Genomic DNA, 115,343 nt, shown 5'->3' with positions numbered 1-115,343 from the left:
CCCTGGGCGTTTCCGGTCTGGGAGCCCACCAGCACGGTAAGCGATGGCAGGGTGGCCACCCCCGCGCCCGTCTCCGGGGCGGGGGTGGCCGTGGCGGAGGCACCGGCACCCACCAGTCCGGCCAGGTACCCGCTGATCCAGGTGGCCTGTTCCGGAGCCAGATCCTCCTTGAGCCGGTTGAGCTGTTCCGCTTGCTCCCGGGTCAGGGGGCTGGAATGTTCACTGAGCGGCGTCGACTGCATAAGCAAGCACTTCCCTGGGCCGTTTGAGGGGGAGCTCAGGCACGCTGGGCGCCGGATTCCTGGAAGGCGTCCACCAGGATCTCCGCCACCTCGGGCCGGGTGAACTCGGGCGGCGGGTGCTCGCCGTCGCGCAGCATGCGGCGCACCTCGGTGCCCGACAGCACCACCCGCTCCTCCGTGGAATGGGGGCAGGTCCGAATGGAGGCCATCTGGTCGCACGCCCGGCAGAAAAAGGCGTGGTCGAACTTAAGCGGTTGGATACCCAGGTCGTCGAGGCTGAAGCGGTCGAAGATCTCCTGCGCCTCGTAAGTGCCGTAGTAGTCCCCCACCCCCGCATGATCGCGTCCCACGATGAAATGCGTGCAGCCGTAATTCTTGCGGGCGATGGCGTGCATGACCGCCTCCCGGGGACCCGCGTAGCGCATGGCGGCGGGGAACACCGTCAGCAGGGTCCGCTCCCGGGGGTAGTAGTGGCTCAGGACCGCCTCGTAGGTATCCAGCCGAACCTCGGGAGGAATGTCCCCCTGCTTGGTGGTGCCCACCAGGGGATGCACCAGCAGCCCGTCCACCACCTCCAAAGCCACCTTCTGCAGGTGCTCGTGGGCGCGGTGGATGGGATTGCGGGTCTGGAAGGCGGCGGTGCTTCGCCACCCGCGGTCCGCGATCGCCTTGCGCACCGCCGCCGGCGTCCAGCGGTAGGGGGCGAAGGGGTCCTGGCGGGGCAGATCCCAGGCCCACACCGTACCGCCGAGGCGGAAATCCTCGCCCTCGTACAGGGCGGCAACACCGGGATGATCGGCATCACCGGTGCCGAAGACCTGTACCGCCTCCTCCTCCTTATCGGGCCGGAAGCAGTCGGAGACCTCCAGAACGCCCAGCGGCGCGCCCTGCCATTGGAGGGCCAAGCGGCTTCCGGGCTTCACCCAGCCGGCCACCGCGTCCCCCACCGGCAGGGTCACCGGGACGGTCCAGGGCTCCCCGCCGGCGAGCTGCATTCCGGAAACCACGGCCTGGAAATCCGAGCCATCCATGAACCCCTCGAGCGGGGAATAAACCCCGGTGGCCAGACACTCCAGGTCGGCCAGGGCCCGGGAGGAAAGGGATACGGCGGGAAGCGCCGCGGCCTGGGCGCGGGCTTCCTCCGCCTCCGCGCCGGACAACAGCCGGTTCACCAGACGGCCGCCGTGGGGCGGCACTTCGGGCAGCGGGTTCGCTGTACGCATGGGAAACGTCTCTTGCGGTTCTTTTCGGGTAGCCGGGCCGAGGGGCGGGGCCGTTCCGGACGCTGGCCGGGCCCCCTGCCGCCCGCTCAGGATTCGCGGTTGAGGTGGAGGCCGCATTCCTTGGCCTCGGGGTCCTCCCACCACCAGCGGCCGGCCCGCTCGTCCTCGCCCGCAGCGATGGGCCGGGTGCAGGGGGCGCAGCCGACGCTGGCGTAGCCCTGCTCGTGGAGCGCGTTGTAAGGGACGCCGTGGGCGCGGATGTAGCCCCAGACCTCCGCCTGGCTCCAGTCGTAGAGGGGATTGAATTTGTAGAGCCCGTTGGCCTCGTCCCAGGTCTCCGGTTCCAGGTCCTTGCGGGTCACCGACTGGAGCCGCCGCATGCCCGTGATCCAGGCGCTGTTCCCGGCGAGGGCCCGCTGCAGGGGCTTCACCTTGCGGACGTGGCAGCACTGCTTGCGCAGGTCCAGGCTCTCGTAGAAGGCGTTGGGTCCGTACCCCTGCACGAGCGCCTCCACATCGGCGGCCTCGGGGGCGTAGATCCGGTAATCCAGGTCCGGGTAGCGGGTCTTGACCTGCTGCATCAGCTCGTAGGTCTCGGCGTTCAGGCGGCCCGTGTCCAGACTGAACACGGCGATACCCGGGGCCTCGCGGCTGATCAGGTCAGTGAGGACCATGTCCTCCGCGCCCAGACTGCTGGCCAGCACCGCCGGCGAATGGGCGGCCCCGATGCGCCGCAGCTCCTCCGCCACGCGCCGGGCCTTCGCTTCCGGAAGCGTCTCGGTGACTGCACCCATAGCCAATTGTTTCCTTCCTTGTAGATTCCTGCGTCGCGCGTCCCGGGATCTCCCGGGCTCCTCGCCCGGAAAGCGGGGTGAGCCTGCCCTACTCCCCCAGAGGGGGAGCCGGAGCATTTCCGCTGATCGGGGGTCCTTTCCGGGGCCTAGCCGGCGCACCCGGCGGGCAGCATGGGGTAGTAGTCCCCCTTGCCCGCGCGGCGCTCCTCCGGGAATGGAACCGGTGCCGAGGCCCGCCGGGCGGGCGACTGCGGCCGGTGCTGGACGGCGTTTTCCGGTTTCACGAACGTTTCCGGAATGGGCAGTTCCATCGCGACAACCCCAATAAAGGTTTATGCATGGATGAATTTTTTTTATCATCCCGGATGCACGAGGGCCTCATGCGGGCAGGTGCCCCGGGTGCCGGCCGTTAGCGGGACGGGTCCGGCGTGATCCGCAGGTACGGGCGAACAGCCTCGTAGCCCTTGGGGAAGCGGCGCTTGAGCTCTTCCTCGTCGGTCAGGGTCGGCACGATCACCACGTCGTCCCCGGATTTCCAGTCCACCGGCGTGGCCACCTTGTAGTTATCGGTGAGCTGGAGGGAATCGATGACCCGCAGGATCTCGTCGAAATTGCGCCCCGTGCTCGCCGGATAGGTCAGGGTCATGCGGACCCGCTTGTCGGGATCGATCACGAACACCGAGCGCACCGTCAGGGTGGTGTCGGCATTCGGGTGGATCATGTCGTAGAGCTCGGAGACTTTCCGGTCGTGATCGGCGATGATGGGAAAGTTCACCTCGGTGCTCTGGGTCTCGTTGATGTCCTCGATCCACCCCTTATGCGATTCCGAGGAATCCACGCTGAGACCGACGGCCTTGACGTTGCGCTTCTCGAATTCCTTGGCCAGCTTGGCCGTGCGCCCGAGCTCCGTGGTGCAGACGGGGGTGTAATCGGCCGGATGGGAGAACAGGACCACCCAGCTGTCGCCCGCCCATTCGTAGAGATTCAGGGAGCCGATGCTGGAATCCTGTGTGAAGTCCGGTGCCTGGTCGCCTAGCCTCAGTGCCATTGCCTGTCTCCTTGGGATGTTTTGAGCCGTCCGCCGTTGGCGTCGAATCTGGTAATAGAGACTAGGGACCGACGCCGTTCATGAGAAATTCTTTGTTCTCATAACAACCAAACTTTTGGTTCTATGCCGATCTCATGACCCTTCGCCAGCTGCAATTCTTCCGGGAGGTGGTACGCACCGGGTTCAACGTGACCGCCGCGGCGGAGCGCCTGTTCACCTCCCAGCCGGGCATCAGCAAGCAGCTCCGATTGCTGGAGGAGGAGCTGGGCCTGCCCCTGTTCGCGCGCTCCGGCCGGCAGCTCTCCCACCTGACTCCCGCCGGGGAGGCGGTGCTGGCCTACGCCGAGCGCGCCCTGCGCGAGATCACCAACATCAAGCAGGTGGCCACCGAGTACCGCGAGCCCGGACAGGGCACCCTGACCCTGGCCACCACGCACACCCAGGCCCGTTACGCGCTCCCGGAAACCATCCGGCGCTTCCGCGAGCTGCACCCGGAGGTGCGCTTCCGCCTCCATCAGGGCACCCCGCAGCAGATCGCCGGCATGCTCGTCCGGCGCGAGACGGATCTGGCCATCGCCACCGAATCCCTGCACCTGTTCGAGGGACTGGTGCTGCTGCCCTGCTATCTGTGGAACCGCTGCCTGGTGGTGCCCCCCGGACACCCGCTCACCGAGGAGCGTCCGGTAACCCTGGAACGGCTGGCCGCCTTCCCGCTTGTAACCTATGTCTTCGGCCTTACCGGGCAGTCGCGGGTGAGCGCGGCCTTCGAGGAACAGGGCTTGGAGCCCGAGGTGGTGCTGGCGGCCACCGACGCGGAGGTGATCAAGACCTACGTGCGGGCGGGCATGGGGGTGGGAATCGTGGCGCGTATGGCGCTGGAGTCGCCGCAGGACGACGATCTGGTGGCGCTGGATGCCGGCCACCTCTTCGATCCCAGCATCACCAGCATCGCCTTCCGCAGCGAGGAGCCGCTGCGCGGCTTCACCCGGGAGTTCATCCGCATCTTCGCCCCGCACCTGACCGCGGAGGTCCTCGACCGGGCGGAGCGGGCGGAGGATCCGGAAACGCTTCAGGGCCTGTTCAACGAGCTGGTGGCCGTCACCGAGCTGCCCTGACCCCCGGATTCACGCAAAAAAGGCCTCCCGCGCGGGAGGCCCGGAAAGGTGGGACGGCGTCCGGATCACCGACCCCGGACGGACAGCCAGAAGGGCCCGCCCTCGTCCTCGATCCGGCGCATAATGGCGTGGTTCTCGACCTCAAGGCCCACCACCTCGTTGGTGCCCTGCACGGTCACATAGGCCCGCTCGCCGTCGGCGCTGAACCGGACCCCGTGCGGGCCCTGCCCCACCTCCACCTGGCCCACGCGGGCGAACCGGCCCAGGTCGATGACATTGACCACGGAGCCGCCGATGCCGGTGACGTATACCCAGCGGCCGTCGGGATTCATGTCGATGCCGTGGTGCCCCTGCGAAAGCCGGATGTGGACGATGTCCTGGCCGCTCTCCAGGTCCACCACCGCCATGTCCCGGCTCCGGTTGCGAGTGACCAGCAGGTACGTGCCGTCGGGGCTGACCACCAGATTGTGCGGCACACCCTCGCCCGCGAGGCCGATCTGCCCCAGCCGGGTATGGTTGGTATAGCGGATTCGGCTCACCGTGTTGGAGCCGCCGTTGCTGATGTAGGCGATCTTGCGCTTGTCGTCGAAGGCCACGTTGTGCGGGGCGCTGCCCACCGAGACCTCCTTGACGTGCGCCCAGCTACCCACCTCGAAGATGTCCACGGTCCCCGCGCCCTCGTTGACGGCGTAGACGAACTGTCCGTCGGGGGTCACCCCCACGCCCTTGGGCGTGTCTCCGAGCTCCAGCTTGTCCACCACCTCGCGGCTCCCGGTGTCCACCACGTACAGGGTCTCCTCGGCGGTGGCGGTCACCAGCACGTACCTGCCGTCGGGGGTCACCGCGTTATAGGTGGGCGTCCGGCCCACGTCCACCTCATCGACCACTTCGCCCCCCTGGGGGTCCACCACCGCCAGCTTTCCGGCGGACTGATCCACCACGTACACCGGCTCGCCGCCGTCAACGGACCATCCCTGGCCCATGGTGGCACAGCCGGCCAGAAGCGCGGCGGCCGACAGCGCCGCCCCGATTCCGCCCGGGATACGGCGGAAAACCCTTATGGACATGGAAAGCACTCCTCGGATTGACACCGGGGCGGGAACGGTTCCGCCCCTTTTGAATTCGCGTTCCCCTCCAGGGAAAATTCGTCGCTGGGGCGTACCGCGGTCAACCCCGGGAGACAATTTTCTTGCACATCCTGCTTCTGGAACCCTTCTTCGGAGGCTCCCACGCCGCCTGGGCACTGGGCCTGCAAAGGCACAGCCGGCACAGCGTGGAGATCCTTTCCCTGCCCGGCCGCAACTGGAAATGGCGCATGCACGGCGGCGCCATCACCCTGGCCGAGCGATTCCGGGCGGCGCAACGGCGCCCGGATCTGATCCTGGCCACGGACCTCCTGGATCTCACCACCTTTCTCGCCCTTACCCGCGAGCAGACCGCGAGCATTCCGGTGGCCGCCTATTTCCACGAGAACCAGTTCGCCTATCCCCGCTCCCCGGAGGACACGGACACGGCCCAGGGCCGGGACAGCCACTACGGCTTCATCAATTACGCCACCGCCCTGGCCGCCGACCGGGTGCTTTTCAACTCCGCCTTCAACCGGGACAGCCTCCTGGAAGGGGCCCGGACCATGCTCACGGGGATCCGCGATCACGCGGACCCGGACGGGATCGAGGCAGTGGCGGCCAAGAGCGCGGTGCTCCCCCTGGGCCTGGACCTGGAGGCCCTGGACCCCCACCGTCCCACGGCGGCGGCCGGGCAGGAGCCGCCGCTTCTCCTCTGGAACCACCGCTGGGCGCACGACAAGAACCCGGACGCCTTCTTCCGGATCCTCTTCGACCTGGCCGGGGAGGGATTGCATTTTCGGGTGGCGGTACTCGGCAGCGCGCCCAAACGGGGCTACCCGATATTCGAGGAAGCCCGACGGCGGCTGCACGGGCGCATCGCCCATTTCGGCTACGTCGAGGACCGCGCCACCTATGCCGCCTGGCTCTGGGCGGCGGATATCCTGCCGGTAACCTCCCACCACGACTTCTTCGGCATCAGCGTCATGGAAGCGATGTACTGCGGCGCCTTCCCACTGCTGCCACGGCGCCAGGCCTATCCCGAGCTCCTCCCGGCGGCCTGGCGGGAGCACTGCCTGTACGAAAGCGAGGACGAGCTCCGCCGCCGCCTGCGCCGGCTGATCCGGGAGGGACCGCCCGGCGGTTCCGAGCGGCTCGCCACGGCGGCCTCGGAATTCGACTGGCGACGCATGGGCCCCGAATACGACCGGATACTGGCGGATATTCCGGACCGGTGCTGAGTGGCGGGGACCCGCAGAGCGGAGCTCGCCGCAAAAAAGACCGGGCGGGGAATACCCGCCCGGTCCGCGTCCCACCCTTTTCGGAAATTCGGAACCTACCGCCGGCGCGCCGGGTCCGCGGCGCTTCCCTAACGGGGCCACTCCTCTCCGAGACGGTCGAACTCCGCGTCCAGGACGGTGACGATCTTGCGGCGCTTGCCGTTATCGGGCGCCTCGGGGTCCTTGGACAGCTTTTCGAGAATGGAAAGGGCCAACCGGCACTGCCGGCGGTGGGAGCGCCAATGCGCGCGATGGATAACGTCCTCCTGGCCCCAGGACTCACCGCATTCGGCGTCCACCTCCAGGGATTCCAGGATCCGTTCCTGGGCGCTCAGATTGTCGATTGCCGAGCTCAGCACCGTGTGCCATTCAAGTTGGCTGGCGTGCATCTGCATTCCTCCTCCTGGAGAAACCACTCCTTAGTTGATGGAAAATTACGGTTTGGAAGCTTTATGCAGACAATTGCAAATGTTGTACCAAAATATAAATAAAGGATTTGCTAGTCATTTTTATGAAGAAGCGCCGCGGCGTTGATCTGCCGGTACAGCACGGTGTTGCTATCTCCCAACGTTGCGCGGGCCCGCTGGGCACGCCGTATCCTACAAACGGCGCAATTTCAGCCAGATTGCGTGTCGCCGAAAACCGACAGTTCTATACGAATAATTTCCACAAATTGCTTATTCCACCCATTAAGCGGCGCAGGCGCGCTTTTCCGCAGGAGAAACCCTCCGGAACCGTCCTGATTACTGCCCTTTTTCCCCTAAGGCGCGAAGCCCAACCTAAGGAAAAACCTGCACCTCGTTTGGGATAACGATCACCCACCCCTTTGCTGCCCGGCTCATGGCGCAGGTGTTCCAAAAACCACACAATAGAGCACAGGCGCCCCGGCTCGCGCCTGCCCTCGGTCGTACGCACGCGGGCCTCGGCCTCCGGATGCGGAACGGGGCGAGCCTCTCGTCGGCCCGGAGAGGCGGGCCACGGCCGAGCTCCCGCAAGCACCGGTTCCAGGTTGAAGACGCGCCCTCGGTTCGGAAAATACGGGTGATGCACGATGCCCGGAGGCGGGTATACGATGGCCATCGACCCATGAGGGCGCGATGGCTCCCGGGCGGCTACGGGGTGCGGATACCGGGGCAATCGGACCTCCCGGCGGGCCTTGCCCAAGGGAGGGGCGACCGCGCCCATTGCTGGTGCACGGCTCCCGGGGCGACCCAAAGCGAAAGGGCGTGTTATCCTTCGGGGATTCCGTGGGGCGGTCCCCGCGCCGGGCCCGGCGCGGGGACCGCAAGCCCCTTGGGCGCATCCCGGCCACCGGGAAATGCGCTGGCTCAGCCCGTAAATCCGCGGTCCACCCCGCCGACCAACCGCACCGAGAAGGTTGTCATGGCGCAATACGTATTCACCATGAGCGGCCTGACCAAGGTCGTGCCGCCCAAAAAGACCATCCTCGAGGACATCAACCTCAGCTTCTTCCACGGCGCCAAGATCGGCGTGCTGGGCTACAACGGCGCCGGCAAGTCCAGCCTGCTGCGCATCATGGCGGGCGTGGACACCGAGTTCGACGGCGAGGCCCGACCCGAGCCCGGCCTGAATATCGGCTACCTGCCGCAGGAGCCCCAGCTCGACGAGCACAAGGACGTGAAGGGCAACGTGGAGGAGGGGGTGGCGGAAACCAAGGCCCTGCTCAACCGCTACAACGAGGTCACCGCGGCCTTCGCCGACCCCGACGCCGACTTCAACGCCCTCATCGAGGAGCAGGGCGAGCTGCAGCAAAAGATCGACGCGGCCGGCGCCTGGGAGCTGGACCGCAAGCTGGAGATCGCCGCCGACGCCCTCAATCTTCCCCCCTGGGACGCCGACGTCTCCAGCCTCTCCGGCGGCGAGCGGCGCCGGGTGGCGCTGTGCCGGACCCTGCTGTCCAATCCGGACATGCTGATCCTCGACGAGCCCACCAACCACCTCGACGCCGAATCGGTGGAGTGGCTGGAGCGCTACCTGGGCGAGTTCCCGGGCACCGTGGTGGCCGTTACCCACGACCGCTACTTCCTCGACAACGTGGCCGGCTGGATCCTGGAGCTGGACCGGGGCCACGGCTATCCGTTCCAGGGCAACTACTCCGCGTGGCTGGAGTACAAGGAGAAGCGCCTGGAGCAGGAGGAGAAGGAGGAGAGCGCCCGCCAGAAGGCCATGAAGGAGGAGCTGGAGTGGGCGCAGTCCAATCCCAAGGGCCGGCAGTCCAAGAACAAGGCCCGGCTCAAGCGCCTCGATGAGCTCTCCAGCCCGGAGTACCAGCAGCGCGCCCAGACCAACGAGATCTACATCCCGCCGGGGCCGCGCCTGGGCGACAAGGTCATCGAGGCGGAAAACCTCACCAAGACCTTCCGCGACCGCGAGCTCTACCAGGGCCTGTCCTTCGTGGTGCCGAGCGGCGCCATCGTCGGCGTCATCGGCCCCAACGGCGCCGGCAAGACCACCCTGCTGCGCATGATCACCGGCGAGGAGCAGCCCGACGGCGGCTCCATCGAGCTGGGCGAGACGGTGGAGCTGGCCTACGTGGACCAGTCCCGGGACGCCCTGGACGGCGAGAAAACGGTCTGGGAGGAGATCTCCGGCGGCGCCGACCACATCCAGGTGGGCAACTGGGAGGTGAACTCGCGCGCCTACGTGAGCCGCTTCAACTTCAGCGGCTCCGAGCAGCAGAAGAAGGTGCGCGACCTCTCCGGCGGCGAGCGCAACCGCGTCCACCTCGCCAAGCTCCTCAAGCGCGGCGGCAACATGCTGCTGCTCGACGAGCCCACCAACGACCTGGACGTGGAGACCCTGCGCGCCCTGGAGCAGGCCCTGCTCGACTTCCCCGGGAGCGCCGTGGTGGTCTCCCACGACCGCTGGTTCCTCGACCGCGTGGCCACGCACACCATGGCCTTCGAGGAGGACGGCCAGGTGATCTTCACCGAGGGCAGCTACAGCGAGTACGAGACCATGCGGGCCCAGCAGCGCGGCGCAGACGGCGACCAGCCCAAGGGCAAGCACAAGCGTCTTGAGATCTGATTCCGATCCGGGTCTCCGCCCGCCCAAGCGCCTCCCACCCGGATCGGGTGGGAGGCTTTTTTACAGGGAAGTGAGCCGGTCCGCCAGCGCCTCCAGCTCGCCGTACAGCCCGGGCCGGGCCGCCTTGAGGCTCCGGGCAGCCTCCGATTCCAGGATACGGCGTGGCGGGGGCGCCGCCGGTGCCCTTCCGTAGGCTTTCCAGAGCATACGCAGCTTGAGCTGCCGGGTCCGCGTGATCGCGGTGGCCCCCGGCAGGTCCGCGTAGGCCGCCAGGGTCGCGTCCATGCGCTCCCCGAGCCACTCCGGATCGGCCCCGTCGAAAACCTCCGGATGCCGCACCCCGAGGCTCAGGTAGTTGACCAGGCCGTGGTACACCGGCACGCCGCCGGGACTGCCCGTTGTCGCGGCCCATTCCCGGGCCGCCGCCAGCCCCCGGAGGATGGCCTCCCGTGCGGCGCCGATCCGCCCGAGGCGCTCCTCCGCGGCGGCCACTTGCTGGTAGTCCTTGCTCAGGAAGCGCAGCCGGTCCGTCTCCGAATAGCCAATCCGCCTGGCTTCGCCGGTGAAGCGCTCCCACAGGGCGATCCGCTCGCGCCGGTATCCGGCCGCCTCAGCCGGTCCCGGAGCGGCCTCGGCCAGCAGGCCGAGCGCCAGCAACCGGCGCCGGGGAGGGGGTGCCCCACCCGCCCCCGCCGCACGGAGATGCTTCCGGGCCGCCTCCGGGCGCTCCGCCTTGAGCAGCGCATAGCCATAGGCCAGCCGGATGCGTGCCCCATGGGCGCCCTCCGGCGCCCCGCCCCCCTCCAGCAGCGCGGCGTAGTGCGCCGTGGCCGCCTCGTATGCCCCGGCCTGGAGGGCATAGAAGGCGGCCTTCTCCCGGAAGGGCGCCGCGGCCAGGCCCTCCCGCCGTTCGGCGACGTCGAGGCCCAGCTCGGCCTGCCGCCGGGCGCGGTCCGGTCGGTCCACGTAGAACAGGGCGCGGGCGAGCTTCCAGCGCAGGGCCGCCTCTCCCGCTCCGGAAGCGAACGGCAGGCCGGCGCGGCGGCCGTAGAAGTCCGCGGCCATGGCGTAGTTGCCCACGCCGACATGCAGCAGGCCGAGGTTCTGTAGCACCGCCGCCCGGATGCGGGCATTCTCGTGGGCCAGGTCCAGGGCGAGCATGTAGTGGCGGTGGGCCTGCTGGAAGCGGCCCTTGTCGTAGCTCCGCCCTTTCCGGCCGCGCGCCAGCTTGCGGTGGTGGGCGTAGCCCAGCAGCAGTTCCCCCATGGCCGGCGATATGCCCGTGGGCGGTAGCTCCTCCAGCAGCGCGATGGCGCGATCCAGCTCCTCGTCGGTGGGGCGGCCGGAATCGGGCAGCAGCAGGCGCAGGGCCCGGACATAGGGGCCGCTCTCGCCCAGCAGCTCCCGCTCGCGCAGCATGCCGTAGCTGCGCTCCACCTCGTCGCTCCGGTCCAGCCGGCCGAGCCCCAGGGTGATGTAGCGGTAATGGGCCTCCAGGTCGTTGGTCTGGCGCAGGACGCTGTAGAAGGACAGGAAGGCCCGGTCCCCCTCCCCCTGCGCCAGCAGGCCGTAGGCCTTGTCGGTGACGGCGACGGCGTACTGCTCGGCCACGTAGGGGAAGCCCATCTCCGAAACATGGGTGCTCAGCAGCCAGTGGCGGGACAGCAGCTCCATGTACTCGTAATCGTCGGCGGCGCCCAGCACCCGGATGGCGCGCACGTGCTGGACGCGCCGCAGGACCGGATCCTCCCGGGCCTCCGAGAGCAGCTCGCGGATCTCGCGATAGGCCGCTTGCCGCGCCTCCTCGCCCTCGGCCGCCGCCAGCTCCAGGGCGGCCCGCTCGGCGCGGAAGAGAGCGGCCACGCCCGCACCGGGCGGCTCGGTGAGCCGGGATCCCAGGATTTCCAGGCGCTCGCCGCCGCTGCCGTGCAGCCGCGCCAGGAGCCGCAGGTACCGGAAGGCGTAGTAGAGCCGGGCCTCCCGGGAGAGGTCGGCGGCGCCGTACATGGCCGGGTAATGGTCCAGCAGCCGCCCCGGATCGCGCTCCTCCAACAGGCGCCGGTAGAGGGCGAAGGCCAGATAGCGCCCCAGCGGCAGCAGATCGCCCTCGGCTAGGCGCAGGCCGTCCAGGCGCTCCAGGGCCCGCCGCCGCTCCCCCTCGGCAACATCCAGATACGCCGCCAGCAGGGCGCCCTGATCGGCGGTGACCGGAGTGCGCTGCAGCTCCCGGCGCACCGCCCGCACCCGGCGCAGGAAGGCGGTGGTGCGCACCCCGCGGGGCTGGCGTTTCTCCAGGCTCCGGACCTCCAGCAGGGGGCCGAGCATCCGGTAGAAGGCGGCCAGGCGGTCCCGTCCCCGCTCCGCGTAGGCGCGCCGCAGCTCCGCCACGTAGTATCCCGCCGCGCGCAGCTCGCCGATCTCCAGGTGATGGCTGAGCAGGCGCTCCACCATGCGCGGATCGGCCCCGCCGTGCCGGTAGCGCAGGGTGTTCAGGAGCAGCAGCCGGTCCGGATGGGTGCGCGCAGCCCGGTAGGCGGACCGGAGCTTTTCCTCGTCCCAGTCCGCGGGCACCGCGCCGCCGGCGGGCAGCCGGTAGATGTCGAGCGACCCCTCGAAGGCGCAGGTGAGATAGAGGTGTCCGGGACCCAGCGCCGGGAAGCGGCAGTTGCGGGCCACGGAGGTAAGCTGCTCGGGCAGGAAGGGCGCCTCGGCGGTCAGCAGGCGCTGGAAGCGGACGCGGAGCACCACCCCGTGGTCGGCGCCGTCGATCACCTGATCGAGGCTGGTGTCGTTGAGGTAGTGCGTGAAATAGAGATACCGGCCCTCCCGGGAAAAGGCCAGCGAGCCCGTGATGCCGGGCAGGTCGAAGCGCGGCGGCCGGTGGGTCCTGCCGGTCCGGCGGTCGTGGATCTCCAGCCGGGGCCGGTCGCCGGGCCGCTCCGCCGCCCGGTTGTAGACCACGTACCGCCCGGAGGGGTCGGCGGCGGGGGCGGACAGCGCGCCCTCGGCCAGGGTCCGGCGCTCGCCGCCGCCGAGGTCCTGCACCACCAGCGCCCAGCCGTCGCCCGAGGCGGGCCGCTGGAGCCACCCCACGCGCCCGGCGCCCGCCCAGAACGGCGCACGCTCCGTGCGTCCCGGCTCGGTGAGGCATTCCAGCCCCGCCTTTTCCCCCCTGTACAGGCAGATATCCCCCCGGGCATCGAACCGGTAGCTGACGAGGGCCAGCGGCGTGCCCTCGGGACCCACGGCGGGCGCCCGGGCGTCCCCCCGCCCCGGCAGCACGGCGCGGGCGCGCTGGGTACGGAGGTCCTGACGGAAGACCCCGGGGACCTGACTGCGCACCCGGGAGAAATAGAGCCCCCCGCCCCCGGCCTCCACCGCCGCCCCCGCGTTGTCGGCAGGCCCCACGGTGATCTTGCGCGGCTCCCTGAGCCGATTGGACTCCCAGTCCACGGCGGGAGCCGCGGCGGGCACCAGCAGGAGCAGGGCCAGGCCGGCGCGCAACAGGGCACGCGGCCTGCGAGGCCCTGTGGGAGCGACGTCCGCGTCGCGGCCCCCGGAGCCACGCTCCACGGGTCGCGGCCGGGAGGCCGCTCCTACACGGTTTCCGTTCGGCCAATCAGCCCGGGCCACTACGACCCGCCCCCCTCTTCCCCTTCGCCGTTCACGAAGGCGCCGTTGAGGACGCTGAAGGCCCGCTCCCGGCGGCTGCCGTGCAGGGGGTCCTCGGCCAGGGGCACCGGCCCCATGCGCAGCACCCGCTCGTCGAACCGCTTCTCCAGCTCCGGCCAGCTCCCGGAGGCGTCCTGCTCCAGCACCGTGTGGCGGTCGGCGATGTGCACCTCCGGGGCCAGATTGACGCAGCCGCCCAGGACGGGAAGGAGGATCAGCGGCGCTAGCGGCAACGGGTTCCGGCGGGACGTGGGCATGCTCATTCCTCCAGGGGGAAACGGTCGGCCATCCGCAGGGTGTCGGCGGCATAGCGCTGCAGGAGCGGGGTCAGGGGCACGCCGCGCACCCGGATGGGCTCCTTGAGGGCGGAAAGGGCCACCTCCAGGTCCAGGAGGCTATTGCGCATGCGCAGGCTCACCCGCTGCGGGTGGGCCACGCGCAGAGCGCTGCGGATACGGTCGAGCTGGGGATCCTCCTGCGCCGGGTCCAGCAGGGCCAGCACCTGCAGGAGCTGGGCCCGGGTGATGCGGGTTATGTCCACCCGGCCCTCCAGCAGGAGCCGAGCCACATCCAGGCTCACCGCCGCCCGGGCGCTGACGGGGGCGTACGCCCGCTGCGCGGCGCCCGCTTCGTCGGCGAGCAGTGGCCGCAGGTCCACCTGGCTGACCCGGCCCAGGAAGCCCACCCGCATGGCCCCGGGCGTGGCGTCCAGGTAGAGCTCGCCGCCCAGGTGACCGCCCAGCAGCCCCAGCTCGAACCGCCGCAGGCGCAGCAGGTTCTGCTCCATGTCCAGGCTGGCGCGCAGGGGACCCGCGGCGACGCCCCCGGCCTCCAGCTTGCGCGCGTCGAGCCTGAAGCTCTGGTCCAGATAGGGCCGGACCCGGCTGAAGGCCACCCGTTGGAAGGGATCGGCCTCCGCCAGATAGGCGAAGCGCAGGCCGCCGGAATCGGTGCGCTCCAGCTCCTCGTGGAAGGGGATCTCGCCGGAGAGCCCGGCCAGCCGGAACCGGTCCGAGCGCAGCCCCAGATCGCGAAAGACCAGGCGTCCCTCCAGGGCGAAGCGGCGCCGGTCCATCCAGGTGACCTGCCAGGGGGCCTGGAGGGTGCCGCTGCCGGAGAGCGCCGGGGCCTGCCACATTTCCTCCCGGGGACGCAGGGTGAGCCGGCCGCTCAGGGCTCCCTCGCCGCCGTCCGTGGCGAAGCGCCCCGCCGCCTCCAGCGCCGCCAGGCCGCCACCCAGGGCCAGCGCCAGTTTCTCCAGCTCGGCATCCCCGCCATCCCGGGCCCCTTCCACGGTCAGGCGCAACGGCACCGCAAGGGGCGCCAGGTCCCGCTGCGTCCCGGATTCTCCACCCGGGAGCGCCAGGCGCGCCGCCTCCAGCCCCGCCTCCAGCCGTCCCGAATCGGGCGCCCGTCCGGGGCGCATGCGCGCATGGTGGTCCAGGGCCAGGCCCTCGGCCGCCAGGCGGCCCGGAACGACCGCGGAAGGCAGCCGCAGCCCGCCGCGCAGGTGGGCATGCTCCGGCGACCACTCCAGGTGCTCCCGCAGCACCAGGGGCTGGTGCAGGCGCAGCAGCGAACCGGCCTGCCCCTGGGCAAGCGCCAGGGACAGATCCGCCTCGACCGCCACGCCGTCCAGGGCGCCCGGGCGCAGCGCCAGGATGCTGTCATGGGGGTGCGCCACCCGGGTCCGCAGGCTCACGCCGGTATCCAGGCGGCCCGCCCGTTCTAGGGGCTTCAGGGCGGACCAGTGCGCCGCCCAATCCGGGTCGGCGGCCAGACCCAGCCCGGTCCGCAGCCGGAAGTCGCCGGGCGCGTTGTCCAGGGAAAGCCCGTAGGAGAACAGGCGCTCGCCCTCTAGCCAGGCCAGGCCGTAGGCCCGGGCCTCGGTGAGGGGCCAGTCCGCACCCTGGTGGGTGTACAGCTTGAGGTGCACGGGCTCCTCCAGGGGCGGCACGCGCAGGGCGGGCGCGGTGAGGGCCAGCTCGGCGGTGTAGTCTCCCGCCCGGGCCAGGCGGTAATCCAGCCGCAACGGCTCCCCCCAGGCCGGAAGGGCCTCGGCGGGCTCGCCGAGCTGGGCCACGCTCAGCAGCCCCGTGCCCTCGGCGGGCCAGGCATCCACGGCCCCGAAATCGGCGTCCAGCACGGACTCGGCGCCGTGCTCCAGGCGCTGCTCGCCCTCCCACTCCAGGCGCAGGCCCCCGAGCCGCCGCAGCGGCACGGCGGCGGCATGGTATCCGGCGAGCCCGGCGCCGAGCCGGGCCGCCAGGCGGTGGTCCAGGCGAAGCGTCCCGGCCTCGTCGCGGGCGGAGGCCGAGAGGGAGGCCAGCCGCTCGCCGTCCAGGTGGAGCGCCAGTCCGGCGCTCGGCCGCTCGAGGGCCGCATCGCTCTCCGCCCGGGCGCGGAGCCCGGCCCGGAAAGACCGCTTCACCAGGGGCGTGCGGATCCCGGGGAGGTCCAGGTCCGCTTGCAGGCTGCCCGCCCCTTCGGCGAAGGAGCCGTTGACGGTGAGCCCCGGCCCCGCCATGCGCAGGACCCGCTTTCCCTCGGCGCCCTGCTTCCGGACCTCCAGGGAATCGAGCCCCAGGTCGCCCCGCAGCTCCGCCCGCAGGGCGGCGAGCAGATCCCCGGGCCGGTCCACGGAGCCGGTGAGGCGGAAGGCGTGGCTCGGCGCGTCCAGACGCAGCGCGGCGGGCGCCGCCTCGCCGCCGGGGAGCGAGGCGGTGAGGCGGTCCGCGCCGCCCTGCAGGCCCACCTCGAAGGTGAACGGCGGCGGCATGCGGCCCTCGGGGTTATCGCCGTCCCGGAGCTTCCAGCCCGAGCGCAGCCGGAAGCCCTCCAGGGCGGCGCGGGGGCCGCCGCCGGCGTCCAGGGACGCCCCGGGCAGGGACAGCTCCTGGCGGCCGGTGAGCCGGAAATCGGCCAACAGGTGGTCCGGGTCCGGGGCGTGGTTCTCGCCGTCCACCTGCAGGCGGTACCGCTCCAGACGCAGCCTGCGCCCGCCGGCGGCGGCGTCCAGACCGTCGAGCCCGGCGCGGAGCGTCAGGTTGGTGCGCAGCGGGAAGATCGCGGCCGGCCCCGCGCCGTCCGTGGGGGCCGTCCCGCTGGTGGCGGCGGACAGTCGGGCCCGGAGGTCCAGCACCGCCAGCTCCGCCCGGACCGGGCCGTCCGGCGAGCGGCCCGTCACCCGCGCGCCGGCGAGCTGGAAGCGCTGGCGCAGGGGATCCACGCGCAGCGCCCAGCCGGAGTCCGCGCGCTCAAGGGTCCAGTCCAGGGCCAGGCTCAGCGCGGGCCGGGCCTCCGCCGCCAGGGACGCCCCCTCGCCGGCACCATCCAGGAAGAGGGTACCCGGAGCGGCGTCCTCCCCGGCGCCCAGATCCAGCCGGGTGCTCGCCCGGAGGCCATCCGCCGCCCAGCGAGCGCTGCCGCGCAGCGCCACGGGCGTCCGGTAGCGGAGGATGCGGCCGGATCGGACCACGCGCAGGTCCACGCGGCTGTCGGTGACGGCCAGCTCCTCGGCGCGCAGCGCCAGCGGCGGGGCGGCCAGGGCCTTGGCCAGGCCCCGCCAGGCGGGCTCGGCCGGGGTATCGGCATCCCCGCCGGGCACGGGAGCCGCCCCCTCCGGCTCCGAGGGCTCGGCCCCGGACGAAGCGGGAAGGCGCAGGTCGGCGTCCAGGTCCAGCCCCGCCACCCGCAGGCGCTCCACGAACAGGCGGCCGCCCAGGAGGTCGCCGGGGCGGAACGCCAGGGAGACGGCGTCCACCGCGGCCACCGCCTCGCCCCGCTGCGGATCGGTCCAGCGGACTTCCAGGCCCCGGAGCTCGGCGCCGGACAGCAGGTCGATGCGGACCCGCTCGGCGCGCAGCGCCACGCCGGCGGTGGATTCTAGGACGTCGCTGGCCACGGGCAGGAGCCGGTCCATGACGGCGGGCGAGCGCAGCGCGAAGTAGACCGCCACCAGAACGGCGGCCCCGAACGCCCCGAGCCCCGCCAGGGCGTACAGCCCGTAGCGGAGCCAAGGGCGCCCGGCGCGCCGGAGATTCCCGCCGTCCCCGCTCACCGCCGGGCCGTCCTAGTTGTCCTTGGCGCCGTTGGCGATCCAGGTTTTCAGGGCACTGATTAGGTCGGCGTCCTTTTCGGCGTCGAAAGACTCACTAACATCATTATGGTAACTGTAGGAAGTGTCACACTTCCCATGGTCTGCACTTATCTGATCAGAATACGACAGTACCAAAGCCGCCATAATCAAGGAATTTCCCGGCTTCTCAGGGTCAATAAAAGGGACCCCACTACAATCTGATCCTATATTCCAATCACCGTAATCCGAGTGGTCTTGTTCCTTCAGACCGGCCAGGAAGGACGCCTGCGTGGACATATCGGGGCCGTCGTAATCTGGATCCCGGTCCGGGTCATGACACTCGCTGCAATACTTCAGCCGCTCCGCCCAGAGGCTGTCCAGCTTCGGCTTCACGGTGTCGTCGTCGCCGCCCTTGCCGCAGCCGCTCAGCAGCGCCGCCAGCAGGCCCGCCGCCGTCAAAATCCGCCATCCGCCCTTCCCCGCCATGCCGTTCCCCTTTGTGGCCTTTCCGTTCCTGGTGATCCTTCCCGCCCCCGGCCGGGAAAGGATCGCGGCTCGCCGCGCTCCGGTCAACTTCCCTTGCCCGCCGTTTCCGGAGCACCCCCGCCTCAGGGCAGCTCCGCCACCACCCGCTCCGGCGGGCCGAACAGGCGCGGCTCCTGGACCCGGCCGTAGCGCCGGCGGGCCTGGTAGGTGACCCGCTCGCCGAGGAAGTCGTGCAGCTCGCCGGCGGTGACGCGGCGGTCGCCGTCGGCGTCGGCCGCGCCACTCACCCCCTTCAGCCAGTACCGGGTGAACAGCCCCAGCCGCGCTTCCGTGTCCCAGGAGGCGATCTGCTCCGGCGCGGCGGCGGCCAGGACGGTGCCGCCCGCCAGCCCGGGCCGCACCCCCTTCACCGTCAGGGTGGCGGGCGAGGCGTTGCGCACCACCGCGCCCCCGGGCGAGCGGCCCGAGAAGCAGGCGTCCAGGGCCACGGTCACGCGCTTGGCGGGCAATTGGGAGAGGTTGCGGTAGAGGGTCGTCAGGGCATAGCCGGTGATGGCCACCTGGTCCGGGGAGGCGTCCACGGGCAGCAGGTGGCTGCGCCCCTCGCGCGCCCCGGGCACGCCGTGGCCGGAATAGTAGACGAACACCTCCGACCGGCCCGGCTTCACCAGATCCGCCAGCCGCCCCCCCGGATGGCTGGCGGAGCCCAGCCAGGCCTCCAGACGCGCCTTGGAGGCGTCCTCGAGCACCACCACGTTGCCCGCCCGGAAGCCGAGGGTGCGGCGGGCGAAGCGGGCCATGGCGCGGGCGTCGTTGTGGGCGTAGCGAACATCCGGGATGTCGCTGTCCGCGCCGCCGTAGTGGCGATTGCCGATGATCACGGCCACGCCGTGGGGACGGGGGCGCGCCGCCTCGGGCAGCCCTTCCAGGAGCTCGCGGGTCCGGGCGTTGGGCGCGGCGTCCGCGCCGCGGCGCCCCTGCAGCTCCGCCAGGCGCTCCTTGAGCCGGGCCAGGCGCCGCTCCTTGAGCCGCTCGGCGGCGATGCGCTCGCGGGCCTGGACGATGCGCTCCTGCAGGGCGCGGATCTCCGGGTCCCGGGTCACCGTCAGGTCCAGGTCCTCGCCGGCCCCCCGGACCCTGAGGCCGGTGAGGTCCACGCGCTCCGGCGCCGGCCCGGCCACCCGGACGCGCACGTCCACGGGCGCGGGCGCCCCGGTGGGCAGCAGGGCGTAGCGGGTGCCGTCCACGGCCACCGCCGCGTCGGCCCACTCCAGGCCGCCGTCGTCGCCGACCTCGAAGGTGACCTCGGGATCGACCCGTTGCAGGCGGGGCTTGAGGCGCCGGGCCGCCTCCGGGGACACCGCCCGCTTCAGGGCCACGGTGCGCTGGAGCCCGCCGCCCCGGTTGGCGACGATCTCGCCGTAGAAGGTCCGGCTGTCGGCGTCGTAGCGGATATCGCGCAGCTCGGGATCGCCGAGCACCTCCAGGAAGGTGCGGCGCAGGATCTGCTCCCGCTTCCAGGCGGGCAGGCGCCGGCGGTCGCGGCGGAAGCCCCGGATGGCCGTCTCCAGCTCCGACACCCGCCGGTTGTGGTCCTCCACGCTCTGGCGATACGCCTTCCGGGCCCGGTCGAGCCGCTCCCGGAAGCGCCGGCTGGATTCGAACTCGTCCTTGGCGAGCCGCGGCGGCAGCGGACGCGCCAGCGCCAGGCGCCACTGGCGCTCCCGCAGGTCCGGCGGCAGCCGGCGATAGGTGGCGAGGGCATGCCGGAACCGGCGTTCGGCGAGCTGGCGCACCGTGGCCAGGCTCGTGCCGTCGGTATGGGGCGCCGGATGGCCGTGCCCGGCCCGCCACCGGAACCGCCCCCGGGCCTCCGGCGGGTCCGCCGGGAAACGGGCCACCCATTCCGGCCAGCCCCGCCAGGCGTACAGGCGGCGGCTGTCCGAGCCCACATACACGCGGTCGCCGGGGCCGATCACCGGCGAGGAGCGGACCGGCTCTCCGGTGCCCCGGGCCCAGCGCCGCGTGCCGTCGGGCGTGAGGGCGTAGAGGAAGCCGTCGTCCGAGCCAGCGTACACCGTACCGTCCGGGCCCACGGCGGGCGTGGTGGCCACCGGACCGTCGGTGGCGTAGGTCCATTTCTCCTCGCCGGCCGGGGTCAGGGCGTGGATGCGGCCGTCCCCGGAGCCCGCGTACACCGTGCCGTCCGGGGCCACCGCCGGGGCGGCCGTCACGGCGCCGCCCATCTCTTGCGTCCATCTTCGCTCGCCCGCCGCCGTCAGGGCGTGGAGACGCCCCTCCTTCGAGCCCACGTAGACAGCGCCCTCCGGCCCTACGGCGGGGGACGCCGACAGGGGCCCGGGGACCGCCCGCGACCACTTGCGGTCACCGTCCGGGTTCAGCGCGTGGACCCCGCCGTCGCGGGTGGCCAGGTATACGGTGCCGCCGGGAGCCACCGCCGGCGGTGCGGCCACGCCGCCCGCCGCCTCCCGGACCCACTTGCGCTCTCCCCGGGGCGTGACGGCGTGGAGGTGGTCGACGGGATAGGTGTAGCCGTCGTCCTTCTTCGTGGCGTCGTCCGCCGAGGCCACGTAGAGGGTGCCGTCGGGACCGGGCACCGGCGCGCCGCGCACCGTCCCCCGGGTGGCGTAGACCCAGCGGCGCTCGCCGTCGGGGCTCAGGGCGTGGACACGCCCGCCGGCGGCGGCGTAGATCCGGCCGTCGGGCGCCACCGCCACGGCGGCCTCCCCGTCCGCCGCGCCCAGCTCGTAGGCCCATTCCTTGGCTCCGGACGGGGAGACGGCGTAGACATGGCCGTCCCGGGAAGCCAGGTACACCTTGCCGCCCGGCCCGAGCGCCGGCGCGCCGCGCACCGCCCCGCCGGTGCGGAAGATGAACAGGGGCGCCCCGGACTGGTCGGGCGCCCCGGCGGCGCCGTCCGGAGCGGGCCAGACACGCTTTCCCGGCGAGGCGCATCCGCCCAGGACGAGCAGTCCCAGGAGGACGGCCGAAAGCAGGATGGAACGGTTCATGGCGGTTCGGGTCTCCCAGGGGATGCGGCATCCGGGGCGGACATTGCGCCCCGGGAGAGATTCTGCCAGATTGTCCGCCTCCCACCCATTCCCGGGACGCCGTCCCCGTTGCCGGTCCGTTCGAGGGAGCCATGGCGTACCCCAGCATGGGCTTTTCCCGCTACGTCCGCCGCTTTGCCGGCCTGTGCGGCGGCCTCCTGCTCGCCGCCTGCGCGACGGACAGCGCCGCACCCGGCCCGGACACCCCCGACTGGTTCGGACAGCCAGCGCCCCACCCCGACCTGCTCTACGGCTACGGCCGGGGCACCAGCCTCCCGGATGCCCGGGCCGAGGCCTTGCAGGACCTCGGCCAGCAGCGCTCCGTGTGGGTGCGCAGCGCCGTGGAGAGCCGCACGCGCCGGGGCGCCGGCGAGCCGTCGGAACGGAGCTACCGGCAGCAAATCCGGCTGCACGCCCGGCAGCGGCTGGACCATGCCCGCAGGGACCGAGTCGCGGAGCGCGGGGCGCGGTTCTACGTGCGCTGGCGCCTGGATCTACGCCCGGCCTGGGCGGTGCTGGCGGAAAATCTGCGGGCGGAGTGGGCCGGCGAGCCGGCCCGGATCCGCTGGCGGGGACCCGCCGGGCTCACGGGGGCGCCGCTGGTACGGCGGCTCGACCGCGCACTCACCGGCGGCGGGGACGATGTCCGGGAGGTGGCCCTCTCCCTGGACCGGCGCGACGGCGACTGGATCTACCGGGCCGACGGCGTGCAGCTCCCGCTCGCCGACACCCTGGCGGCGGTGGACCTCTCCGGCTATGCGCGCGGCGGCCTCCGGCTCCGGGCGGTGAGTGCCGCGGGCCGGCCCCTCGGGAAGCGGCTGCGGGCAGGGCGCACCTTCCATCTGCGCGTCACCGGCGGCAGCCCGGGAGACCGCTGCACCCTTTTCGACCTCTATCCCGACGGCCGGGTGAGCGTGCTGGCGGGGAACGTGGCCATTCAAGGGAGCACTTGGACGTTTCCACCCCCGGAAGGCGAACGGGCACTGCGGGCCACCACCGGTACGGAGAACGAGGCCGCCCTGGACCGTTACCTGGCGGTGTGCGGACCCGGCGAGCAGGACCTGACGCGCTTCCGCCGGGTGGCCGCCGGGCGGGGCCTGGTGCGGGGAGAGTGGGCCTACGCGGCCCGGGCGCTCCTGGCCTGGCTGGAGGAGCGGAAGGGGCACGCCGTCGCCGTGCGCCGGGTGCTCACCGTACCCGGCTGATGCCCGGGACGGCGCTCCAGGCCGCTCAGCCGGCTTCCTCCTCCGGGTCGGCCTCCACCGGCTTGAGGGTGAAGTGGAAGGTGGTGCCCGGCTCGGGGTCGTTGGGGGTGGCCCAGAGGACGCCGCCGTGCGCCTCCACCACCGAGCGGCAGATCCCCACGCCGAGCCCGATGCCGCCCGGCTTGGTGGTGAACAGGGGCTGATTCAGGTTCTCCCGCAGGGTCTCCGGCAGTCCCACCCCGCTATCGCGGACCTGCACCTCCACCATGCCGTCCTCCCGGAAGCGGGTCCGGATATCCACCGCGGGCTCGTCCACCTCCGCCTCCTGCATGGCCTCGGCGGCGTTGTTGACCAGGTTCTGGAGGCACTCCTGGAGCAGGGTGGAATCGGCGGACACCTCGGGCAGGTCGGGGTCCAGATCCTCGCGCAGGTGGTGCTGGTGGGTCTCCCGGCCCAGGATGAGGCGGGGGCCGATCCGCTCGATGAGGGCGTTGAGGTCCAGGGGCTGGAGCTGCGGCTTGCCGCCGTTCAGGAACTTGCGCAGGTCCTGGACGATTTCCACCGCCTTCTGCACCTGCTCCTTGACCCGCACCACCCCCTCCTCCGAGCCATCGGGAACGCCCTGCTGCCCCTGCCAGCGGTTCAGGGTGCCGTCGGCGTACATCAGGGCGGCGGTCAGGGGCTGGTTGAGCTGATGGGCGATCACCGAGCCGAGCTCGTCCAGGGCCACGGAGCGCCGGGTGCGCTCCAGCTCGGCGCGCTGACGCTTGAAGGCGGTGAGGTCGTGGGCGATGGTGGAGAAGCGCTCCACCGAGCCGTCGTCGCCGTAGTGGGCGACGATCACCTGATGGACGGGGATCTCCCGGCCGGCGGTGTCCAGGAAGGCCATCTCGCCCTGCCAGACCCCTTCCTGCCGGGCGGTGGGGAAGGCCTCGTTCAGGAGCCGGTGCCAGGACCACTGGGGATGCGCCTCGGACATGCGGATGGATTCCAGGGGCCTGTGGGCCGGATCCTGGCCCAGCAGCCGATAGGCCCCGGGATTCCGATAGAGGACGTTGCCCGCCACATCCGCCATGGCCACGAAGTCGGGTGTGGCGTTCAGGAACTCCAGCAGGTACTGGCGCTCCTGCTCCGACTGCCGGTGCTGCTCCTGGTACGCCAGCGTGGCCCAGGCGGTGGCCAGCTCGTTGGCAAGCTGGAGCAGCCAGCGCATCTCCCCCTCGTCGAAGGCGTCCCGGTCCCAGGCATACAGGCCCATGAGACCGACCACGCGATCGTCGTAGACCAGGGGCAGACCGGCAGCGGCGTTCATGCCCATGCTATGGGCAATATCCCGACCCGCCCAAAGGCTCTCCTCCCTGAGGGAGTTGCTCACCAGATACTCCCCCGTGCGCGCCATATAGCCCAGGGCGTTCTCGCCGCCGTCGGCGCCCGGGCCCCAGGTCAGGCTAACGCGCCCCTGCATGGCCTCCACGTAGCGGGTCTCCCCCGCCAGCCCCATGATCCGGATGGACCGCTCGGCGTCGTCCACGGGCTGGGCGATCCAGGCCAGGGCGTAGCCGGCCTCCTCGTTCAGGTGCTGGCAGACCCTCTGCAGCAGGGTGGGCAGATCGGCCCCTTCCCGGACCGTGTGCTGGACCGCCTGGAGCCCCCGCAGCACGCGGTTCTCCCGCTCCTTGATGGCCTCCGCCCGTTTGCGCTCGGTAATGTCCGTCACCGCCAGCCGGGCGAAGGGGGTGCCCTCGGCGGGCGCGCTGCCGAGGATGCCCTCCAGGACCACCGTGCATGGGCTGCCGCCCTTGGGGGAAAAGCGGATCTCCCGGGAGGTGCGCTCCCCCTCCTCGAACAGCTTGCGGAGAAAGGTGAAGAAGGCCGGCTGGTCCTCGGCGTGAACGAACGGGGCCAGGGGCTTTCCGGTGAGGTTACCGCGCTCCCAGCCGAGCATCTGGGCGCCGGTGAGGTTGATGGCCCGGATCAGCCCCTCCCGGCTCACCGCCAGATAGGTCTGGGGGGCGAAATCGTAAAGGTCCGCGTACAGATCCCGGGAGGCCTGCATCTCCGCCTGCAGCTCGCGCAGCTCGCGATTCTGCATCTCCAGCTCGATGCGCTGCGCCTCCAGCTCGTAGCGGTCCCGCTGCTTGGGCGGCGCGGATTGGGGGTCCTGGAGCGCCTTCCGGAGCTCCTGGAGGCGATTTTCCAGGTCCGCCCCGGACCAGGCGCCGACATCCGCGTAGGACCGCGAACCGCCCGTTTCCCTGTTCATGAGGGCATCGGCCGAGGCGGACAAGAAGGGGGCATCACGGTGTTCATTCCTCATGGGCGGCCCCCGGGTGCCGGGCCCAAGCTCCCCCGGAGCTCCGCGGTTTCCCCTCTTGACCCGCCGTTACCCCGCGCATCCGGATGGATCATGCCAAGCACCTCCCCCCGCGGGACTCGCTTCCATTACGCTCTACACATCAGACGACCGGCGGGCCGAACGGGTGGCCGCCGGTTCCGGAAAACGGTCCAGACCCGTGAACCGGTTCTCCCCCACTGTATCCAAAAATATGCATAAAACCCAGCATTCCACTCCGGCTTTTCCGCACACCCTCGGGGCTGTATCCGTATCCCCGCTCAGGCGTCGCGATCCGCGGCCTTCAGGGTGAAGTGGAAGGTGGTTCCGGGCTCCGGCTCGTTGGGGGTGGCCCACAGGTTGCCGTCGTGGGCCTCGATCACCGAGCGGCAGATGGCCACGCCGAGCCCCAGGCCGCCGGGCTTGGTGGTGTACAGGGGCCGGTCCAGGTTCTCCTGCATGGGCTCGGGAAGCCCTCCCCCCGAGTCCCGCACCCGGACCTCCACGAGCCCATCCGCCCGGGACTCGGTGGTGATATGGACCACCGGCGCCGCCTGGTCCTCCATGGCCTCGGTGGCGTTGTTCACCAGGTTCTGGAGGCATTCCTGGACCAGGGTGGGGTCGGCGGAAACGTACGGCAGGTCGTCGGCCAGATGCTGCTCCAGGCAGGGCACCAGGGTCTCCCGGCCCATCTCCAGGCGCGGACCCACCGTCTGCACCAGGGCATTGAGGTCCACGCGCTGGAAATGGGGCGATCCGCCGCGCAGGAAGTTGCGCAGGTCGCGGACGATGCCGCCCGCCTTCTCCACCTGGACGCGGATCTGCTCCAGGCCCTCGCGCAGGCCGGCGGGCACCTCCTCCAGTCTGTCGAACCGCTGCAGGGTGCCCTCGGCGAAGGTCAGCGCCGCCGTGAGCGGCTGGTTGAGCTGGTGGGCCAGCACCGAGCCCAGCTCGCCGAGGGCCATGAGCCGGCGGCTGCGCTCCAGCTCGGCGCGCTGGCGCTTGAAGGTGCTCAGGTCGTGGGCGATGGTGGAGTAGTATTCCAACTCCCCCTCCGGCCCGTAATGGGCCAGGATCACCTGATTCACCGGCACTTCCCGGCCGTCCCGGCTCAGAAAGGCCGTCTCGCCGCGCCAGACGCCCCGCTCCCGGACCAGGGGGAGCACTTCGGTGGTCAGGCACTCGTACGCCCAGCGCGGGAAGTGGTCCCGGACCACATGCTCCTCCGGACGGTAGTTCTCCGGGTCGTAGCCCAGCACCTCGTAGGCGCCGGCGTTCCAGTAGACGACCCGCTCGTCGGCCGTGGCGATGGCCACGAAGTCCGGGGTGGCCTCGAGGATCTCCACCAGCCGGTTGCGCTCCTCCTCGGCCTTGCACCGCTCCTCCCGATGGCGCAGGGAGATCCAGGCGGTGGCCACCTCGTCCGCCACCCGGGTCAGCCACTGCATCTCCTCGTCGTCGAAGGACTCCGCATCCTCAGCGTAGAGGCCGAGCACGCCGAGGGCCCTGTCGCCCTCCACCAGGGGTATGCCGGCGACCGCGTTCAGGTTATGAGTCAGGGCGCGCTCCCGCCACGGCGCAAAGGAGGGGTCCGTGCCCACGGAGTTGCTGATGACCGGCTCGCGGGTCTGCACCGCCCGGCCGAAGGGGCCCCGGCCGCCCTGGTCATCGGGTGTCCAGCGGATCTCGCCGATGACCCGGTCCAGATAGCCGGTGGCCCCACTGGCCCCCAGGATCCGCACCGAGCCGGTTCCGTCCGTCACCGGCTCCCCCACCCAGGCGAGGGCATACCCCGCATCCTCGTTCAGGAAGCGGCAGACCTGGTCCATGAGGCAGCGGCAGCTCTGCGCCGCACGCGCGGCGTCCTGGACACGGCTCAGGGCGCGCAGGGCGCGGTTGACGCGGCGCTGCAGGGCCTCCGTTTCCTTGACCTCCGTGACGTCGGTGAGGATCAGCCGGGCCACGGTTTCGCCGTCCCGGGGGGAGACGGCCTGGGCGCCCTCCACTTTCACCGTTCTGGGAGCACCGCCCGGCGGTCCGAGGCACACCTCGATGGGGCGGGCGTGGCCCTCCCGCAGCAGCTCCCGCAGGTAGCTGAAGAACCCGGGCACGTGATCGGGGCGCAGGAATCCGGAGAAGGGCTTCTCGCTCAGGCTCTCGCGCTCCCAGCGCAGCAGCTCGGCGCCGGTGAGGTTGATGGAACGGATCAGGCCCTCCCGGTTCAGGGTCAGGTAGGCCACGGGGGCGGAGTCGTAGAGGTCCACGTACAGGTCCCGGGAATCCTCGAGCTGGCTCCGCAGCTCGCGCATCTCCCGGTTCTGCATCTCCAGCTCGATCTGGTGGACCTGGAGCTCGTAGAGCATGCGCCGGTAGTCCTCGGGAGAGGATTCGGCCGCCAGATCCGCCTCCAGGTGGCGGAGCCGGGCGATCAGGTCCTCGCGGGACCAGGTGCTGAAGTCGGTACTCCCCAGGGCCGACTCCGGCCGCTGCTCCTGCTGCTCCGAGCCGGGCGGGAGGTCCTGCTCGCTCTTCCGGTCACCCCGCACTGTCGGTCTCCGTGATTTGCTGGACGACCAGGAGCAGCCGCGACGGCTGCCCCTCCGATCCTTCCAGAAGGTACGCCCCCAGCGTCATGGATGCGATACCGTACGGCTCGAACCCCTCCGCCACCTCCAGTCCCATGACCTCCCCGCCCTGAACGGCGAGGTCTTCCAGCGTGCGGCGCAGATCCGGCCTGTCCCACTCCCCGCCCCCCAGGCGGTGCAGGTATCCGCCCACGACTTCCTCCGAGGTTACCCCGAATGCGGCGCGGAAACGGGCATTGACGGAAACTACCACGAAATTCTTTTCCAGGATGAGGATCGGCAGGGGCAGCGCGTCCATGAGGAACTGCGCGTAATTCCGGGCGGCCAGGGTCTCCTGCGCGCTCCGCTTGAGGGAGCCGATATCCTCCAGGGTCAGCACCACCCCCGTGAGCCGGCGATCCCGATCGATATAGGGATGGATGCGCAGGAGGAACCAGCGGCCAAGCGCGTCCTCCACCTCCTGCTCGATGCCGTCGCCCAGCTCCATGACCCGTCGGGTGAGCGCGGTTACGTCCACCTCGGGAAACAGGCCGCTCAGCGCTTCCAGGGATTGGCCTTCCAGGCCGGAATGGAGGGGCTGCGGGGGAGCGATACCCGGGGAGATGCGGGTGATGAACAGATCTTCATCCACGATGGCCACGGGCGTACCCAGGGTCTTGAGCAGATTGAACAGATCCGCCTGGGCCTGATCGGCCTCCGCCAGGCGCCGTTCCTTGACCCGGTCTGCTTCAACTAGGGCCTCATTCGTGGCCTTTAGTTCCTCGTTGGAAGTCTCCAGCTCCTCGCTCGTGGACTGGAGCTCTTCGTTGGTGGACTGCAGCTCCTCGTTGGTGGATTGGAGCTCCTCGTTGGAAGCCTCCAGGGCCTCGATGGTGGCCTGCAGGTACTCCTTGGTGGCCGCCAGCTCGTGCTCCAGCTCGCGGATCCGGCTCTCCTCCCCGGGAGAAGGTGGCTCCGCCATCCCCGGGTCCGCGGATTTCGGCGCGGATTCCCGGAACAGCACCAGGACCACCCCTTCCCCGGAGGCCGGACTGGTCAGCGGCACCGCTTCCAGATCCACTTCCCGGGCCCCCTGATCGCCCCGCAGCCGCACCCGCTCGCGGACCCCGGGCCGCTTCTCCCGGAAGGCCTCCTGAACCAGGGAATGCAGATCCATGAGCAGGCCTTCCCGGGCCATCTTGGTGACTCTGCCGGAGGGCTCCCCCGGGGGCGGCTCCAGATAGTCGCCGGTCCGTCCCCGGAACAGGAGCACGTCCATATCCCGGTTCACCACCACGCCGGGCGGGGCGTACTCGTCGAGCACCAGCTCGTCCACCACCTCCTTCAGGCTCCGGGTACGGCCCTTAGCGGGATATTGGGGCCGTTCGGGGGCGGGGACCGCGAAGGGACGCCGCGAGAAGCTGAGGCTGCCCGGCGTGGAGGCGCCCTTCTTGTGGAAGATATGCTGCTGCTTGTCCACCACGCTGAACAGGTTGGACTGATCCCCCACGCTTTCCGAGCTGCCCAGGATCAGCAGCCCGGCGGGATTGAGGGCGTAGTGGAAGGTACTCAGGAGACGCTCCTTGAGCTCGTCCCCCATATAGATGAGCAGGTTCCGGCAGCTGATCAGGTCCAGCCGGGAAAAGGGCGGATCGTTCACCAGGTTCTGAACGGCAAAGACGCACATTTCCCGCAGCGAATCGGCGACCCGATAGGTCTCCCCGTTCTCCTCCAGGGTGAAGAACCGCTCCAGGCGCTCCGGGGAGACGTCCTGGGCGATGGCCGCCGGATAGCGGCCCTCGCGCCCCTGGGCCACGGAGGAAGGATCGAGATCCGTGGCGAAGATCTGCACACGCCGGGACTGGTCCCGCTCCTCCAGGAATTCGGTCACCACCATGGCGAGGGAGAAGGCCTCCTCGCCGGAGGAGCAGGCGGGCACCCAGATGCGCAGGTCATCGCCGGGCCCCTTTTCCGCCAGGAGGCGCGGGAGGACCATATCCTTCAGGGCCCGGAAAACCCCGGCATCGCGGAAGAAGGAGGTAACCCGGATGAGGATCTCCTTGTACAGGACCTCCAGCTCCTTGGTCTCCTCCTCCAGGATGCGGACGTACTCCGAAAGCTGCTCCACCCGGTTGAGGGCCATGCGCCGCTCCACCCGGCGCCGGATGGTGGCCAGCTTGTAGTAGGAAAAGTCCGTTCCGCTGTAATGCCGGAGCAGCATGAGGATCTTGGCCAGCTCCTCCCCTTCCGGCACCGAGGCCAGCGGAGGGGCCATTTCTTTTCCGCCGAACCGGTGCAGCCGTCTGCCGATCTCCTCCGGGGCCAGGATGAAATCCGCCGCTCCGGCGTCGACGGCGTTGCGGGGCATGTCCGGGTACTGCGCCGTCGCCGCTTCCTGGGCGAAGGTTACCCCGCCCTCCCCCCGGATGGCCGTCAGGCCCTCGGAGCCGTCCGCTCCGGTGCCGGAAAGCAGCACGCCGATGGCCCGGCTTCCCCAGGCCTCCGCCAGGGAACGGAAGAAGATGTCGATGGGATGGTGAAGGGCGCGCTCCGCGAGCGGATCGAGCACCAGGAACCGGGCGCCGTCCAGGGCCACGTCCTTGCCCGCCGGGGCCACGTAGATGCGGCCGCCGCGCAGGAACCGGCCTTCCTCCACGGCCTCCACCGCCATGCGGGTGTGCCGTTCCAGCAGGGAAAGCAGCTGATCCGCCCCCGGAGCGGCCGAGCGATGCTGGAGGAATACCAGGGCGAATCGGGAGTCGGCTTCGAAATGATCCAGAAGACCGAAAAAGGGCTCCAGTCCACCTGCCGAGGCTCCCACCCCGATGACCATGGGGCTGGGTTGCTGGTCGTGACCCTCAGGCGGCTCCGCCATTGGCGATCTGCTCCCAAAAATGCCGGCCCCGGCGCTCCGGGGCCGTGGTTTGCTCCGCTTCCCCTAGTGCCCCTTTCGACCGGAAATTCGCCCTTTTCCCTCCTGAATCGGGAAAAGGGGACCCGTTCCCTGCACGCCAGGCCGCGGAATCGCAAGTCCGAAAACCGATAAGATTCTGCCCCCACCGCCCTCCGGAGGACAACTGCCCCGCCGGGCCGCCCTGCAGCCCGGCCGCGGCCGCAGCCGCCTCATCGCGCGCCAGCATTTCCGCAGTCGAACAGGGATGGAAGACCGCCTCTCCCCGAAGCGCTTCATTCCCCCCGGAAACTGATCTGGCCCCCGCTTCCGAACCTGCGAAAAACCGATTAGGGAGATTTTCTAATTGAGCGCGTCCCCGCCGATCGGGAAGCTGGAAAGGAAGCTTTTCACCCTAGAGGATGAATAATGGGTATTGAAAGCGGGACCAATACCGGTCGTGACTGCCGCCAGGGCGGGGTGTACAAAAGCAGCTGTCCCTGCCACAAGAAAATTCCGCTTTCGAAGGGGGAGTCCTTTCCACCCTGCGACCTGCACGGCAACGTGGAATGGATGCTGGTGCGGGCCTTGTAATCGGGATGGGGAACGGGTAACAATACATGCTTCCACGGTTACCCACAGGTCCCCCCTCGATCCGGCTCCGTGGAGCTCGCGGCATGTACCGGCCGCATTCGATGTCCCCATCCCGGCCTCCCCCGGGCCCTTCAGCATCCCAGGATCACCTCCACCCGTTCGGGCGCCACGGAGAAATGCTCCGAAGCCCGCGATCGGGCTTCCTCGGGGTCCTTGGAGGAAAGCAGCACACCCTCCAGGGGCGGCAGAGGCTCCAGCTCGCCGTTGTCCGCCCGGCTGTAGGCCTTGCCTACCCACCCGGGCGTCGGATCGGTCTGGTCCAGAAAGACGTGGATCTCGATTCGCTCGTCGGTGGACATGGGGTACCTCCGGTCCTCGGGGGAGTTCCCGCGGGACAGGGCAAGGTGCGCCATCCCGGCGGGCTATCAATGAAAGGACAGCGAGGAAGGTAAATACGGAATCACGGCTTCGATTCCCGGAAGCCGGACGGGATTGGCGGCCGGACACGTCCGGAGGCCGCGAGGGCGTGCCCGCTTGCCGCGCCCTTTCCATTGAGACCCCGTAGCGGCCCCCGCATTCCTGAAAGCGATATAGCGAAGAAAATCAACGGTGAAGGACAGCGGCCCGAGCGGAAAGACTTTTTCCTTCGGGCCCCCCTTCCCATTACGTCGAAAAACGCATAGGGTAAGCCCTTACTTACATCGGGAACTGCCTGTACACCGGATCACTTCATAGTAGAGGGCGGGAGCTTGCGTGCTCAGGGTCGGCCCAAAGGGGGAGCCGAAGTGGAGATGACGGTCACCGAGTACCGGATTTTATTGATGCTGGGCGAGGGAAGGTCCATCGCGGATATCCAGGAATCACTGGCCCATGTCGATTGCTGTACCAAACAGGAGATCTTCGATGAGCTGGCCTCCCTGCTGGAGCGCAAGCTGGCCGAGCCCAGCGGCAGCGGCATCCGCCTCAGCGAGCTGGGAGAGCACGCCTTGCGGAAGCGTGCCAACGGACTGACGGGAGATTCCCAAAGCCAGTAGGCACCGACGTCCGGGCACGGGGCAGCCCCCCTGCGTCCGCACCCATGCACCCCGTTAGACCCTATAAGCAAGCGCCAGGGGCGCGCCATATGCCCCTTCCCGGCGCCTTTCCCTCCGGCCGGTCCGGAGCCGTCCCCCGGCCCCATGCAGCTTCCATGGATCCCGCGGACCCGGCAGATCCCTACAGGAAAGCCAGGGCCTCGAGCTCCACATAGAAGCTCCCGTCCAGCCGCTCGCACTTGCGCGGGGCCACGATCATGCGCCCCCGCACACCGTCCCGGGGCTTTTCCACCGCCGCATCCCGGTATTTCTGAAAGAACTGCTGGAGCTCCCGCGCCTGTTCGTCGCTTGGCTGGATCTCCCCGCAAATGAGGGGCGGGCTGGTGCTCTGCGCCGCCTCCGCGGGGGTATTGTCGCAATGCTGGCCCACTCCTTGACGACCGTCGCCCAGCTGCTCGATCTGCCCCATTATCCCCTCGGGAATCCGGGCTAGCTCTCCTTGGGCCATTCTCCCCCCCTGGAAGTAGAAAATAATACGTACGGTTTCAGCGTACCGGAGTGATGATTCTCCCGAGACTAGGGCGACCCCTCACGGGAACGCCGCGGCATAGACCGACGATTTTCGCGCCCACCTCCGGTAGCGGTGACCTTGCCACGGGCGACCGCCAAAAATTTCCGGAACCGCGCGGGAGCGCTCCGCCCCGCTGAAAAGGAGCGGAATGGTTATTGACAGGGGAATCCCCGGGACGCACTTTTATAGCGGTATTTCGGGAATCGGGATATGGTCGATACGGCCCTTGCGCCCGCCGGGAAGTTTCCCGATGCAATGAGCCGAATCTGTACCCGTATTCGGTTCCCCGAACGGGATTTCCGGTCCTGTCCGGTCCGCCCCGGAGGACCTTTTCCATCAGAGGCAACGGCTTCATGGGCTCCAGCGGCGCCGATGCCCTCCTGTACCTCGATGCGGCAGCCCGGGAGCTTCGCGCCCGGGTTGCCCGGGAAGACGACGAACGGCGTGCCTGCCGGCGGGGGTTGGAGCTGATCGTAGAGCGGCTCGCAGTGCCCTGCGGGGTTCTCCTTTTCGTGGACGACCCGGACCGGGCCGATGAATGCATCCAGGCCGGAGCCGCCTCGGCCGCCGCCGGCCTTCCCGGGCTCCTGCGCGACCCGGGGATACTCCACGCACCGCTTCCGGAGGCCGAGGTCCTTTCTCCGGAGCGACTGAATGCCGGCCCCGGCTCCGCCCGGGCGGCTCGGCAATCCCCCTCCCCGGGCTCCCTGCTCGCCCTCCCCCTGCTACTCCCCCGGGACGGCGAGGGGCGCATCTACCTTCCGGAAAGAACCGACGGCTCCCCGTTCACCGCGGAGGACCTTGCGTTCGCGAATCAGCTGGGCATCGCCTTTGCCCTTTCCCTGGCCCGCCGCCCGCTTCCGGAAAGGCGGGCCGTGCCGGAGGAGAGCTTCCGGCCCCGGGTTGCCGAAAGCGGTAAAACGGCGATTCCCCACGCCCATCCGGGCCGGCGGAGCCCGGCAGGCGACGGCGAATGCTTGGGCCTGCTCCTCGACCAGGTTTGCAGCGCGGTAATCGCCACCGACACCGATATGCGGATCACCTTCTGGAATCGCCATGCGGAGCACCTTTACCAGTGGCGGGCGAAGGAGGTGCTGGGCCGGTCCATCTTCGAGGTCACCGTGCCGGAGGTCTCGGAGACGGAGGCCCGGGCCATCATGCGGGTGGTGGACGAGCAGGGCTCCTGGGATGGCGAGTACGCGGTGCGCCGCAAGGACGGCACCCGGTTCCCTGCCCGGGTGGTGAACACCAAGCTGCGGGACTCCGCGGGCGAGCCGCTGGGATATGTGGGCGTCTCCCTGGATATCACCGCCTTCAAGCGGGCGGAATCGGCCCTCCAGGAGAGCGAGGCCCGCTACCGCGCCCTCTATGAGCGCTCCCGCGACGCCATCATGATCTGGGATGCCTCTAACAGCCGGTTCACCGCCGCCAATCCGGCCACCCTCGCCATGTTCGGCGCCCGGGAGGAAGCCGATATCACGGCCCTGGACCCCGAGGCGCTCTCCCCCGTACGGCAGCCCGACGGCCGTTCCTCGGCGGCCAAGGCCCGCGAGCTGATCGACATGGCCCTGGAAAGCGGGGGGCACTTCTTCGAGTGGACCCATCGCCGCCTTGACGGAACGCTCTTTCCGGCCACCGTCCAGCTCACCCGGATGGAGCTAGACGGCCGCGTCTGGCTGAAGGCCACCGTCCGCGACATCACCGAGCAGAGGCGCGCCGAGGAGACCGCCTGGCGCCGTTTGCTGGAGCTCGCCCATGTGGCGAGAATCAGCACCATGGGCGAGATGGCCACCCAGATGGCGCACGAGCTTCACCAGCCCCTCACCGCGGTCCGCAACTACAGCAGCATCGCCCGCAGCCTCCTGGCGGAAGATGCCCCGCCCCCCGTCCGGGAAGCCCTGGAACGGTTGGACCACCAGGCGCGGCATGCCGCCCAGCTCGTTCGCCGCGTACGCGATTTCGTCCGCCAGCCCGGCTGCCAATGGGACAACTTCGATTTCAACGCCGTCCTGGAGGAGGTACTGATCCTTGCCGGATTGGAGCTGGAGGCCCACGGAGCGGAGCTGGAAGCCCGCTGGGGGGAGGACCTGCCCCCGGTCTGGGGCTGTGCCATTCTCATCCAGCAGGTGGCCCTGAACCTCCTGCGCAACGCCGCGGAGGCCCTGGGGGAGCTGGCGGATCCTGACCGGCCGCGGCGCATCATCCTGGAAACCCGCCGACGCCCGGGAGGCGTGGAGATGGCTGTCCACGACACCGGGCCCGGGCTCGGCGCGGACCCGGAAGTGGTATTCACCCCGTTCTGGACCTCCAAGACGGGAGGCATGGGCATGGGACTGCGCATCAGCCGCTCCATCCTGGAGCAGCACGGCAGCACCCTCCGGGCGGAATCCGGGCGCGAAGGCGGCGCCACCTTCCGATTCACCCTGCCGGTACGGGAAGCGGGGCACTGATCCAGGGCACCCCGGGACATCCTCCTGGCAAAGGCGGGGGTGGTCGGGTATCCTCCCGGACAGCGAATCGCGGCATGTCGCCGCGTTGTCCCAGCCGGGCATAGCACCGGGGTCAAGAGGGGGAATCCGTGTCCGGGGGGAAGGCTTCAGACGCTTCTGCTGACACGCATCCAGCCCACGGCGGCGGAACCCATCCCGTTCTCTCGTCGGCCCGGCTGATCCTCCTGCTGGGGTGGGCGGCGCTTCTGCTCTTATGCAGCCCTCTCCGGGCCGGCGAGCCTCCGCGGGCGGAAAGCCGCGGCGTCTATCTCATCCAGGTGGCGTCCGGCCACTCCGCCGCGCCCATCCGCAAGGCGCTATCCGACCTCGGTCTGCGGGCGTGGAAGGACCTCTACGGCCCTTCCGTCCGCGTCGAGCTGCACCCCGATCCGGGTCTGGAGGCCCTACGCGAAGCCCTGGCGCCGCTGCCGGCCGCGGAGTCGGTACAGCCGGAATTCCGCTACCATGCCGATCCTCCGGAGCCTTCCCGCCAGGAGCTGCCCTAGGCATGCTCCGTCGGTTTCTCCTGTGCGCCTGCGCCCTCGTACTATCTCCTCTGTCCCCTCAGCCCGCGCCGGCCGCCGCGGCCGTTTCCTCCGGTCCCGGCCGGTACGCGCCCGACGAGGTGCTGGTGCGGTTCCGGGAGGCGACCTCCCCCGCGGCGCAGGACCGGACCGTGGCCGCCCATGGCGGGATGCTCGTGACGGACGGGGAGGCCCATGGCGCCTACCAGCGCATCAAGCTGGGGAAGGGACAGTCGGTCCGCGATGCGGTGGCCCTGTACGAGGCCCAGCAGGAGGTGGTGGCCGCCCAGCCCAATTACCGCTTCTACCCCAGCCGACTGCCGGATGATCCCCGCCTGGACGACCAGTGGGCGCTAGTCAATTCCGCCAATCCGGACTTCGACATCAACGCGGAGGCAGCCTGGGAGCAGCGCACCGACTGCTCCACGGTGACGGTGGCGGTCATAGATACGGGCATCAACTACGCCCATGCCGACCTGGCGGGGAATATGTGGGACGGCGGCGGGCAGGCCCCGAACCATGGATACGATTTCTACGACGAGGACGAGGACCCCATGGCCACCGACGGCCTGATCCACGGCACCCACGTGGCCGGGATCATCGCCGCCGGCGGCGATAACGGCACGGGCACCACAGGGGTTTGCTGGCGGGCCCGCGTCATGGCGCTGCGGGCGCTGGGTCCGGGCGGCGGCACCACCTCCACCGTCACGCAGTCCATTTACTGGGCCGTGGACCACGGCGCGGACATCATCAACATGAGCCTGGGCGGCTCCTACTTCGACCAGGCCCAGAAAGACGCCATCGGCTACGCCGGGGAGCACGGCGTCCTGGTGGTGGCAGCCGCCGGCAACGCCGGCAGCGACCTTTCGATCCGCCCCCACTACCCGTGCAGCTTCGACAACCCGAATCTGCTGTGCATCGCCGCCGTGGACGCCAATTTCCAGCGCACCTCCTTTTCCAATCACGGTTCCGAGGATGTGGACATCGCCGCGCCGGGCACCAGTATCCTGAGCAGCGTGTCCGGGCCCTTCACCGACCTGGACCCGGGCACCTGGTCCATGGAAGGCGACTGGGGCACGGAGTGGTGCGCCCTGGGCCATTGGTACAAGAAGGCGCTCACCCTTCCGGGCGGCACCTGCACGGGCACCGGAAGCTATGCGAACGACCTCGACGACCAGGCCACCAGGACGGTGGATCTGTCCGACCCGAACCTCCTGGGGGCGGGATACAGCCTCTCCGTCAACCTGGACACGGAGCGCAACACCGATTACCTGGAGAGCTGGCACGCCCCCGGTCGGGGGGATCCAGTGGATTCCTCGGGGAACCCGGATTTCCGTTTGTCCGGGAATCGCTCCGGCTGGGAGCTCGACGCCGGCCTGGGGGACTGTCTCGGCGACGCATGCACCCTTGCCTTACACTTCCGCTCCGACAGCTCGGTTACGGACAGCGGCGTGGCGGCCTTCCCCGTCCGCGTGCGCAAGAGCCTGCGGGGAACGACCACGGTGGCACGCATGAATGGTACCTCCATGGCCACGCCTTTTGTCGCGGGGCTGGCGGCCCTGCTGCGGGCCGCCGAGCCGGGGGCCGAACCGTCTGCCCTCCGGAACGCCATTCTCGACGGCGGCCGGCAGATCGCCGGCCTGGAGGACTACACGGCAACGGGGGCGGTCATCGATGCCAAGGGCAGCCTGGACCGGATCCGCTCCGTCTCCGGCTCGGAAACCGGGGGCGGCTCTAACGGCGGTGGAGGCGGCGGCTGCGCCCTCGCCCCCTATCCGGCCGGCGGCAAGGATCCCGTGCTGCCTCTGCTGGTGGCCTGGGCCGGAGGGATCCTGCTCCTTCGGGCCCGCCGTCTCCGCGGACCCCCCCACCCGGAGCCACCCTCCGACCCCTGAGCGCCGTTTCCCCGCCCGCTTTCCGATCCCGGGAAAACCCGCCTTCACCCCGCGTTTCCGGTCTCCCTCCTTGCCGCGCCCGCATCCCCGGAGCCCACGGGATCCCGGCAATACCGGAGGCGGTATTCCGGCAAATGGCGTGAAACCTTGGCGCTTTTGACGGTCTAATCCTTTCACCCCCGGCCAACGATCCAGACACCCTCGCTTCCGCACTCCCGATTACGACCGGAAGCCATCCCGAGTCCGCGAAGGTTCCTCCCGTGAAAGAACGGGCAAGCCGCTATTTGCTCGCCGCGCTCTTCGTGCTGCTCCCGGTGCTCGCCAGCATTCTGGGCATCTATTTCCTCTATACCACCGCCCTGGCCGAAACCCGGGACCGTCTGGAGGACATACTGACCAGCCAGACCCGGATGATCGCCACCAATGCCGCCTACAACCGGCAATATCCCCCCGAGGAGCTGAATCACCGTTTTAATCCGGTGGAGGCCACCCGCTACCAGATCCGGCAGGCCCTCCGCAGCTATCCCGGAATCGGCAAGAGCGGGGAATTCCTCCTGGGACGTCACTTCGGCGATTTCCTCCTCCTGACCTTCCGCCAGCGCGCCGCCGATCCGGAGGCACCCCTAGCGGTACCGGAGAAGGGGCGCAAATCCGAGGCCATGGAACGGGCCCTGGCGGGGCAATCCGGAGTAATCCGGACGTTGGACTACCAGGGGAAGCCGGTGCTCGCCGCCTTTCAGCCCCTGCCCTGGCTGGAGCGGGGCATCGTCGTTAAGGAGGACCTGGCCACCCTACAACGGCCCTACTGGCAGGCGGGCTGGCTGACGGGCTTGTGCGGCGTGGTTCTGGGTCTGATCGGTGCCGGCACCTATCTCGGGGCGGTATCGCCGCTTTGGCGAGCGCTTCGCGCCCGGGAGCATTCCCTGCGGGCGCTTCTCGGCAACCTGCCCGGCATGGTCTTCCGGAGCCGCAACGCCCAATCCTGGCCTCTGGAATATGTGAGCGAGGGCAGCCGCGAGGTCACCGGCTTCGAGCCGGATGCGCTGATGCGCACGGAGAACGCCTTCGCCGGCCTCGTGCATGCGGATGACCGCGAGCGGATACGCACCGCCATTGCGGATGCCGTCGCAGAGGAGCGGTCCTACGAAGCCACCTACCGGATACTCGATGCCGAGGGACGCATGCGATGGGTATGGGAGCGCGGCCGGGCGGTCACCTACCCCGGGGAAACCGGGCCGCACCTGGAGGGCTTCGTTACCGACGTAACCGCCATGTGGGAGGCCACCGAGACCCGCGATCGCCTGCTCGCCCTGCTGGACGCCGCCCCCGATCCGGTGGCCCTGGCGGACCCGGAGGCCCGGCCTCTGTACCTGAACGCGGCCAGCCGGGAGATGCTCGGCATTCCGGAGGAATCGCCCCTGGCGGGCCGCTCGCTGGTCGAGCTCTATCCGCCCCGGCTCCGGGATTGGATCCGCGGCGAGGTGCTGCCCGCCGCCCGGGAGCAGGGCGTCTGGCAGGGCGAGGCCCCCTTCCTCTGCCCCGACGGAACCGAGCGGCCCGCCACCCAGGTGATCCTCGCCCACTACGATTCCTCCGGCGCGGTGGCCTGGTACTCCCTCATCGCCCACGACCTGAGCCAGCGGAAAGAGGCGGAAGAGCTGGCCCGCAAGCGCCTGGGGGAGCTTGCCCATGCGGCTCGCCTGAGCACAGCCGGGGAGATGGCCACCCAGCTCACCCATGAGCTCAACCAGCCCCTGGCCGCCATTACCGCCGGCAGCCAGGCAGCCCGCAACTACCTGGACCGATCCGAGCCCAATTACGACAAGGTGCGCGAGATTCTGAGCCAGATGCAGGATCAGGCCCTGCGCACCGGGGAAGTGATCAATCGGCTGCGGGCCTATCTGCGCAAGGACTGGACCCAATGGCGGACCCTGGACCTGAACGCGGTGCTGGAAGAGGTTAGCGAGCTGACGCACCTGGAGATCGCGGCCAAGGGGGCGCGTCTGGAAACGGCCCTGGCGCCGTCGCTGCCTCCGGTTTACGGCGAGCCCACCCTCATCAAGCAGGTGGTGCTGAACCTGATCCGCAATGCCGCCGAGGCCCTGGCCGAATCCGATTCCCGGAAGGGAACCGGCCGCATCCTGCTCGAAGCCCGGCTGCGGGACCCGGACACGGCCCAGGTCGCCGTTTCCGACAACGGGCCCGGCCTGTCGAACACGGATCTGGAGCGCATCTTCGAGGCCTATTTCACCTCGAAGCCGGAGGGAATGGGCATGGGACTGCGGATCAGTCTTTCCATCATCGAAACGCACGAGGGTAAGCTCTGGGCGGAGAGCGGCCGCGAAGGCGGAGCCACGTTCCGTTTCACGCTTCCGATCGCGGAGGAGGGGTAGGCGGGCGCCGGGCGCTTACAGGAAGGAGAGGGCCTCGAACTCCACGTAGTAGTCGCCGTCCACGGGGTGGAATTTCCGCGGCATGAGGATCATCCGGCCGCGCGTCGGATCGGCGGGCTTCTCCAGGATGCGCCCGGCATAATCCTGGAAGAAGGCCTGCAACTGCTCGGCGCGCTCTTTGTCGAGCTCGAAGCGGTTGCACAGAATGGGGGGACCGGTACTTTGCTGCGCCGCCTCTTCCGAATGGGGATCCACGTCCTCGCCGATCCCCTCCCGGGTAAACCGGAGCCTACGCACGAGGTCCATGAATTCTTCGGGGATCTGCGGGAGATTCCTGGGCTCCATGGCCGCCCCTTTTCCTCGGGAAACGGTGTGAATTATATGCCCTGACGTGCCTTTCTTTCATTCCCTATTCAGGGATAATCCCCCACTCCCTGTTGCATATTCCACAAAAGGAACCCCCTCTGTTCCAGGGAGCGCCCCTTCTTTTTACAGTAATGCCGCACATTGGCACCGCTAAGCAATAACCGGCGAGAAAATGACCGATTCGGCTTGGCGGCAACAACATGGGGCCGCCCCCCAATGCAGTCGGCGACCCAACAATACACGCCCGTAACCTGCAGCACCGAGCGCCATTACCCGGAGCCCGTACCCCGGATACCGAACAGGCGTATGCCGAACTGCGGACCAGAGGTGCGGGGCGGGATATGCCGTTTCAGCGATACCCATGCATCCCGACGCATTGTAGAGTGCCATCACCCTGATGCCCCGCCGGATTCCCTTCTCCCTGCCGGCGGGGCTTTTCTCTTCCGGGCTTACGGCGCGGCATTCGTCCCGGATCGGCGTTGCTACACCTTTCGGCTTAGCTGATAAGAGTTATTGCGAGGCCCGCGCCGGCGGCCCACCATTGCTCCTCATCGGCCACGGCCCCGCCGGCTTCCCCCCTGTGCTGGCGGGGCCTTTCCGTTTACGGCCCGTCCCCCCCGACCCGCTCCATTCCGCAAGGCACGCCCGATCCCGCTACTCGGGCTCCACCTCGTCCGCCAGGTGCCGCAGCATCTCGGCGCGGTTCCCGAATGCTTCCGAACCTTCCTCCAGCGACGCGCGGTTCAGGCGGATCGCCTCGGCGCGCAGGAATTCGGCCACCGCCTGGCGATCCTCGTCGGGATATTCCGTAATGTCCATCGGACCGGGCCTCCCGCGTATGGATCCTATACCGGATTGGACTCGCCGTTGCCGCCGCTTTCGCCTTGCAGAGGCGGGATCGGGAAAATCCCTTCGACTGGTGCGTGGTCACCGCGATCGGCTTTGGCATGTCCTGATGGGGGGCGCCCTGCGGGACGGGAGTGGAGCGCGCGGACGAAGGGGGAGGGGGAGCGCGCCGCCGCACGAGCCGGGGAAGGACACGGCGGCCTTCAGGACTGCGCGCTCTCCATCCGCTCCAGCGTCTTCTGCAATATTCGCGCGGTGGGCGGTTTGAGCAGGTACTCGTCGAAAACCGTGACGGATTCCTCGGGGAATTGGGCGCGCGAGTGCCCCGTCAGGGCCACCAGGGGAGCTCCCCCGAGACGACTCCGCAGCTTGCGGGCCACCTCGAACCCCGACAGATCCGGAAGCCCGATATCGATGAGCACCATTCCCGGGGATATCTCCCGCACCGCGTCGAAGGCTTGCTCTCCGGAGGCCACGTGCCGGGTCTGGTAGCCCATGCTTTCCAGGAGAAAGGAGAGGGAGCGCGCCACGTCCATATCGTCCTCCACCACCAGCACCTCCCGGGCACCTCCGGGAGCCGTGCCGCGGGACTCCGGCTGGCGGTCCTCCTCCGGGGAGTCCGCCGCCGGGAAGCGAACGAGGAATTCGCTGCCCCGGCCCACGCCCTCGCTATGGGCCTCCACCTCCCCATCGTGGAGATCCACCAGCCGCCGCACCACGGCCAGGCCCAGCCCAAGCCCCTTGGGCCCCGTGCTGCGCAAGCCTCCTCTATCGAAGTCATCGAACAGCCGGGCCAGGTGCTCGGGGGAAACGCCCCGGCCGTCGTCCCGGACACGGAAACGGATTCGGCCGTTCTCCCGATCGCCCACCAGCCGGATGTTTCCTCCCGGATCGGTGTATTTGACGGCGTTGTCCAGGAGGTTGGCGAGAATCTGCGTCAGGCGCACCGCGTCCCCCGTCGCCGCGAGGGGCTGGTCGGGCAGCTCCACCGTCAGTTCGTGCCGTTTGTCCCGCGCGGCCGCGGACACGGACTCCACGGCCTGTTGGGCGCAGCCCCGCAGGTCCACCCGCTCCTTCTTCAGGGTGATCCGCCCGGTCTTGATGCGATTGAGATCCAGCAGATCGTCGACGATCCGGGTCAGGTGGGTACTCTGGCGCTTGATGGTTGCGGCCGCCTGATCCAGCCGCTCGGGGTCCATCCGGTCCCTATGCGCGGACAGCACTTCCCCCATGGTGGCTATGGGGGTCAGGGGATTGCGGAGCTCGTGGCCAAGCATGGACAGGAATTCGTCCTTGCGCCGATCCGCCTCCACCATGGCCTCCTCCGCTTCCCGGCGCTTGGTGATGTCCTCGACGATGGCGATGAGCTGGCGGTCATGCCCATCGTCACCCGGGCGGACGGTTACCGTGACCTGCACCCATATGAGTCCACCGTCCTTGTGCCGGACGCGCTTCTCCATGGAGTAGAAAGGCACTTCTCCATCCCGGAGCCTGGCCATGGCCGCCTCGGTTGCGGGCCAATCCTCCGGGTGGATCAGCTGCTGGACCGTATGCGTGCCGTCCATGAGCTCGTCCTGACGGTAACGCAGCAGCCCTGCGTACGCGGGGTTGACCTCCAGGAGGCGGCCGTCCAGATCCAGAATGGCGATCCCCATGCCGGCATGGGTGAAGGTCTCGTGAAATGTGCCCTCGCTCCGACGCAGCGCGCCCTCCATGGCCGTCCGCTGGATGCTGGCCCCCAGCACATTGGCCACCGCCTTCAGGAAGCTCACATCATAGCCGGTGAATTCCCGGGGCTCCCGGGAATGGACACCGAGCACTCCGTAGGGTCCCTGATGCCCTTGAATGACCACGCTCATGCCGCTGACCACGCCGTGCTCATGGAGCAGGGGCGGACCGCTGAAGCGGGTCTCCGACCGCAGATCGGCAACGATGACCGGCTCATCGCACAGCAGGGTGTAGCCCGCCTGGGACTCCAGGCCGGTGGAGACCACCGCTTCCCCCTCCAGCCCTTCCTCCCAGCCCACGCCCGCGATGAGCCGGGCCGTGCCCGAACGGGGCTCGTTCCTCAGGATCTTGGTGTAGGCCACCTCCAGGACTTCCGCGAGGACGATCACCGTCTCCCGGAACAGGGCTTCCAGGGACTCGCCACGCAGGCCCATTTCCCCCAGCTCCGCCACCACCACCTGCTGGGTCAGGCGCGCGCGGAGCTCCTCGGGAGCGGGCTCCTCGTCCGGGGTCCCGGAATGTCGGGAGAGAATCCGGGAAGCGGTGGCGCGATCATTTCCCATGACGGCTCCTATCCCCATGCGGGGGGATTCGCAGTACTCCCCATTGGACAGGCTATCGCACGGCCGGGGAGCCCCGAAAAACGGCGTAGCCCATTCGCTTGATTCCCGAGCGTATTACCTGACGATCTCGATGCGCATAAGAGGCAGCCCCAATTGCTGCCGCGGCCTCCCCCATCGGAAGCCCACTCCCCCACATCCTTCCAGCATAACCGCCAACGCCCGCCTCCTATTCCGCAAACGAATTTTTCCGGGCCGGCCGGGAATTCTCTCCGCTTATTATTTTCCCTAGGGATGTAGGGAAAAGGCCTTACGGGGAATCCCGGCGAATCTACTGTCGGCCCCGGACCATTCTAGGGGCTTGTTCCCGCATCCTTTTCCGGTTTTCCACCGCGGGGGCCTCCGCGCACCTCGCGCAATCCGCTCCAGAGGGGGGACGAATTGCAGCATTGGCGTCTCGGTTTGCTGCTCGGCGGTTCCATCGCGGTCAGCCCACTGGCCCTGGACGCGAGTCTTCCGGCCTTTCCGGCCATGGCCCATTCGCTGGGCGTCTCCGTCCAGGACGTGGGTCTGATCGTGAGCATCTTCCTTCTCGGTCTGGCCCTCGGCCACCTGATCGGCGGCCCCCTTTCGGACCGCTACGGGCGCCCCGCGGTCATGTACAGCGGCCTGGGGCTCTTCGTGAGCGGGAGTCTGGCCATCTCCGCGACGGACTCCTACGCATGGCTGCTGGGATGGCGGATTCTGCAGTCGGTAGGCGCGGGATTCTGCCTCGTGAGCGCGCCGGCCATCGCCCGGGACCATGCCAGCGGAGAGGAGGGGGCGCGTCTGTTCAGCCTCATCGCCCTGGTCACCTTCCTGGTACCGGCCATTGCTCCGCTGCTGGGAACCGGCCTCCTCAAGCTGGCCGGATGGCCGGGGATATTCACCTTGATGGCCGCCTATGCCGTCGCGGTCAAGCTGGTGCTGCGCCGGACGCTGTTCCGGAGCTACCCGGTGCAGCCGGACCGGAGCAAGCCGCTGCATACCCTGGTCACCGACTATCGGTGGGTCCTGGGTCACGGAACCGCCATGCGGCTCCTGATCATCCTCGCGCTCGTATTCAGCGTGAACATGCTGTTCCTGACCCATGCCTCCTTCGTATTCCAGGAGAAGTTCCGGCTCTCCCCGGCCACCTTCTCCCTGCTCATGGGCGCCACCGTGGGGGCCATGGCGGGCTTCAACCTGCTGAACAACCGGCTGCTCCGCCACTTCGGGCCGGCGGCCATCCTCCGCGCCGCGGTAGGTCTCCAGGCCCTGGCCACCCTCTACCTGCTGGCGGTCACCCAGGCAGGAGCCACTCTGGAGCTGTTCCTGCCGGGTCTGCTGCTGGCCATGGGCACCTTCGGGGCCGGGATGCCGAACATCTTCACCCTGGTGCTCGACTTCTTCCGGGATATCGCCGCCACGGCCACGGCGCTGCTCGGCGCCCTGAAGTTCAGCGTGGCGGGAATCATCAGCGGATTCTCCTCGCTGCTGGTGGCGGGCGACCTGGATGCCATGGTCCTTGTCATGGCCGCGTGCTCGGGGATGGCGCTGCTACTGGCCTGGAACGCGCCGCATGCCGTTGCGCGGCGTCATGCCGAGACGGAGACGCGCGGGAACGGGGCGGAGACCATGCCCGGCTCTGGAGGTCTGTCGGGAAGCGCGCCGTGCTTCCGCATTGCCGCCCGCCCGGCCGCGGAGCTCCGGCACGCGGATGGCTGGTCGATCCTCCGTGCCGAACGGGGACCGGTCCCGCAAGCGGCCCGGTTCAATACCGATGGAGGAGTGCCGCCGAGCGCCTCCGGAAAAAATTCGGAGGCGCCGGCACCCGACCGAGAAACCGGTATGTCGTCCGCGGAGGAAGTCCCCGCAGGGCCTCCGCTGCCCGCACCCAGCGGGGCCTGAACAGGCGCACCGAGCGGCGGGGATACGGGACCGGAATGGCCGTCGCGCCAACGGTCCCGCGCTATCCGCGGGCACCCACCCCACCTTCCCGCTTACCCGGCACGCCGCTTAAAAAACGCCACATACCGCATTTGGGGGATGCCATTTCTCCCGAGCCCCTCTAAGCTTGTCCCGCTCGCGCACGCCCGGCGGACAGTGGGATCTGCCGCCGGTCCCGCCTCCGGGACCGAACCCGGACACGCAGGAAAAGGCACGCCCGGAACCCCGGGCCGGAGGGAGCTTCATGGGAAACAGCCGGAACCGTTTATTTCGCCGAATCGCGCCGCTCGCCCTGCTGACCGGGTGGATGGCCCTTTCCCTCCCCGCCGCTCAGGCGGCGGAATCCGGACACCTCTTCACCTCCCTGGGCTTGAAGAACCTGACCTGGTTCTCCGACTCGGAAGAGGTGGAATACGACGCCGCCACCCACCGGGTGGTGGACCTGACCCTGGCGGCCGGGGACAACTTCTTCGTCGGCGCCACCCTGGACCTGGACGACAAGATGGACGACTACCGCCAATTCGCAGTGCGCGCCGGTTTCGGGGACCTGGGTATGACCGTTCAGAGGGGGAAGATAACGGGCACCATCGAAGAGACGGGCGGCAAGGATGACGACGACTTGGACTACGAGACCCGGGCGGGCGACTTCGAGGAGGACTTCCAGCTCTATGCCGTGTACTGGGCGGATAACTGGGTGGCCCGCCACTCCGGGATCGGCTACGTCAAATGGACCACACCGGTGAGAATGGAGGTGAACTACGAAGATGAGAATCCCTTCGTCAGCCTCGACCAGTCGGTGGAATACATCGACCCGGCGGCGGAATACGAGATATTCGGCTTCTACTCCCGCTACGATCCGCTCGAAGCGGTCATGGAAGGCCATCTGGATTCCGGTTTCCTGGGGCTCGAGGATATTGGAACCAACGGCGTGGCGGGTGTGGGAAGAATCACCCCCACGGATGACATCTATACCCGGCAGATCACTGAGGATACCGGCCTGGAGCCCGACTCCGAGCCGCTCTACGGGTTCGGCGTATTCGGCTCCTTCCGCTGGGGCTACTATGCCGGGAATCGGCTCGACGAAGCACCCATGGGAATCGCCTACGGCTTCGCCGTGGGGCTGGAGGTCTCCACGGCCACCATCATCACCGTGGAGAACGCCGAATTCGTCCTGAGCGGTGGCGAGCCCAACTATTACCAGCGCCAGCCCGACGGCCTGCAACAGGGCTCCTACGGACCCTTCGTCCGGGGGGCCGTGCTCTGGTAGCCCCTGTCCGGGGACAACCCGGACATCCATTACTCTTGGTTATAGAAAAATCGCATATAGTTATTTAAATTTTTCATGAAGCCCTGATAGGCTTCCGCGCTGGCTTCGCAACCTGTCAGGGCATTCATGGAGATCCTTCTGCTTTTCCTGGGCCTGGGAACCGCCGTGTTCGCGGGCGTCAACTCGGGCGGCTCCTCCATCGGGGAATCCTTCGGGCCGGCCACCGGAAGCGGCATCATTTCGCCTCGCGCGGCGGGCGTCCTCATGGTTCCCTCGGTTCTGCTGGGCGGCTACTTGGTGGGTCCCCACGTGGTGGAAACCCTGGGCACCAAGTTCGTCCCGGAGGAGGTCATGACCCTGCCGGTGGCCACGGCGGTGCTCCTGTTCACCGGCCTCGGTATCCTGTTCGGCAACCTCCGGGCGGTTTCGGTCAGCACCAGCGAGACGGCGGTGGGCGCGGTTGCCGGGGTGGGCGCGGCGCTCGGCGTGCTCAACTGGGAGACCCTCGGCGTGGTGGTGAGCTGGTGGCTGGTTTCGCCGCTGCTGGCGCTGCTGATATCCGGTTTCGTGGGGCGGTACTGGTACCGTCCGCTCAAGCGGTGGCTCAACGAGTCCGGACGCCTGCGCCGGTCGGCGCTCCCGCCCCTGCTGATCCTGGGGGCCTGCTACATGGGCTTCTCGGCGGGGGCCTCCAACGTGGCCAACGCCGTGGCGCCTCTCGTTGGCGCCGGAAGCCTGGCCATGAGTCCGGCGATCCTGCTCGCGGCCACCGCCATGGCGGCGGGGGGCTTCCTGTTCGGGCCCCGCACCATGCGCACCGTGGGCGTGGAGATCACCGATCTCTCGGTGGTGGGCGCCCTGCTCACCATGGTCATCGCCGCCACCATCATCACCCTGCTCAGCTACGGCGGCATCCCCGCCAGCCTGGCGATCACCGCCGTCACCTGCGTCATCGGCCTCGGCTGGGGCCGGGCCTCGCGCAACGACGGCGACCAGGCGGAGGAAGCCCGCTTCAGCCGGGCCACCACGGCCCGCATCATCCTCACCTGGACCGGCTCCCCGATCATTGCCTTCCTGCCCTCCTACCTCCTGTTCAGCGGGGCCGCCGCCGCGGGCTGGCTCTGAGGGGCCCGGGCGGTGTCCGGCGGACTCTGTCCGCCGGCCTCGACATCCGAGCCCCGCGAGGACGCATCCCCGGAGGTGCCGGTTGCCATCCCTGTCCCCCAACGAGTACAGTCGGTTGCCATAAGGCATATGCCGCCTGGGGCTTTTGGGTCCGGGCGGATACCGGGGACGGACAGGCCGGTCCGTGTCCGGCGGGCGAACCCTCCATTGCAGCAAGAGGGCAGGGATGGCGGAGGAAGGAGCACCTTGGACCCTCCGGGTGGAACAGGGTCCGCATGGGGGCGCGGATCGCATCGCCAGGGATCTGACGGATCTGGGCTATTCCGTGACACTCGAGCACCCGGAGGGGCAAGGGGCCGCCCCCCTTCTGCAGGCCCGTCCCCCCGGCTCTCGGCAGCGCCCCTTCTGGCAGCACCCGGAAGTCGCCCCTTCCCTCCTCCATCAGGTCAGCGACGCGATCCTGATTTGCGATCCGGAGACCCGGGTCCTTTTCATGAACCAGGCCGCCCGCGCGCTCTTTCCCGATCCGGCCTCCCCGGCGGTTCCGGAATCGGGATTTGCCCCGGGCCACCTCGCCCCCTCCCTGGAGCACGCCCTTGGCGGCAAGGAAGTGGTGGATCAGGGCGTGACCGTGGGGGATCCCCACGGCGACAAGCGGGAGCTGCTGGTCTCCGCCCGTCCGGTCCGGGATCCTTCGGGAGCCCTGCGAGGAGCGGTCGTGGTCGCCCGGGAGCTCACCGGTGAGCACAGATGGCGGCGCTCCCTGGAACAGGCCCGGGACCTCTACGCGGCGCTCAGCGAGACCAACCAGTTCCTGGTGACCACCCCGCCCCCGGAGGAGCTGTTCGCCAGGGTGGCGCAGATCGTGGTGGACTACGCCGGCTTTCAGCTCGCCTGGGTGGGGCTGGTTGACGAGGAGGGCTGGGTCCGTCCGACGGCGACCCACGGCCAGGCCCATCCCTACGTGAACGATATCCGTGTCGCCGCGAGCGCGGACGTCCCCGAAGGACGGGGGCCCACCGGCATCTGCGTGCGGACCGGTGAGCACGTGATCAGCCGGCGGGTACTCGAGGATCCCCACATGGGTCCATGGCGCGGGGTGGCGGAACGGCACGGCCTGCGCTCCAGCGGTGCCTTCCCCATCCGGCGGAACGGCATGGTGGTCGGCGCCCTGAACGTCTACTCCGGACTGCCCGATTTCCTCTCCGAGGAGCTGGTTCATCTCCTCGACGAAATGGTCCTGGATATCTCCTTCGCCCTCGACAACTACGACCGTAACGAAAGGCTTCGCCAGCTGGCCGAGATCATCGAGGGCTCCCCCGACTTTATCGGGATGGTGGATCCGCGGGGCAATGTCCTGTACCGCAATCCGGCCGCCCTGCGGCTGCTCGGCCGGGCCGCCTTGAAGCCCAACCTCCAGGATGCCCACCCCGACTGGGCGACCCGGAAGATCCAGCAGGAGGGCCTTCCCAGGGCGCGCACCGAGGGCGTTTGGAATGGCGAGACCGCCTTTCTGGACAGCACGGGCCGGGAGGTACCCTTCTCCCAGACCATCATCGCCCATCGCGACCGCCACGGAGCACTGGTCCGCTATTCCACCATCGCCCGCGACATCACCGACTGGCACCGGGCCCAGGCCCGCATACAGCAGCTCGCCTACCAGGACCCGGTGACGAATCTGGCCAATCGGGCGCATCTGCTGGAACGGTTGGAAGGGGCCATAACCCGCCTCGACCACGCCGGCCGGTACGGCGCCCTCCTGGCGCTTGACCTGGATTCCTTTCAGACAATCAACGACTCCCTCGGCCCCGGGGTGGGCGACGCGCTCCTGCACAGCGTCGGCGACAGGCTGGCTTCCGTGCTCCCCGAGGGGGACCTGCTGGCGCGCGTGGGGGCGGATGAATTCATCCTTCTCATGGCGGACCTGTCCGGCTCCCGGGGGAGCGCGGAGCAGGCGGCGGAGCGGGTGGCGCAGCAGATAGAGGGTGCCTTCGACCGCCCGTTCCCGGCCCGGAATGCGGAGTTCCACCTCACGGCCAGCATGGGCCTGGCGCTGCTCCCCGAGCCCGACTGCGCGCCGGGAACCTACCTCCAGCGCGTGGGCAGCGCCCTGAGCGCGGCGAAAGCCGAGCGGCGGGGAAGCCGACGCTTCTTCCGGCCCGAAATGGTAAGCACGGTGCAGCACCGCCTGGACCTGGAGCAGGAGCTGCGGGGCGCGCTCAACCGCGACGAGCTCCATCTGGTGTTCCAGCCCATCTGGGACCTGGACAGCAATCGGATCAGCGGCCTGGAGACCCTGGTGCGCTGGGAGCACCCTCAGCGGGGACCCATTTCCCCGGGGGAGTTCATTCCCATCGCCGAGCAGACCGGCCTGATCCAGCCACTCGGCCGCTGGATCCTGGAAACGGCGGTGCGGACCGTGAAGCCCTGGCTGGAAGGCGGGGTGGAGCTGCCCGCGGGATTGGCGGTGAACATCAGCCCGCAGCAGTTCTCCGGTCGCGGATTCGTGGAATGCATCGCCGAGACCCTGGAATCCTGCGCCTTTCCCGGACGGCACCTCAAGCTGGAGATCACCGAGAGTCTGCTGATGCAGAATCTTTCCCTGGCCACGGCCAAGATCCAGCAGCTCCGGGAGCTTGGCGTTACTTTCGCCGTGGACGATTTCGGCACCGGCTATTCCTCTCTCGCCTATCTCGACCAGCTCCCCCTGGAGGCGCTGAAGATCGACCGCAGCTTCGTGAACCGCATCGAGCAGGGCGACAGCGCGGGACGCATCATCGAGGCGGTAATCGACCTGGCCAACAACCTGGAGCTCAACGTGGTCGGGGAAGGCATCGAGACGGAGGCGCAGCGCCGTTTCCTGTGTCGACAGGGCTGCCTCCACGGCCAGGGCTTCCTACTCAGCCCGCCTCTATCCGGAGAGGAGCTGGCGCACCGGCTCTTCGGCCCGTCCGGAGCCACCGGAAACTGACGGACGGGGGATAGCCGGCCGGTCCGCCCTCCCCGCCCAGCGGCACGGCGACCCTCCCAGCCAACGGCCCGGGGACGGCAGTCCCGGGACGTTTAACGCCGACCGTCGAAAAACTGGACACCGAGACCGGGGCAGGTCAATTCCCGCGCCGGAATAGCTGGACGGTCCGCCGAGGCTTTGTAAGGGATGGAAGAAGACCCCTTACGAACGACCCACGAGCTTCGGCATGGCGGACAAATTCCCCCTGGACAAGCGCCCGGCGGCCCTGGGTGCCGGACTGTTCTTCGTGGTGGCCGTGATGGACTCGCCCCTGGCCCACGACAGCAACAGCCTCCACCTGCCCCGGCCCCAGCTCAGCCGGCCGGCGGCCCCCGCTCCCTCGCCGGAGCCCGCCCCGTCCGCGCGGCATTCGGAAATGACGAGGCCCGGATTGTCCTGGGAATCCCGCTTCCGGCCGCTGTCGGAAAACGAGAAGGGCTGCCTAGCCCGGAATGTCTTCTTCGAGGCACGCGGCGAGTCCGTGGCCGGCCAGGTGGGCGTGACCATGGTGGTGCTCAACCGGCTCCGAAGCGCCGCCTACCCGGGGAACGCCTGCGCGGTCATCCGCGACAGCGCCCAGTTCTCCTGGGTCTGGGATGGCCGCCCCGACAACCCCCGGGCCTATCGCTCCCATCCCGACCGGCGCGCCTGGAAGCAGGCCAAGCGCATCGCCCGCCAGGTGGTGGAGGGCTCCGTTCGGGACCTCACCCACGGCAGCGACCACTACCACGCCCTGGAGGTGGACCCGTCCTGGGCCCGGGAGATGGCCCTGCAGACCGAGCTCGGCAACCACCGCTTCTACACCGCCGACGGCGCGGACCACGATGCCCTGCCGCCGCACACGGCCAGCTCCTCCGGAGCCCCGGAACCGGGGGATCCTTCCTGAGCCCGGGGGCTTCCCACTCCCGGTACGCCTTTTTGACTACCCCTCTCGCTCTCTGCAACGGCGCCCGCGGGATCTGCTACGTTCCCTGGGTCCCCACGGAATTTTGGTGTCCGCCCATCCGCCAGCCGCTCCGGGGCGGCTTTCCCCTGGCACGGAATACAGGAGCTTGCGTAATGGAGGGAGATGCGAAGGAGGCCCTCGCCGGTCGGATCCGCGCCCTGACCCAGGCCATGGACCGGGGCGAGGACGACGCCGCCCTGCGCCGGGTGATCCGCGGCGCGGTTGCCGAGGAGGCGGCCGCCCAGGAGGGAGCGGCCCCGCAAGCCCAGGAGCTGCTGGATGCCCTGCCCTCGCTGAAGGACCGCTGGACCCTCCAGGAAGAGGCAATCGCCGCCGTCACCCGGACCGAGCCCGGGGAGGACGGTGCGGCCGGGACCTGGCTGTTCGGCATGGGCATCCTGGACGGCGGCCTGCTCCACCATACGGCGCTGACGCTGGACAACGGCACCGCCCGGGCCCTGGCGGAGCCGGCCAGACGGGCCCTGGGCCTTCCGGAGTCCGGGGCGTCGGTGGTCATTGCGCCCCTGGTGTTCAATTACAACGTCCTGGCCGACGTCCGGATCGACCAGTGGACGAGCCTGGGCAAAGCGCTCTCGGAGGCCACCGATCCGGAAGAAGCCAAGCTCAAGCATCCGGAGGACCGCACCGAGGAATCCTCCCTGGGACCCCTCGGACTTCTCCTGGGGGCGGTTTCCTACATCCGGGAGCCGGACTTCCAGACGGCGGCGGAGGGGACCGAGGACATTCGGGAGGAAGTGCAGGCGCTCCTGGGCAACGGCCAGCCGGTGAGCGGGTTCCTGGAGGCGCCCATGGCCATGCTCATGCTGGGCGCCTCCGAACGGCGCGTGCGCCTCTCCCTGGGGTCGAAATCCGCCCGCGAGCAGCACGCCTCCCGGGTCGTGGCCACCGCCCACGCCGCCGAGCAGGTGGGCGCGGACGGCGAAACCGACCACTATCGCCTCTCCTGGCTGGACGGTTCGGACGGCATCGTGGAAGCGGAGATCTGGCCCCTGTTTCCCGGGGAAGGGGCGGCTCCCGAGGCGGAGCTGGAAGCGGCCCTGGAGGCGGAAGGCTGGACCTACGAGCTCCTGGAGCACGAGGGCGGCAATCCGTCATGCCCGAAGTGCGGCAACCTCGTGGCCCCGCAGCCGGGCATCGGCGGCATGGCGGAGTTCGTCCACTTCACCCCCTGCGACTCGGAATCCTAGGGGCCTGTCGTGCCCGGGGCGGGCTTCGCCGTTTCCTCCGCAGCGTACCGCCGGGTGCGGGGCCACCGTCGAAGCCGCTACCAGGCCGTGGGGACGGTGTAGGTCAGGAGCACCGATTCCGTCCCCAGGTTGGTTTCCTGCAGGGAGGCATTGGAGATGTGGGCGATCTTCAGCCCCAGGCGATGGCCGTTGCGGAAGCGGTAGGCGGCATCCAGGCCCAGGTGGAACTGGAACACGCCGCCCAGCCGCTTGCCGTCGCTCCGATTATAGGCCCCCACCCCCACCGCCGGCGTGATCAGCCAACGTTCGGCGAGCCGCAGGTCGGCGTAAGCCCCGGCGTAACCGAACACCCCGCCTACGGCGTTAACGAGCACTCCCGCCATGGGACCCAGCCCGTTCCACTTCTCGCCGATCCGGTATTCCACCCGGAGCTCATGAACCGATTTCTCCTGCGCGCGGTCCTCGATGGGATTGAAGACGCCGAATCCCAGGGTGGCCGCTCCCGGACCGTCCCCGAGCACCTCGATGCCCGCCACCCGGAATGCCACCGCCTGCTCGGGCACGGCCTGTCCCCGAACGGACGCAGCGGGGATGGCCAGAAGGCCCACCAGCAGGATTCCCATCAGAAGCCCGTTGTCGTTGGGCCGGCCCCAAGGGTAGTGCATCGCCTTCCTCGCGCGGGATGAGATTTCAGGGGCCACGACCGCGCCCCCCCTCGGGGCCGACTGGTCTCGCGCTCCCGTTTTTCCCAGCATTACGGAGCCCGCGGCTTGCTGACCATCAGGGCATGCCGCTTCCACGACGGGCAAACCCGGTCCCCCGGGCAACGGCCCCACCGGAACGGGAAGCCATCCCTCGCGGGCCGAAACCGGCATTCCACCCTGCCGCCACCCGCGACACCCATGGCGGTCCGGAGCCGGAACTTGGTCGAAGTGCCGCTGGGTGACGTGGCAACGCGGGACAGCGGCCGGGCCTTCAGCTCCATCGACCGGCGCAACGGTCGGCGGGTGATCACGGTGGGCATGAACGTGGAGCCGGCCAGCGCCACGGGCCGGGTACTGGCCGATATCCGGGGAGCGGTGCTGCCCCGGCTGCGGGCCGATTTCCCAGGGCTCACCTGGACCTTCCAGGGTATTCAGGCGGAGATACGGGAGTCGACCCAGGCCCTGTAGGGCGGCTTCGGGCTTGCCATGGCGGTGGTACTCGCCCTGCTCGCCGTGGCCTTCGGAAGCTACATCCAGCCCCTGATCGTCATGATGGCCATTCCCTTCGGCGTGCTCGGCGAGGTGCCGGTCTTCACCGCCATCCAGCAGGCCGGCAGCGGGGATGGGCGGGGGAACGGGAAGGAACGTTCAGGCGTATCCGGACCCGGCTCCGGAACGGCTCCGGAGCCGGCGGCCGGTACGGGGAGCGCCTCAGGCGACATCCTCCTCGTCGTCGCCCGGGGAGCTGCGGTCCACGGCGATCCGGACCGCTTCACCGAAGACCCGCTCGTACTCCCGCCCCAGCTCCTCGGCGGTCATCCTGGCGAGCCCGGAATAACCATTCCAGACGATGTCATCCAACGCCTCGTGGTTTCGCCGCAGCCGATCGCGCTGCTGAGCGAACAGCTCGTTCATGGCTTCCTGGTAGGGAATCCAGCGCATGAAAGCCTCCTCTGGGCTTCACTCTTCCTAGACGGTCCCCTGCGGCCCGGATCGAGCCCTCGGGGCGGGCTGGCCGGGCGGTCACCCGGCGGCGCTCTCCAATCGGTCAATATGTTTGCTGTGGATGGCGCTCCTCCGTTCAATGCTCCTACGCGCCCCGCCCCCGGCGAACGGCGGGGCCCGGGATCACACCTCTTCCTTCATGGGGAGAAAGTGCTCCGAGAAGTATTTCTCGCCCCCGTCGCAGAACAGCGTGATCACGTTCTCCAGCTCCGGGTGGTCACGCTTGAGCGCCTTGGCGGCCAGCAGGTGGGCGCCCGAGCTGGGACCGACGAAGCATCCGTGCTGGTTGGCGATCCGGCGCATCTCGGCCACGGCCTCGCAGCTGCGGACGGGCACCAGGTAGTCCACCTCGTTCCGGTGGCGCTGCAGGATCTCCGGGATGAACCCATCCGAGATCCCCTCGATCTGGTGCCGTTCCACCGCGCCGGTGGTGATGGTCGGGGACTCGGCCGGCTCCACGCCGATCACCAGACAGTCCGGATTCACCGCCCGGAAGGCCTGTCCGAGTCCCACCAGCGTCCCGCCGGTGCCGACTCCGGCCACCACCGCATCGGGCTTCCGGCCCTCGGGAAGCTGCTGCAGGATCTCGGGCCCCAGCCAGGTCCGGTTCTCCTCCACGTTCAGCTCCGAGGCAAACTGCCGTGGGCAGAAATAGCCTCCGGCCTCGCCCAGCTCCCGGGCCCGCTCCAAGGCCTCGTTGACATGGAAGTCGCCCACCTCCATTACCTCCGCGCCCAGGGCGCGGGAGATGGCCAGCCGCTCCGAGCTGATGCCCTGGGGCTGAACCACGAGCATCCGATAGCCCTTCACCGCCGCGACCATGGACAAGGCATTGCCGGTATTGCCGCTGGACGCCTCCACGATGGTATCGCCGGGCTGCAGCTTTCCCTCGGCCTCGGCCCGCTCGATGATGTATTTGGCAATGCGCGCCTTGATGGAGCCCGAAGGGTTCAGAAACTCCAGCTTGGCCCATACCCCCTCCACGGTAACCAGGGGGGTATCGCCGATACGGTCGAGAATGCTCGTCGTACCTTCCGGGCTCTCCGGGCCAAATTCCGGGCGAAGAACGCTATTCATCGGGTAACCCCCTCCTTGGCCGCAAGGCCATCAGGGCACGCCGTCCTCTTTCGACGAGCGGCTGTCCAAGGCTTTTCCGGACTCCTTGCCGGTTTCTCCCTCCGGGGTCCGGCGGAACGGCAGGCCCGGGAAAATGCGGTCCCAGCCCCGTCCTTCATACCGTCCTTCGGAGAAGACTGCCCGCTGTTCAACATTTAGGAAATTTGAGTTTTTCTATAATTCCATCGACCTTTGTCTATGTATAAAACAGGAATGGCCCGGCGAGCGGGAGCCGGGTGCCGTTCAGGCAACAGGCTGGCCGTAAGACCGGGCGATCGGAGGGGAAGACAAGGAGGACCGGAGGGCCTACGGACGGGAACCGACAGAGGGATTCGGCAGTCACGCTGCCTGCCGGTTGCCGTATCCGAAGGACGCGCCCCCTATGGGGAGCAGAGCGGGTTCACCGCACCAGAATCGGGTACGGCGTCACGGGTCCCGGTCGAGCGGCTCGGGGCGGGAGATGGAATGGCTGGTGGGCAGCGCCTGCATCATCCGCTCCATATGCTCGGCCGCCCGGCCGCCCTCCTCCACCATGAACTCGAGGAAGGACTGGGCGACCACGGAGAGCTTCTTCCCCTTGGGGTAGACCGCATACCAGTAGCGGGCTATGGGGAAGCCCTCCACGTCGAGCACGATCACCGGCCCCTCGGAGCCTTCCAGGGTGAGGCTGTGGAGGGACAGCACCGAGACCCCGAGGCCGCCGGCCACGGCGTGCTTGATGGCCTCGTTGCTGCTGAGCTCCATGATGATGTTGGGCTGCAGGCCGTGGGAGGCAAAGAGCTGCCGGGCGGATTCCCGGATTCCGGATCCCTCCTCGCGGGCGATGTAGGGCTCCTCGGCGATCCGCTCCAGGGGAATCCGCGCCTGCTCCGCCAGGGGATGCGCGCTGGAGGCCATGACCACCAGCGGGTTGGGGGCGATGGGCACCGCCTCGACTTCGAAGTCCTCGGCCGGCTTCTGCCCCATGATGTAGATGTCGTCCTCGTTGGCCGCCAGCCGCTCCAGGATGCGCTCCCGGTTGGAAACCTTCAGGGACACCTGGATGCCCGAATAGCGCTGCTTGAAATGGCCGAGCACGCGCGGCGCGAAATACTTGGCAGTGGTCACCACCGCCAGCTTCAGGGTGCCGCGCTTGAGGCCCTCCATGTCGGCAACCCGCATCTCCAGCCGCTCCAGGCTGCCGAATATCTCCTGGCAGGTCTCGTACAGATCCCGCCCGATCTCGGTCAGGTGGAGCTGGCGGCCGATCTGCTCGAACAGGGGCATGCCCACCGCATCGGACAGCTTCTTCACCTGCATGGAGGCCGTGGGCTGGGTGAGGTAGAGCTCCTCGGCCGCGCGGGTGACGCTTCCATGGCGGGCCAGGGACTCGAATATCTTCAGCTGGCGCAGGGTCACCTTGCGCCCAAGGTCCTTATCGGAGGCGGGCAACATCCATTACCTGTTCGGGCGGAAAAGGATCTCACGTCCACTTATTGCTCAGGAAATCGTACTCCCGGAGCCGGTATTTGCAAACGGCGTGCCCGACCGGGCGCCTACGGACGGCTGGGCTCTCCACTCTTCAGGAAGAGGCGCCTTTCCCACTCTGCACCAGGGGACCCTTCTCCAATCCGGCGAGGTAGGTGTCCACCAGGGCCTCGGCCTCGCGGCCCAGATCGAAGCCCTCCGGCGTCAGCAGCCAGTTGGAGATCAGGCCGATCATGTAGCCGTGCAGACCCACGGCCGCCCGGTGGCAGTCGAGCCCCTCGGGGAGCTGCCCGCGGGCCACCGCGTGGCCGAGGGCGCGCTCGGTGCGGCTGACGGCGTTTCGGTTCAGCCTCTGGAGGCGCTGGACCACGGGGTCCATCTCCGGGATCAGCTCGCACTTGTTCAAGAGGATCTCCAGGACGCGGCGCTGACGCGGGCTCTCCGCGGTCTCCCGCAGGATCTTGAGCAGCAGGCCGCGCAGGCGCCCCAGGGGGTCCGGCTCCTCGCTGCTAGCCACTTCCTCGGCCAGGGACTCCATGGGCAGATGGACGCGCTCGTGCATCTGGTTCAGCAGATCGGTCTTGTTCTTGAAGTGGCCGTAGATGGCGCCCCGAGTGACCCCGGCGGCCTCCGCGATGTTGCAGAGGGTGGTGCCCGACACCCCCTTCTCGCTGAATACCTGCTCCGCCGCATCGAGGATCAGCGCATAGGTGGCAGCCGCCTCTTCCTTGGTCTTCTTGGCCATCCGTCCGGCTTCCTCCGTTTCCCGATCACGCGAAGCTCGCGCTTGTTTCTTCGGGGCCATTGTAATGCAGGCCTTCTCCCCTCTTCACCCGGCGGGCGAAAGGCGACCGGCCCGATGGGGCTTTTATTATACATACATGAATGTATAATTAACCGAACTTCAATCCGGGGCCATGCCCCCTGCCCGGCCGATTTTCATGGAAGGGTTCGTCATGCGCACTATCCGTCCAAATAGTCTCCTGAAAACCGCCCTCCTCCTGGCGGTCGTGCTTGCCACTGCCGGCTGCGGAAGCGGCGAGGCGCAGCCCAAGCCCGGCGAACGGCCGCCGCCCCAGGTGGGCGTGGTGGAGCTCCAGCCGCGCCCTGTGGAACGGATCACCAAGCTCCCGGGCCGGACCTCTCCATACCGGGTGGCGCAGGTCCGCCCCCAGGTGACGGGAATCCTCCAGAAGCGCCAGTTCCAGGCCGGCGCCCAGGTAGAGGCCGGCCAGACCCTGTACCGCATCGACTCCAAGCGGTATCGGGCCGCGGTGGAGCGGGCGAAGGCCGACCTCGCCGAGGCCCGTGCCTCCCTGGATACGGCCCGCAAGCAGGTGGCCCGCTTCGAGAAGCTGGTGGAGAAGAACGCCGTGAGCCGCCAGGAATACGACGACGTGCGGGCCGCCTACCAGGAGCAGAAGGCCCGCGTGCAATCGGCGGAGGCGGCCCTGAAGACCGCCCGCATCGACCTGGCCTACACCACCGTCGACGCCCCCATCACCGGCCGGGTCAGCCAGTCCTACATCACCGAGGGGGCACTGGTGACCGCCAATCAGAGCTCGGCCCTGGCCCGGATAACGCAGCTGGACCCCATCTACGTGGACATCCAGCGCCCCGCCACCGAGGTCCTGCGGCTCAAGCGCGCCCTGCAGCGCGGCGAGCTGGAGGAGACCAATTCCGGAAAGGCCCGGGTGCGGCTGCGCCTTGACGACGGCACGACCTATGAGCACGCCGGCAAGCTGGCGTTCTCCGGCGTGACCGTGGACCAGGGCACGGGCACCGTCACGCTCCGGGCCGTGCTCCCCAACCCCGACCACCATCTCATGCCGGGCATGTTCGTTCGGGCCCGGCTGCGCCTGGGAACGGACCACAAGGCCCTGCTTGTGCCCCAGCAGGGCGTGACCCGCAACCGCCGGGGCGAAGCCACCGCCCTGGTGGTGAACGGCAAAGACCGGGTCGCGCAGCGGAAGCTGGAGGTGCGCGAGGCCCGGGGGAGCTTCTGGGTGGTGGAGAAGGGTCTGAAGGCGGGCGACCGGGTGATCGTCTCCGGCCTGCAGAAGGTCAAGCCGGGAGCCCGGGTGAAGCCGGTGGTCGCCGAAATCCCGAACAAGCCGGAAGGCGCCGAGCATGGTTAATTTCTTCATAAACCGTCCCGTTTTTGCCTGGGTGCTGGCCATCGCCGTCATGCTGGCCGGCGCCCTGGCTATCCAGACCCTTCCGGTGAAGCGCTATCCCACGGTGGCCCCGCCGGCGGTGTCGATCCAGGCCACCTATCCCGGCGCCTCCGCGGACACGGTCTCCAACACCGTGGTGCAGGTCATCGAGCAGCAGATGACCGGAGTGGACAACCTGATCTACATGTCCTCCACCTCCAGCTCCTCGGGTAGCGCCCAGATCACCCTGACCTTCGAGACGGGCACCGACCCGGACATCGCCCAGGTGCAGGTGCAGAACAAGCTCAAGCAGGCCGAGCCCCTGCTTCCGGAGGCGGTGCAGCGGCAGGGCGTGAAGGTCAGCCAGTCCAATGACAGCTTCCTCATGGTGGCGGCGTTCATCTCCTCCGACGGCCGCCTTGCCAAACAGGATCTGGCCGATTTCGTCGCCTCGGATATCGCCGAGCCCATCGGCCGCATCCAAGGGGTGGGCAACACCCAGGTCTTCGGCTCGCAGTACGCCATGCGTATCTGGCTGGACGCCACCGCCCTGGCCAATTACAATCTGACCGTGGGCGACGTGCGCTCCGCCATCGAGTCGCAGAACACGGTGGTCACCGCCGGCGAGCTGGGCGGGCTCCCCGCCGTGGACGGCCAGCAGCTCAATGCCACGGTCTCCGCCCAGGGCCTCATGGAGACCCCCGAGGACTTCCGCAACATCCTGCTTAAGACCCGCGCCGACGGCTCCCGGGTGCGCCTGGCGGACGTGGCGCGCGTGGAGCTGGGAGGCGAGTCGGTGGCCATCCAGAGCTTCTTCAACGGCGATCCGGCCGCCGGCCTGGGCATCAACCTCGCCTCCGGAGCCAACTCCCTGGCCACGGCGGAGCGGATCAAGGAGCGCCTCCACGAGCTGTCGTCCTATTTCCCGGAGGGGGTGGAGGTGCGCTTCCCCTACTCCACGGCGCCGTTCGTGGAGACCTCCATCGACCAGGTGGTCCACACCCTGATCGAGGCCATCGGCCTGGTGGTGCTGGTCATGCTGCTGTTCCTGCAGAGCTGGCGCGCCACGCTGATCCCCACCCTGGCCATTCCCGTGGTGCTCCTCGGCACCTTCGCGGTCATGGCGGCCACGGGCTTCTCCATCAACATGCTGACCATGTTCGGCATGGTGCTGGCCATCGGCCTGCTGGTGGACGACGCCATCGTGGTGGTGGAGAACGTGGAGCGCATCATGCATGAAGACGACGTGGGCCCGCTGGAGGCCACGCGCCGGTCCATGGGCCAGATCACCGGCGCGCTGGTGGGGATCGGCGTGGTGCTGTCGGCGGTGTTCATCCCCATGGCCTTCTTCCCGGGCTCCACCGGCGCCATCTACCGGCAGTTCTCCATCACCATCGTTACCGCCATGGTTCTGTCGGTGCTGGTGGCCTTGATCCTCAGCCCCACCCTCTGCGCCAAGCTCCTGAAGCCGCAGCAGGGCGAGGGCCGGATCCATCAGCGCCTGTTCGGCTGGTTCAACCGGCTCCTGACCCTGGCCACCCGGGGCTACGTGGCCTCCGTGGGCCACATCGCCCGGCACACGGTGATCTACTCCCTGGCCTTTCTGGTGATCGTGGGCACGCTGGCCGTCCTCTTCGCCCGGCTTCCGGGCGCCTTCCTGCCCGACGAGGATCAGGGCGTGGTGGTGGCCCAGTTCCAGCTGCCCCAGGGGGCGACCCAGCAGCGGACCCTGGACACCATCGACAAGGTGGAGCGGTACTTCCAGGACCAGGAAATGGTGGAGGGCATCTTCACGGTGGCCGGCTTCAGCTTCACCGGCCGCGCTCAGAACGTGGGCATCGCCTTCGTGAACCTCAAACCGTGGGAGGAGCGTCAGGGTCCGGGCCAGAGCGCCGGCGCGCTGATCCAGCGGGCCAACCGCCATCTGGCGGGCCTGATCCGGGATGGCCGCGTATTCGCCTTCAACCTGCCGCCCATCCCGGCCCTCGGCAACGCCACCGGCTTCGACCTGCAGCTCCAGGACCGGGGCGGCGTGGGCCACGACGCGCTCATGGCGGCCCAGGGGCAGTTCCTGCAGAAGGCCGCCCAGAGCCCGGCGCTCGCCCGGGTCCGGCCCAACGGGCTTTCGGACAACCCGCGCTACCGGCTCGACATCGACCAGGAGAAGGCGCGTGCCCTCGGCGTGCCCCTGCCCGCCCTCAACCAGCTGCTGTCCGTTGCGTGGGGCTCGGGCTACGTCAACGACTTCCTGCACGAGGGCCGCATCAAGCGCGTCTACATGCAGGGCGAGGCGTCGGACCGCATGCTGCCCGACGACTTCAAGGAGTGGTACGTGCGCAACGCCGACGGCGGCATGGTCCCCCTGGGCGAGCTGGTTCGCGGCGACTGGACCTACGGCTCGCCGCGGCTGGAGCGCTACAATGGCGTGCCGTCCCGCTCCATCAAGGGCGAGCCGGCTCCCGGCCACAGCACCGGCGAGGCCATGAAGGCGGTGGGGTCCATCATCGCCGAGCTCCCGGAAGGCATCGGGTATTCCTGGACGGGGCTGTCCTATCAGGAGCGCCAGTCGGGCAACCAGGCGCCCCTGCTGTACGCCATCTCCCTAATCGTGGTGCTGCTAGCGCTGGCCGCGCTCTACGAGAGCTGGACCATCCCCTTCGCGGTGGTGCTGGCGGTGCCCCTGGGCGTGCTCGGCGCCGTGGGGGCCGCGCTGCTGCGCGGGCTGCCCAACGACGTCTTCTTCCAGGTGGGCATCCTGACTACCCTCGGACTGACGGCGAAGAACGCCATTCTGATCGTGGAGTTCGCCCGGGACCTGGAGAACCGCGGGTACGCCCTCGTGGCGGCCACCCTCGAGGCGGTTCGCATCCGGCTGCGCCCCATTCTGATGACCTCCCTGGCCTTCAGCATGGGCGTGGTGCCGCTGGCGCTGGCCTCCGGCGCCGGCGCGGGCAGCCAGATGGCCATCGGCACCGCAGTGCTCGGCGGCATGATCTCCGCGACCTTCCTGGCCATCTTCTTCATTCCGCTGTTCTACATCGTGGTCCGCCGCCTCTCCGGCGTCCCCGGGCGCCGGGAGGCCGGGTCGCAGGCGGCCACCACGACCAACGGTCAGGGAGGCGAATCATGAAGCGCATCACCGGCCTGCTCGCCGCCGCGCTCCTGGTGGCGGGCTGCAGCACCATGGCCCCGGATTATCAGCGTCCCGAGGCCCCCGTCCCCGACTCCTGGCCCGAGGGGCCACCGGACCCGGCGGCGGGGCTGGCCACGAAAGGGGAACAGCCCGTGGCCGAGGTCGGCTGGCGCGACCTGTATGGCGACGACCCGGTGCTCACGGGTTTGATCGAACAGTCCCTGGAGGAGAACCGGGACCTGCGCGTTGCCGCCCGCCGGGTGGAGATGGTCCGGGCGCAATACCGGATCCAGGCGGCGGCGCTGTTCCCCCAGGTGAACGCCACGGCCAGCTACACCCAGGAGCAGACTCCCGCGGCCGTCTATGGGGGCGGCTTCGGCGGAGGCGGCGCCATCACCAGCGAGTACTACAACGCCCGGGTGGGCATATCCAGCTACGAGCTGGACCTGTTCGGGCGCATCCGCAGCCTCGAGGATCAGGCCCTGCAGGAATTCCGGAGCACCTTCGCGGCGCGGCGCAGCGCACAGATCTCGCTCATCGCCGAGGTGGCCAACGCCTACATGGCGCTGCTGGGCGACCGGGCGCAGCTGCGGGCCACGGAGGAGATGCTGGACACCCAGCGGCAATCCCTGGACCTGGCCGAGCGCCGCTTCGAGAACGGCGCCAGCTCCCGGCAGGCGGTCCATCAGGCGCGCACGGCATTGGCAGGCACCCGCGCGGAGCGCGCGGTCCTGCGCCGGCAGGTGGCGCAGGACCGCAATGCCCTGCGGCTCCTGGCGGGCGGATCGTTACCGGAGGCGCTGACCAGGCAGCCGGACCTCCAGGCGGTGAAGCTGGCCCTGCCGGTGCCCGCCGATCTCTCCTCCGACCTGCTCCTGCGCCGGCCGGACGTGCTCCAGGCGGAGCACCAGCTGCGGGCGGCCAACGCGAACATCGGCGCGGCCCGGGCGGCCTTCTTCCCGACGGTTTCCCTGACGGGGAGCTACGGCAGCCTCAGTAGCGACCTGGATGGCGTTTTCTCCGCCGATTCCGAGGCCTGGAGCTTCGTGCCGCAGATCTCGCTGCCCATCTTCGACGGCGGCCGCCGGGAAGCCAACCTGGACGTGGCCAAGGTCCGCAAGAAGATGGAGGTGGCCCGCTACGAGCGCACCATCCAGCAGGCCTTCCGGGAGGTGGCCGACGCGCTGGCCGCCTACGGCACCATGGAGGACCGGCTCAGCGCTCAGCGGGAGCGGGTCGCCGCAGCCCGCGACAACTACGAGCTGGCCCGCACCCGCTTCCGCCGGGGCATCGACAGCTACCTTCCGGTACTGGACGCCCAGCGGACCCTGTTCGATGCGCGGAAGGACCTGATCGCGGTGCGCCAGGCCCGGTTCACCAACCAGGTTAACCTGTACCGGGCGCTGGGCGGCGGCTGGCAGGGACGTACGGAGGCGGCCCGGGACTCGGGGGAATAGGCCCGGGCGCATGGTCACTTTGCCGGGGAGTATCCCCTTCTCCCGGGAGAAGCCCACCCGGTACCACCCATCCCCCGGGCGAGGTCGCCGCAGCAGCCAGGATTTCACTCGAAAGCGGAAGCCTCGGAGCGGGGGCAACCCCGGAAGCGCCCCTCGCGAGGCTGCCTGGCAGCGGCCATGGCACTCGCCGTCTCGGGTCCCCCGATGGCGGGCGCGGCGGAGGAGCCCGGATTCCGGGTCCGCGCCGGACAGCCCCTTGACTTCCTCCACCACGGCAAGGAAGGACCGCACCACCCGGGATTTGTCCATTGTTGCGCCGCGCGGAACGATCTTTCCCTGATCCGGCGGTTTATCCCATCCAACCGCGTTTCTACGATGGGCGTTCCGGAGGAACGCGGAACCGCCAGGAGGCGGCGAACCACGTTCCCGGCCTATTGGCGGGAATCATTCACGCCCTACCCCACCTCTCGGCCTAGCGAGTGCAACCTATGGATACCCTGCCCAGCCTGTTCATTTCCCACGGTGCGCCAACCTTCGCCCTCGAGCCCGGCACCGCCGGGGCCGCGCTCGGGGCGCTGGGCCGGGCCCTTCCTCGCCCGGTCGCGGTGCTCGTGGTCTCGGCGCACTGGATCACGGACAGCCCCCGCGTGACCACCGGCCACCGTCCGGAGACCATCCACGACTTCGGCGGCTTCGATTCGGCCCTCTACGAGCTCGAATATCCTGCAGCGGGACATCCCGCCGTGGCCGCCCGGACCATCGAGGTCTTGCGGGAGGCCGGCTGGCAGGCGGAAGGAGATGAACAGCGCGGCCTGGACCACGGCGCCTGGGTGCCCCTGCTGCATCTGTACCCGGAGGCGGATGTGCCGGTAATCCAGGTTTCCCTGCCGTCCCCGCCGGACGGGGATACGGCCTTCACCTTCGGCAAAGCGCTGGCGACCCTCTCCGGGGAAGGCGTGCTCGTGGTCGGATCAGGGAGCCTCACGCACAATCTCTACGACCTCCGGCCCGACGGCCCGGACGCCGTCTACCCCACCGTATTCGCCGCATGGATCCACCAGGCGGTGGTCACCGGCGACCGGGAGCGGCTGCGGGAGGCGCTGGACCGGGCGCCCTATGCCAACCGCAACCATCCGACCCCGGAGCACTACTGGCCGCTGGTGGTGGCAGCGGGCGCCGCCGCCAACCCAGAGCCGGTAACGACCATCCGGGGTGGCCTCACCTATGGCGTCCTGGCCATGGATGCCTTCCTTTTCGGGCGGAACCTGGAAGCCGTCCTGGCGGATATCCCGCCCGCCTCCGGCGGGCAGGCCGGTTGAGGCGCCCCTGCGAGATCGCAGACGGGCTCTCCGCCCCAGATCCCTATTATCCGGGAGATGACGGCCGCCAGGCTCCGGGAAAAGCAATGTGGAAGGAGCGGCCTTCTACAGGAACAGCAGCCACGCCCCGATGGCGGCCAGCGCGAGGGACCAGAGGTAGTCGAGGTTGACCCAGCCGCGCCGGAGGAAATCGACGCCGAGCCACTGGTAGACCAGCAGCGCTACTATCCCGGTAACCGCCATCATGGCCGCCGTATGGACCGCCACGGCAGCAACCGCCACGGGCACGGACTCCGCCCCGACATGCGCGTGCCCGCCCGCCGCGTGGTCCGTCAGCGGCATGAGCGCCGGCACCACCATCAGTCCCGCCCCGTGGGCGGTGGCCATCAGGAATGACCACACGCCCAGACCCAGCATGCCCACCGTCAGACCGAAGCGCACCCGGTGACGCGCGCCATAGAGGCTATGGTACGCCGCCCAGGCCAACAGCAGGGCGCCGGTGGCGCGGCGGACGAGCTGCATGTCGAAGGTGGCGCCCAGGGCCAGCACCACCGCCGCCACCATGGCCACCGACAGCGCGTGGCCCAGGGTGAGCGGCACGAGCGCCAAGAGTACCACCCGGCGGCTGCGGCGATGCATGCCCAGCGCCACCGCGAACAGCCAGCCCATGGCCGGGTTGAGTCCGTGAAAGGCGCCCAGGCCCGCCAAGACCAGCCACGGCCACCACGTGCCCGTCATCGGGGACCGACGCCGGTTTGAGGATGCATGGAGGCCGCTCGGACGCCCGCCTTACGGATAGCAGTAGGAGTCCGAGGAGGCATCCCCGCCTTGCAGACGCACCTGGTGCGGAACGTGGGGCTCGGGCCAGTCCACGAAGAAGTCCTCGTCGACAGCGATGCCGCCCTCCGGCCGCGCGTTCACTTTCACCATCCAGCCCTTGATGCCGTCCGGATAGAACTGGTCGTCAATGGCCCCGTACAGCGAGTTGGTGAAATAGATCCGCTCGCCGTCCCGGCTGATTTCCACCATCTGCGGTCCGCCGTTCAGGGGGCGATCCGCCCTCGGATGCGGGGCGCGCGAGACCATGCCGCCGATGCGGATGGTGCCCGTATGCTTCGGCTCGAAGGGGTCGGAGACATCGTACTGGTGGAGGTCGCCCGTCCCCCAGCAGGAGATGTAGAGGTACTTGTCGTCGACAGACAGATCGATGTCCGTTACCAGCGGCGGGCAGGCCTTGAAGTCCTTGAGGAGCGGCGGCAGATCCTCCGGATCGGCGGGCTCCGCCGGGATATCGATGATCCGCTTGACCGCCCACTCCTTGCCGTCGTGGTACCAGGTCCAGATGGAAGAGGACAGATCGTCCAGGCACAGCACCGAATTGACGAATCCGTAGCTCCGGGTCGGGTCGTGGGCCGGCCGGAGCTCGAAGGCCAGCTGATAGCGGTCGCCGAGATCGATCTCCTGGACGTGGCGACGGCGGTTCAGGTCCCAGAAGTGGAGCTTTCGGCCGTAGCGGGATTCGAGCAGCAGCTCGGGGATCAGCCCGTTCTCGAACATATCGGGCGTCCCCCACTCGCTGGTGATCATGGTGTCGTTCCCGAGGTGCCACCACATATCGTAGGCGAACTCCTGCGGGCCGCGATCCATCTCCCAGCGCCCCTGCACATCCAGACTGTCGTGATCCATGACGAAAACGCCGCCCGGTCCCTTGCCTTCCGCGTTCCCCAGGGCGCTGACGTAGATGCCGCCGGGACCGCAATGCACGGTGTGCGGCCGGGTATAGCCGGTGCGCTCGGCGAGCTCGTCGGCTTCGATGGTGCGCACCAGCTCGGGGTGCTCCGGATCGTTGTGGGTATCGATGAGATGGAGGCGCGAGGATCGGATCCCCGGCACCACCAGATAGCGGCGCTCCAGGTGGGGATGGGGCGCCTGGGGACACAGGCAGGAGCTGCAGGCATTCCACCCGAAGTGGTGAAGCTCGTCGCCGACGCCCACATCCACCGTATCGATGATCTTCGAGTAATTCGGTGAGCTGGGGTCGAGTCCCACGATGGCCAGCGCATCCTTGTGCTGCCGCTTCGGATCAAAGCTCGCCACATACGCCAGCTTCTCCTGGGGAGCCCGGGAGGCCAGCCGCGGCGAGGGATAGAAGGTGGGATCGGGGGTCCAGGTAGCCATTTTCGACACCTTTACCAGGGAACCCCTGGTTGCAGAGGCTTGAGCATACCCTCGGGGAGGGCGTGGCCCGGTCCATTACCGGCACCGCCCATGTCCCACCCCGTGAGTAGGGACAGGAACTTGACCGGAAACAGGTGGCCTATGAACAGATTCGCCGCACCCGCAGGCACATCGCCATGCGGGAGACTCCCTATTCCGGGCAGGATCCCGTGCACGAGGACCGTAACGACGGAGGTGATTCAGCTCGGGGGAAGAGCGGAGGACGGGAGGCCGCACGACCCATTAAGCTTAACCATGGGTCGTGCTGGAGAGCTCACAGTGTGCACAGTTGGCGCCCCGGGGCAGATTCGAACTGCCGACCTACGGCTTAGGAGGCCGTTGCTCTATCCTGCTGAGCTACCGGGGCAGGCAGTGGGCGATTCTAGCATCCGTTTCGTGCCTTACCCATCCCCTGCGCTGCGGCTCCTTTTCCGGCCCTGGTCCGGCGGGACCCCGCAAACAGCAGCACGGGTCCCGCCGAAATCCCTGCGGGTAGCCGGCTGCTCATATATCCAGGGAATATTGGCGCAGCTCCTCCAGGCTCTTCTCCGCGAGCTGCTTCTCCGTCAGGGACGCGATCTCGCGGACCTTCTCCAGTGCCGACTCGTGAATCTGATCCACCGTCCAATCGTTCCCATAGGGGACATTCACCCGGAAATGGACGGATGGATGGGTGTCCAGCTCCCTGTTCTCGAAATGCAGGTCCACATCCACCCAGGCGAGGCGCTGGCCGTCGATCTTCACCACCCCGCCGATGGCCGGAATATCGAAGCTTTCAAGCTGGAAGTCCATCGCCTATTCCTCCCGGTTCTTTCCGCATCCTTCCACAATGCGCCGGATTGCAGGGTCCGTGGCAAGCACCGGGTATCACCCCGCTTGGCAGTGGGCGGCGTTGGGCTTTTACTGGGAATTGCAACCTTTCACAAGGCAGGGCACGCACGAGGAGCAGAAATAATGGCCCGTAGGCGTGAAGCCCGTCTGTTGCGCGGCAGGCACGACAAGGAAACCGCGCGCTCGAAGCGCAGGGAGGATCTCTTCCAGGGCGCCGAGAACCGCCCGGAGCTTTTCCAGGACCTCCTCCGGCAAGAACCGGACGAAGACATCGTGGAGCGGGTGGAGAACCATTGGCTCCCCGCCATCAGGCAGGGCCAGCTCACCCAGGCCCTCCCCGAGGACGCCCTGTTTTTCCTGAAGGTCTGGGCCCTGGAAACCCTTTCGGAGGAGAAGATCCACGAGGCCATGGAGCGAGGTGGTGACCTCCGCGCGCTCAGCGAGCGGATGCGGTCCATCGAGGAGGAGCACGGCATCGAGCGGGGCGAGCCGTGGCTGCCCGGGGAAGGCCCCGGCCACTGGGAAGAACTGCGGCAGCAGTGGCAGGAAAAGGTGGACGCCATCTTCCAGAGGACGCTGGAGGAGCACGACGAGCATGAGCTCGCCCGCAGGTTCCGCGATGACCCCGGGGTACTGGAGGAGCAGATGGAAAAAGGCCGCCGCTACATCTTCGGGGCATGAACGGCGGTCGGTCATTCCGTATCTGTTAGGGCTTCCCCGCCTTTACCGGCGCGGGCACCCCCTTTAATCAGGAAAAGAGGGAGAAACGCACCAGACTCGACAGGATGCACCCACTTGCCCGGCGATCAAGCACCCGCCCCCGCCTACTGGCCCCTGATCATCTATGCCATTTCAGCCGTTGCCCTGGTGGTGGCCGCGCTCGCCCTGGGCCATTTCCTGGGGCCGAAGCGCACCGGACGCGGCCGGGTGACCCCTTTCGAATCGGGCATCGTCCCGCTGGGCTTCGCACGCTTCCGCACCTCGGCGCAGTTCTATGTGGTGGCCATGTTCTTCGTGATCTTCGACATGGAGACGGTGTTCATCTTCGCCTGGGCGGTGGCCGCCCGGGAGGCGGGCTGGACGGGCTACATCGCCCTGGTGATTTTCGTCGTGGTGCTGGCCGTGGCCCTGGCCTACGAATGGGCGGTGGGGGCGCTGGACTGGGCCCCGCAGGGCCGCGGCAGAACGGTCCGGGCCCGCTCCCCGGAGGAGGCCTCCTGATGCGCTGGTGGATGACCAAGGCCGAGGGGAATTCCGGCGGGTCGGGGGAGACGCCGGGCTACGGCTCGCTGCAGGAGGCCATGGAGCGCAACATGCTGCTCTCCCGCCTGGATGAGCTGGTGGCCTGGTGCCGCAAGAACTCCCTGTGGCCATTCAACTTCGGCTTGTCCTGCTGCTACGTGGAGATGGCCACCGCCTTTACCAGCCCGCACGACATCGCCCGCTTCGGCTCGGAGATCTTCCGCGCCAGCCCTCGCCAGGCGGACGTCATCATCATATCCGGCACCGTCTTCAGAAAGATGGCTCCGGTCATCCGACGGCTCTACAGCGAGATGATGGAACCGCGCTGGGTCATTTCCATGGGCTCGTGCGCCAACTCCGGCGGCATGTACGACATCTACAGCGTGGTGCAGGGGGTGGACAAGTTCCTGCCCGTGGACGTCTACGTGCCGGGCTGCCCGCCCCGACCCGAGGCCGTGCTTGAAGGCCTGACCCTGCTCCAGCAGGCCATCGGCACGGAAAACCGGCCCCTGGAGCGCACGGTTGGCGAAGGCCCGCCGCAGGCCGGCGCCCGGCCCAGCCAGCGGGCCCGCAAGCGGGCGGAGCGCATGCAGGCGGTTTCCTACCGCAAACCGGACGGAGTGTAGGCGTGGGTGCCCTGGGTACGGTCCGCGAGGAACTGGACCGCGCCTACGGCGCGGACGCTTTCACCGTCCAGCCCACCGCGGACGACGTTCCCACCCTGTGGCTGAGCCGCGACCTGCTGCTCCCGGCGCTCCGGTACCTGAAGCGGGATGCGGCCGGCCCCTTCGCCATGCTCTACGACCTGACCGCCGTGGACGAGCGCGAGCATCGCCACCGGGAAGGCCTTCCCGACGCCGATTTCACCGTGGTCTACCACCTCCTCTCCCTGGACCGCAACGCCGACGTCCGCCTCAAGGTGGCCCTGCTGGAGCCCGAGCTCAGCCTGCCCAGCGCCACGGGGGTCTGGGCTGCGGCCAACTGGTACGAGCGGGAGGTGTGGGATCTGTTCGGCATCCGCTTCGACGGCCACCCGCACCTCTCCCGCATCCTCCTGCCCCCCACCTGGGAGGGCCATCCCCTGCGCAAGGACCATCCCGCCCGCGCCACGGAGATCGGCCACTACCATCTCGACGACGAGGGTGAGGACTACGAGCAGGAGGCCCTGCGCTTCCGGCCCGAGGACTGGGGCATGCAGCGCCGTCATGACGGCACGGACTTCATGTTCCTCAATCTCGGGCCCAACCATCCCAGCGCCCACGGCGTGTTCCGGGTGGTGCTGCAGCTCGACGGCGAGGAGATCGTCGAGTCGGTGCCCGAGATCGGCTTCCACCACCGGGCGGCGGAGAAGATGGGGGAGCGCCAGAGCTGGCACACCTACATCCCCTACACCGACCGGGTGGACTACCTGGGCGGAGTGATGAACAACCTGCCCTATGTGCTGGCCCTGGAGCGGCTCGCCGGCATCGAGGTGCCCGAGCGGGTGCAGGTGGTACGGGTCATGCTGTGCGAGCTGTTCCGCATCTCCAGCCACCTGCTGTTCTACGGCACCTACGCCCAGGACATCGGCGAGATGTCGCCGATCTTCTACATGTTCGCCGACCGCCAGAAGATCTACGACATCATCGAGGCGGTGTGCGGCTTCCGCATGCACCCGGCGTGGTTCCGGATCGGCGGCCTCGCCGCCGACCTGCCCGAGGGGTGGGACAAACTGGTGCGGGAGCTCCTCGACTACATGCCGGCCCGGCTGGACGAGTACGACAAGCTGGTGCTCGGCAACCGCACGGTGAAGGCCCGCACCGTGGGCGTGGGCATCCTTTCCGCCGAGGAGGCCATCGACTGGGGCGTCACGGGCCCCAATCTGCGCGCCAGCGGCGTGGAGTGGGACTTCCGCAAGCAGCGTCCCTACTCCGGCTACGAACGGTTCGAGTTCGATATCCCCACGGCGGAGAACGGCGACAGCTACGACCGTTGCGTGGTGCGCGTGGAGGAGATGCGTCAGAGCCTGCGCATCATCCAACAGTGCGTCGACAACATGCCGGAGGGCGCCCACAAGGCGCACCACCCCCTTACCACCCCGCCCCCCAAGGACCGGGCCCTGCACGACATCGAGAGCCTCATCTCCCACTTCCTGGGGGTGAGCTGGGGGCCGGTCATGCCGGCGGGTGAGGTGGAGGTGCCCATCGAGGGCACCAAGGGCGCCTACAGCTACTACCTGACCAGCGACGGCGGCACGGCCAGCTACCGGACGCGCATCCGCACGCCCTCCTTCCCGCACCTGCAGGTGCTGCCGGAGCTGTGCCGGAACCACCTGGTGGCGGACCTGATCGCCATACTCGGCTCCATCGACTTCGTCATGGCGGACGTGGACCGATGAGCCAGATAAGCAGGAAACAGCCTCCTGTAGGAGCGGCCTATCGGCCGCGACCTGCCAAGGAAGGCACGGTGGCAGGAGCAAGCAGCACACGCCGGAATGGGCCCGGGCGCCTCGTAGCGGTGGCACGCGACCCGCGATCTGGGCCAAGCCCCGGCAGGTCGCGGCCGGGACGCCGCTCCTACGGGTCCCTTTTTGGGAAGGCTCCGGCGCCATGCTGAGCGAGGCGGAGCGCCAGGCCATCGTCGAGGAGCGCGACCGCTGGGCGGACCCGCGGGCGGCGGGCGTGGAGGCCCTGAAGGCGGTGCAGAAGCATCAGGGCTGGGTGAGCGACGCGGCCCTGGCCGAGGCCGCCGAGGTGCTCGGCATGCCCGTGGCGGAGCTTGACGGCGTGGCCACCTTCTACAACCTCATCTTCCGCAAGCCCGTGGGCCGCCACGTAATCCTGGTCTGCGACAGCGTGAGCTGCTGGATGCTGGGCCAGGAATCCCTTTACGCGGCCCTGCAGGGCAAGCTCGGCATCGCCCCGGGCCAGACCACCGGGGACGGCCGCTTCACCCTGCTGCCCGTCTGCTGCCTCGGCCAGTGCGAGCGGGCACCGGCGGTGCTCATCGACGGCGAGCCGGTGGGCGAGGTCACGACGGATGGGCTCGACGCCCTGCTGGATCGGTACTCGTGATGGAAGCCCCGCTAACCGCCCGCATTCAGCCGGACGGAGCGCCCCTGGACCGGGCGGGCTACGAGGCCGCCGGCGGCTACGGCGCCCTGCGCAAGGTGCTGACAGACATGGCGCCCGAGGAGGTCACCCGGCTGGTACGCGACTCCGGCCTGCGGGGCCGGGGCGGGGCCGGGTTCTCCACGGGCATGAAGTGGGGCTTCGTCCCGCTCGACGACGAGCGGCCCACCTGCATCGTGGCCAACGCCGACGAGATGGAGCCGGGCACCTTCAAGGACCGGATCCTGCTCGAAGGCGACCCCCACCAGATGGTGGAAGCCATGGCCGTGAGCGGCTACGCCATCCAGGCCCGTTACGCCTTCATCTTCCTGCGCGAGGAGTACCGCCCCGCCGCCCGTGCCCTCAATCGGGCCATCCGCGAGGCCTACGAGGCCGGCTACCTGGGCGTCGACATCCTCGGCTCCGGCTACCACCTGGACCTCCTGCTCCACACCAGCGCGGGCCGCTATATCTGCGGCGAGGAGACCGCCCTCCTGTCCGCCCTGGAGGGCCGCCGGCCCCTGCCCCGCGCCAAGCCGCCCTATCCCCAGCAGAGCGGGCTGTGGGGCCGGCCCACGGTGGTGAACAACGTGGAGACGCTGTGCAACGTGCCCCACATCGTCAACAACGGCGCGGCCTGGTTCCAGGGCCTCTCCCGTACCGAGGACGCCGGCACCAAGCTCTACGGCGCCAGCGGCAAGGTGAACCGGCCCGGCGCCTGGGAGCTGCCCATGGGCACCACCGCCCGCGAGGTGATCGAGGAGCACGCCGGCGGTATGCGGTCGGGGGTTCGACTCAAGGGCATGCTCCCGGGCGGCGCCTCCACGCCGTTCCTCACCGACGAGCACCTGGACATGCCCATGGACTTCACCCAGGTGGGCAACGCCGGTAGTCGCCTGGGCACGGCGGCCATCATCGCCCTGGACGATAAGACCTGCCCCGTGGGCATGCTGGCCAATCTGGAGCAGTTCTTCGCCCGGGAATCCTGCGGCTGGTGCACGCCCTGCCGCGACGGGCTGCCGTGGACGGAGCGCATCCTGCGCGCCATCGACCGGGGAGCGGGCCAACAAGGGGATCTGGAAAACCTGGCGCTGCACTGCCACTACCTGGGGCCGGGACGCACCTTCTGCGCCCATGCGCCGGGCGCGGTGGGGCCCCTGGAGAGCGGGCTGCAGTATTTCCGGGAAGACTTCGAACGCCACATCCGCGAACAGCAGTGTCCCTGGGAGTAAGGCATGGCCAGCATCATCGTCGACGGCCGGACCTACCCGGCGGATCCGCAGACCAACCTCCTGCACGCCTGCCTGTCCCAGGGTCTCGACCTGCCCTACTTCTGCTGGCATCCGGCCATGGGCTCGGTGGGGGCCTGCCGCCAGTGCGCCGTCAAGCAGTTCGCCGACGAAAGCGACGAGTCCGGACGCATCGTCATGGCCTGCATGACCCCCGCCGCCGACGGCACCCGCATCGCCATCGAGGATCCGGAGGCCCGCGACTTCCGCGCCAGCGTCATCGAGTGGCTGATGATCAACCACCCCCATGACTGCCCCACCTGTGAGGAGGGCGGCGAGTGCCACCTCCAGGACATGACGCAGATGACCGGGCACACCTACCGGCGCTACCGCTTCGACAAGCGTACCTTCCGCAATCAGGACCTGGGTCCGTTCATCAACCACGAGATGAACCGCTGCATCACCTGCTACCGCTGCGTGCGCTTCTACCGGGACTACGCCGGCGGCAGCGATCTGGACGCCTTCGGCGCCCACGACCACGTCTACTTCGGCCGCCAGGCCGACGGCACGCTGGAAAGCGAATTCAGCGGCAACCTGGCGGAGGTCTGCCCGACGGGCGTGTTCACCGACCGTACCCTCTCCGAGCACTACGTTCGCAAGTGGGACCTGCGTACGGCCCCCTCGGTCTGCGTCCACTGCGGCCTGGGCTGCAACACCTCCCCCGGCGAGCGCTACGACCGCCTGCGGCGCATCCAGAACCGCTACCACGAGGCGGTCAACGGCTACTTCCTGTGCGACCGGGGCCGTTTCGGCTACCAGTTCGTCAACAGCCCCCGCCGCATCCTGGAGCCGACCCGCCATCACCGCCCCCGCGCCGCGGAGTCGCATGCGGATACGGAGGAGGCGCTGGAGCTGCTCGACGAGGCCGCGGCCCGGCCTCACCGAACCATCGGCATCGGCTCGCCCCGCGCCTCGCTGGAGGTGAACTTCGCCCTCCGCCGGTTGGTGGGGCCGGAGAACTTCTCGCCGGGCATCGGCGCGGCCGAGGGAAGGCTGCTGAACGAGACCGTGGACATCCTCCACCGGACCCCGGCGCACATCGCCGGCATGGCCGAGACCGAGGAGTGCGACGCGGTGCTGGTGCTCGGCGACGACATTCCGGATACCGCCCCGCGGTTGGCCCTGTCCCTGCGCCAGGCCACCCGCCACCGGGCCCTCGCCCAGGCGGAAAAGCTGGGCATCCCGCTGTGGCAGGATGCCGCGGTGCGCCAGGCCTCGCCGCACGCCTACAGCCCCCTGGTTCTGGCCACGCCCGGCGCCACCCGGCTCGATGACTGCGCGGACCCGGCGCTGCGCCTGGCCCCTGCCGACATCGCCCGATTCGGTTTCGCGGTGGCTTACGCCCTCGATGCCGAGGCGCCTCCGGTGACGGACCTGGAGCCGGGGCTGGAGGAGGCGGCCCGGGAGACGGCCGATCGGCTGCGCCATGCCGAACGCCCCCTGGTGGTCTCCGGGTACGGGGCCGGCAGCACCGCCGTCCTGCAAGCGGCATCCAACGTGGCCCGTTCCCTCTACCGGTCGGAGCGGCCCGCCCGGATCCACCTGACCGTGCCGGAATGCGACAGCCTGGGCGCCGCCCTGCTGGGCGGCCGGCCCCTGGAGGACGGGCTGCGCGCTCTGCGCGAAGGGGAGGCGGATACCCTGCTGGTGGCGGAGAACGACCTCTATACCCGCGCCGATTTCGAGACCGTGCGCACCGCCCTGGAGACCGCCGAGCGGGTGGTGGTCCTGGATCATCTGCACCACCACACCGCCGAAGCCGCGGACGCCCTCCTGCCCGCGGCCACCTTCGCCGAGGGCGACGGCACCCTGGTGAACAACGAGGGGCGCGCCCAGCGCTTCTTCCAGGTACATTCCCCCACGGCGGAGGTGCAGGAGGGCTGGCGCTGGCTGCGTGAGGCGGGGCGCCGGGCCGGGCGGGACGAGGAATTCGAGTGGACCAGCCTGGACGCGGTGACGGAGGCCTGCGCCGGGGAGATCCCGGCCCTGGCGACCATCCCCGAGGCCGCCCCGCGCGCCGGCTACCGGCTCGCCAACCGCCGTCTGGCCCATCAGCCCTTCCGGTACAGCGGCCGCACCGCCATGCGCGCGCACCGCAGCGTCCACGAGCCGACGCCCATCGCCGATGGCGATTCTCCCTTCAGCGATTCCATGGAAGGCCATTACGGCAACCAGCCGGGCGCCCTGCTTCCCTTCGTCTGGACCCCCGGCTGGAACTCCGTCCACGCCCTGAACAAGTTCCAGGAGGAGGTGGGCGGTGCGCTGCAGGGCGGGCCCGCCGGGGTGCGGCTGCTGGACGGCGGCGCGGCGCCCGGTGGTGGCTACTTTCCCGACGTCCCCGAGGCCTTCGCGCCCCGCGCCGGGCAATGGCTGGTGGTCCCGGTACACCACGTCTTCGGCAGCGAGGAGCTGAGCGCCGAGGGCCAGGCCGTCGCGGAGCGTATGCCGGCGCCCTACCTGGCCGTGCATCCGGAGGACGCCACCGGGGCCGGCTTCGAGCCTTCCGGGGAAGCCTGGGTACTCCTGGAGGTGGACGGCAAGTCCTTTTCCCTGCCCCTGCGGCCGGAAACCGGGCTCGCCCGGGGCCTGGCGGGCCTGCCCGTGGGACTGCCCGGCATGGCCCCGGCGGATCTGCCCGCCTGGGGGGCCCTGCGGGAGGCGGGACGATGATCGAGGCGCTGGTGGTGGCCATCGCCGTGGCGGCCACGGCCGCGGGCCTGCTGGTGGCGGCAGCCCTGCTCATCTGGGTGGAGCGCCGCCTGCTGGGCCTGTGGCAGGACCGCTACGGCCCCAATCGGGTGGGTCCCTTCGGCGTCCTCCAGGTGGTGGCGGACATGGGCAAGATCCTGACCAAGGAGGACTGGATCCCGCCCTTCGCCGACCGCCCGGTGTTCGTTCTGGCCCCGGCGGTCATCGCCGTGTCCATGATCCTCGCCTTCGCCGTGGTTCCCTTCACCCCGCAGTTGGGCGTGGTGGATCTCAACATCGGCCTGCTCTATTTCCTCGGCATGAGCTCGGTGGCCGTCTACAGCGTCCTGCTGGGCGGCTGGGCCTCCAACAACAAATACGCCCTGCTGGGCGGCCTGCGCTCCGCCGCCCAGATGGTGAGCTACGAGGTGTTCATGGGGCTCGCCCTCATGGGCGTGGTGCTGCAGGCGGGCACCTTCGACCTGCGCGGCATCGTCCTCGCCCAGGAAGGCCTGTGGTTCATCGTCCCGCAGATCCTGGGCTTTATCGTCTTCTTCGTGGCCGGACTGGCCGAGTCGCACCGCCTGCCCATGGACCTGCCGGAGGCGGAGAACGAGCTGATCGCCGGCTACCACACCGAGTACGCGGGCATGAAGTTCGGCATGTTCTTCGTGGGCGAGTACCTGGGGGTGCTGCTGATCTCCGCCATGGTCACCACCCTGTTCCTGGGCGGCTGGCAGGGGCCGCTGCTGCCGCCGGTGGTCTGGTTCGGCCTGAAGACCGCGGTGGTGGTAGTGCTGTTCATCCTGATCCGGGCGTCGCAACCGCGGCCGCGCTACGACCAGCTCATGGCCTACGGCTGGAAGCTCATGCTGCCCGTAGCCCTCGTGAACCTAGTGATCACCGGTGGCTGGGTCCTGGCCCTGCAGGGTCCGGCCACCTGAGCGGAGCGCAACCATGCTCACGGAGATCCGCAACCTCTGGATGATCCTGCTGCATTCCTTCCGGCCGCGGGAGACGGTGCAGTACCCGGAGGAGAAGCCCTATCTGCCGCCGCGCACCCGGGGCCGCATCGTCCTCAGCCGCGACCCGGACGGCGGCGAGCGGTGCGTGGCCTGCAACCTGTGCGCTGTGGCCTGCCCGGTGGACTGCATCGCCCTGGAGAAGACCGAGGACGAAACCGGCCGCTGGTATCCGGACTGGTTCCGCATCAACTTCTCCCGCTGCATCTATTGCGGCTTCTGCGAGGAGGCCTGCCCCACCTACGCCATCCAGCTCATCCCCGACTTCGAGATGAGCGAGTATCACCGCCAGGAGATGGTGTACGAGAAGGAGGACCTGCTGATCGCCGGGCCCGGCAAGTATCCCGACTACAACTACTACCGGGTGGCCGGCATGGGCATCGGCGGCAAGGACAAGGGCGAGGCGGAGAACGAGGAGCCGCCCGCCGATCCGAGGGATTTACTGCCGTGAGGGGCTCGGGGAAGGGCGCCCTGCCCCGTTGGGGCCGCCGCGAGGACGCCGCTCCTACCGGCGCCCTGTACGAACGAAGAGCCCACGTAGGTGCGGCGGTCCCGGCTGCGAATCCCAGCCCGTGGCCGCACAGCTGGGAGGCTACGCCCGGGCACCCGGGCTTGTTCGGTCGCGACCTGGAGGTCGCTCCTACAACGGCGGGTCGGGCACCCACGCCTTCGGATACCCGGCCCCACCGGTCGCCTCCGGAACGGTCGCTCCTACGGGGTCCATAGCGATATTGCCGGGAGCGTTTAGCCAATGGAAGCCACCTTCTACATCTCCGCCCTGCTCGCCCTGGCCGCCACCTTCCGCGTGGTCACGGCCGCCAACGCCGTGCACGCCCTGCTCTACCTGGTGGTGTCGCTGCTGGCGGCGGCCCTGGTGCTCTTTACCCTGGGCGCGCCCTTCGCCGCGGCCCTGGAGGTGATCATCTACGCCGGCGCCATCGTGGTGCTGTTCGTATTCGTGGTGATGATGCTGAACCTGGGCGAGGAGGCGGAGGCCCAGGAGCGCCGCTGGCTCAGTCCGGGCGTGTGGCGAGGTCCCGGGCTCCTGGCGGGGATCCTGCTCGCCGAGCTGCTGTTGCTGCTCACCGGAGCCCTACCGGGCACGGCGGGGACCATGGTGGCACCGAAGGCGGTGGGCGTGGCCCTGTACGGCCCCTATCTGCTCGCCGTGGAGCTGGGGGCCTTCCTATTGCTGGCCGGTCTGGTGGGCGCCTTCCACCTGGGCCGCCAGGAGGCGCTGGAGGGCAACGAGGATGGCTGAGGTGCCCATGGACCACGGCCTCCTCCTGGCCGGGGCGCTGTTCGCCCTGGGACTCGCCGGCGTGCTGGCGCGCCGCAACGCCGTGTTCATGCTCATGAGCCTGGAGATCATGCTCAACGCCGCGGGAATCGCCTTCGTGGTGGCCGGCGCGCGCTGGGCGCAGCCGGACGGTCAGATCATGTTCATCCTCATCCTCGCCCTGGCCGCGGCGGAGGTGGCGGTGGGACTGGCCCTGGTGCTACAGCTCTACCACCGCCTCGGCACCCTGGACAGCGACGCGGCCAGCGGGATGCGCGAATGAGCGCCGCGCTGCTGCCCTGGGTCCCCGCCCTGCCCCTGGCCGGATTCCTGGTCCTGGCCCTGCTCGGGGGCCGCCTGGACCGGCGGGCCATCGCGGCGGTGGGCGTGGGCTCGGTGGCCGCCTCCTTCGCCGTGGCCCTGGCGGTGGCCGCCTATTTCCTGGGCAGCCCGCCCCCCGGCCACGCGACGACCGCCACCGTCTGGCGCTGGATGGCCATCGAGGGCCTGCAGCCGGCCATCGCCTTCTACCTCGACCCCCTGTCCCTGATCATGGCCCTGGTGGTAACCGGGGTGGGCATGCTGATCCACCTCTATTCCATCGAGTTCATGGACGGGGACGAAGGCTACCGCCGCTACTTCGCCTATCTGAACCTGTTCGTGGCCGCCATGCTGACCCTGATCCTGGCCGACAACCTGCTCCTGCTCTACCTGGGCTGGGAAGGCGTGGGGGTCTGCAGCTACCTGCTCATCGGCTACTGGTATGCGGAGCCGGAGAACGGCAGCGCCGCCCGCAAGGCCTTCGTGATGACCCGCGTAGGCGACGTGGCCTTGCTCGTGGGGCTGTTCCTGCTGTTCGCCCATCTGGGCACCCTGCAGATCCAGCCCCTGCTGCGCGCGGCGGAGGCCGAATGGGCCAGCGGCTCCTGGCTTCCCATCGCGGCGGCGGCACTGCTACTGGGCGGTGCCGTGGGCAAGTCCGCCCAGCTCCCGCTGCAGAGCTGGCTGCCCGACGCCATGGCCGGCCCCACGCCGGTGAGCGCCCTCATCCACGCCGCCACCATGGTCACCGCGGGGGTCTACCTGATCGCCCGCACCCATCCGCTGTTCGTGCTCGCGCCGCCGGTGCAGGGCGCCGTGGCCGGCGTGGGCGCGGTCACCCTGCTGCTCGCGGCGGCGAGCGCCCTGGTGCAGCGCGACCTCAAGCGCATCCTGGCCTACTCCACCATCAGCCAGATCGGCTACATGTTCCTGGCCCTGGGGGTGGGGGCCTGGTCGGCGGCCATCTTCCACTTCATGACCCACGCCTTCTTCAAGGCCCTGCTCTTCCTCACCGCCGGCTCGGTCATCGCCGCCATGCACCACGAGCACGACATCTTCCGCATGGGCGGCCTGTGGCGGCGCCTGCCCGTCACATTCATCGGCTTCCTGGCGGGCGCCGCCGCCCTCGCCGCCTTTCCCGTGGTGACCGCCGGCTTCTTCAGCAAGGACCTCATCCTCGCCGACACCTGGGCGGTGAGCCCGGCCCTGTGGCTGGCGGGCTGGCTGGGGGCCTGGCTCACCGCCTTCTACAGCTTCCGGGCGGTGTTCGTGGTGTTCTTCGGCACGCCCCGCATGGAGGCTGCCTACGAGTCCGGCGCGGCCATGGGCCTTCCGGTGGTACTTCTCACGGTGCTGGCCATTATCGGCGGCTGGGTGGAGCCCGTTGCGTTCCTGGCCCCGGTCTGGACCACGAGCGCCCCCCACCCGGACCCCACCACCGTCCGGATCCTCATGGGGCTCGGCGGTATCGCCTCCATCGGCGGCATCTTCCTCGCCTATGTGGCGTACCTGCAGCGGCCCGAGCTCCTGGCCCGACTCACCCGATTCCCGGCGGCCGGCCGCGCGGCGGACTTCTGGTTCCACGGCTGGGGCTTTGACCGGCTGTACGGCGCCCTGTTCGTGCGGCCCCTCTACGCCCTGGCCCGGATCAATCGGGACGACGTGGCGGACCGCGGGGTGGACGGCTTGGTGGCCGGCACCTGGGCCCTCCATGAGCGGCTCATCCGCACCCAGACCGGTCAGCTGCGCTGGTACGCCGCCGGGGTGGCGGCAGGCCTGGTCGCGGCGCTGGCCATCGCGGGCCTGCCTTGATGCTGGCGGCGCTCATCGGCCTGCCGCTGCTCGGCGGTCTGCTCACCTGGTGGCTGGACCGGGCGGCGACCGCGGCCCGCTGGGTGGCCGTGGGCACCCTGGTGCTGACCCTGGCCGTGCTGGCCGCCGTCTGGGGCGGCCGGACCACCGCCTTCCCGCCGCCGGGAACCTGGCTGGCGGAGGTGTACTGGTCCTGGATCCCCCGCTTCGGCATCCACTTCCATCTGGCCATGGACGGCGTGAGCCTGGTGCTGGTGGCCCTGACGCTGGTGCTCGGCCTGGTGGGCGTGGCCGCCTCCTGGACGGAGATCCGCGAGCGCGTGGGCTTCTTCCATTTCCACCTGCTCTGGTCGGTGGCGGGCGTGGTGGGCGTCTTCCTGGCCCTGGACCTGTTCCTGTTCTTCTTCTTCTGGGAGGTGATGCTGGTCCCCATGTACTTCCTCATCGCCCTGTGGGGGCACGAGCAGCGGGGACCGGCGGCCATGAAGTTCTTCATCTTTACCCAGGGCACTGGACTTCTCCTGCTCATCGGCATCCTGGTACTGGTGCTCCTCCACCACGGCGGCACGGGCACCTGGACCTTCGACTACCTGGACCTGCGCGATACCCCGATCCAGTCCCGATACGCCTTCTGGGGCATGCTGGGGCTGTTCCTCGCCTTCGCGGTGAAGATGCCGGTGGTGCCGGTCCATACCTGGCTCCCCGACGCCCATACCCAGGCACCCACGGCCGGCAGCGTGCTGCTGGCGGGTATCCTGCTCAAGACGGGCGCCTACGGGCTCCTGCGCTTCGCCATTCCGCTGTTTCCGGAGGCCTCCCTGGCCTTCGCCCCGGTGGCGCTGGGTCTGGGGGTGGCGAGTATCCTCTACGGCGCGGTCCAGGCCTTCGCCCAGGACGATTTCAAGCGCCTGGTGGCCTACTCCAGCATCAGCCACCTGGGCTTCGTCCTGGTGGGGCTGTACGCCTGGAACGCCTGGGCGCTGCAGGGCGCCCTCATGCAGATGGTGGCGCACGGCCTGAGCACCGGCGCCCTGTTCATGCTGGCGGGCCTCCTCCAGGAGCGACTCCACACCCGCAGCATGGCGCGCATGGGCGGGCTGTGGGGCTCGGTGCCGAGGCTGTCCGCCTTCGTCCTGTTCTTCGTGGTGGCCTCCCTGGGGCTGCCCGGACTGGCCAATTTCGTGGGGGAATTCCTGGTGCTGCTGGGCGCCTTCCCCGACCACCCCGTCTTCACGGTCCTCGCCGCCGTGGGGCTGGTGGGCTCGCTGCTCTATACCCTGCTGCTGGTGCAGAAGTCGCTGCACGGCCCGGTAGGGCCGGCACGGACCACCGCCGACCTGTCCCTCCGCGAGACGGGCACCCTGGCCGTGATGGTGGCGGGCCTGGTGTGGCTGGGGCTGGCCCCGCAGCCCCTGTTCGACGTGGCGGAGCCGGCCCTTTCGTCCCTGCTGCGCTGGGCGGACCAGGGCGCCTCCCTGACCCTGGGAGCGGCGCCATGAATGCGGCGGATCTGCCTCTGCTGCTCCCCTGGCTGATCCTGGGCGGGGGCGCGCTGGCGGTCATGGGGCTCATCGCCTTCGCCCGCCGCCACGAGCTGGTGGCCGGAGCCACCCTGGCCACGCTGGCCCTGGCCCTGGTGCTCCTCCCGGCGGCGACGGGCGCGGGGACCGCCATGGTCACGCCGCTCCTGCGCGTGGACGGCTTCGCGCTGTTCTTCACCGGGTTGATCCTCGCCTCCGCCCTGGTGACGGGTGTCCTGGCCTACCTGGAGCTGCGGCGGCGCCCGGTGCAGCAGCCCGAGGAGCTCTATCTCCTGCTCCTGCTCAGCACCCTGGGCGGCACCGCGCTCACCGCCAGCGCCCATTTCGCCAGCTTCTTTCTGGCCCTGGAGCTGCTTTCGGTACCCCTGTTCGCGCTCATCGCCTATCCGGTGCCGCGCGCGCGGGCCGTGGAGGCGGGATTCAAGTACCTGGTACTGTCCGGGGCCTCCTCGGCCGTCCTGCTGTTCGGCATGGCCCTGATCTACGCGGAAAGCGGCGCCCTCGGCTTCGCCGACCTGGCCCTCCAGGTGCCCCGCGAGAGCGGGGGCATCGGCCTCTACTGGGTGGCGGGCATGGCCATGATTCTGGCCGGCGTGGGCTTCAAGCTGTCGCTCGTGCCCTTCCACCTCTGGACCCCGGACATCTACCAGGGCGCGCCGCCCCCGGTGGCCGGCTTCGTGGCCACGGTCTCCAAGGGGGCCGTTTTCGCCGTGCTGCTCCGCTACGGGGTGGATACCGGCGTCTTCCAGGCCCCGGGCCCCGCGGCGGTGGCGGTGCTGCTGGCCGTGGCCTCCATGCTGGCGGGCAACCTGCTTGCCCTGCTCCAGGAAAACGTCCGCCGGCTGCTGGCCTATTCCTCCATCGCCCACCTGGGCTATTTGCTGGTGGCCCTGCTGGCGGGGGGCAGTCTGGGCGTGGAGGCGGCGGCCTACTACCTCGCCGCCTACTTCGTGACCATGCTCGGGGCCTTCGGCACGGTGAGCGCGGCGGGGCTGGACGGCCGCGAGGTCCAGGACCAGACGGATCTGCGCGGACTCTTCTGGCGGCGGCCCGGCCTGGCGGTTTCCTTCACCCTGATGCTGCTGTCGCTGGCGGGCATCCCCTTGACCATGGGCTTCGTCGGCAAGTTCTACCTGTTCGTGGCCGGAGTGGGCGACATGCTCTGGACCCTGCTCGGCGCCCTGGTGGTGGGCAGCGCCATCGGCCTGTTCTATTATCTGCGCCTGGTGGGGCTCCTCTTCCAGCCTCCGGAGGAGACCGCGCCGCCCCCGCGATCCGACCGAGCCGGGGGCGCCGTGGTGGCCCTGCTGGCTGTGCTGCTCGTCCTGCTGGGGCTCTATCCGACCCCGCTCATCGATCTCATCGGCGTCTCCGCCGCCGGGTGAGCGCCCTCCCGGGCGGGTGCAGCGCCATGGCCCGGGCTCCCGCCTACTCCGCCCGTTCCTCGTTGCGCACCACGTTGATCAGGCTCGCCTGCAGGATCATTTCGGTCTGGCGCGGAGTGAGATCGTGGTAGACCCGATAGCTTTCCTCGCGGGTCTTGTTCACCAGCTCGGAGGGACCCTCGCTGCCGACGGCCTCCCGGCTGTCCTTCAGGGCCAGGAAATCCCCTTGTCGAATGCGCTCGTAATCCTCGGGACGCGCGAACAGCAGCGGCGCGATGCCGAAATTCACCAGGTTCTCCCGGTGGATGCGGGCATAGCTCTTGGCCACTACCGCCCGCAGGCCCAGATAGCGCGGAGCCAGGGCCGCGTGCTCGCGGCTGGAGCCCTGGCCGTAGTTGTCCCCGCCCACGAGAAAATGGAAGAGCCCCTGCTCCTTGAAGCCCAGGGCGCGGCCGGCGTATTCCGGGTCCGTCTGCCGGAAGACGAACTGGCTGATGGCGGGAATGTTGCTGCGGTACGGCAGCACCTCGGTGCCGGCGGGCAGGATCTCGTCGGTGGAGATGTTATCCCCTACCTTGAGGAGCACCGGCCCTTCCAGGATCTCCGGCAGCGGGTCCAGCTCGGGGAGGGTGGCGATGTTGGGGCCCTTCTCGAGCTCGAAGCCCTCGAGGCTGCGGGGTGGAGCCTCCAGCAGGGAGGTATTGAGAATGAGGCCCTCCGGCTCCCGGAAGGGCGGATAGGCCATGTTCAGGGCACGGGGGTCGGTGATGCGCCCGGTGATCGCCGAGGCGGTGGCCGTTTCCGGACTGCACAGATAGACCCGGTCGTCGGCGGTCCCCGAACGGCCCGGGAAGTTGCGCGGCACGGTGCGCAGGCTGATGCCTCGGGTGGAGGGCGCCTGGCCCATGCCGATGCAGCCGTTGCAGCCCGGCTGGTGGATGCGTCCGCCGGCGTGCAGCAGCTTGCCCAGCAGCCCCATGTCCATGAGGTTCTCGGTGACCTGCCGGGAGGTGGGGTTGATGTCGAAGGAGACCCCGGGATCGATGTGCCGGCCTTCCAGCATCAGGGCCGGAATGGCGAAATCCCGCAGGCCGGGATTGGCGGAGGAGCCGATCATGGTCTGGTAGATGGGCGCATCGGCCACCTCCGCCACCGGCACCACGTTACCCGGACTGCTAGGGCAAGCGATGAGGGGCTCGAGCCTGGAGAGGTCGATCTCCTCGGTCTCGTCGTAGGCGCAGTCGGGATCCGGGTGCAGCTCCCGGAAGTCCCCCGAGCGCCCCTGGCTGTGCAGGAAGTGCCGCACCGCCTCGTCCGCCGGGAAGACGCTGGTGGTGGCGCCCAGCTCCGTGCCCATGTTGGCGATCACGTGGCGGTCCATGGCGGACAGGCTCGCCAGCCCCGGCCCATGGTACTCCATGATCCGCCCCAGGCCGCCGCGCACCCCGCGCCGGCGCAGCATCTCCAGGATCACGTCCTTGGCGCTGACCCAGTGGGGCAGCTCGCCGGTAAGGCGCACCCCGACCACGCCGGGCATGCGGGTGTAGTACGGGCGTCCCGCCATGGCCAGCGCCACCTCCAGGCCGCCCGCGCCCATGGCGAGCATGGCGAGGGACCCCGCCGCGGGGGTGTGGCTGTCGGAGCCCAGAAGGCTCTTGCCGGGCACCCCGAAGCGCTCCATGTGGACCGGATGGCTGACGCCGTTGCCCGGCGGGCTGTACCAGACGCCGAAGCGCTTGCAGGCGCTGCGCAGGAAGCGGTGGTCGTCGGGATTGCGGAAATCGGTCTGCAGGAGGTTGTGGTCCACGTACTGGGCGGACAGCTCGGTCCGTACCCGATCGATCTTCATGGCCTCCAGCTCCAGCATGACCAAGGTTCCCGTGGCGTCCTGGGTGAGGGTCTGGTCGATGGTGAGACCGATCTCCTCGCCCGCGGTCATGGCGCCGTCCACGAGGTGGTCGGCGATGAGCTTCTGGGCCAGGTTGCTTCCCATGGCGGATGCCCTTTCGGTCTGGGAGGATTTCCGGCGTAGGCCGGGTGCCTCTCCGTTAGACCGAATCGGGGCTGGAATTGCGCCGCATTGCGCGGGTCAAGGGGGTACGGGAGAGCCGCCATGCGCGGCCGCTTCCACGAAGGGAACGCCCCGCCTGGGCCCGGCGGCTGAAAGCGGCTATCCTTGTGGCCCTCCCGGGACCGGCTTCCCGACCATCACGGAAGGAGCGCTGCATGGGCCAAGGAGCTGCCTACCTGCTGGGCATGGCCATCGGTTTCTCGGTGCTGCCCTACTTCGTGCTGTACCTGGTCTACGTCCTGGTGACCCGGCGCACGGTGGCCATCCCGTACCTGCTCGCCGGCATGGTTGCCGCCGTGGGCGGGACTTTCCTGCTCTTCCTGGCCGCCGGGGCCTGGCTCGGGGAAGACCTGGCCAAGACGCCCATCCCCATGTTCGGCGGCGTGATCGTGGCGGGGACGGTGATCAGCCTGGTCGGGAAGTGGAAGGGCAAGACCATCCACAGGGACTGAGGCGGTCCCTTCACGAGTCCGCCCGGCGGGCCCGGAAGAAGGCGCGCAGCAGCTCGCCGCACTCCTCGCCGCGCACCCCGCCCGACACCTCGGGCCAATGGTTGAGGCCCGGCAGGCCGAATCCGTCCACCACGCTTCCGGCCGCGCCGCCCTTGGGATCGGCGGCGCCGAACACCACCCGCGCCACCCGGGCGTGCACCAGGGCGCCCACGCACATCAGGCACGGCTCCAGGGTCACGTAGAGGGTGCTACGGGGCAGTCGGTAGTTGTCCGCCTCGGCCGCCGCGGCGCGGAGCGCCCGGATCTCCGCGTGGCCGGAGGGGTCGCGGGTCTCGACGGGGGCGTTGCCGGCTGCCGCCAGCAGCGCTCCGTCCCGCACCACCACCGCGCCCACGGGGACCTCGCCCCGGGCGCCCGCCCTGCGGGCCTCCTCCAGGGCCCGCGCCATCCATGCCTCGTCTTCCGATGTCACACGCTCGTCCCGCCAGCAAATCGCCCGACGATGATTGCGGCCCCGGGCCACATCGCCCTGCCCGGCCGGCCCGGCCGGCCCCTACCCCACCCGCTGCCGCACCCAGGGCTCGAACTGGCCGGCCTGCATGGCGCCGGAGACCCGGTCCGCCTCCCGACCCCCGCGGAACAGGATAATGGTGGGAATACTACGGATGCCGAAGCGCGCCGCGGTCTGCTGGCTCCGCTCGGTATCCACCTTGACCACCCGCACCTCAGGGCGCAGATTCCGGGCCGCCGCGTCCACCACCGGCGCCATCATCTGGCAGGGCCCGCACCAGCCGGCCCAGAAGTCCGCCACCACCGGCAGGTCGCAGCGCTCCACCTGCTGGTGGAAGGTGGCATCGGTGACCTCCACCGGCTTGTCCGGGAACAGGGCGCCCTTGCAGCGCCCGCAAACGGGTCCCTGATGGAGCCGGTCGTCGGGCACGCGGTTCACGCCCCCGCAGTGCGGGCAGGGTATATGCAGGGAATCGGTCATGGAGACCTCCTATAGCGCTCACCTACCAATCCCGGACTCACTATTCCGGAAGGGGACGCATGGATTCAACGGTTGCCATTCTCCTCCCCCGCCCCTCTCCGGTAGACTACGCTCCCCGTGCAACCGGGAGAGGACCCAGGTGGAGGACCGACATTCCAATCAGGCCCTGGCGCTGGCCGGCGTCTTCCAGGCGGCCACGCTGGTTCGGGAGATAGCCCGCCAGGGCGGCTTGATTCATACCGGCGCCGCCGAGATCAGCGTCGCCAGCGTGTTCGCCACCGAGCCGGATTCCGTGGAGGCCGTTTTCGGGAGCGTCCTCGGAGTCCGCCTCGGTCTGGAGCATCTGCGGGACCAGCTGCGCGCGGAGGATGCCCGGGGCCGGGATATGGAGCTGGCCCGCTACGTCATCGGCCTCACCGTGCTGGAGCGCAAGGTGGCCCGCAAACAGGGCGCCCTGGAGGAGCTGGGCGCGGACATCGAGGCGGCCCAGCGCACCTATCAGCACTTCGGCGCCGGCCACGCCAACGTGTACGGCCGCCTGGCTGACATCTACACCGAGCACGTTACGCCGCTCGGCGCCCGGATCATGGTACGCGGCGACGAGCAGGCCCTGCGCGAGCCCGGCAACGTGGCCCGGGTACGGGCACTTCTTCTGGCCGGTCTGCGGGCGGCCGTCCTGTGGCGCCAGCTGGGCGGGCGCCGATGGCAGCTGGTACTGAGCCGCGGCCGGTACCTGCGCACCTCGGAGCAGCTCCTGGAAGCCCTGCCGGTTTCCTGACCCCTCCCCCCTTGAAATTCGGTTTTGAACCCCCAGATTAGGTAATGAAACATCCCTAGGAGGATCTACCTAATGATTGGGCAAGCGGCGAAGTTCTCGCTCGGCCAGATCGTCTGGCACCTGAACACCGAATATAGAGGGGTCATCGTCGACGTGGACCCGGAATTCCAGGGCGAGGAAGAATGGCTCGAAGGGCAGGAAGAGACCGGCCCGAACCGCAATCAGCCCTGGTACAGCCTCCTCGTGGACGATACCGAACAGATGGCCTACGTACCGGAGCAGAACCTGGCAACCGATGACTCCGAGGTCCCCATCAACAACCCGGCCATGGACTTCTTCGTGGGCGAGATGGAAGACGGGCGCTACACCGTACAGCAGACCCTCAACTGAACCGGCATCGAAACCAAAAAACCCCGCCTAGGCGGGGTTTTTTGCGCTCCGGGCTCACTCCCACTCGATGGTACCCGGCGGCTTCGACGAGACGTCGTAGACCACCCGGTTGATGCCGGGCACCTCGTTGATGATGCGGTTGGCGATGCGGCCGAGCATCTCGTAGGGGAGCTGCACCCAGTCCGCCGTCATGCCGTCGGTGGACTCCACGGCCCGCAGGCAGACCGCGTTCTCGTAAGTGCGCTGGTCGCCCATCACGCCCACGCTCTTCACCGGCAGCAAAACCGCGAAGCTCTGCCAGATGCGGTCGTAGAGGCCGGCCTCCTTGACTTCCTCCAGGACGATGGCGTCGGCCTCGCGCAGCGGCGCCAGCTTGTCGCGCTCCACCGCGCCCAGGCAGCGGATGGCCAGTCCCGGTCCCGGGAAGGGCTGGCGGTTGACCATCTCCTCGGGCATGCCGAGCTCGCGGCCCAGCTCCCGGACCTCATCCTTGAACAGCTCGCGCAGCGGCTCCACCAGCTCCAGCTTCATGCGCTCCGGCAGGCCGCCCACGTTGTGGTGCGACTTGATGGTGGCGCTCGGCCCGCCCTTGGGCGAGACGGACTCGATGACGTCCGGATAGAGCGTCCCCTGGGCGAGGAAGTCGGCGCCGCCGAGCTTGGCCTGCTCCTCCTCGAACACCTCGATGAAGGTGTTGCCGATGATCTTGCGCTTCTCCTCCGGGTCCTCGACGCCTTCCAGGCGATCGAGGAACCGGTCGGAGGCATCCACGTAGTGCAGCGGGATCTCGTACCACTCGCGGAACACCCGTTGCACCCGCTCGGCCTCGCCCTTCCGCAGCAGGCCGTTGTTGACGAAAATGCAGGTGAGCTGGTCACCCACGGCGTGGTGGATGAGCACCGAGGCCACCGCCGAGTCCACGCCGCCGGACAGCGCCGAGATCACCTTGCCGGCTCCCACCTGCTCGCGGATGCGCTCGGCCTCCAGCTCGATGAACGAGCCCATGGTCCACTGGCCGTGGCAGTGGCACACGCCCCGCACGAAGTTCTCCAGCAGCTCCGCGCCGCGCGGCGTGTGCACCACCTCGGGATGGAACTGCAGGGCGTAGAGGTTGCGCTCGGGATTGCCGATGGCGGCATAGGTGGAGTTGTCCGTGTGGCCGATGCTGCGGAAGCCCGCCGGCAGCGCCTCCAGGCGGTCGCCGTGGCTCATCCACACCTCCGTGCCTTCGTCGGCGGCAAAGCCGGAGAGCGGCCCCATGGCCTCGTCCACGTGCAGCAGCGCCCGGCCGTACTCGCGCTCGGCGGCCTCCTCCACCCGACCGCCAAGCAGGTGGGTCATGAGCTGCATGCCGTAGCAAATGCCGAGCACCGGGACGCCCAGGTCGAAGATCCCGGCGTCCACCATGGGGGAATCGGCATCCAGAACCGATTCCGGGCCGCCCGAGAGGATGATCCCGGCCGGGGCGAATTCGCGGACGGCGTCGAGGCCCTCGTTGAAGGGATGGATCTCGCAGTAGACCCGGCTCTCGCGCACGCGGCGGGCTATGAGCTGGGTGTACTGGCTGCCGAAGTCCAGGACGAGGATACGTTCCTGGTGGAGGGTATCGGTGGTCTCGGTCATGGGCGGAAAGCTCGATTGTCCTGCGGCGAGGAGTTATTCGCCCGCTCAAGCGGGCTCCTACGACGGGAGGTCAAAGATCCCGGACAGTCCGGAAAACGCCGAATCGGCCATGTAGGAGCGGCCTCCCGGCCGCGAACATGGAAGTGCCCGCCGAACAGGCGGGAACTGCCATGCCTGTTGCGGGGGCAATCCGGTCGCGGCCGGGAGACCGCTCCTACGACGGCACCCAACCTTCCGGCGCTCAGTCCGTGTGATAGTTGGGCGATTCCTTGGTGATGGTCACGTCGTGGACGTGGCCCTCGCGGAAGCCGGCGCCGGTGATCTGGATGAACTCCGGCTTGGTGCGCATCTCCTGGATGTCCCGGCAGCCGGTATAGCCCATGGAGGAGCGCAGGCCGCCCACCAGCTGGCGCAGCACGGTGACCATGGGGCCCTTGTAGGGCACCCGGCCCTCCACGCCCTCGGGCACCAGCTTGTTGGCGTCCTCCACCTCGCCCTGGAAGTAGCGGTCCTTGGAGCCCGCCTGCATGGCGCCGATGGAGCCCATGCCGCGGTAGGTCTTGTAGGAGCGCCCCTGGTACAGCTCCACCTCGCCGGGGGATTCCTCGGTGCCGGCCAGCAGGCTGCCCACCATGACGGTGTGCGCGCCGGCGGCCACCGCCTTGGCCACGTCCCCGGAGAAGCGGATGCCGCCGTCGGCGATCATGGGGACGTCCGTGCCCTCCAGGGCCTTGGCCACCTCGGAGATAGCGGTGATCTGCGGCACGCCCACCCCGGCCACCACCCGCGTGGTGCAGATGGAGCCGGGGCCGATGCCCACCTTGACGCCGTCGGCGCCGGCCTCCACCAGGGCGCTGGCGGCGTCGCCCGTGGCGATGTTGCCGGCCACCACCTGCACCTGCGGGAAGCCCTTCTTGACCCAGGACACCCAGTCCATGACGCCGCGGGAATGGCCGTGGGCGGTGTCCACCACGATCACGTCCACCCCCGCGGAGACCAGCGCCTCCACCCGGTCGCCGGTGTCCGGGGAGGTGCCCACCGCGGCCCCGGCGCGCAGCCGGCCCTGGTCGTCCTTGGCGGCCAGGGGATGCTCCGTGGACTTCTCTATGTCCTTCACGGTGATCATGCCGCGCAGGTGGAACTCGCCGTTGACCACCAGCAGCTTCTCGATGCGATGCTCGTGGAGCAGGCGCTTGGCCTCCTCCAGGGTGGTGCCCTCCTGCACGGTCACCAGGTCCTCGCCGCCGGTCATCAGCTCGGACACCGGGCGGTCCAGGCCGCTCTCGAAGCGCAGGTCCCGGTTGGTGAGGATCCCCACCAGGCGATCGGCCTGGGTGACCGGGATGCCGGTAATGCCGTGCTCCTTCATGAGCTGCACCGCCTCGTGCAGCGGGGCGTCCGGCGCGATGGTGATGGGATCCTTGATGACCCCGCTCTCGTACTTCTTGACCTTGTGGACCTCCGCGGCCTGCTCTGCGGCGGTCATGTTGCGGTGGATGATGCCCATGCCGCCTTCCTGGGCGATGGCGATGGCGGCGCGGCCCTCGGTCACGGTATCCATGGCCGCGGAGACCAGCGGCAGGTTGAGCCGGATCTCCCGGGTAACAGGCGAGCGCAGATCCGCGTCCCGAGGCAGCACCTCGGAATGGGCGGGCAAAAGCAGGACGTCGTCAAAGGTAAGAGCGGTATCATTGCGGAGCCGCATTGCAGCCTCCCATCCAACCGGCGGGTAGAGATAAACAAAATATTGTATCTACTGCCCGGATTACAGGCAATATAGGCTCCGCTATCCAGCTCCGGACACCGGAGGCCTTCCCCATGCTACATTAGGGGTTTTGCGCGCGAACCGGTACGCCCATGGCCCCACCCGACTCCCCCGCCGGCGGTGGTGACGACCGCCCCGTCTACACCGTTACCCGCCTCAACCACGAGGCGCGCGGCCTGCTGGAGGCGAGCTTCCCCCTGCTGTGGGTGGAAGGCGAGCTGTCCAACGTGGCCCGCCCCGCCAGCGGCCACATGTACTTCACCCTCAAGGACGACCAGGCCCAGGTGCGCTGCGCCATGTTCAAGGGCAAGAACCGCCTGCTGCGGTTCAAGCCCGGGGACGGCATGCACGTGCTGGTGCGCGCCCAGATCAGCCTCTACGCGCCGCGGGGGGATTTCCAGCTCATCGTCGAGCACATGGAAGAGGCCGGGGAAGGCGCCCTGCAGCGGGCCTTCGAGGAGCTAAAGCGCAAGCTGTCGGCCGAGGGGCTGTTCGCCGACGACATCAAGCGGCCCATCCCGAGCCTGCCGCGTCGGGTGGGCGTGATCACCTCCGCCACCGGTGCCGCCATCCGCGACGTGCTCACCACGCTGGAGCGGCGCTTCCCCGCCCTGCCGGTGGTGGTCTACCCGGCCCCCGTGCAGGGCAAGGCCGCCGCACCGGCCATCGCCGAGGCGCTCGCCACCGCCAACCGGCGCGCCGAGTGCGACGTCCTCATCCTCACCCGCGGCGGCGGCAGCCTGGAGGACCTGTGGTCCTTCAACGAGCCGGAGGTGGCACGGGCCATCCGCGCCAGCGATCTGCCGGTGGTGGTGGGCGTGGGCCACGAGGTGGACATCACCATCGCCGACCTCGCCGCCGACCTGCGCGCCCCCACCCCCACAGCCGCCGCGGAGCGGGTCTCCCCGGACCGGGAGACGCTGCTGCGCCAATTCCGCACCGAGCGCGACCGCGTCACCCGCGCCCTGGAGCGCCGCCTGCGCGACCGCGCCCAGGGCCTCGACTACCTGCGCCGCCGCCTGGTCCATCCGGGCAAGCGCCTGCGCGACCTGCACGAGCGCAACCACGCCGCCCGGCAGCGGCTCGCCCGCGCCCTGGCGCTGCGCCAGCGCGACCGCCGCCGGGACCTGGAAAACCTGACCGCCCGCCTCCACCGCGCCGGCCCGGCCCGCCGCTTGCCCCGCAACCGGGAGCACCTGCACGACCTCCACGAGCGGCTGGTGCGCGCCACCACCCAGACGACCCTACCCGCCCGCCGCCAGCGCCTGCAGTCCCTCGTCCGCGAATTGGAAGCGGTAAGCCCCCTGGGCACCCTTTCCCGTGGCTACGCCGTGGCCCGGAAGGACGGACAGATCCTACGCAAGGCACAGGAAGCAGAGGTCGGAGACAAGGTGGATGTCCATCTGGGCGAGGGGCGCCTGGACTGCCGGGTGGAAGGGCTGGGGGAGTCCGACCTGCCCGATTCCCACAACTGAGCCGGAAACAACCTGAAGCTCTCTCCCCCAACGCCTCAAACAGTCCCCCTTAATTCCATACTTATCAGGGAGTTGCACGAACAACCGGGGTGTGGCAGATTCCGAGAAAAGACCTGACAGACTAATAAGAAGCCCCACGGAATCCAAAAAGGGGGACCACCGTGGCTTCCGCCGAACCGCACGCCCGTACTGAAAACCCTCGGGACAGCCAGGACACCCGTCCCCGCACCATCGCCGAATCCCCCGGCGAGATCGCTTGGCTGCTGTCCCAGTCCCCCTTTCCTAGACATCCCCGATTTCTGGCCAATCTGAAATGGCTGGCCATGCCCCCGGTCATGCACGCCGCCTGTTCCGCGCCGAGAGGCAACCGCTCGGCGTGGCCCTGTGGGCCCACCTCTCCGAAGCGGAGAAACGCGTGGAGGCCGGCATCGGCAAGCTTGGCACCGAGGACTGGCGCAGCGGGCCGACTCTGTGGCTGGTAGAGCTGATCGCCCCCTTCGGGTGCCAGGAAGAGATGCTCGAGGACCTGAAGCACACCGCCTTCGCCGGACAGGCCTTCAAGCTGCATCGGAGGAATGAAGCCGGGGAGCGGGAGACGGTGACCATGAACAACCACACCAGCGAAGCCCCGGACAATGGCTAACCCACGACCCGAACCCAGGCCATCCGGCTTCGATCCAGCACTGGCCCCGCCCGCACGTGGACCGGTTTGCAACCCACTTCTCCATTGTCCGGGACTCCCGGCGATTGTTCCGGATTAATGGATGGCGGGCGATCGCCTATGACAGCGGACGGTCCATCACCCAGTGAACCAGCAAGGAAGACCGTGTTTAATCGACGGAGAAGGGAGGGTCACTTCGCCTTCTTTTTCCCCTTCTTTCCTCGAAACGATTTGGGCGCCTCCTTGTGGCGAGCGCGGCCCTTGTAGGGGCTTTCCTGCTTGCGGAACTGCAGGCGTAGCGGCACGCCTTCCAGCTCGAAGGCCTTCTGGAAGGTGCGCTCCAAGTAGCGCAGGTAATTGTCGGGCAAGGTGTTGGGGCGGGAGCCGTGGATGACCACGGTGGGCGGGCGCTTGGCGCCCTGGTGGGCGTAGCGCAGCTTGGGGCGGAAGCCGCCGCGCACCGGCGGCGGGTGGGCCTCGGTGGCCTCGTGCAGGACGCGGTTCAGCTCGGCGGTGGATAGCTCCCGGGTGTAGGAGGTATAGATGGTCTCCGCGGCCTCGAAGAGGTGGCCCACCCCAGTGCCGTAGCGGGCGGAGATGTAGCGCAGCGGGGCGTAGTAAAGGAGGGGCACCAGCTTGATGTCCAGGGTGCGGCGCAGGCGGTGCCTCTGCTGGTCGTCGAGGTGGTCCCACTTGTTCACCGCCAGCACCACGCCCCGTCCGGCGTCGCGCACTAGGCGCGCCAGCCGGGCGTCCTGGTCGGTCACGCCCTCATGGGCGTCCACCAGCAGGAAGACCACGTCGGCGGCCTCCATGGCCTGGATGGCCTTGAGGGTGGAGAACTTCTCCAGGGTCTCCTTGATGCGGGAGCGGCGCCGCACGCCGGCGGTATCGATCAGGGTGTAGGTCTGGCCGTCGCGCTCCAGCACCGTGTGGATGGCGTCCCGCGTGGTGCCGGGTCGGTCGTAGACGATCATGCGCGGCTCCCCGAGCAGCGCGTTGACCAGGGTGGACTTGCCCACGTTGGGGCGGCCCACCACGGCGACACGGATCCCCGGAAGCGCTTCCGCTTCCTCGTCCGCCGGCGGCAGGCGCTCCTCCACCAGGTCGACCATGCGGCCCATGCCCTGGTTGGCGGCGGCGGAGATGGTCAGCGGCGTGCCGAAGCCCAGGGCGTAGAAGTCGGCGCCCACGACGCCGGGGTCCAGGTCCTCGCTCTTGTTCACCACCAGCAGCACCGGAACCTGCATGCGTCGCAGCTCTTCCGCGATCCCGGCATCCTCGGGGTGTAGCCCGAGGCGGCCGTCCACCAGGAAGACCACCAGCTCGGCGTCCTGGATGGCCTGGCGGGTCTGCTCGACGGCCAGCAGCTCGAGGCCGCCTTCCACATCGCTTTCCAGCCCGCCGGTGTCCACCAGGATGAAATCCCGCTGGCCGTAGTCGCAGGCGCCGTAGATCCGGTCCCGGGTCACACCCGGGGTGTCCGAGACCAGGGCATCCCGGGTCCGGGTCAGCCGATTGAACAGGGTGGACTTGCCCACATTGGGCCGGCCCACGAGGGCGACGATCGGTTTCATGGCTAGTGGTGGGTCTTTGATGGTCGGGAACGAGGCGGAAACGGAATTTTCCGCTGCGGACGAAGCGTAGCACAGATTCGGCCGGCAGGACTTTCACGAGCAGTGCTTCGGGAGCGCGGCTCCATGCGCCGGTCGCGGCTCGGCAGGCCGCCCCTAAAGCCCTGACGGGGCGGGGCCGTCGCTGCGACCGCCCCCGGTCTTAATCCAGCCCCACCCGGTTGAGGGTGCCTTCATCGGTGAGCACCAGCAGGGCGCCCTCTCCGACGGGGAGCGGCGGGCTGTGCACGGCGCTGAGGCCCACGTCCATCTGGGCGAGCACCTTGCCCGACTCGCGGGCGAACCAGGTCACGCGGCCCTGGCCGTCCCCCACCACCACCGCCCGCTCGGTCAGGACCGGCGCGGAGAGGGAGCCGGCTCCCTGGAGGACCTTCTGCGTCCAGAGGGTGCCGCCGTTGTCCCTGTCCAGCGCCACCACCTTGGAGTCGGAGGTGGCGATGAAAATCCGCTGGCCGGCCACTGCCAGGTCGTTGTGCACGGAGAACTTGCGCTGCCAAAGCTGGCGGCCGCTGCCGGCCTGCAGGGCGGAAACGGAGCCGTGGTAGGCGGCGGCGTAGACGATGCCGTCCAGCACCACGGGAGCGGCATCCACGTCCACCATGCGCTCCAGCTCGGTACGGCCGGTGGGAGTGGCGATGCTCTCGCGCCACTGCGGGCTGCCGTTGCCGGCATCCAGGGCCACCAGCTCGCCGGTGGAGAAGCCGCTGAACACCTTGCCCTCGAAATAGGCGGGGCGCGATCCGCCCCGCAGGGCCAGGCTGCGGCCTTCCACGTTGTAAGACCAGCGGGTGCCGCCGTCGGCGGCGCGCAGGGCCCAGAGGAAGTCGTCGGCGGTACGGACGAAGACCATGCCCGCGGCCATCCGCGGCACCGTGATCACCTCCGAGGAGACCTGGGACTTCCAGATGGTCTCCCCGTTCCCGGTCTTGAGGGCCCACACCTCGCCCTCGTCGGTGCCGATGTAGACGCGCTCCCCGTTCTCGCTGATGGCCGGGCCGCCGGCGAACCGCCCGCCGAGGTCCCGCACCCAGCTTATGCCGCCGGATTCGGCGTCCACGGAATACAGGCGGCCCTCCCGGGTGCCGACATAGGCCTGGCCGTTCCGCTCGGCCATGCGGCTTGAGGTGTAGGGCCGGACGCTCCAGTCCTTGAAGACGGGCATGGCCCAGGAGCGGTAGGCGCTGAACGCGGCGGGATCCGGTCCGCCGTCTTCTTCCTCCGCGGCATGGGCCGCCGAAGGCGGGAATACCAGCGCCAGGGCCAGTACCAGTCCGGGGAAAAGGCGCCATGCCTTCATCCACCGCGCTCCTGATCTCCGGACGGCGCACCGTTACCGGAAAGCTGCTCGATACGGGCCTGAATCACCTGGGAAAGCGGGCCGGCGCCGGGGCGGGTGCGTGCCTCCCGGTAGGCCTCGCCCGCCGCCTCGGGCTTGCCGGTGGCGGACAGAAGGTCGCCCTTGAGGAGGAAATAGCTGGGCAGATAGGCCTCCCCCTCCAGGGCGCGCAGGGTATTCAGGGCGGTCTGGGCATTGCCCTGCTCCCACTGGATGCGGGCCCGCTCCTCCACGCCGATGTGCTGGGCCTCGGGCGGACCCACGCTGCCGCTGGCCAGGGGCTTGAGAACCTCCAGGGCCCGGGCGGACTGGTCGCCCTGGTGCAGGAGCCGCGCTCGGAAGACCCGGGCGAAGGCCGCGTAGGGGGTGCCCTCGTATTCGGTCATCAGGGTGCGCAGGGCCTCCCGGGCATCCCCCTCCCGGCCGGACTGCAGGGCCTGCACGGCCGAGCCGTAGGTCTCGGAAGCCGCCAGGAGCTGAGCGCTCTGGTGGCGGTAGTACCCGTAGCCGGCGCCGATCCCCACCGCCACGGCGACGGCCAGGGCGACCAGAAGCCACCGGTAGCGGTGGGCGAAATCCTTGAGGGCCTCGATGCGGCGCCCTTCCTCCAAATCCAGGTGCTCTTCCAAACCTTCCTCCCGGGAGATCCTCGTGTGTGCCCCAGATGCCGACTCAGGACCGGCGGTGACCGCCGATCACCGGGCGCGGCGGCAGGCGGCCACCTGGCCCCGGCCCAGGTCGTATCCCTGGAAGGGCCATTCGGCGCAGGCGGGCTCGGCCTCGGGGCAGCGGCTGTAGAACGGGCATTCGCCCTCCTGCTCCCGGACCGCGCCGGCGGGAATGCGGCGCTCCCGCTCGCGGTGCGCCCCGGGCACCGCGGCCAGCAGCCCCCGAGTGTACGGGTGCGCGGGGCGCTCGAACAGGCGCTCGGCGGGCCCCTCCTCCACCACCCGGCCCCCGTACATCACCACCACCCGGTCGCTCAGGTAGCGGACCACCCTCAGATCGTGGCTGATGAACAGGTAGGCGAGGCCGTAGTCGCGCTGCAGATCCTTCAGCAGATTCAGGATCTGGGCCTGGATGGAGACATCCAGGGCAGAAACCGGCTCGTCGCAGACGATCAGACGCGGCTCCATGACCAGCGCACGGGCGATACCGATGCGCTGGCGCTGGCCGCCGGAGAACTGGTGCGGGAACTTGCCGGCCGCGTCCCCGCCGAGGCCGCAGCGCTCCAGCACCTCAGCCACACGTCGCTGCCGCTCGTCCCGGTCGCCGAGCCCGTGGATCTTCAGACCTTCCTCCACGATCCGGCCCACCCGCATGCGCGGGTTGAGGCTCGCGTAGGGATCCTGGAAGACGATCTGCATGTCCCGGCGGACCCGCTGCAGGCTGGCCCGCTTGGCCCGCGTGATGTCGCTGCCGTCGAAACGGATGGTGCCGCCGTCGGGCTCCATGAGCCGCAGGGCCATGCGGGCCAGGGTCGACTTGCCGCAGCCCGACTCTCCCACCAGCCCCACGGTCTCGCCGGGCGCCACGGTAAGCCGCACGTCCTGCACGGCCCAGAAGGTGGAGCCGCCCCGGCCCCAGGGGCCGCGCTGCGTGAAGGACTTGGACAGCCCGTCCAGCTCCAGCAGATCCGTCAATGCCAGATCCTCGCGCTCACCTCGTCCGGGAAGAGGCAGCGGCTGACATGATCGCCGCGGCTCTCCAGCGGCACGGCGGAGTAGCGGCAGCGCTCGCGAACCATGGGACAGCGGTCGGCGAACCGGCAATGGGCCGGCCAGTGCCCCAGCTCGGGCACCTTGCCCGCCAGAGCGGGTAGGCGCTCGTGGCCGGTCTCGCGGCCCGGAATGGCCTCCATGAGCCCGGCGGTATAGGGGTGCCGGGGCGCGTTCAGCACCTTGTCGGCGGGACCGTACTCGACGATCTGGCCGGCGTACATGACGGCGATCCGGTCGGCGATCTCCTCGGCCACGCCGAAGTCATGGGTGATGAACAGGAGCCCCATGCCCCGACTGCGCTGGAGGTCGGCCAGCAGCTCCAGGATATGCGCCTGGATGGTCACGTCCAGGGCGGTGGTGGGCTCGTCGGCGATCAGCAGCGTTGGATCGCAGGCCAGCGCCATGGCGATCATGACGCGCTGGCGCTGGCCGCCGGAGAGCTCGTCGGGATAGGCCCGCAGCCGCTCCCCGGGATCGGGGATGCCCACCTGCTCCAGGAGCTCGGTGGCGCGGTGCAGGGCCTCGCGCCGTCCCAGGTCGCGGTGGACCTGCAGGGACTCGGCGATCTGGCGGCCCACCCTGAACACCGGGTTCAGGCTGGTCATGGGCTCCTGGAAGATCATGGCCATGGCCTCGCCCCGCAGCCGGCGCCAGTCCTTGGCGCCCGCCCCCACGAGGTCCCGGCCCTGGAAGCGGATCTGGCCGGCGCGGACCCGCGCCACTTCCGGAAGCAGCCCCATGCAGGCCAGGGCGGTCATGGACTTGCCGCAGCCGGATTCGCCCACCACGCACAGGGTCTCACCGGCCTTCAGCTCCAGGGAGACACCATCCACGGGAATGCGGCGGCCCTCGGCGCCCAGGCTCACCGTCAGCCCATCCAGGGCGAGGACCGGGTCCCCCCTGCGCGCCGCGCTAGCCGCCTTGGCGGGCGACATAATCCTCCACCTCCTCCCGCGCCAGGGGCTCCTGCTCCCCGGAGGCGAGATCGCGCACCAGCACCTTACCCTCGGCCTGCTCCTGTCCGCCGAGAATCAGCGCCAGACGCGCGCCGGAGCGGTCCGCTTTCTTGAGCTGGCTCTTCAGGCTGCCGCCGCCGCAATGGAACCAAGCGGAGATGCCCCGGTCGCGCAGCGATTCGGCCAGGGCCATGGCCCCCGGCTCCGCGGACCCGTCCAGGGGGGCGATGAAGACCGTCGGATGGCGCTCCGGAACCCGCTGCGGATCCACCAGGGCCAGCAGCCGCTCGATGCCGAGGGCGAAGCCCACCGCCGGGGTGGCGGGGCCGCCGATCTCCTCCACCAGACCGTCGTAGCGGCCGCCGGCCACCACGGTGGCCTGGGAGCCGAGCTGATCGCTGGTCCACTCGTAGACCGTATCCGTGTAGTAGTCCAGGCCCCGCACCAGCCGGGGATTGTGCTCGTAGTCGATGCCCGCCGCCTCCAGCAGCTCGCGCAGGCGGTCGAAGTGGGCCTGGCTCTCCTCGCCCAGGAAATCAGTGATCTCCGGGGCACCGGCCACCGCCTCCTGGCAGGTGGGCACCTTGCAGTCCAGGACCCGCATGGGGCTGCGCTGGATGCGCTCCCGGCAGGTCTCGCACAGGCTGTCCCGGCGCGCCTCCAGGAAGCCCACCAGCTCCTCGCGGTACACCCGGCGGTCCTCCGGCTTGCCCAGGGAGTTGAGGTGCAGGGTCAGGCCCTCCACGCCCAGGTCCTGAAGCAGCCGGCGGGCCATGAGGATCTGCTCCACGTCCAGGTCGGGCGTGGCCGGGCCGAAGGCCTCCACGCCCACCTGATGGAACTGCCGGTAGCGGCCCTTCTGGGGGCGCTCGTGGCGGAACATGGGGCCCAGGTAGTACAGCCGGTGGGTCTGGCCGCGGAACAGGCCGTTGGTGATGCCGGCCCGCACGCAGCCAGCCGTGCCTTCGGGCCGCAGGGCGAGCACGTCGCCGCCCGTGTCCTCGAAGGTGTACATCTCCTTCTCGACGATGTCGGTGTCCTCGCCGATGGAGCGGGCGAACAGCTCCAGGCGCTCCACGTGCGGGAAGCGGATCTCCCGGTAGCCGTAGGACTCCAGGACGCGCCGGGCCTCGCCTTCCAGGTACTGCCAGCCCGCGGCTTCCTCCGGCAGGATGTCATTCATCCCGCGGACGGGACGGATCTTCTCGGCCACTAGGCGCTGCCCTCCATGGCCGACCCGCCGGACTCCTGGGTGGCGGAGGCATCGGCCTCCTGCTTCTGCTTGGCCACGTAATCGCGCACGGAGCGCTCCACGCGGTCGATGAGGGTCTCGTTGTCCACCTTGTAGCTGGGCTCGCCGTCGATGTAGACGAGGTTCTTGCCGCCGCCGGTGACGCCCACGTCAGCCTCCTTGGCCTCGCCCACGCCGTTCACCACGCAGCCGATGATGGAGACGTTGAGGTTCTCGTTGACGTCCTCCAGCCGCGCCTCCAGCTCGTTGACGGTATCGATGACATTGAACTCCTGCCGCGAGCAGCTCGGGCAGGCGATGATGTTCACGCCGCGGTGGCGCAGGTGCAGGCTCTTGAGGATGTCGAAGCCCACCTTGACCTCTTCCACCGGGTCGGCAGCCAGGGACACGCGCAGGGTGTCGCCGATGCCGTCGGCCAGGAGCATGCCCAGGCCCACAGAGGAGCGCACCGTGCCCATGCGCAGGCTGCCGGCCTCGGTGATGCCGAGGTGGAAGGGATAGTCCACCTGGGTGGCCAGCTTGCGGTAGGCCTCCACGGCCAGGAACACGTCCGAGGCCTTGAGGCTGATCTTGGTGTCGTAGAAGTCGTGGGACTCCAGGATCTCCAGGTGGCGCAGCGCCGATTCCGCCATGGCCTCGGCGTTGGGCTCGCTGTACTTCTCCAGGAGGTGCTTCTCCAGGGAGCCCGCGTTGACGCCCACCCGGATCGGGATGCCGTTGTGCTTGGCGGCGTCCACGACCGCGGCCACGCGGTCCCGCTTGCCGATATTGCCCGGATTGATGCGCAGGCAGTCCACGCCCATGTCCGCCACCTTGAGGGCGATGCGGTAGTCGAAATGAATGTCGGCAACAAGGGGGATGTCCGGGACGCGGGCGCGGATCTTGCCGAAGGCTTCCGCGGCGTCCTTATCCGGTACCGAGACGCGGACGATGTCCGCCCCGGCCTGGGCCACCTGCTGGATCTGCCCGACCGTGGCCTCCACGTCGCAGGTATTGGTATTGGTCATGGTCTGCACCGCGATGGGTGCATCCCCGCCGATGGGCACCGATCCGACGTGGATCTGCCGCGTCTTCCTGCGATGAATCCCCCACATACCTATAACTCCTTCTCCGAACGGCGGGTCCGGAGCGGTTTACGCTCGGCGCTCGCGAAATTTCAGGGACGATCGGATCTCGGGCCGGGCTCGGGCCTATTGGGATCGGGCCGATTCCGGCTCATCGGCCGTGCTCGTGTCGGCGGACGCCGGCGATTCCGGGGCGCCGCCGTTCCCACCGGCGGCAGAGTCGGATCCGCCGTCGCTCGTGCTTTCCCCGGAATCGGCCTTCTTGTCCGCTTCCGATTCGCCCAGGTTCGGCGGCGGGGCCACCTCGGACTCCGGAATGGTACGCGCCGAGGCATCAACCCGCACGTGTACCACCTGTCCGGGCTCTCCCAGGGGAGCCAAGGGCTTGCCGTCGAAGTACAGCTGTACCCCGGCCGCATTGCCCACCTTTAACCGGAAAGGGGCCTTGCCGTACAGACGTAAGTCCTGATCGGCCTTCACGAGGCGACGCAGGAGCAGATTGTCCTTGGCATCCTTGACCTGCATCCAGGACTTGCCCCAGGTATGGATCCGCAGAACCTGCATATCTTTGGGCAGCCGGGGCCGCTCCGGGGTCTCGGTGCGCAGGCGCCGGAAACGCGAATCCGTTTGCCGGGAAGCGGTCTCGGCGGAAGCGGCGGGCTCCTGCGGCGCCTCGGGCCCGGCAGGGGGCATGGCCTCCTCCGGCACCCCGGGCTGCCCCGATGCCGCCAGGGCTTCGTCCGTATTGGAAGCCGGTTCCTCCTCCCTACCGTCGGAGGAATCACCGGTCTGCTCTTCTTCCTTCCCGCTGCCCTTACCGGAGGACGCGTCCTCCGCTTTCCCGGCGGACCCGCCCGAGCTTGCCGTCTTATCCGAAGCGGGCTCCTCTTCGCCGCCCTCGGCCGGATCCGCCTCCGGCTCCGGCGTGCTCTCGTTACTGGCCAGATTGCCCGGGGAGGACGGCATGCCGCCGTCACCCACGAACCAGAAGGTGGCACCGCCCACCGCCAGCAATAGCGCCAGGCTGATGGAGGCCACCCGCCACGGGTGCTCGATCAGCGGCCGCTCGGGCTCGGGGATAAGCGGCGAGTCCTCCTCTACTTGCGGAACGTCCTCCCCCGCCTGCTGGCCCTCATAGGCACGGATCAGGGAGTCGGGGGAGAGGCCGACCGCGGCCGCGTAGTTGCGCAGGTAGCCGCGGATGTACGCCTCGCCCGGCAGCTTGAAGAAATCCTCGTCTTCCAGAGCCTGGATCTGCTCGACAGTAAGACGGAGCTCCTCGGCCATATCGGAATGGGAGCGGCCCATGGCCTCCCGGGCCCGGCGCAACTGCTTGCCGACCCCAATCGTTTCCTGCTGCGGTTCCTCGCTCACCATTCCGTCTCCTTATCCCCTTTTACGGCCGAAGCGCCTGCGCATCCACGGCACCCATGCGCTCCAGGTTGGTCCGGGCCTTTTCCGCCGCGCCGCTGTCCGGCGCCAGCTCGAGAACCCGCTCGAAGTGCTTCACGGACTGCTCCCGGTTGCCGAGCTGCCGGGCCAGCTCGCCGGCCTCCAGGTGCCCCTGGAGATGCTCGGGATGCTGATCCAGGAGCTTGCCGAGCGCCTTCCGCGCCTTCTCCGGCTCCCCCTGCTCACGGAGTAGCTGGGCCAAGGCCAGCCGCGCCGCCGGATAATCGGAGCGCAGGCGCAAGGCGGTGCGCAGCATTCCCTCGGCCCGGTCGGGCTCTCCCTTGCGCTTTGCCAGCCAGGCGAGATTGTAGTACGCATTTTCGGGACTGGAATACAGCGGATCCGCGAGCGCCACCTCGAACTGGTCCCGGGCCCGGTCATAGGCGCCCAGCCCGGCCAGGAACGCGCCGTAATTGTTGCGGACCTGGGGGTCCTCGGGAGCGATGTCGATGGCCTCCTCGAAGGCCTCCTCCGCCTTGTCGTCGAAGCCGAGCTCCTGATAGGTAAGCGCCAGCCCATTGTAGACGCGGGCGTCCTCGTCATTGAGGGAGCGGGCCTTTTCCAGCTTGCGGAGCGCTTGGCGGGGCTGGCCCTGCCGCAGATAGGCGATCCCCAGGTCCAGATAGATCTCGCTGCGATCCTGGGCGCTTCCCTGAGCGGACCCCTCCGGGGAGGAGGTGGTGGCGCAGGCGGATAGCAGCAATGGGAACAGGCAGAAGAGGACGGGGAAGGTAGCTGCTCGCGCCGCGAGTCGGTTCACGTCATGGCCCCTCGGTTCCACCGGGCTGCTGCTCGCGGGCGCGGGCCTGTCCCTGGAGCTGCCCGCACGCCGCGTCGATATCCTCGCCGCGGGGGGTGCGCGTGACCGCCACCATGCCCCGCTCCAGCAGGATATCCCGGAAGCGGTCGATGGTCTTCTGCGGGGAGCGCCGGAACTCCGCCTGCGGGAACGGATTGAAGGGAATCAGGTTCACCTTGGCGGGAATCCCCGCGAGCCGGTCGGCCAGCATGCGGGCCTCCTCCGGCGAGTCGTTCACCCCGTCGAGCATGACGTACTCGAAGGTGATGCGTCGGTTCGGCGGCAGCGGGTAGTCCCGGCAGGCCTGCAGCAGCCGCTCCAGCGGGTAGGTGCGGTTGATGGGCACGATGTAGTCCCGGACCTCGTCGGTCACGCCGTGCAGCGAGATGGCCAGGTTTACCGGGGTGTCCTGGCCCAGCTCCGTGATCTTGGGAACCACGCCCACCGTGGACACGGTAATCCGCCGGCGGCTAAGGCCGAAGGCGTAGTCGTCCATGAGAAGGTGGATGGTGCGCAGCACCGCATCGTAGTTGAGCAGGGGCTCGCCCATGCCCATGAACACGATATTGGTCAGCCGATCGCCGACCACAGAGCGGGCATGACGCACCTGGGCGATGATCTCGCCGGTGGCCAGATTCCGCTTGAAGCCGCCGTAACCGGTCGCGCAGAACTTGCAGTCCAGCGGGCAGCCGGCCTGTGAGGAGATGCACAGGGTGCCCCGGTCGTCATCCGGGATGAAGACCGTTTCCACGGCATTGCCGTCCTCCAGGCCCAGCAGCCACTTGATGGTGCCGTCGCTGGAGCGCTGCTCGGACAGCACCTCGGGCTCCAGCACCCGGGCCTGCTCGGCCAGTCGGGCGCGTAGGTTCTTGCCGAGGTCCGTCATGGCCTCGAAATCGGAGACGCCACGCTGATGGAGCCACTGCATAACCTGCCGGGCCCGGAAGCGCTTCTCCCCCAGCTCGGTGAAGAAGGCCTCCAGGCCGGCGCGGTCGAGCCCGGCAAGATCCACGGGGCCCCCGGCGGGGGGCCGCCGGGACGGGCTCCGTTTGACGGTTTCCGTAGCGGTCATGCGTCGCGGTCGAACACTTCCAGGTTGTTGAAGAAGAAGGCCACTTCCTGAACCGCCGTCTCCGGCGCATCGGAGCCGTGCACCGCGTTGGCGTCGATGCTGGTGGCGTAGTCGGCCCGGATAGTGCCGGCTTCGGCTTCCTTGGGGTTGGTGGCGCCCATGAGCTCGCGGTTCTTGGCGATGGCATTCTCGCCCTCGAGCACGGAGACCACCACCGGGCCGGAGGTCATGAACTCCACCAGATCATTATAGAACGGCTTGTCGGCATGGACGGCATAGAAGGCCCTGGCCTGCTCGGTGGTCAGGCGGACCATCTTCATGGCCTTGACGCGCAGGCCGTTCTTTTCGAAGCGAGACAGGATCTCGCCGATCACGTTCTTGCCCACGGCGTCCGGCTTGATGATGGAAAGGGTCTGCTCGATGGCCATGCCTGCCTGCTCCCGTTCGGTATTCGTTCAATTTCGGCTGGAGATTCAATGAAGGCGCCAAGCCTATCACTGGCACGGGGACCGGGCAATTCGGCGCCCCGGCATTCCGCGGTGGGGTCAGCGCCGGGCCACCAGCGTTTCCTCCTCCACCTGCTCCGGCACGCATTCGACGAACTCCCCGGGCTCGACCCAGCCTTCCGGAATCCGGACCGGCAGGTAGGTGGCCGCCCGCCCGCGCATCCAGCCGGGGTGGTGGCGGTCGGGCTCCTCCACCAGCACGCGCTGCGGCTTCCCCGCGGCCCGCTCGAGCACCCGCTGACGGATCTGTGCGCCCAGCTCGCGCATGCGCGCCGCCCGTGCCTTGCGCTCCTGCGGCGGCACCTGCTTCTTTTCGGGGATGCGTCCGCCGGGGGTCTCCGGCCGGGGCGAGAAGGGGAAGACGTGCGGGTAGGCGATCTCCAGCTCGTCCACCAGCGCCAGGGCTGCCTCGAAGGCCGCCTCCGTCTCGGTGGGGAAGCCCACCAGCACGTCCGCCGACAGCACCAGATCCGGCGCCGCCTCGCGCAGGGCGGCCATGCGCTCGCGCACCAGCGAGGGCCCGTAGCGCCGCTTCATCTGCTTGAGCACCTTGGCGTCGCCGTGCTGCAGGGACAGGTGCACGTGCGGGCAGAGCTTGGGCTCCTCCCGGAACAGCCCGATCAGCTCGTCGGTGATGTGGCTGGGGTCCAGCGACGACAGCCGCAGCCGGAAGTCCCCTTCCCGCTCGGCCACGGCGGCGAGCAGGCCCGCCAGGTCGGCACCGCCCTCCAGGTCGGCACCGTAGGAGCCCACGTCCACCCCGGTGACCACGAACTCTCGGGTGCCAACCTGCGCCCAGCGGTCCACCTGCCGGACCACGTGGCGCACGGGCACGGAGCGGTTGCCGCCGCGCACCGAGGATATGATGCAGAAGGTGCAGGACTGGTCGCAGCCCTGCTGCACCTGGAGGAAGCCCCGGGTGCGGGACTCGAAGCGGGTCAGCAGGCCCTCGGGCACGGCGCTGGCCTCGTCCGGGTCGCCCACCATCACCTGCGGCAGCTCACCGGCCTCCAGGTCGGGGATCAGGCCGTGGACATCCACCTTCTCGCCGTTGCCGAGCACCAGATCCACGCCGGGGATGGCCGCCACCGCCTCCGGATCGCGCTGGGCGTAGCAGCCCGCCACCACCATGAAGGCCTCAGGATTGCGGCGCAGAGCGCGGCGCACCAGCTGGCGGGCCTGGCGGTCCGCCTCGCTGGTGACGGTGCAGGTATTCACCAGGTAGAGGTCGGCCTCGGCCTCGAAGGGCACCAGCTCGTACTCGGCGCCCCGGAGGGCCTGGCGGATGGCCTCGGTCTCGAACTGGTTCACCTTGCAGCCCATGGTGGTGGTAGCCACGCGGCGCACGCCGGCAGCCGCCTTCGACCCGGCCTCCTCTCCGGCGTGCGGGTCCACGAAGCTGAGCGGGGCAGTCTCGCCGCTCATGCCGCGGTCTCCGCGATCCAGCCGCCGCCGAGCACCTCGTCGCCACTGTAGAAGGCGGCCACCTGGCCCGGCGTCACCGCCCGCAGGGGCTCGGCGAAGCGCACCCGGGCGCGGCCGTCCCCCACGGGCTCCACCAGGGCGGGCACGGGCTTGCCGGCGTAGCGGACCTTCACCGCGGTCTCCCGGCCTTCCGCCGGCAGCGGCTCACCGAACCAGTTCAGGCCCTCCACTTCCATGGCCGACTGGTAGACCGCATCGGCCTCGCCCACCACCACGCGGTTGGCGCTCGTATCCACCTCTACCACGTACATGGGCCGGCCCACCGCCAGATTCAGGCCGCGCCGCTGCCCCACGGTGTAATAGGCGGCGCCCTTGTGCTCGCCAAGCACATTGCCCGCGCGGTCCACGATCTCCCCGGGCTCCAGGCCCGGCCCGGAGCCCTGCTGGGCCACGAATTCGGCCGCGGAGCGCGAGACGAAGCAGATGTCCTGGCTCTCCGGCTTGTCGGCGGTGATCAGGTCGTAGCGGGCGGCCAGCTCCCGGACCTGCTCCTTGTCGTAGCCGCCCACGGGGAAGAGGATGGAGTCCAGCTCCGTGGCCGGCATGACGGACAGGAAGTAGGACTGGTCCTTTTCCAGGTCCCGGCCAGTGAGCAGCCGGGCGCGGCCTCCGGCCCGCTCGATGCGGGCGTAGTGGCCGGTGGCCAGATAGTCGGCACCCAGGTCGCGCACCTGCTGCAGCAGCCGGTCGAACTTGATGAACTGGTTGCAGCGGGCGCAGGGGTTGGGCGTCCGGCCCGCCAGGTACTCGTTCACGAAGTTGTCCACCACCTTCTCGCGGAAGGGCTCGGCGTAATTAAGGACGTAGAACGGGATACCCAGACGATCGGCCACCCGGCGGGCGTCGTCCGCGTCGTCCACGCTGCAGCACCCCCCCTCGTTGCCGGGCCCGTCCCACAGCCGCATGGTCACCCCGATAACATCGAAGCCCTGCTCCTGGAGCAGGGCCGCCGTCACCGAGGAATCCACGCCACCGGACATGGCCACCACCACGCGGGATGGTGCGCCTGCTGTGCTCAAAATCGCCTCCTCTATTCCCCAGGACACCGGGGCCACTCTATCCGCGGACCGGGCGGGCTCACTCCTCGTTCTGGGCCGCCTCGTCGATCCAGGAGAGCTGAATGGCCTGGAGCTCCTGGTCGTCCACCCGGTTAGGGTCGTCGTCGAACCCCTCCAGCTGGGTCACCAGGTCGCGCAGCTCTTCATAAGTAATGTACTGCGGGTCCACGTCAGGCATGGTCTCCGCCAGTTCCACCGCGATGTCCTGGATGTCGGTCCACTTCATGGCACCCTCCTTTCTGGACGAGGTGCTATCGACCGCTCCCCATCACCCGACGCTGAAGCTTTCCCCGCAGCCGCACTCCGCGGTCACGTTGGGGTTGTTGAACCGGAACATGGATTGCAGCCCTTCGGTCACGTAGTCCATTTCGGTGCCCTCGATCAGGGACATCACCTCCGGATCCACGTACACCTTGGCGCCGTGGGCCTCGTAGACCAGATCCTCGGACTTGGGCTCGTCCACATACTCCAGGTTGTACATATAGCCGGAGCAGCCGCTCTTGCGGACGCCGACCCGGATGCCGATACCGCTGCCGCGCTTGGCGAGCTGGGTCTGGATCTGGTCCGCAGCACGTTCGGTAATACTCAGAGACGCGGTCATGGAGCTCCTCCGTCCAATTTGCTTGGATGGCTGCGGAGGCCCGGAAGGGCCTCCTGATTACTAGGATTTGGGGCTTGGACCCCGGACCGTCAAGTCGAAATCCTGTCCGCTTCAGGCGGAATGGACCGCGCGGTCCTGTAGGCGCCGCACCTGGGGCACCAGGGTCTCCAGGAAGGCCTCCACCTCCCCGGCCGTGGTGGCCCACCCCGTGCTGACCCGGAGCGAACCGCGCGCCCGATTCGACGGGATCCCCATGGCCAGCAGCACCGGGGAAGGCTCCAGGCTGCCGCTGGCGCAGGCGGAGCCGCTGGAGACGGCGAAGCCCGACAGGTCCAGGTTCATCAGCAGGGTCTCCGCCTCCACGTCCGGAAGCAGGAGACAACTGGTATTGGGGAGGCGCTCGGCGGCGTCGCCGACCACCTCTACGCCAACCCCGGCCCCGCGCAAACCGTCCTCCAGGCGGTCACGCAGGCCGCGGGCATGGGCGCCGGCCGCCTCCAGCCGCTCCCGGGCGAGCCCGGCGGCCACGCCGAAGCCGAGGATCCCCGCCACGTTCTCGGTTCCGGCGCGCCGCTCCCGCTCGTGGCCACCGCCGTGCAGGAACGGGTCCACGGGAAGGCGCCGGGCGTCCCGGATCAGCGCGCCCACTCCCTGCGGACCGCCGATCTTGTGCGCGGACAGGCTCATGGCCGCCGCGCCGGAGCCGGCGAAATCCACCGGCATCTTGCCCGCGGCCTGCACCGCGTCGGTGTGGAGGGGAATGCCGTATTCCGCACACACGGCGGCCAGCTCCGCCACGGGCTGGAGAACACCGGTCTCGTTGTTGGCCCACATCACCGAGACCAGCCCCACGGGTCCGTGGGCCTCCAGGGCTTCCCGCAGGGCGGCGGGAGTAACGCGTCCCTCTCCATCCACCGCCACTTCCGCCACGGGAAAGCCGCGACCCGCCAGGTACCGGGCGGTCTCCCTCACCGAGGGGTGCTCGGTGGCGCCCACCAGCAGCGTCCGCGCGCCCCCGTCCTGCCAGGCGAAGCCCTTCAGCACCGCATTGTTCGCCTCGGTGGCGCCGCCCGTAAAGCTCACCTCCCTCGGACTGCATCCCGCCAGGGCCGCCACCCGCTCGCGGGCCGTTTCCAGACGCGAACGGGCGCGCCGCCCCCAGCCGTGTACCGAGGAGGGATTGCCCCATCCCTCGGCGAGGCACTCGGCCACCTCCCCCCGGACCGCGGGGTCGGGCGGCGCGGTGGCATTGTAATCGAGGTAGGCGCCCAATTTAGCTCCGGGCCTGGGCCTTGATATGAGTGCCCGCCGGGCCTTCCATGACGCTGGTGCGGCCCTGATTCTCCTCCACCAGCTGATCCAGGCTCACGGCGGCCAGGAAATCGTAGATGTGGTCGCCGAGCCGCATCCACAGCCAGTGCGTCAGGCAATGCTCCGTGCCCTTGCACATCTTGCCTTCGTTGCCCCCGCACTGGGTCGCGGAGATGGGCTCGTCCACCGCCAGGATGATGTCCGAAACGGTGGTTTCGTTCATGGCGCGGGCGAGCATGTACCCGCCCCCGGGGCCGCGGACGCTCTCCACAAGGCCGGTGCGGCGCAGGCGACCGAACAGCTGCTCCAGGTAGGACAGGGAGATCATCTGCCGCTCGGCGATATCGGCGAGTGCCACGGGACCATCCTGGCCATGCAGGGCCAGATCTACCATGGCCGTTACGGCGTAGCGCCCCTTGGTCGTCAGTCGCACAATCCACTCCTTGCAGGCTGTTTCGCCTTGTTTGGCCCGCCCGGCTAGCCGTTTCCGGTCCGCCGGGCGGTTTGCGTTCTCGAGGCCGTCCGGGACGCCTCGCCCCCCGCTTGCTCCTGATCCTCTTGCCCCTCTTCCACAGGGCAGTTCCAGCCCTCAACCTCCTCGTCGTCCGTCGGGACCGGGCTCCGATGATCATGTTCCAGCGTTTCCAAGCGCCGCTCCACCGCGTGGACGTGCTCGGAAATGCATTCCACCGCCTTGGCCACCGGATCGGGCATGCGCTCCTTCTCGCCATAGGGGGCGAAGCCCTCCCCGGTCCGTACGCCGTCCTTGTTCACCACCCGGCCGGGCACACCGACCACCACGGCGTTCTCCGGGACGTTCTTGATGACCACGGCGTTGGAGCCGATGCGGCTGTCGCTGCCGACCTCTATAGGGCCCAGGATCTTGGCCCCGGCCCCCACCACCACGCGGTCGCCCAGCGTCGGGTGGCGCCGCTCGCGCTTCCAGGTGGTTCCACCCAGGGTGACGCCGTGGTACAGGGTAACGTCGTCGCCCACCTTGGCGGTCTCCCCGATCACCACGCCCATGCCGTGGTCAATGAAGAACCGCCGTCCGATCTCCGCGCCCGGATGGATCTCGATGCCCGTCAGGAACCGGGCCACATGGGACAGAAAGCGCGCCAGCCAGCGCCAGCGGCTGCACCAGAGCCGGTGGGTGAGCCTATAGCACAGGACCGCATGCACCCCGGGATAGGTGGTCAGCACCTCCCACCGGTTCCGCGCGGCCGGATCCCGCTCGAAGACGGCATCGGTATGGTCCCGGATCGTCCGGGTAAGGGACTGGAACATAAGCGCCGATTAATACCTACTCGGTTTATGGGGTTTTTTACTAAGACCGAGTAAGCATGTCAAGAATCCCGACCGTTTTCCTCGGTGGGTATTTTTTTGTATTCCTCCCGGCCGGAGCGTGGGCGATGGCCGTGGATCCGCTTCTCGATGGCGCTCAGGAAACCGCGAAAGAAATGCACTTCCGTTTCGCTGGGTCCGGCCCGCAGCAGGAGCCGCCGCATGCGCCGGTCCGTGCGCTTGGGACTCTGGGGGTTCACGAAGCCCACGTCCCGCACCACCCGCTCCAGGTGCTCGAACAAGCCCGATAATACTCGTCCGCCCGCGGGCAGGGCATCCGCATCCTGCTCCGCCCCCGAGGCGGCCCGCTCCGCCAGCAGGGCCTCATAGGCCAGGATCTGCACCGCCTGAGCGAGGTTCAGGCTGCTGTACTCCGCCGTGGGGATGTTCACCAGGCGGTCGCATTGGTCCAGCTCCTCGTTGGTGAGGCCATTGCGCTCGCGTCCGAAAACGAGCACCGTACGCCGCCCCGCGGCCGCCTGCGCCAACTGCTCCTCGAGCGCGGCGCGCGGGCCGCGGACGGGAATGCTGAGCTCCCGGGCCCGAGCGGTGGTGCCGGCCACCCACTCGGCGTCCGCCAGGGCCGATTCCAGGTCCGCATGCACCGTGGCCGCGGCGAGCACGTCGTCGGCCCCGGAGGCACGCGCCGTGGCCTCCGCGTCCGGAAAGCGCAGCGGCCGCACCAGGCGCAGATCGCCCAGTCCCATGTTCTTCATGGCCCGCGCCGCGGCGCCGATATTTCCGGGATGGCTGGGCTCCACCAAAACAATGGCCACCTTGTCCAAGCACATCCTGCTATCCTTTTCCGCTTCCCCCGATTCCCGCCACCACGCGTTGCATGGCGGTATGGGGGGAGGTTACCGTTAGCCGGCCGTTTCGCAGCCAAGGGGACTCCCATGCATCCCATGTTGAATACCGCCGTCCGGGCAGCCCGCTCGGCCGGGGACCTGATCGTCCGTGCCTTCGATCGCGTCGATGAGCTCACCGTAAGCTCCAAGGGCCACCACGACTTCGTCACCCAGGTGGACCAGGCCGCGGAGGAGACCATCGTCAACGCGCTCCACAAGGCCTATCCGGACCACACCATCCTCGGCGAGGAGGGCGGGGCCCACGGCGAGGGCTCCCGTTACCGCTGGATCATCGATCCCCTGGACGGAACCACCAACTTCCTGCAGGGACTCCCCCACTTCGCCGTCTCCATCGCCCTGGAGGTGGACGGCAAGCTCGACCAGGCCGTCATCTACGACCCGGTGAAGAACGACCTGTTCGTGGCTTCCAAGGGCGCCGGGGCCCAGCTCAACGAGCGGCGCATCCGGGTCCCGGAGCGCAGGGGCCTGGACGGGGCCCTGCTGGCCACCGGCTTCCCCTTCCGGTATCCCCACCTGATGGAGGCGTATCTGGACACCTTCCGCTCCTACATCCGGCAAACCAGCGGTATCCGCCGGTGGGGCTCGGCGGCCCTGGACCTGGCCTATACGGCCTGCGGACGCTACGACGGCTACTGGGAGTTCAAGCTCAACCCCTGGGACGTGGCGGCCGGCGCCCTGATCGTCCGCGAAGCGGGCGGCATCGTAACGGACTTCGATGGCGGAGACGACTTCTTCACCTCCGGCAACATCCTCGCCGCCTCGCCCCGCGTCCACCGCGCCATGCTTTCCGAGCTGCGCAGCCACGTGCCTGCCGACCAGCGGCGCTGATGGCGCCCCAACCTTGAAAGGGTGTCCCGGAAGCTCCACTGTCGGGGGTGGATCGAAACAGTTGCACGCGAGCTCCACTCGCAATTCCTGCATCCGACAGGAGAGCCAAATGGACGTGAAACGCTCCAATGAAGGGCACGGAGAATATATTCTCACCTTCGATAAGGACGAGATCGAGGACCTGGCCGACCCGGTGATGGGGAAAGCCGCCCAGATGTCGCGCTCCCTGCTGGACCTCGGCTATGTGCTGCGGGAGGCCAAATACGCCATGCGGGACAATTTCCGCCAGCCGCCGCACGCATTCAACGAGCAGGCCCCGAAACAGCCTAGCGTGGAGGACTGAGCCATGCGCATCGTCAACCAGGGGAAGGAGCAGGTCCAGATCGCGGTGCATTCCGAGGAGGCCCGTTTCCTGCTGAGCGACCTCAAGAGCCACGCGGGGCTCATGGAAGGCGAGGCGGACGACCTCATCGAGGCCCTGGAAGAAGCGGGCGTGGAGCCCTACGAATACCCCACCAACTATCGCCTGGAATACCCGCAGCACTGGTACAACATCCGCCGCGCCGCGCCCGAGGAGGTCACACTGACCCGCCAGGAAGTGGTCGGCATGTAGCCATGCCTTGCAACGGTGAGCGCCCGGGGCTTCGGCCCCGGGTTTTTTTATTCCACCGCGAACATGGGGTGCAACCGGACTGCCCGCCTTCCCGCCCCTGGGATACGGTGAATAGGCCTTCCTCCGGGAAGGAGCCCGTCACCCAAGGAGGCAACGGCATGAACGGAGAAACCGGAAAGAACCATTCCCGCCTGGATAAGATGATCCAGGAGCACCGCAACGATCCGTATTTCCTGCGCGCCAAATACAATCAGCCCGCGATCTGCAAGGAGTGCGGCGTGGTCTTCGACGACGGCATCTTCCAATGGATGAAGACGCCCCCGGAGAAGGCCGAGCGCATGACCTGTCCGGCCTGCTACCGCATCAAGGAGAATTATGTGGGGGGCGTGGTGACCCTGGAGGGCGATTTCCTGCAACAGCACTGGGAAGACATCCGCAATCTCATCGAGAACGTGGAGAAGCGCGAAGCGGGCAGGCGTCCTTTGGAGCGGATCATCGGGATTCGAAAAGAGGACGACGGTTCCGTTATAATCCGCACTACTTACGAGCATCTGGCGCGCGGCATCGCGGACGCCATCCATCGCGCCCACAAGGGGGATTTGGACATCAAGTACCCGAGCGAAGACAAATATGTTCTGGCCCACTGGCGACGGGACCAATGACCCGGGCTAGCGGGCCGGCCTTTTTCTTCCCGCTGCTGGCGGCCGCGTGCCTGCTGCTTCCCCAGGCCGCGGTCGCGCAGGCCCGGGGCGGCGGCGCCATCGTCCACACCGCCGCGCTGGTGGGCTACGATGTCTGGATCGGCCAGAGCTCCGAGCTTTCGGATCGGCGCTGGGGCTACGGCGCCACCTTCAAGTACTTCGGTGGCTCCGCAGAGACCAGCCGCCTGGGAATCGGCGTAACCTGGATGCACAACACGCTGAAGGTATCCTCCCCCTATAGCGCCGACGGCCGCACGTTCGACGAGGACCTGGACCTCGACCGCGTAGGCGTGGACCTCTATTACGGCCTCCCCGCCAACACCCGCAACGAAGTGCCCTATTTCCTGGCTGGCGGGGGACAGCTCACGGCTGAAGGCGGTACCGTCAACGGCGACACCGAGAGCGTGAGCGAGAATTTCTGGGAAGTGGGCATGGGCATCATCAACGGTGGCTCCCGGTACACTTCCTTCGCGCTGGAGCTGAAGTACATCGGCAAGATGGGCTCGGAGATCCGCGAGGACGACGGCATCATCGAGCTGTCCATGTCCATCGGCTACAACTGGTAGCTACGCTCCTGCCGATTCCTTATTGCCGCCGCCATACCAGCGTGCGGTTATTGGCCGGCATGGCGTAATCCGCCTCCAGGCGCAGACCCACCCCTTCCGCCAGCCCTTCCAGATCCCGCAGGTCCCGGATGCCGCTATGCGGATCCCGTCCCCGGAGCATTTCGTCGAAGCGGGCGTTGCTTTCGCTGGTGTGCGCACCGTCATAGGAGAACGGCCCGTACAGGCAGAAGGCGGCCCCGCCCGGAAGCATACTCGCCACC

At 69.0% G+C, this 115,343-nt stretch carries 97 protein-coding genes and 1 tRNA gene (2 of these 98 only partly in view); 44 read left to right on the top strand and 54 right to left on the bottom strand.

The window, feature by feature from the left end; genetic code table 11:
* The 5 genes from ACERLL_RS08830 to ACERLL_RS08810 all read right to left on the bottom strand — a co-directional run.
* Positions 1-242, bottom strand: partial view of an assimilatory sulfite reductase (NADPH) flavoprotein subunit gene (locus ACERLL_RS08830; protein WP_373655712.1) — the 5' portion only. The gene continues 1,591 nt to the left of window position 1, outside the view; only the first 242 of its 1,833 coding nucleotides appear in the window; it begins with the start codon at positions 240-242; its stop codon lies beyond the left edge, outside the window.
* Between the two features lie 35 nt (positions 243-277).
* Entirely contained in the window at positions 278-1,465 is a 1,188-nt protein-coding gene (gene sat, locus ACERLL_RS08825) for a sulfate adenylyltransferase (RefSeq protein WP_373655711.1), read from the bottom strand.
* A gap of 86 nt (positions 1,466-1,551) precedes the next feature.
* Entirely contained in the window at positions 1,552-2,259 is a 708-nt protein-coding gene (locus ACERLL_RS08820) for a phosphoadenylyl-sulfate reductase (protein ID WP_373655793.1), read from the bottom strand.
* A 146-nt stretch (positions 2,260-2,405) separates the two neighbouring features.
* Entirely contained in the window at positions 2,406-2,543 is a 138-nt protein-coding gene (locus ACERLL_RS08815; protein ID WP_373655710.1) for a hypothetical protein, read from the bottom strand.
* Between the two features lie 125 nt (positions 2,544-2,668).
* Positions 2,669-3,307, bottom strand: a complete 639-nt coding sequence (locus ACERLL_RS08810; protein ID WP_373655709.1) for a peroxiredoxin — start codon at positions 3,305-3,307, stop codon at positions 2,669-2,671.
* Positions 3,308-3,441: 134 nt separating this feature from the next.
* Between ACERLL_RS08810 and cysB the strand changes: the two genes are divergently transcribed.
* The gene (gene cysB, locus ACERLL_RS08805; RefSeq protein ID WP_373655708.1) at positions 3,442-4,422 is read left to right on the top strand and encodes an HTH-type transcriptional regulator CysB; all 981 of its coding nucleotides are present in this window, start codon (positions 3,442-3,444) and stop codon (positions 4,420-4,422) included.
* Positions 4,423-4,487: 65 nt separating this feature from the next.
* On the opposite strand, the gene ACERLL_RS08800 is transcribed toward cysB, so the two are convergent.
* Positions 4,488-5,489: a YncE family protein gene (locus ACERLL_RS08800; RefSeq protein ID WP_373655707.1), complete on the bottom strand. Its 1,002-nt coding sequence runs from the start codon at positions 5,487-5,489 to the stop codon at positions 4,488-4,490.
* Between the two features lie 122 nt (positions 5,490-5,611).
* Between ACERLL_RS08800 and ACERLL_RS08795 the strand changes: the two genes are divergently transcribed.
* A complete protein-coding gene (locus ACERLL_RS08795; protein ID WP_373655706.1) occupies positions 5,612-6,727 on the top strand; it encodes a tRNA-queuosine alpha-mannosyltransferase domain-containing protein in 1,116 nt (371 codons plus the stop codon).
* A gap of 128 nt (positions 6,728-6,855) precedes the next feature.
* Here ACERLL_RS08795 and ACERLL_RS08790 read toward each other — a convergent pair whose 3' ends face one another.
* A complete protein-coding gene (locus tag ACERLL_RS08790; RefSeq protein ID WP_373655705.1) occupies positions 6,856-7,161 on the bottom strand; it encodes a hypothetical protein in 306 nt (101 codons plus the stop codon).
* A 988-nt stretch (positions 7,162-8,149) separates the two neighbouring features.
* Between ACERLL_RS08790 and ettA the strand changes: the two genes are divergently transcribed.
* Positions 8,150-9,814 (top strand): energy-dependent translational throttle protein EttA, encoded by a 1,665-nt coding sequence (ettA, locus tag ACERLL_RS08785; protein WP_373655704.1) that lies wholly within the window; start codon positions 8,150-8,152, stop codon positions 9,812-9,814.
* Between the two features lie 60 nt (positions 9,815-9,874).
* Here the strand turns inward: ettA and ACERLL_RS08780 are convergent, their stop codons facing one another.
* The 5 genes from ACERLL_RS08780 to ACERLL_RS08760 form a co-directional block, all read right to left on the bottom strand.
* Positions 9,875-13,318 carry a hypothetical protein gene (locus tag ACERLL_RS08780; protein ID WP_373655703.1) on the bottom strand — a complete coding sequence of 1,148 codons (3,444 nt, stop codon included), beginning with the start codon at positions 13,316-13,318 and terminating at the stop codon, positions 9,875-9,877.
* Positions 13,319-13,446: 128 nt separating this feature from the next.
* Entirely contained in the window at positions 13,447-13,743 is a 297-nt protein-coding gene (locus ACERLL_RS08775; RefSeq protein WP_373655702.1) for a hypothetical protein, read from the bottom strand.
* Between the two features lie 2 nt (positions 13,744-13,745).
* Positions 13,746-17,546, bottom strand: coding sequence for a hypothetical protein (locus tag ACERLL_RS08770; protein WP_373655701.1), 3,801 nt, complete (start codon positions 17,544-17,546; stop codon positions 13,746-13,748).
* Positions 17,547-17,558: 12 nt separating this feature from the next.
* On the bottom strand, positions 17,559-18,050 hold the full coding sequence (locus ACERLL_RS08765; protein WP_373655700.1) for a hypothetical protein: 492 nt from the start codon (positions 18,048-18,050) through the stop codon (positions 17,559-17,561).
* A gap of 122 nt (positions 18,051-18,172) precedes the next feature.
* Positions 18,173-21,082: an outer membrane protein assembly factor BamB family protein gene (locus ACERLL_RS08760; protein ID WP_373655699.1), complete on the bottom strand. Its 2,910-nt coding sequence runs from the start codon at positions 21,080-21,082 to the stop codon at positions 18,173-18,175.
* 131 nt (positions 21,083-21,213) lie between these two features.
* On the opposite strand from ACERLL_RS08760, the gene ACERLL_RS08755 reads away from it, so the two are divergent.
* Positions 21,214-22,326: a hypothetical protein gene (locus ACERLL_RS08755; RefSeq protein ID WP_373655698.1), complete on the top strand. Its 1,113-nt coding sequence runs from the start codon at positions 21,214-21,216 to the stop codon at positions 22,324-22,326.
* A gap of 25 nt (positions 22,327-22,351) precedes the next feature.
* Here the strand turns inward: ACERLL_RS08755 and ACERLL_RS08750 are convergent, their stop codons facing one another.
* The 4 genes from ACERLL_RS08750 to ACERLL_RS08735 all read right to left on the bottom strand — a co-directional run bounded on the left by ACERLL_RS08750 (position 22,352) and on the right by ACERLL_RS08735 (position 31,065).
* On the bottom strand, positions 22,352-24,643 hold the full coding sequence (locus tag ACERLL_RS08750) for an ATP-binding protein (protein WP_373655697.1): 2,292 nt from the start codon (positions 24,641-24,643) through the stop codon (positions 22,352-22,354).
* 296 nt (positions 24,644-24,939) lie between these two features.
* Positions 24,940-27,204: a GAF domain-containing protein gene (locus ACERLL_RS08745; protein WP_373655696.1), complete on the bottom strand. Its 2,265-nt coding sequence runs from the start codon at positions 27,202-27,204 to the stop codon at positions 24,940-24,942.
* Positions 27,194-30,097, bottom strand: coding sequence for a CheR family methyltransferase (locus tag ACERLL_RS08740; protein ID WP_373655695.1), 2,904 nt, complete (start codon positions 30,095-30,097; stop codon positions 27,194-27,196). Before ACERLL_RS08740 ends, ACERLL_RS08745 begins: the two co-directional genes overlap by 11 nt.
* A 740-nt stretch (positions 30,098-30,837) precedes the next feature.
* The gene (locus ACERLL_RS08735; RefSeq protein ID WP_373655694.1) at positions 30,838-31,065 is read right to left on the bottom strand and encodes a hypothetical protein; all 228 of its coding nucleotides are present in this window, start codon (positions 31,063-31,065) and stop codon (positions 30,838-30,840) included.
* 426 nt (positions 31,066-31,491) lie between these two features.
* On the opposite strand from ACERLL_RS08735, the gene ACERLL_RS08730 reads away from it, so the two are divergent.
* Positions 31,492-31,740: a hypothetical protein gene (locus ACERLL_RS08730; RefSeq protein WP_373655693.1), complete on the top strand. Its 249-nt coding sequence runs from the start codon at positions 31,492-31,494 to the stop codon at positions 31,738-31,740.
* A 181-nt stretch (positions 31,741-31,921) separates the two neighbouring features.
* Here ACERLL_RS08730 and ACERLL_RS08725 read toward each other — a convergent pair whose 3' ends face one another.
* Positions 31,922-32,248 (bottom strand): hypothetical protein, encoded by a 327-nt coding sequence (locus ACERLL_RS08725; protein ID WP_373655692.1) that lies wholly within the window; start codon positions 32,246-32,248, stop codon positions 31,922-31,924.
* 416 nt (positions 32,249-32,664) lie between these two features.
* Between ACERLL_RS08725 and ACERLL_RS08720 the strand changes: the two genes are divergently transcribed.
* The 4 genes from ACERLL_RS08720 to ACERLL_RS08705 all read left to right on the top strand — a co-directional run bounded on the left by ACERLL_RS08720 (position 32,665) and on the right by ACERLL_RS08705 (position 39,612).
* Entirely contained in the window at positions 32,665-34,761 is a 2,097-nt protein-coding gene (locus tag ACERLL_RS08720) for a PAS domain-containing sensor histidine kinase (RefSeq protein ID WP_373655691.1), read from the top strand.
* 128 nt (positions 34,762-34,889) lie between these two features.
* Positions 34,890-35,306: a hypothetical protein gene (locus ACERLL_RS08715; RefSeq protein WP_373655690.1), complete on the top strand. Its 417-nt coding sequence runs from the start codon at positions 34,890-34,892 to the stop codon at positions 35,304-35,306.
* A 2-nt stretch (positions 35,307-35,308) separates the two neighbouring features.
* Positions 35,309-37,219, top strand: a complete 1,911-nt coding sequence (locus tag ACERLL_RS08710; RefSeq protein ID WP_373655689.1) for a S8 family serine peptidase — start codon at positions 35,309-35,311, stop codon at positions 37,217-37,219.
* A 260-nt stretch (positions 37,220-37,479) separates the two neighbouring features.
* Complete coding sequence (locus tag ACERLL_RS08705) at positions 37,480-39,612, top strand: PAS domain-containing sensor histidine kinase (protein WP_373655688.1); 2,133 nt, start codon at positions 37,480-37,482, stop codon at positions 39,610-39,612.
* Between the two features lie 15 nt (positions 39,613-39,627).
* On the opposite strand, the gene ACERLL_RS08700 is transcribed toward ACERLL_RS08705, so the two are convergent.
* From ACERLL_RS08700 to ACERLL_RS08690, 3 genes are all read right to left on the bottom strand, one after another.
* Positions 39,628-39,957 (bottom strand): hypothetical protein, encoded by a 330-nt coding sequence (locus ACERLL_RS08700; RefSeq protein WP_373655687.1) that lies wholly within the window; start codon positions 39,955-39,957, stop codon positions 39,628-39,630.
* Between the two features lie 675 nt (positions 39,958-40,632).
* A complete protein-coding gene (locus ACERLL_RS08695) occupies positions 40,633-40,797 on the bottom strand; it encodes a hypothetical protein (protein ID WP_373655686.1) in 165 nt (54 codons plus the stop codon).
* A gap of 230 nt (positions 40,798-41,027) precedes the next feature.
* Positions 41,028-43,115, bottom strand: a complete 2,088-nt coding sequence (locus ACERLL_RS08690; protein ID WP_373655685.1) for a hybrid sensor histidine kinase/response regulator — start codon at positions 43,113-43,115, stop codon at positions 41,028-41,030.
* A 438-nt stretch (positions 43,116-43,553) separates the two neighbouring features.
* On the opposite strand from ACERLL_RS08690, the gene ACERLL_RS08685 reads away from it, so the two are divergent.
* The 6 genes from ACERLL_RS08685 to ACERLL_RS08660 all read left to right on the top strand — a co-directional run bounded on the left by ACERLL_RS08685 (position 43,554) and on the right by ACERLL_RS08660 (position 52,636).
* On the top strand, positions 43,554-45,041 hold the full coding sequence (locus tag ACERLL_RS08685) for a multidrug effflux MFS transporter (RefSeq protein WP_373655684.1): 1,488 nt from the start codon (positions 43,554-43,556) through the stop codon (positions 45,039-45,041).
* 283 nt (positions 45,042-45,324) lie between these two features.
* Entirely contained in the window at positions 45,325-46,347 is a 1,023-nt protein-coding gene (locus tag ACERLL_RS08680; protein ID WP_373655683.1) for a hypothetical protein, read from the top strand.
* A 126-nt stretch (positions 46,348-46,473) separates the two neighbouring features.
* The gene (locus tag ACERLL_RS08675; protein WP_373655682.1) at positions 46,474-47,472 is read left to right on the top strand and encodes an inorganic phosphate transporter; all 999 of its coding nucleotides are present in this window, start codon (positions 46,474-46,476) and stop codon (positions 47,470-47,472) included.
* Positions 47,473-47,698: 226 nt separating this feature from the next.
* A complete protein-coding gene (locus ACERLL_RS08670; RefSeq protein WP_373655681.1) occupies positions 47,699-50,443 on the top strand; it encodes a sensor domain-containing protein in 2,745 nt (914 codons plus the stop codon).
* Between the two features lie 226 nt (positions 50,444-50,669).
* Positions 50,670-51,368: a cell wall hydrolase gene (locus tag ACERLL_RS08665; RefSeq protein ID WP_373655680.1), complete on the top strand. Its 699-nt coding sequence runs from the start codon at positions 50,670-50,672 to the stop codon at positions 51,366-51,368.
* A gap of 173 nt (positions 51,369-51,541) precedes the next feature.
* Positions 51,542-52,636, top strand: coding sequence for a hypothetical protein (locus tag ACERLL_RS08660; protein ID WP_373655679.1), 1,095 nt, complete (start codon positions 51,542-51,544; stop codon positions 52,634-52,636).
* A 77-nt stretch (positions 52,637-52,713) separates the two neighbouring features.
* Here the strand turns inward: ACERLL_RS08660 and ACERLL_RS08655 are convergent, their stop codons facing one another.
* Positions 52,714-53,301 carry an acyloxyacyl hydrolase gene (locus tag ACERLL_RS08655; protein WP_373655678.1) on the bottom strand — a complete coding sequence of 196 codons (588 nt, stop codon included), beginning with the start codon at positions 53,299-53,301 and terminating at the stop codon, positions 52,714-52,716.
* A 258-nt stretch (positions 53,302-53,559) separates the two neighbouring features.
* Between ACERLL_RS08655 and ACERLL_RS08650 the strand changes: the two genes are divergently transcribed.
* Positions 53,560-53,808: a hypothetical protein gene (locus tag ACERLL_RS08650; protein WP_373655677.1), complete on the top strand. Its 249-nt coding sequence runs from the start codon at positions 53,560-53,562 to the stop codon at positions 53,806-53,808.
* 243 nt (positions 53,809-54,051) lie between these two features.
* On the opposite strand, the gene ACERLL_RS08645 is transcribed toward ACERLL_RS08650, so the two are convergent.
* The 4 genes from ACERLL_RS08645 to ACERLL_RS08630 all read right to left on the bottom strand — a co-directional run bounded on the left by ACERLL_RS08645 (position 54,052) and on the right by ACERLL_RS08630 (position 57,673).
* Positions 54,052-54,282 carry a hypothetical protein gene (locus tag ACERLL_RS08645; RefSeq protein WP_373655676.1) on the bottom strand — a complete coding sequence of 77 codons (231 nt, stop codon included), beginning with the start codon at positions 54,280-54,282 and terminating at the stop codon, positions 54,052-54,054.
* 186 nt (positions 54,283-54,468) lie between these two features.
* Complete coding sequence (locus ACERLL_RS08640; protein ID WP_373655675.1) at positions 54,469-55,422, bottom strand: PLP-dependent cysteine synthase family protein; 954 nt, start codon at positions 55,420-55,422, stop codon at positions 54,469-54,471.
* A 465-nt stretch (positions 55,423-55,887) separates the two neighbouring features.
* Complete coding sequence (locus tag ACERLL_RS08635; protein ID WP_373655674.1) at positions 55,888-56,892, bottom strand: LysR family transcriptional regulator; 1,005 nt, start codon at positions 56,890-56,892, stop codon at positions 55,888-55,890.
* 130 nt (positions 56,893-57,022) lie between these two features.
* Positions 57,023-57,673, bottom strand: coding sequence for a TetR family transcriptional regulator (locus ACERLL_RS08630; protein WP_373655673.1), 651 nt, complete (start codon positions 57,671-57,673; stop codon positions 57,023-57,025).
* Positions 57,674-57,884: 211 nt separating this feature from the next.
* On the opposite strand from ACERLL_RS08630, the gene ACERLL_RS08625 reads away from it, so the two are divergent.
* The 4 genes from ACERLL_RS08625 to ACERLL_RS08610 all read left to right on the top strand — a co-directional run bounded on the left by ACERLL_RS08625 (position 57,885) and on the right by ACERLL_RS08610 (position 64,993).
* Positions 57,885-59,066: an efflux RND transporter periplasmic adaptor subunit gene (locus ACERLL_RS08625; RefSeq protein WP_373655672.1), complete on the top strand. Its 1,182-nt coding sequence runs from the start codon at positions 57,885-57,887 to the stop codon at positions 59,064-59,066.
* Positions 59,059-62,214: an efflux RND transporter permease subunit gene (locus ACERLL_RS08620; protein WP_373655671.1), complete on the top strand. Its 3,156-nt coding sequence runs from the start codon at positions 59,059-59,061 to the stop codon at positions 62,212-62,214. Before ACERLL_RS08625 ends, ACERLL_RS08620 begins: the two co-directional genes overlap by 8 nt.
* Positions 62,211-63,674, top strand: a complete 1,464-nt coding sequence (locus tag ACERLL_RS08615) for an efflux transporter outer membrane subunit (protein ID WP_373655670.1) — start codon at positions 62,211-62,213, stop codon at positions 63,672-63,674. The genes ACERLL_RS08620 and ACERLL_RS08615 overlap by 4 nt, the downstream gene beginning before the upstream one ends.
* A gap of 488 nt (positions 63,675-64,162) precedes the next feature.
* A complete protein-coding gene (locus ACERLL_RS08610) occupies positions 64,163-64,993 on the top strand; it encodes a dioxygenase family protein (protein WP_373655669.1) in 831 nt (276 codons plus the stop codon).
* A gap of 105 nt (positions 64,994-65,098) precedes the next feature.
* Here the strand turns inward: ACERLL_RS08610 and ACERLL_RS08605 are convergent, their stop codons facing one another.
* The 4 genes from ACERLL_RS08605 to ACERLL_RS08590 form a co-directional block, all read right to left on the bottom strand.
* A complete protein-coding gene (locus ACERLL_RS08605; RefSeq protein WP_373655668.1) occupies positions 65,099-65,731 on the bottom strand; it encodes a hypothetical protein in 633 nt (210 codons plus the stop codon).
* A 51-nt stretch (positions 65,732-65,782) separates the two neighbouring features.
* A complete protein-coding gene (locus ACERLL_RS08600) occupies positions 65,783-67,171 on the bottom strand; it encodes a selenium-binding protein SBP56-related protein (RefSeq protein WP_373655667.1) in 1,389 nt (462 codons plus the stop codon).
* 329 nt (positions 67,172-67,500) lie between these two features.
* Positions 67,501-67,577, bottom strand: a tRNA-Arg gene (locus ACERLL_RS08595).
* 137 nt (positions 67,578-67,714) lie between these two features.
* Complete coding sequence (locus ACERLL_RS08590) at positions 67,715-68,002, bottom strand: hypothetical protein (protein WP_373655666.1); 288 nt, start codon at positions 68,000-68,002, stop codon at positions 67,715-67,717.
* A gap of 162 nt (positions 68,003-68,164) precedes the next feature.
* On the opposite strand from ACERLL_RS08590, the gene ACERLL_RS08585 reads away from it, so the two are divergent.
* The 14 genes from ACERLL_RS08585 (at position 68,165) to ACERLL_RS08520 (ending at position 83,709) form a co-directional block, all read left to right on the top strand.
* A complete protein-coding gene (locus tag ACERLL_RS08585; protein ID WP_373655665.1) occupies positions 68,165-68,722 on the top strand; it encodes a hypothetical protein in 558 nt (185 codons plus the stop codon).
* A 186-nt stretch (positions 68,723-68,908) separates the two neighbouring features.
* Positions 68,909-69,262 carry an NADH-quinone oxidoreductase subunit A gene (locus ACERLL_RS08580; RefSeq protein WP_373655792.1) on the top strand — a complete coding sequence of 118 codons (354 nt, stop codon included), beginning with the start codon at positions 68,909-68,911 and terminating at the stop codon, positions 69,260-69,262.
* A complete protein-coding gene (locus ACERLL_RS08575) occupies positions 69,262-69,909 on the top strand; it encodes an NADH-quinone oxidoreductase subunit B (RefSeq protein ID WP_373655664.1) in 648 nt (215 codons plus the stop codon). The genes ACERLL_RS08580 and ACERLL_RS08575 overlap by 1 nt, the downstream gene beginning before the upstream one ends.
* Before the next feature lie 11 nt (positions 69,910-69,920).
* A complete protein-coding gene (gene nuoC, locus ACERLL_RS08570) occupies positions 69,921-71,660 on the top strand; it encodes an NADH-quinone oxidoreductase subunit C/D (protein ID WP_373655791.1) in 1,740 nt (579 codons plus the stop codon).
* A gap of 211 nt (positions 71,661-71,871) precedes the next feature.
* Positions 71,872-72,336 (top strand): NADH-quinone oxidoreductase subunit NuoE, encoded by a 465-nt coding sequence (nuoE, locus tag ACERLL_RS08565; protein WP_373655663.1) that lies wholly within the window; start codon positions 71,872-71,874, stop codon positions 72,334-72,336.
* The gene (gene nuoF / locus ACERLL_RS08560; RefSeq protein ID WP_373655662.1) at positions 72,336-73,604 is read left to right on the top strand and encodes an NADH-quinone oxidoreductase subunit NuoF; all 1,269 of its coding nucleotides are present in this window, start codon (positions 72,336-72,338) and stop codon (positions 73,602-73,604) included. The genes nuoE and nuoF overlap by 1 nt, the downstream gene beginning before the upstream one ends.
* Before the next feature lie 3 nt (positions 73,605-73,607).
* Positions 73,608-76,331, top strand: a complete 2,724-nt coding sequence (gene nuoG, locus ACERLL_RS08555) for an NADH-quinone oxidoreductase subunit NuoG (RefSeq protein WP_373655661.1) — start codon at positions 73,608-73,610, stop codon at positions 76,329-76,331.
* Positions 76,328-77,293 (top strand): NADH-quinone oxidoreductase subunit NuoH, encoded by a 966-nt coding sequence (gene nuoH, locus ACERLL_RS08550; RefSeq protein WP_373655660.1) that lies wholly within the window; start codon positions 76,328-76,330, stop codon positions 77,291-77,293. The genes nuoG and nuoH overlap by 4 nt, the downstream gene beginning before the upstream one ends.
* Positions 77,294-77,306: 13 nt before the next feature.
* A complete protein-coding gene (gene nuoI, locus ACERLL_RS08545) occupies positions 77,307-77,822 on the top strand; it encodes an NADH-quinone oxidoreductase subunit NuoI (RefSeq protein WP_373655659.1) in 516 nt (171 codons plus the stop codon).
* 300 nt (positions 77,823-78,122) lie between these two features.
* Positions 78,123-78,632, top strand: coding sequence for an NADH-quinone oxidoreductase subunit J (nuoJ, locus tag ACERLL_RS08540; RefSeq protein WP_373655658.1), 510 nt, complete (start codon positions 78,123-78,125; stop codon positions 78,630-78,632).
* The gene (nuoK, locus tag ACERLL_RS08535) at positions 78,625-78,933 is read left to right on the top strand and encodes an NADH-quinone oxidoreductase subunit NuoK (RefSeq protein ID WP_373655657.1); all 309 of its coding nucleotides are present in this window, start codon (positions 78,625-78,627) and stop codon (positions 78,931-78,933) included. Before nuoJ ends, nuoK begins: the two co-directional genes overlap by 8 nt.
* Positions 78,930-80,783 carry an NADH-quinone oxidoreductase subunit L gene (nuoL, locus tag ACERLL_RS08530; protein ID WP_373655656.1) on the top strand — a complete coding sequence of 618 codons (1,854 nt, stop codon included), beginning with the start codon at positions 78,930-78,932 and terminating at the stop codon, positions 80,781-80,783. The genes nuoK and nuoL overlap by 4 nt, the downstream gene beginning before the upstream one ends.
* Complete coding sequence (gene nuoM, locus ACERLL_RS08525; protein WP_373655655.1) at positions 80,780-82,282, top strand: NADH-quinone oxidoreductase subunit M; 1,503 nt, start codon at positions 80,780-80,782, stop codon at positions 82,280-82,282. Before nuoL ends, nuoM begins: the two co-directional genes overlap by 4 nt.
* A complete protein-coding gene (locus ACERLL_RS08520) occupies positions 82,279-83,709 on the top strand; it encodes an NADH-quinone oxidoreductase subunit N (protein ID WP_373655654.1) in 1,431 nt (476 codons plus the stop codon). Before nuoM ends, ACERLL_RS08520 begins: the two co-directional genes overlap by 4 nt.
* 43 nt (positions 83,710-83,752) lie before the next feature.
* Here ACERLL_RS08520 and ACERLL_RS08515 read toward each other — a convergent pair whose 3' ends face one another.
* Complete coding sequence (locus ACERLL_RS08515; protein ID WP_373655653.1) at positions 83,753-85,702, bottom strand: aconitate hydratase; 1,950 nt, start codon at positions 85,700-85,702, stop codon at positions 83,753-83,755.
* 233 nt (positions 85,703-85,935) lie between these two features.
* On the opposite strand from ACERLL_RS08515, the gene ACERLL_RS08510 reads away from it, so the two are divergent.
* Positions 85,936-86,232 (top strand): hypothetical protein, encoded by a 297-nt coding sequence (locus ACERLL_RS08510; protein WP_373655652.1) that lies wholly within the window; start codon positions 85,936-85,938, stop codon positions 86,230-86,232.
* Positions 86,233-86,242: 10 nt separating this feature from the next.
* Here the strand turns inward: ACERLL_RS08510 and tadA are convergent, their stop codons facing one another.
* Entirely contained in the window at positions 86,243-86,704 is a 462-nt protein-coding gene (gene tadA / locus ACERLL_RS08505) for a tRNA adenosine(34) deaminase TadA (RefSeq protein ID WP_373655651.1), read from the bottom strand.
* A gap of 81 nt (positions 86,705-86,785) precedes the next feature.
* Positions 86,786-87,223 (bottom strand): thioredoxin TrxC, encoded by a 438-nt coding sequence (gene trxC / locus ACERLL_RS08500; RefSeq protein ID WP_373655650.1) that lies wholly within the window; start codon positions 87,221-87,223, stop codon positions 86,786-86,788.
* A gap of 139 nt (positions 87,224-87,362) precedes the next feature.
* Between trxC and hflD the strand changes: the two genes are divergently transcribed.
* The gene (gene hflD, locus ACERLL_RS08495; protein WP_373655649.1) at positions 87,363-88,001 is read left to right on the top strand and encodes a high frequency lysogenization protein HflD; all 639 of its coding nucleotides are present in this window, start codon (positions 87,363-87,365) and stop codon (positions 87,999-88,001) included.
* Positions 88,002-88,073: 72 nt separating this feature from the next.
* The gene (gene hspQ, locus ACERLL_RS08490) at positions 88,074-88,391 is read left to right on the top strand and encodes a heat shock protein HspQ (RefSeq protein ID WP_373655648.1); all 318 of its coding nucleotides are present in this window, start codon (positions 88,074-88,076) and stop codon (positions 88,389-88,391) included.
* A 54-nt stretch (positions 88,392-88,445) separates the two neighbouring features.
* Here hspQ and guaA read toward each other — a convergent pair whose 3' ends face one another.
* Together guaA and guaB are read right to left on the bottom strand one after the other, a co-directional pair.
* Positions 88,446-90,014, bottom strand: coding sequence for a glutamine-hydrolyzing GMP synthase (gene guaA / locus ACERLL_RS08485; protein WP_373655647.1), 1,569 nt, complete (start codon positions 90,012-90,014; stop codon positions 88,446-88,448).
* 241 nt (positions 90,015-90,255) lie between these two features.
* Entirely contained in the window at positions 90,256-91,719 is a 1,464-nt protein-coding gene (guaB, locus tag ACERLL_RS08480) for an IMP dehydrogenase (protein ID WP_373655646.1), read from the bottom strand.
* A gap of 152 nt (positions 91,720-91,871) precedes the next feature.
* Between guaB and xseA the strand changes: the two genes are divergently transcribed.
* Positions 91,872-93,254, top strand: a complete 1,383-nt coding sequence (gene xseA, locus ACERLL_RS08475; protein ID WP_373655645.1) for an exodeoxyribonuclease VII large subunit — start codon at positions 91,872-91,874, stop codon at positions 93,252-93,254.
* A gap of 313 nt (positions 93,255-93,567) precedes the next feature.
* On the top strand, positions 93,568-93,897 hold the full coding sequence (locus tag ACERLL_RS08470; protein WP_373655644.1) for a toxin-activating lysine-acyltransferase: 330 nt from the start codon (positions 93,568-93,570) through the stop codon (positions 93,895-93,897).
* Positions 93,898-94,106: 209 nt separating this feature from the next.
* On the opposite strand, the gene der is transcribed toward ACERLL_RS08470, so the two are convergent.
* From der to ACERLL_RS08375, 19 genes are all read right to left on the bottom strand, one after another.
* Positions 94,107-95,492, bottom strand: coding sequence for a ribosome biogenesis GTPase Der (der, locus tag ACERLL_RS08465; RefSeq protein ID WP_373655643.1), 1,386 nt, complete (start codon positions 95,490-95,492; stop codon positions 94,107-94,109).
* Positions 95,493-95,691: 199 nt separating this feature from the next.
* Complete coding sequence (gene bamB, locus ACERLL_RS08460; RefSeq protein WP_373655642.1) at positions 95,692-96,846, bottom strand: outer membrane protein assembly factor BamB; 1,155 nt, start codon at positions 96,844-96,846, stop codon at positions 95,692-95,694.
* Positions 96,843-97,514, bottom strand: a complete 672-nt coding sequence (locus tag ACERLL_RS08455; protein ID WP_373655641.1) for a YfgM family protein — start codon at positions 97,512-97,514, stop codon at positions 96,843-96,845. Before ACERLL_RS08455 ends, bamB begins: the two co-directional genes overlap by 4 nt.
* A gap of 66 nt (positions 97,515-97,580) precedes the next feature.
* Positions 97,581-98,528 (bottom strand): ABC transporter ATP-binding protein, encoded by a 948-nt coding sequence (locus ACERLL_RS08450; protein ID WP_373655640.1) that lies wholly within the window; start codon positions 98,526-98,528, stop codon positions 97,581-97,583.
* On the bottom strand, positions 98,525-99,541 hold the full coding sequence (locus ACERLL_RS08445) for an ABC transporter ATP-binding protein (RefSeq protein ID WP_373655639.1): 1,017 nt from the start codon (positions 99,539-99,541) through the stop codon (positions 98,525-98,527). The genes ACERLL_RS08450 and ACERLL_RS08445 overlap by 4 nt, the downstream gene beginning before the upstream one ends.
* On the bottom strand, positions 99,519-100,775 hold the full coding sequence (gene hisS, locus ACERLL_RS08440; RefSeq protein ID WP_373655638.1) for a histidine--tRNA ligase: 1,257 nt from the start codon (positions 100,773-100,775) through the stop codon (positions 99,519-99,521). The genes ACERLL_RS08445 and hisS overlap by 23 nt, the downstream gene beginning before the upstream one ends.
* Positions 100,775-101,908: a flavodoxin-dependent (E)-4-hydroxy-3-methylbut-2-enyl-diphosphate synthase gene (gene ispG, locus ACERLL_RS08435; RefSeq protein WP_373655637.1), complete on the bottom strand. Its 1,134-nt coding sequence runs from the start codon at positions 101,906-101,908 to the stop codon at positions 100,775-100,777. Before ispG ends, hisS begins: the two co-directional genes overlap by 1 nt.
* Positions 101,909-102,004: 96 nt before the next feature.
* Positions 102,005-103,252, bottom strand: coding sequence for a RodZ domain-containing protein (locus ACERLL_RS08430; RefSeq protein ID WP_373655636.1), 1,248 nt, complete (start codon positions 103,250-103,252; stop codon positions 102,005-102,007).
* A 22-nt stretch (positions 103,253-103,274) separates the two neighbouring features.
* Positions 103,275-104,090, bottom strand: a complete 816-nt coding sequence (gene pilW / locus ACERLL_RS08425; RefSeq protein WP_373655635.1) for a type IV pilus biogenesis/stability protein PilW — start codon at positions 104,088-104,090, stop codon at positions 103,275-103,277.
* 1 nt (position 104,091) lies between these two features.
* Positions 104,092-105,201: a dual-specificity RNA methyltransferase RlmN gene (rlmN, locus tag ACERLL_RS08420; RefSeq protein ID WP_373655634.1), complete on the bottom strand. Its 1,110-nt coding sequence runs from the start codon at positions 105,199-105,201 to the stop codon at positions 104,092-104,094.
* Positions 105,198-105,629, bottom strand: coding sequence for a nucleoside-diphosphate kinase (ndk, locus tag ACERLL_RS08415; RefSeq protein WP_373655633.1), 432 nt, complete (start codon positions 105,627-105,629; stop codon positions 105,198-105,200). Before ndk ends, rlmN begins: the two co-directional genes overlap by 4 nt.
* A gap of 117 nt (positions 105,630-105,746) precedes the next feature.
* On the bottom strand, positions 105,747-107,132 hold the full coding sequence (gene mtaB / locus ACERLL_RS08410) for a tRNA (N(6)-L-threonylcarbamoyladenosine(37)-C(2))-methylthiotransferase MtaB (RefSeq protein ID WP_373655632.1): 1,386 nt from the start codon (positions 107,130-107,132) through the stop codon (positions 105,747-105,749).
* Positions 107,129-108,211, bottom strand: coding sequence for a tRNA 2-thiouridine(34) synthase MnmA (mnmA, locus tag ACERLL_RS08405; RefSeq protein WP_373655631.1), 1,083 nt, complete (start codon positions 108,209-108,211; stop codon positions 107,129-107,131). Before mnmA ends, mtaB begins: the two co-directional genes overlap by 4 nt.
* Before the next feature lie 58 nt (positions 108,212-108,269).
* A complete protein-coding gene (iscX, locus tag ACERLL_RS08400) occupies positions 108,270-108,476 on the bottom strand; it encodes a Fe-S cluster assembly protein IscX (RefSeq protein WP_373655630.1) in 207 nt (68 codons plus the stop codon).
* 42 nt (positions 108,477-108,518) lie between these two features.
* Entirely contained in the window at positions 108,519-108,851 is a 333-nt protein-coding gene (locus ACERLL_RS08395; RefSeq protein ID WP_373655629.1) for a HesB/IscA family protein, read from the bottom strand.
* Positions 108,852-108,962: 111 nt separating this feature from the next.
* On the bottom strand, positions 108,963-110,123 hold the full coding sequence (locus ACERLL_RS08390; RefSeq protein ID WP_373655628.1) for a cysteine desulfurase family protein: 1,161 nt from the start codon (positions 110,121-110,123) through the stop codon (positions 108,963-108,965).
* Between the two features lies 1 nt (position 110,124).
* Positions 110,125-110,595, bottom strand: a complete 471-nt coding sequence (locus tag ACERLL_RS08385; protein ID WP_373655627.1) for an Rrf2 family transcriptional regulator — start codon at positions 110,593-110,595, stop codon at positions 110,125-110,127.
* Positions 110,596-110,639: 44 nt separating this feature from the next.
* Positions 110,640-111,449 carry a serine O-acetyltransferase gene (cysE, locus tag ACERLL_RS08380; protein WP_373655626.1) on the bottom strand — a complete coding sequence of 270 codons (810 nt, stop codon included), beginning with the start codon at positions 111,447-111,449 and terminating at the stop codon, positions 110,640-110,642.
* Between the two features lie 59 nt (positions 111,450-111,508).
* Positions 111,509-112,297, bottom strand: a complete 789-nt coding sequence (locus ACERLL_RS08375) for an RNA methyltransferase (RefSeq protein WP_373655625.1) — start codon at positions 112,295-112,297, stop codon at positions 111,509-111,511.
* Between the two features lie 105 nt (positions 112,298-112,402).
* On the opposite strand from ACERLL_RS08375, the gene ACERLL_RS08370 reads away from it, so the two are divergent.
* The 5 genes from ACERLL_RS08370 to ACERLL_RS08350 all read left to right on the top strand — a co-directional run bounded on the left by ACERLL_RS08370 (position 112,403) and on the right by ACERLL_RS08350 (position 115,083).
* Positions 112,403-113,203, top strand: coding sequence for an inositol monophosphatase family protein (locus tag ACERLL_RS08370; protein ID WP_373655624.1), 801 nt, complete (start codon positions 112,403-112,405; stop codon positions 113,201-113,203).
* A 109-nt stretch (positions 113,204-113,312) separates the two neighbouring features.
* Positions 113,313-113,546, top strand: coding sequence for a hypothetical protein (locus ACERLL_RS08365; protein WP_373655623.1), 234 nt, complete (start codon positions 113,313-113,315; stop codon positions 113,544-113,546).
* A 3-nt stretch (positions 113,547-113,549) separates the two neighbouring features.
* Positions 113,550-113,816 carry a hypothetical protein gene (locus ACERLL_RS08360; protein WP_373655622.1) on the top strand — a complete coding sequence of 89 codons (267 nt, stop codon included), beginning with the start codon at positions 113,550-113,552 and terminating at the stop codon, positions 113,814-113,816.
* Positions 113,817-113,974: 158 nt separating this feature from the next.
* Positions 113,975-114,478: a BCAM0308 family protein gene (locus tag ACERLL_RS08355; protein ID WP_373655621.1), complete on the top strand. Its 504-nt coding sequence runs from the start codon at positions 113,975-113,977 to the stop codon at positions 114,476-114,478.
* On the top strand, positions 114,475-115,083 hold the full coding sequence (locus ACERLL_RS08350) for a hypothetical protein (protein WP_373655620.1): 609 nt from the start codon (positions 114,475-114,477) through the stop codon (positions 115,081-115,083). The genes ACERLL_RS08355 and ACERLL_RS08350 overlap by 4 nt, the downstream gene beginning before the upstream one ends.
* Positions 115,084-115,102: 19 nt before the next feature.
* Here the strand turns inward: ACERLL_RS08350 and ACERLL_RS08345 are convergent, their stop codons facing one another.
* Positions 115,103-115,343, bottom strand: the end of a protein-coding gene (locus ACERLL_RS08345; protein WP_373655619.1) for a DUF938 domain-containing protein. It continues 353 nt past the right edge of the window; 241 of the gene's 594 nt are visible here — the last part of the coding sequence; its start codon lies off the right edge, out of view; the stop codon is at positions 115,103-115,105.

It is taken from the genome of Thiohalorhabdus sp. Cl-TMA, from assembly GCF_041821045.1.
Lineage (GTDB): Bacteria > Pseudomonadota > Gammaproteobacteria > Thiohalorhabdales > Thiohalorhabdaceae > Thiohalorhabdus > Thiohalorhabdus methylotropha.
The sequence above is the reverse complement of the archived record's forward strand: the minus strand, read 5'-3'. Positions and strand labels throughout refer to the sequence as shown.

Bases quoted from the DNA above. Each gene is read 5' to 3' on its own strand.
- ACERLL_RS08640 (WP_373655675.1), bottom strand. From the start codon at position 55,422: ATGAATAGCGTTCTTCGCCCGGAATTTGGCCCGGAGAGCCCGGAAGGT.
- ACERLL_RS08445 (WP_373655639.1), bottom strand. From the start codon at position 99,541: ATGTCGCCCGCCAAGGCGGCTAGCGCGGCGCGCAGGGGGGACCCGGTC.
- ACERLL_RS08350 (WP_373655620.1), top strand. From the start codon at position 114,475: ATGACCCGGGCTAGCGGGCCGGCCTTTTTCTTCCCGCTGCTGGCGGCC.
- ettA (WP_373655704.1), top strand. From the start codon at position 8,150: ATGGCGCAATACGTATTCACCATGAGCGGCCTGACCAAGGTCGTGCCG.
- nuoI (WP_373655659.1), top strand. From the start codon at position 77,307: ATGCTCACGGAGATCCGCAACCTCTGGATGATCCTGCTGCATTCCTTC.
- cysB (WP_373655708.1), top strand. From the start codon at position 3,442: ATGACCCTTCGCCAGCTGCAATTCTTCCGGGAGGTGGTACGCACCGGG.
- ndk (WP_373655633.1), bottom strand. From the start codon at position 105,629: ATGGCCATCGAGCAGACCCTTTCCATCATCAAGCCGGACGCCGTGGGC.
- ACERLL_RS08620 (WP_373655671.1), top strand. From the start codon at position 59,059: ATGGTTAATTTCTTCATAAACCGTCCCGTTTTTGCCTGGGTGCTGGCC.
- ACERLL_RS08690 (WP_373655685.1), bottom strand. From the start codon at position 43,115: ATGGGAAATGATCGCGCCACCGCTTCCCGGATTCTCTCCCGACATTCC.
- ACERLL_RS08800 (WP_373655707.1), bottom strand. From the start codon at position 5,489: ATGTCCATAAGGGTTTTCCGCCGTATCCCGGGCGGAATCGGGGCGGCG.
- guaA (WP_373655647.1), bottom strand. From the start codon at position 90,014: ATGACCGAGACCACCGATACCCTCCACCAGGAACGTATCCTCGTCCTG.
- nuoG (WP_373655661.1), top strand. From the start codon at position 73,608: ATGGCCAGCATCATCGTCGACGGCCGGACCTACCCGGCGGATCCGCAG.
- ACERLL_RS08585 (WP_373655665.1), top strand. From the start codon at position 68,165: ATGGCCCGTAGGCGTGAAGCCCGTCTGTTGCGCGGCAGGCACGACAAG.
- der (WP_373655643.1), bottom strand. From the start codon at position 95,492: ATGAAACCGATCGTCGCCCTCGTGGGCCGGCCCAATGTGGGCAAGTCC.
- ACERLL_RS08355 (WP_373655621.1), top strand. From the start codon at position 113,975: ATGAACGGAGAAACCGGAAAGAACCATTCCCGCCTGGATAAGATGATC.
- ACERLL_RS08665 (WP_373655680.1), top strand. From the start codon at position 50,670: ATGGCGGACAAATTCCCCCTGGACAAGCGCCCGGCGGCCCTGGGTGCC.
- ACERLL_RS08615 (WP_373655670.1), top strand. From the start codon at position 62,211: ATGAAGCGCATCACCGGCCTGCTCGCCGCCGCGCTCCTGGTGGCGGGC.
- ACERLL_RS08395 (WP_373655629.1), bottom strand. From the start codon at position 108,851: ATGACCGCGTCTCTGAGTATTACCGAACGTGCTGCGGACCAGATCCAG.
- ACERLL_RS08765 (WP_373655700.1), bottom strand. From the start codon at position 18,050: ATGGCGGGGAAGGGCGGATGGCGGATTTTGACGGCGGCGGGCCTGCTG.
- ACERLL_RS08655 (WP_373655678.1), bottom strand. From the start codon at position 53,301: ATGCACTACCCTTGGGGCCGGCCCAACGACAACGGGCTTCTGATGGGA.
- sat (WP_373655711.1), bottom strand. From the start codon at position 1,465: ATGCGTACAGCGAACCCGCTGCCCGAAGTGCCGCCCCACGGCGGCCGT.
- ACERLL_RS08695 (WP_373655686.1), bottom strand. From the start codon at position 40,797: ATGGACATTACGGAATATCCCGACGAGGATCGCCAGGCGGTGGCCGAA.
- ACERLL_RS08775 (WP_373655702.1), bottom strand. From the start codon at position 13,743: ATGCCCACGTCCCGCCGGAACCCGTTGCCGCTAGCGCCGCTGATCCTC.
- ACERLL_RS08725 (WP_373655692.1), bottom strand. From the start codon at position 32,248: ATGGCCCAAGGAGAGCTAGCCCGGATTCCCGAGGGGATAATGGGGCAG.
- nuoH (WP_373655660.1), top strand. From the start codon at position 76,328: ATGATCGAGGCGCTGGTGGTGGCCATCGCCGTGGCGGCCACGGCCGCG.
- ACERLL_RS08605 (WP_373655668.1), bottom strand. From the start codon at position 65,731: ATGACGGGCACGTGGTGGCCGTGGCTGGTCTTGGCGGGCCTGGGCGCC.
- nuoF (WP_373655662.1), top strand. From the start codon at position 72,336: ATGGAAGCCCCGCTAACCGCCCGCATTCAGCCGGACGGAGCGCCCCTG.
- guaB (WP_373655646.1), bottom strand. From the start codon at position 91,719: ATGCGGCTCCGCAATGATACCGCTCTTACCTTTGACGACGTCCTGCTT.
- nuoK (WP_373655657.1), top strand. From the start codon at position 78,625: ATGGCTGAGGTGCCCATGGACCACGGCCTCCTCCTGGCCGGGGCGCTG.
- nuoJ (WP_373655658.1), top strand. From the start codon at position 78,123: ATGGAAGCCACCTTCTACATCTCCGCCCTGCTCGCCCTGGCCGCCACC.
- ACERLL_RS08740 (WP_373655695.1), bottom strand. From the start codon at position 30,097: ATGGCGGAGCCGCCTGAGGGTCACGACCAGCAACCCAGCCCCATGGTC.
- ACERLL_RS08790 (WP_373655705.1), bottom strand. From the start codon at position 7,161: ATGCAGATGCACGCCAGCCAACTTGAATGGCACACGGTGCTGAGCTCG.
- ACERLL_RS08520 (WP_373655654.1), top strand. From the start codon at position 82,279: ATGAATGCGGCGGATCTGCCTCTGCTGCTCCCCTGGCTGATCCTGGGC.
- nuoE (WP_373655663.1), top strand. From the start codon at position 71,872: ATGCTGAGCGAGGCGGAGCGCCAGGCCATCGTCGAGGAGCGCGACCGC.
- ACERLL_RS08590 (WP_373655666.1), bottom strand. From the start codon at position 68,002: ATGGACTTCCAGCTTGAAAGCTTCGATATTCCGGCCATCGGCGGGGTG.
- mtaB (WP_373655632.1), bottom strand. From the start codon at position 107,132: ATGAGCGGCGAGACTGCCCCGCTCAGCTTCGTGGACCCGCACGCCGGA.
- ACERLL_RS08645 (WP_373655676.1), bottom strand. From the start codon at position 54,282: ATGCGCTGGATTCCCTACCAGGAAGCCATGAACGAGCTGTTCGCTCAG.
- ACERLL_RS08510 (WP_373655652.1), top strand. From the start codon at position 85,936: ATGGGCCAAGGAGCTGCCTACCTGCTGGGCATGGCCATCGGTTTCTCG.
- ispG (WP_373655637.1), bottom strand. From the start codon at position 101,908: ATGTGGGGGATTCATCGCAGGAAGACGCGGCAGATCCACGTCGGATCG.
- ACERLL_RS08750 (WP_373655697.1), bottom strand. From the start codon at position 24,643: ATGAGGAATGAACACCGTGATGCCCCCTTCTTGTCCGCCTCGGCCGAT.
- ACERLL_RS08375 (WP_373655625.1), bottom strand. From the start codon at position 112,297: ATGTGCTTGGACAAGGTGGCCATTGTTTTGGTGGAGCCCAGCCATCCC.
- ACERLL_RS08675 (WP_373655682.1), top strand. From the start codon at position 46,474: ATGGAGATCCTTCTGCTTTTCCTGGGCCTGGGAACCGCCGTGTTCGCG.
- ACERLL_RS08680 (WP_373655683.1), top strand. From the start codon at position 45,325: ATGGGAAACAGCCGGAACCGTTTATTTCGCCGAATCGCGCCGCTCGCC.
- nuoL (WP_373655656.1), top strand. From the start codon at position 78,930: ATGAGCGCCGCGCTGCTGCCCTGGGTCCCCGCCCTGCCCCTGGCCGGA.
- ACERLL_RS08515 (WP_373655653.1), bottom strand. From the start codon at position 85,702: ATGGGAAGCAACCTGGCCCAGAAGCTCATCGCCGACCACCTCGTGGAC.
- ACERLL_RS08625 (WP_373655672.1), top strand. From the start codon at position 57,885: ATGCGCACTATCCGTCCAAATAGTCTCCTGAAAACCGCCCTCCTCCTG.
- ACERLL_RS08370 (WP_373655624.1), top strand. From the start codon at position 112,403: ATGCATCCCATGTTGAATACCGCCGTCCGGGCAGCCCGCTCGGCCGGG.
- ACERLL_RS08360 (WP_373655622.1), top strand. From the start codon at position 113,550: ATGCGCATCGTCAACCAGGGGAAGGAGCAGGTCCAGATCGCGGTGCAT.
- ACERLL_RS08810 (WP_373655709.1), bottom strand. From the start codon at position 3,307: ATGGCACTGAGGCTAGGCGACCAGGCACCGGACTTCACACAGGATTCC.
- rlmN (WP_373655634.1), bottom strand. From the start codon at position 105,201: ATGACCGCTACGGAAACCGTCAAACGGAGCCCGTCCCGGCGGCCCCCC.
- iscX (WP_373655630.1), bottom strand. From the start codon at position 108,476: ATGAAGTGGACCGACATCCAGGACATCGCGGTGGAACTGGCGGAGACC.
- ACERLL_RS08710 (WP_373655689.1), top strand. From the start codon at position 35,309: ATGCTCCGTCGGTTTCTCCTGTGCGCCTGCGCCCTCGTACTATCTCCT.
- bamB (WP_373655642.1), bottom strand. From the start codon at position 96,846: ATGAAGGCATGGCGCCTTTTCCCCGGACTGGTACTGGCCCTGGCGCTG.
- hspQ (WP_373655648.1), top strand. From the start codon at position 88,074: ATGATTGGGCAAGCGGCGAAGTTCTCGCTCGGCCAGATCGTCTGGCAC.
- ACERLL_RS08630 (WP_373655673.1), bottom strand. From the start codon at position 57,673: ATGGCCAAGAAGACCAAGGAAGAGGCGGCTGCCACCTATGCGCTGATC.
- ACERLL_RS08755 (WP_373655698.1), top strand. From the start codon at position 21,214: ATGGCGTACCCCAGCATGGGCTTTTCCCGCTACGTCCGCCGCTTTGCC.
- ACERLL_RS08610 (WP_373655669.1), top strand. From the start codon at position 64,163: ATGGATACCCTGCCCAGCCTGTTCATTTCCCACGGTGCGCCAACCTTC.
- ACERLL_RS08600 (WP_373655667.1), bottom strand. From the start codon at position 67,171: ATGGCTACCTGGACCCCCGATCCCACCTTCTATCCCTCGCCGCGGCTG.
- ACERLL_RS08470 (WP_373655644.1), top strand. From the start codon at position 93,568: ATGGCTGGCCATGCCCCCGGTCATGCACGCCGCCTGTTCCGCGCCGAG.
- ACERLL_RS08670 (WP_373655681.1), top strand. From the start codon at position 47,699: ATGGCGGAGGAAGGAGCACCTTGGACCCTCCGGGTGGAACAGGGTCCG.
- ACERLL_RS08820 (WP_373655793.1), bottom strand. From the start codon at position 2,259: ATGGGTGCAGTCACCGAGACGCTTCCGGAAGCGAAGGCCCGGCGCGTG.
- ACERLL_RS08700 (WP_373655687.1), bottom strand. From the start codon at position 39,957: ATGGAGCCCAGGAATCTCCCGCAGATCCCCGAAGAATTCATGGACCTC.
- ACERLL_RS08720 (WP_373655691.1), top strand. From the start codon at position 32,665: ATGGGCTCCAGCGGCGCCGATGCCCTCCTGTACCTCGATGCGGCAGCC.
- ACERLL_RS08760 (WP_373655699.1), bottom strand. From the start codon at position 21,082: ATGAACCGTTCCATCCTGCTTTCGGCCGTCCTCCTGGGACTGCTCGTC.
- ACERLL_RS08660 (WP_373655679.1), top strand. From the start codon at position 51,542: ATGGAGGGAGATGCGAAGGAGGCCCTCGCCGGTCGGATCCGCGCCCTG.
- trxC (WP_373655650.1), bottom strand. From the start codon at position 87,223: ATGACCGATTCCCTGCATATACCCTGCCCGCACTGCGGGGGCGTGAAC.
- ACERLL_RS08575 (WP_373655664.1), top strand. From the start codon at position 69,262: ATGCGCTGGTGGATGACCAAGGCCGAGGGGAATTCCGGCGGGTCGGGG.
- cysE (WP_373655626.1), bottom strand. From the start codon at position 111,449: ATGTTCCAGTCCCTTACCCGGACGATCCGGGACCATACCGATGCCGTC.
- xseA (WP_373655645.1), top strand. From the start codon at position 91,872: ATGGCCCCACCCGACTCCCCCGCCGGCGGTGGTGACGACCGCCCCGTC.
- ACERLL_RS08735 (WP_373655694.1), bottom strand. From the start codon at position 31,065: ATGTCCACCGACGAGCGAATCGAGATCCACGTCTTTCTGGACCAGACC.
- ACERLL_RS08365 (WP_373655623.1), top strand. From the start codon at position 113,313: ATGGACGTGAAACGCTCCAATGAAGGGCACGGAGAATATATTCTCACC.